The following is a 95,960-nucleotide window of genomic DNA, read 5'->3' on the forward strand; positions in this document are numbered from 1 at the left end:
AGAACCCTGCGGACCACGGGCGCCCGGCACCTGCTGGCCCGGCCCACCGGAGCCCTGCTGTCCGGAGCCTTGCTGCCCCGGTCCACCGGAGCCTTGTTGCCCGGATCCGCCGGGCCCTTGCTGTCCGGGACCGCCGGGACCGTGCTGCCCGGGACCGCCGGGCCCTTGCTGACCTGGCCCGCCGAGACCTTGTTGCCCGGGACCGCCGGGGCCTTGCTGCCCGGGACCGCCGGGCCCTTGCTGACCTGGTCCGCCAGGACCTTGCTGGCCCGGTCCACCGGGGCCGCGCTGTCCGGGACCACCGGCGCCCGGCCGACCCGGCCCACCGACACCTTGCTCACCGGGGCCCTGCTGGCCTGGACCCACAGGCCGCTGCCCGGGCTGACCCGGACCACCCGGCCCCTGCGCCCCGGGTCCACCCGGCCCTTGCTGTCCGGGCCCGCCAGCCCCTTGCTGTCCCGCCTGACGCGGCCCACCCGGCCCACGCGGGGTCGACGGCGGCGGCGTCATGGCAGGCCGTCCACCCGCGGGGGGCACCACCCGATCCGTCCCCTTGGCGCGCTGCACCGGCATCGCAGTGGTCGGCGCCTCCGCCGGATTCACCACCCGCATAGCCACGGTCTGATCCTCGGCCGCGCCCTCCCCACCGGCCGCCGAGGCCGTCGTGAACTTCTGCGTGGCGTCATTCGCGCCCTCGGGAGCGTGCGAATCGCCTTCGCCCGCAGTCTGATCGGACCGAGCGGCGGCTGCTTCCGCTGAATGACCCTCCGCCGCAACGGCTTCCGCGTCCTGCGCGCGCTGGGCGGCCTGTTCGGCCCCCGTATCGCCGGTAGGCGTCGCACCACGGCCGCCTGCGGTGGCGTCCGGACCTGAGCTCGCCGCGTTGCTCCCCGCCGGGGCGGCCTGGTCCGCGGCCGCCACACCGGAAGCGTCGACAGCACGGTTCGCAGGTGCGTCATCCGCCGCCTCGGACGCGGAGTCGGCGGCATCAGCACCGCTGACTGCCGAGTCCACGCCCGGATCCGTGCTCGCCGCGCTGGAAGTGGCCGCAGCCTTCGCGTCGGCAGCCATCGCGCCGCCGTCGCCAGCGGCATCGGCCCGCCCGGCTGACGCCGGGTCCTTGTCAGCCTCCGCATCCACGCGTCCCGCGTTCGCTCCGGCGGCCTGGTCGTCCGACTCGACGGCGGCCTCGTCCGCGCCTGCCGTCTCGCGCCGCCGATCACCATCGCTGCGCTGGCCCTCGCCGGACGCCGCCCCTCGCGGCTCGACCGCATCGGCGGCCGAACCGGCCGGTGCGCCCGCGGCGCCACTGACGACCGCGCCCCGGATGGTCTCGGAGTCCGAGGCGTCGTCGGTCGACGGGCGATCCGCCTGGTCCATCGCACCGGTCGGAATGTCCTCTGGCGCCGGAACAACCTGTCCGCGAACTGTTTTCACAGTCTGGTCGTCGGTGGAGGCCCGGTCGACGGACGGGATCTTGCCGGGGATCGACATGGCGGTGGTCGGGGCGTCCGGCCCGGCGGGGTCGGCCGGGGGAGCAGTGGGTTCGGGGGTGGCGCCGGGGAGGCCGCGGGACAGGCCCGCCAGGGGGGAATCGCCTGGTTCCTGGGCAGCGTCCGCCGGTGTGCCGGGGCGCGCGGGGGTGCCGGTCGGACCGCCGGGGCGGGAAGCGCCGGGCAGCGAATCCCGCCGGATGACAACCGTCTCCGCCGTCGGCGGTGGGGTGGTCGGGCGGCCGGGTTCGGTGACCGCTCCGGGGGTCGACTTCGGTGCGCCGGGGGCGCTCGACGAATCGTCGCCCTCGGCGGGGCGCTGCCCGGGCGTGCCGGGACTGGCAGGCTCGGCTGCCGGATTGTTCTCGTCGGTCGGGTCGGACACCTCTGTACCCCTCGCTCAGGCTCGAACGTCGCTCTCGCCGATCAGCCTAATGCGCCACGCGCGCGAGACGTCGCCGATCGCCGTGCGGCGGGCCGGGCGACGTCGTGCGGGGGCGCGGTGCACAATGAGTCCATGTCCTCCTTCGGTGACCTGCTCGGACCCCAGCCAGTACTCCTCCCGGAACTGATCGACGCCGAAGACGCCATCGCGGCCGGTGCCGATCCGGTGAAGGTCGCCGCCGATCATCCGGCCGCCTCGATCGCCTGGGCCCAGCTCGCGGAGGCGGCGCTGGATCGCTCCAGCGGCGAGGCCGACTACGAGACGGTCGCCGCCTACGCCTTCGCCCGCACCGGCTACCACCGGGGCCTCGACCTGTTGCGCCGCAACGGCTGGAAGGGCTTCGGCCCGGTGCCGTGGAGCCACGAGCCCAACCAGGGCTTCCTGCGCAGCGTCGGCGCGCTGGCCAGGGCCGCCAAGACGATCGGTGAGTCCGAGGAGTACGCGCGCTGCCTCGACCTGCTCGAGGACTGCGACCCGCACGCCGCGGCCGAGCTCGGCCTGGACTAGCCGACTCCCGCGGATGCGTCCTCGGGTGCACGATCCCAAGGCCGTCGTCGCCGCGGCGACGCCGATGGTCACCGCGGCCAGGGCGAGCACGGTCGACCGGCTGCGGGCCTCGTCCCAGCGCTTGCGGCTGTCGGCGATCCCGATCATCCAGTGCGCGCTGGGCGCGGCACTGGCCTGGTTCATCGCGCACAATCTCGTCGGCCACTATCAGCCGTTCTTCGCGCCGACCGCGGCCGTGGTCTCGATCGGCGTCTCCTTCGGCGCGCGGATCCGCCGCTCGGCCGAGCTGGTGGTGGGTGTCGCGGTCGGGATCGGCATCGGTGACCTGTTCATCGCCCAGGTCGGCACCGGGGTGTGGCAGGTCGCGCTGGTGGTCGGCGGGGCCATGGCGGTGGCCGTATTCCTCGACAGCGGCGCGATTCTCACCATCCAGGCGGCCGGTTCGGCGGTGCTGATCGCCACCCTCGACCAGTCCGAGGCCACCGGCCCCGACCGGATGATCGACGCCCTGATCGGCGGTCTGGTCGGCGTGCTCATGGTGGCCGCCATCCCGCTGCACCCGGTGCGCCGCGCCCGCGAGCACGCCGCCGATGTGCTCGCGGTGATGAGCAAATCCATGATCACCTGCGCCGACGGCCTGCTCGAGCAGGACTCCGACAAGGTGCACGAGTCGCTCACCGCGGTGCGCGCCACCCAGAAGCAGATCGACGCGCTGCGTTCGGCGCTGGAGGGCGGCCGCGAGATCAGCCGCATCTCCCCGCTGTACTGGAACTCGCGCAAACGTCTCGAACGCATCCATTCCGCCGCCGACCCGCTCGACAACGCCATCCGCAACACCCGCGTGCTGCTGCGCCGTTCGCTCACCCTGGTTCGCGACGACGAGGTGCTCGACCCACGCTTGATCGACCTGGTCGACCAGCTCGGCAACGCCGCCGACGTGGTGCGCCGGATGATGCTGGCCGACCCCGGCGAGCAGCCCGATCAGGCCGAGGCCACTCGCGGCCTGCGCAGCGTCGCCAAGAACGCGCGTCCCGAACTCGTCGCGGGCGCGGGCCTTTCGGCGCATGTGGTGTTCGCGCAGATCCGTTCGATCGTGGTGGATCTGATGGTGGTGTGCGGTATGCAGCGGATCTCGGCGATCGCGCTGCTGCCGCCGACCGTGCCGAATCCGTATGTAACGCCGGAGGAGTGAGCGCTCAGTCGCCGACGGGGGAGACCCGCGGCCGGTTGGGCGTCAGCGAGAAACGCTTGCGGTCGAAGTCCCAGACGCGGTAGATCGGCCACTGCGAGGTGTGCATGAGCCAGGCGCCGGTGATCACCGCCCGGTGGAACGGCACCACCGGGTAACCCTGGTTGGCGATGGTCTGCAGGCCGCGCAGCTGGTACTTCCACCACACATGCGGCGGGGTCTGCCTGCGGCGGGCCGAGATCTGCGCGCGCAGCCGGGGCAGCTGGTCGATGCGCAGCTTCGCCTTGGTCAGGCACAGCGCCAGATCGAGGTCTTCGTGCAGGTCGCGCCGGGTGGTGGTGCCCTGCTGCACCTGCTCCCACGCGCTGCGCCGGATCGCCATATTGGCGCCGTGCACATTGCCCACCGGCTGGTCGCGGATCATCCCGAGCCGGTGCTGGGCGTCGATGGCCCCGGCCAGGAAGAACCCGATCGGCGAATCGTGATAGGTGCTGATCCCGGTCACGGCCATGGTGTTGGGATGGGCGTCCAGGTGCGCGCGGACGGTGGCGCCCCAGTCCGGCGAGACGAGGGTGTCGGCGTCGATGCGGCCCAGATAGTCGCCGCGGGCCCGCTCGAACCCGGCATTGCGCGCGTGCGCGACGCCGGGATTGTGCTCGTCGACCAGCTCGATCCGCGGATGCCGCGCGGCCAGCGCGCTCACGATCTCGCGCGTGCCGTCGGTGCTGCCGTTGTCGACGACGACGATCTGATCGATGGTCTCCTGGCCGACCAGCCGTTCCAGGCAGGCCGTGATGCAGGATGCTTCGTCGAGCGTGGGAATGACGACCGACAGGACAGCGGTGGAGCTCATGGTGTTTCCGTTCAACTCCAGAATCGGGTGAGGTAGCTCCCGTTGGAAGCCCACCAGTCAGGTACCCCGGAAAATTCGAACAATGCGTACACCGCGTCGAAGAACACCCGGCTCAGCGGGGTGAAGAAGATGAACGCGAAGAGGATCAGCATGCCGTAGGGCTTGATCTGCTCGAGCGCCCGGCGGGTCTGGTAGCTCAGCGACGGTTCGATGATCCCGTACCCGTCCAGTCCCGGCACCGGCAGGATGTTCAGCAGGAACGCCGTGATCTGCAGGAACGCCAGGAAGCTGAGCCCGTACCAGAAGGCCTCGTGCTGCACCGGCGAGCCGAACACCCGGATCACCAGCAGCAGGATGATCGCGCACAGCAGGTTGGAGAACGGGCCGACCGCGCTCACCAGCCGCTGCACGGCGGTCTTGAAGCCGGTGGTGTCGACATACACCGCGCCGCCGGGCAGACCGATGCCGCCGAGCGCGATGAACAGCAGCGGCAGGCCGATCGAGAGCACCGGATGGCTGTACTTGAGCGGGTTGAGGGTGAGGTAGCCGCGCACCTCCACCTGGTGGTCGCCCGCACGCCAGGCCACATACGCGTGCGCGAACTCGTGCAGGCACAGACTGATGATCCAGCCGAACACCACCAGCACGAACACGCCCACCTTGGCGCGCACCGACTCCACGTCGGCGTCCCAGGCCAGTGCGCCGCCGACCACGGTGATCAGCACGATGAGCAGGAAGACCGGGCTCGGCCGCACGGCGTTGTGGCCGGTGCGCCGGGGCGCGAAGGAATACGTCATCTCACCAGTAACCAGGGTTGTTCGAAGCGATAGAAGGTGGAGCGGGGGACCTTGCGGTCGGTGGTCACACCGTCCCGGGTGACGATCGCGCCCGGGGTTCCCAGCTGCGCGGCACGGCCCGAGACCCAGGTGCGCTTGCGCATGCCCTTGCGGACCCGCGCGCGCACGCCGGGCATGGTCATCGTCGGCGAGATGAGCATGGTGGTGACGATGCCGGAGAACAGCAGCGTGTCGTCGACATAGGCCTCGCCCTCTAGCTTGGCGCCGTCGAGACCGGTGATGCTCGCGCGCCCGACAAGCACGGTGCCGGTGTCGTCGCGGATCAGCGGGGTCTCGATCGCGCGGCCCTCGATGGCGATCTTGGCGGCGGCGTTGCCGGTGGCGGTCTGATAGACCCGCGACGCGTAGGTGGTCTCGACCGGCACGTACCCGACCTCGACGTGCAGCCGTTCGGTGCGCATCAGGTGGGTCAGCACGGCGGCCAGCGCGGCGTCGGCGCCCAGCACGATCAGCCGGGGCAGGCTGTCGGCGGCGAGCACCGGCAGCAGTTCGTCGATCACGGCGGTATCGGGGATGCGATCGGTCTGGGTGGTCGGGAGCGAGGCGAGTGCGATGGGGACCGGGATGTCTCCGCATCGGAGAACGTGGGTACTCAAACCGCGGTACACCCTCCTCGATCCGGACGACTCCGTGTCGCCCATCAACACGTGGCAAAACCCCCTGCCGACAGGTAACCGTAACCGATGGCTAGACTGTGTCTCCGGCCACCGCCTCAGAACGGCAGGTAGCTGCAGTGCTGATGTGCGCTGCCGTCGATCCGTAGGAGACTCCTGATGCCGGCAATCGTCCTCATCGGCGCCCAGTGGGGCGACGAGGGCAAGGGCAAAGCTACCGACCTGCTCGGTGAGCGGTTGCAGTGGGTGGTCCGATACCAGGGTGGCAACAACGCTGGCCATACCGTGGTGCTCCCCAACGGCGACAAGTTCGCTCTGCACCTGATTCCGTCCGGCATCCTCACCCCGGGTGTGAAGAACATCATCGGCAACGGTGTGGTGGTCGATCCGGGTGTGCTGCTCGACGAGCTGGCCGGTCTGGAAGAGCGCGGCGTGGACACCTCGGGCCTGCTGCTCTCCGCCGACGCGCACCTGATCATGCCGTACCACGTGGCCATCGATAAGGTCGCCGAGCGCTTCCTCGGCAGCCGCAAGATCGGCACCACCGGCCGTGGCATCGGCCCCTGCTACCAGGACAAAGTCGCCCGCGTCGGCGTCCGCGTCGCCGACGTGCTGGACGAGAAGATCCTCACCCAGAAGGTCGAGGCCGCCCTGGAGTTCAAGAACCAGGTGCTGGTGAAGATCTACAACCGTCGCGCGCTGGACCCGCAACAGGTGGTCGACGAGGTGCTGGGCCAGGCCGAGTCGTTCAAGCACCGCATCGCCGACACCCGCCTCGAGCTCAACCTGGCGCTCGAGCGCGGCGAGACCATCCTGCTGGAGGGCTCGCAGGGCACCCTGCTCGACGTCGACCACGGCACCTACCCGTTCGTGACGTCCTCGAACCCGACCTCCGGCGGCGCCGCGGTGGGCTCGGGCATCGGCCCGAACAAGATCGACACGGTGCTCGGCATCCTCAAGTGCTACACCACCCGCGTCGGCTCCGGCCCGTTCCCGACCGAGCTGTTCGACAACTTCGGTGAGTTCCTGGCCAAGCAGGGCGGCGAGGTGGGCGTCACCACCGGCCGCGCCCGCCGCTGCGGCTGGTTCGACGCGGTGATCAGCCGCTACGCCACCCGCGTCAACGGCATCACCGACTACTTCCTCACCAAGCTGGACGTGCTGTCCGGCCTGGACACCGTGCCGATCTGCGTGGCCTACGAGATCGACGGCAAGCGCGTCGAGCAGATGCCAACCACCCAGACCGAGTTCCACCACGCCAAGCCGATCTTCGAGGAAATGCCCGGCTGGTGGGAAGACATCTCCCACGCCCGCACCTTCGAGGAACTCCCCGCCAACGCCCAGGCGTATGTCCTTCGCCTGGAAGAACTCTCGGGCGCCCGGATCTCCTGCATCGGCGTCGGCCCCGGCCGCGACCAGACCATCGTCCGCCACGACGTCATGGCCTGACCCACCTGTCGCACAGCCCCTCCCCGCTACCGGGTGAGGGGCTGTGTCGTTTCCACATCATCGCAGTTCACGAGCGACACGCGCGGGTGATGTCGACTCGCTATCGATTTGAAGCATTCGCTCGGCAACCGCTATCGTCGCTGCGCGGTGCGCGGGGACGTGCCGTATTTCCTTGAGTGTGTGAGTGGGTGTTCGGCGTGATCCGTCGGTCCGATGATGTGAACTACTCGACGGCGCGGCGTATCGCCCGCCCGATGGCCGGGGTGCTGCCGTTGGCGCTGGCGGTGGCCTGCGCGGGGATCGCGGTCGCGGTGCCGCAGCAGCCGGGTGTGAACGACACGCCGGTGCAGCCTGGTGTCTCCGAACCAGCTGACGAGGGTCGTTCCGAGCTGGGCGCCTTCGGCGGTCCCGACAGCCTCGACCGGCTGCGCCCCGAATCGCGCCCGGTGCCCGAGTACACCGCGCCCGCCCCGCCGGTCGTCATCGAGGACCTGCACCTGCCCGAAGCGGTCGAGCCGGTGGCGCCCATCGCCCCGCCCCCGCGCACCCTGCGCATCGGTGACTTCACCCGCCCCGTCCCGGACGAGGTCCCCGAGGACCTGCTCGGCGGCGTGAACACCACCGCCGCCGACATCGAAGCCGCCCTCGCCACCCAGGGCCGCTCGATCGGCATCAACCCGAGCCGCTCCGACAAGATCGCCGCCGCGACGGTCGGCGGTGCGCTGATCGGCGCGACCGTGGTTGGCGTGCCCGGCGCCGCAGCCGGTGCGCTCGGTGGCGGCCTGATCGGCGCGGGCATCGGTGCCGGTGTCGGCTTCGGTATGGGCGGCGGCACGCCGGTGCTGGTCGGCCCCGGCGCGGCCATCGGTGCCGCCGCGGGTGCGGCCGTCGGCGCCGCGGTGGTCGGTATCCCCGCCGCGGCCGTGGGTGCGGTCGGTGGCGGTGTCATCGGCAGTGTCGTCGGCGCCACCGCCTTCCAGGGCGACCCGGGCGCTCCCGCCAGCCCCGCCGACCCGCTCGAGGCACTGGTCGACGATCAGCTGGCCAACATGCCCTGCCCCGCGCTCCCGGAGCTGCCGCCGCTGCCGGACGTCCCGCTGCCCCAGGTCGAGCTCCCGCAGGTCGCCCTGCCCCAGCTGCCCGACTGCCCCTGCAAGGACTGACAGTCTCACCGACAGTGCCCCCGATCGGATTCCGGCCGGGGGCACTGCGCTTGCCGGGCAGAACCGGTCCGGTCGTTGTCGGTGGCGCCGGTACTCGTTGCGCGGGCGTGCCAGGAGGCCGGTCCAGCCACCTCGGGCTGAGTAGGGCCGTTGGGCGTAGCTCGGGGTATGCCCCGGGCGGTGGCTGGGGCTGCCCGGCTCGAACGTGTCCGGCTGGCGCTGTCCGGCGCGGCGCGAGCGCGCGCTGCCCGGTTGGCGTTGACGTGCGGTGACGCTCTGACCAGGCATTTCCCTAGTCGGGGTGCTTCGCGAAGGTTGTCCGGATCGGCGCCACCGCAGCGGCATGGGGGCGGTGGCGGGGGAGTACCGTCGGAGCTGGTTTCGGACGGAGGTGGCTGATGGGGATGCGTGGACTCGCCCTGGCGTTGCTCGCGGCAGGTGTCGTGGCCGGGTGTGCCCCGGCGGCGGACGCGCCGCCCGCCCCGCCGAGTCCGTCGTCGGTGAGCACCGTCTTGCCGCCCGCGCAGACCCTCGCCCCGTCGCAGCAGCGCAACGAGCGGATTCGCGGCATGCTCTACACCGTCGGCTGCACCAGCAACTCGTGTGTGCAGACCTACTTCGCGTGCATGGACGGCTACCTCGACGGCGAACCCTGCCAGTTCTACCGCGACCACCCGCCGCCACCCTGACCGGTTGCCCGCCGACTGCCACATCCGGCTACCTGCCGCGCTCTACCGCACCAGACGGCAGTCGCCGCGCCACGGCTCCACCACCCCTGGGCACGCGGGAATCGCCCGCGTGCCCGCAGGGAATTATCTTGCGCGGGTGAGGAATTCGCCGACGGCGGGCGCGAGGGCCTCGGTCTTGGGCGTGTGGCTCACCCCGGCCAGCTCGGTGAACTCCGCGTTCGGCAGTACACCGGACACCGCCTTGGCGCCCTTGGTGAGCAACGGCACGGTGAGTTCCCCGGCGAGCACCAGCACCGGCACCCGCACCCCGGCCCAGTCCGCCGCGTTCAACCGCTGACCGCGCATGTACGGCCGCACCACCGCCCAGTCGTGCGCCGTGGAGTTCGCGGTCGCCGCGAGCTTCTTCCAGAACGGCGTGATCCGCATGGTCCCGATCATCACCAGCGGGGTGCCCATCACCTTGGTCATGTAGTAGCGCGCCGCTTTGTTCCGCTTGCCCGCGGCGATCATCGGATGCAGCTTGTCGGCCAGATCCTTCGGCGGCACATGGTCTTTCGGGTCGACGACGAACGGCGGCTCATAGGCGACCACCGCCTCGACACCGGGCACCGACTGCGCGGCCAGCAGGGCCAGCACCGCCCCGGACGACCATCCGAACAGCGCGGCCTCGCCCCCGGCCGCCTCGACCAGCGCCGCGATATCGGCGATCTCGTTGGCCACGTCGTACACCCCGGGCGAGTCGGCGCTGTCGCCGCGCCCGCGTCGGTCGTAGTTGAGCACCGTGAGGTCGTAGCCGCTCGCCAGCGCCTGCGCCAGCCCGCTCATCGCCGGGGACTCCCGGAAACTGAACGCCCCGCCGATCAGGATGACCGTCCCCGCGGTGCCCTCGCCGACCCGGTCGTAGGCGATCGTGGTGCCGTCGGCCGACGTCACTGTCTGCATGCTGGTGTCCTCTCGATTCCTGGGCGCCCCACGACCGTACGCGATCCGGTACGGCCCTGGTCGGGGCGGGTTTCCCGGAATCGGCCGACGCGCCTGCCCTCAGAACAGCATCGGTTCGCCGAACCCCGGTGTCCCCTCGATCTCGAGCAGCCGCGCCTTGGTCCCGATCCCGCCCGGCGCCGAGAACCCGTGCAGCGCGTGGTCGGCCGCGAGCACGCGATGGCAGGGAATGATCAGCGGCACCGGATTGCGCCCGAGCGCCTGCCCGACGGCCTGGGCCGAGCCGGGGGCACCGAGGCGGGTGGCGATATCGCCGTAGCTGAGGGTGTGGCCGGGGTCGATGTCGCGGGTCACCGCGTAGACCGCGCGGTGGAACTCCGGTACCCCGCCCAGGTCGACATCGATCCAGCGCAACGGGTCGATCGTGCCGTCGAGATGGGCCCTGATCCCCGCGATGGCCGCGGTGACGGCGGGCCCCGGTTCCCCTTCCTCCACCGGCTCGCCGCCGAACGGCCGGGTGATCCGGGCCAGAGTATGTTCCTCGCTGGCCTCGGGCAGCTGGAACCGGACGACGGTCTCGCCGCGCCAGGCGATCGCGCACAGCCCGATCGCGGTGTCGAACAGGGCGGCGACCACCGTGTCGGTCCGGGTCGATTCGGTGCCGGAACTCATGAGCACAGTGTGCGCCGCCCCGCCGACAAGTTCCGTCCGGCCCCCGCGCTCAGGCGGCCAGCGGCTTGTTGAAAGGGCCAGTTTCGCGCAACTGGTCTGGTTCGGGTTCGTGGGCCCGCACCGCCTCCAGATCGCGCAGCGCCCGCTGCTCGTCGTAGGTGCTGAACGCCCGGTCATGGGGCTGATACTGGAACGGCCAGAAGGGCAGATCGCCGCGCTTGGGGAAGGCGCGGTAGGCGGCGAATCCGACGAGGACGGCGACGGCGAGGGCGAGGAACGTGGTCATGTTCCCCACGATCCCCCGACTGGCCTTGCCTATAAATATCCACTTACGGAATACTGGACTTTATGGCGACAAGAGTGATCGGCGCGTCGGGCCTGGCCCGCGACCTCGGCCGTTGGCGTGACCCCGAGACCGAGGGCGATAGCCCCGAACGCCGCCCGCACCGGCCCGCCTATCTGGCCCTGGCCGAGGCCATCCGCCTGCTCATCCACGACGGCCGCGCGCCCCTCGGCGTCGCCCTGCCGAGTGAGCGCGATCTGGCCACCACCCTCGGCGTCAGCCGCACCACCATCACCTCCACCTACTCGCTGCTGCGCGAGCACGGCTACCTGATCAGCCGCCAGGGCTCCCGCAGCACTGTGGCGCTGCCTCCGGCCATCCAGCACGACGGCGCCAAGGCGGCCCGGGGGATCATGGCCCTGATGGCGCAGCCCGAGCTGCCGACCATCGACATGACCTACGCCGCCATGTCCGCCCCGCCGGAAATGCACGAGGCCTATGCCACTGCCCTGCAAGGCATTCCGGCCTACCTCGGCACCCACGGTATGGACCCGGTCGGCGTGTTGGCCCTGCGCGAGGCGCTGGCCCGCCGCTACACCGCGCGCGGCCTGCCCACCGAACCGGACCAGATCCTGGTGACCCTCGGCGCCCAGCACGGCCTGCGGCTGCTGCTCAATGTGCTCACCTCGCCCGCCGCGCGCGTACTCATCGAGCACCCCTCCTACCCGAACGCGATCGAGGCCATCCGCGATGTCGGCGCCCGCCCGATCCCGGTGCCGCTGCGACCCGAATTCCCGCACGCCGGTTGGGATCTCGACGGCATCCGCAGTACCGCCCGGCAGACCGCCGCGACGCTGGCCTACCTGGTGCCCGACTTCAACAACCCCACCGGCCTGCTGCTCGACGAGGCGGGCCGCGCCGAACTGGCCGCCATCGCCCGCGACACCAGGATGACCATCGTCGTCGACGAGTCGATGAGCGAACTGAATCTCTCGGGCGCCCCGATGCCCCCGCCGGTGGCCGCCTTCGCCAAGGGCTCGGAGATCATCACCATCGGCTCGGCCTCGAAGTCGTTCTGGGGTGGCCTGCGGGTCGGCTGGATTCGCACCAACCAGGCGCTGATCACCAAGCTCCTCGGCATCCGCGCCACTGTCGACCTCGGCACCCCGGTGATGGATCAGCTCGCCACCGTCGACCTGCTGGAGAACGCCGACCCGATCCTGGAACGCCGCCGCGAACAGCTGCGCGCCCAGCGCGGCGCCCTGCTCGACGCCGTCGCCGAAGACCTCCCCGGCTGGCACATCATGCCCGGCGCGGGCGGCATGTCGCTGTGGGCCCAGCTGCCCAGCCCGGTCTCCACCGCGCTGGCCGCCACCGCCCCCAACCATGGCGTATTGCTCGCCGCCGGACCACGTTTCGGCGTGCAGGGCGCCTTCGAACGCTTCCTGCGGTTGCCCTTCACCCACCCCGAACCGGAGCTGCGCCTTGCGGTGAAGTCCATCGCCTCCGCCTACGCGGCGCTCACCCCGCGCGCGGCCGACCCGCTCCGGCCGCTCACCTGCTACTAGCCGAACCCGCACGGCCGGTAGCTGCTCGACGCGGGCAGCATCGGATCGGGATTGACGGTCTCGTAGCCCACGCCGAGCAGGAACAGCGCCGTCACCACGAAGGCCAGCGTGGTGAACGGCACCGCGATGGCGCTGCGCGTGGACGGATACCGGAACAGCAGCACCAGCAGCCAGATCAGCGAGGCCCCGGTGACCACCAGCAATCCGGTGGCCAGGCCGTTGAACGCGGTGGCGGCGATGGGGACGGGAATGTCTCGGCGGCAACCGGTTTCGAGCAGTCGCGCGCGCCGGTTGTCCAGGAATCCCTCGGCGAAGGCGAACGCGAGCAGTGCCGAACCGAAGGTGGCGGCCGCGATGAATGCGGCGAGCACCTTCGGTGGCCGATGGCCGGTGCGGACCCGAATCCTGTCGTCGATAGCCGTCAGACTACCGACGACAGGCCGGTAAATCAGTCAGCCCAGACCGTTTCGATCGGTGTCGCGGCGGTGGGCGGCGGGGTCGGGATGCCGCCGGGGGTGCGCGAGAAGCGCGGCGCGGGCGCGTGCTGCACCACACCGTCGATCTCGATCAGGCCGGTGCGGGCCGCGATGTGCGGGTTCTCGGTGGCCTCGGTGAAGGTGAGCACCGGGGTGGTGCAGGCGTCGGTGCCGTCGAAGATCGCGGCCCACTCGTCGCGGGTCTTGGTCTTGAACTTGTCGGCGAACAGCTTGCGCAGCTGCTCCTGACCGTTCGGGTCGATCTGCATGGGCAGACCCTCCGGATCGATCTCGAGGCCCGCCAGCAGCTCGGCGTAGAACTGCGGCTCGATCGCGCCCACGGCCATGTACTTGCCGTCGGAGGTCTCGTAGGTGTCGTAGAAGGCCATGCCGGTGTCGAGCAGGTTGGTGCCGCGCTCGTCGGACCACAGGCCCACCCCGCGCATGCCCCAGATCATGTGCGACAGGGCCAGTGCGCCGTCGATCATCGCGGCGTCGATCACCTGGCCCTTGCCCGAGCTCTGCCGCTCCACCAGCGCGGCGAGCACGCCGAACACCAGGAACATCGAGCCGCCACCGAAGTCGCCCACCATGTTCAGCGGCGGCACCGGGCGCTCGCCCTTGCGGCCGATGGCATTGAGCACACCGGTCAGCGAGATGTAGTTGATGTCGTGGCCCGCGCGGTCGGCGAGCGGACCGTGCTGGCCCCAGCCGGTCATCCGGCCGTAGACCAGGCGCGGGTTGCGCGCCAGCGCCTCGTCGGGGCCGAGGCCCATGCGCTCGGTGACGCCGGGGCGGAAGCCCTCCAGCAGCACGTCGGCCTTCTCCACCAGGTCCAGGATCTTGGCGACGTCGGCGGGGTCCTTGAGGTTCGCCTCGACGATGGTGCGCCCGCGCCACTGCGGCCGTTCCATGAAGCCGGGCAGCTGGTTGGGGCGCTGCACGCGCACCACGTCGGCGCCCAGGTCGGCCAGCAGTAGCGCGGCGTGCGGGCCGGGCCCGATGCCCGCCAGCTCGATGACCTTGATGCCCGCGAGGGGCCCCTGCTTGGCGGTGGACTCGCTGCTCACGCCTGACCTCAGTTCGTCGTCGAACGGTATTGACACATCGACAATAGCGGTGGGATGGCGGCTCGGGTAGGCCATGGGCGAGAATTCGGTGGCGCTACTCGGCGCGGAAACGGGAGGACCCGGTAGTGAGCGTGTGGGGTGAGGTCGTCGTCGGCCTCGTCATTCTCGTCGGCATCGCTGGCGTGATCGTACCGATTCTGCCGGGGGTGATCCTCATTTTCGCGGCAATCGCGGCGTGGGCCTTCCTCACCGGCGGCACCACGGCCTGGACGGTGCTCGCGATCGCCTCGGTCGCGCTGATCATCTCCGGGGTCGTGAAATACACCTGGCCGGGGCGCAAGATGCGCGAGGCGGGGGTGTCCAACAAGGCGCTGCTGGCCGGGGCGATCCTGGGCGTCATCGGGTTCTTCGTGATCCCGATCGTCGGCCTGTTCATCGGCTTCGTGCTCGGCGTCTACCTGGCCGAGCTGTACCGCCTGAAGACCAACCGCCTGGCCTGGCCCGCCACCCTGCACGCGCTCAAGGGCGTCGGCCTGTCGATGCTCGTTGAGCTGTTCGGCGCGCTGATCGCCGCCGGTGTCTGGCTGACCGGCGCTGTGTTTGTTTGAGCGCTGGCGCGCTCGAGTCGCGGCCCCTAGGGGCCGCCGGTCAGGCACCGTTTCTTGCTCCTTCGTCGCCTACGAAACGGCGCCTGACCGGCGACCCGGCCGCGACCGGCGCTGCGCGCCGCCGCTCCTCGGGGTCGCGGGTGCGGGGTTGGGCGGGTTCGAATCTCGCTACTCGATGACCGGCAGCGGGCGGGTGTGCGCGTCCGCGCCGGGGAGCTGGTCGCGGGGGATCGGCACCGTCGGGTTGTCGGTGCGGGGCATCGGCATGGTCGGCAGCGGATCGGTCGCGGGCCGGTCGACGGCGGGCAGCCGGTAGAACTCGCGGGCATTGTCCTCGAGCACGGCATGCACATCGGCCCCCACGACCCGGCTGATCAGCTCGACATCGCGGTCCTCGAACGGCCTGCCCGCCCGGGTGCCGGGCAGATCGGTGCCGAACATCAGCGCCCCCGGGTTCACCGCGTGGATGCGCCGCAGCGTCTCGGCCACATCCATGTCGACCCGGCCGAAGCCGGTGGCCTTCACCCGGGCCCCGCGATCCACCAGATCCAGCAGATAGGGCAGACCCTCCTCGGACATGCCGAGGTGGTCGATGGACAGCGCGGGCAGCTTGGAGATCACCGGTTGCAGCGAGGCCAGCATCTGCCCGTCAATGTAGAGCTCCACATGCCAGCCTGCCAGCTCGTGCGCGCGCAGCGCCTGCAAGGTCATCTCGGTGATGTCGGCGGCGGCGCGCTTGAGGTTGAAGCGCAGCGCGCGGACCCCCGCGCGGTCGAGTTCGCTGATCTCGTCGTCGGTGGCGTCCAGGTCGAGCCGGGTGACGCCCACCCAGTCCGGGCCGAGGGCGGCCAGCGCGGCCTTCAGATACGACTGGTCGGTCCCCTGGAACGAGGCACTCACCACCGCCCCACCACGAACCTCGAAGCGCTGCATCCGCTTTAGGTAGTCGTCGATGATGTAGGGGTCGGGAAGGTAGCCCTCGTTCTCGATCAGCGGATACCGCGGATCGATGATGTGGACGTGCGCATCGAACACCTGTACAGAATGCCTCGAGATCGGCGAAAGGGAACAGTTCGTCCGTGTGAGCTATCACATCGAACGAAAAAAAGCCGGTGGGTCCTGGACGTGATGTCCCGGTTCCCACCGGCTCTTCGTGGCGTGTGCCTAGACCTTGTTCGGCTCCGAGGCGCGCAGCATGTCCTCGCGCTCGACGACCTTCACGCGCTCGCGGCCCTCGGGCTCGCCCAGGGCGCGCTCGTGTGCGTCGAGGCGGTACCAGCCCGCCCAGGTGGTGAACGGGATGCCCTTGCTCTCCAGGAACTCGGTCACCGCGTCGAGCTCGGGCTTCGGCGCCGGGGTGAAGTCCTTGGCGTCGTCGAGCAGGCAGGCGATGGTCTCGTTGGCGTCACCCTTGGTGTGGCCGATCAGGCCGACCGGGCCGCGCTTGATCCAGCCGGTCACGTAGGTGGCGGGCATGAAGCGGGCCGAGCCCTCGGCGGCCTCGTCGGCGAGCACTCGACCGGCCTCGTTGGGCACGGTGCCCGCCTGGTCGTCGAAGGGCAGCTGGGTGACGTTCTGCGACAGGTAACCCACCGCGCGGTAGATCGCCTGCACGTCCCACTGCTTGAACTCGCCGGTGCCCTTGACGTTGCCGGTGCCGTCGAGCTGGGTGCGCTCGGTCTTGAGACCGACGACCTTGCCGTCCTCGCCGATGACCTCGGCGGGCGACTCGAAGAAGTGCAGGAACAGCTTGTGCGGGCGGTCGCCCTGGTCGCGGATCGCCCACTGCTCGAGGGTGTTGGCGACCATGTCGACCTGCTTGGAGTTGCGGCGCGCCGCCTCCGAGCCCTCGTCGTAGTCGATGTCCTCGGGATCGACGATGACCTCGATCGTCGGCGAGTGGTCGAGTTCGCGCAGCTCGAGCGGGGTGAACTTGGCCTGCGCGGGGCCGCGGCGGCCGAACACGTGCACCTCGACGGCCTTGTTGGCCTTGAGGCCCTTGTAGACGTTCGGCGGGATCTCGGTGGGCAGCAGCTCGTCACCGGTCTTGGCCAGCACGCGGGCCACGTCCAGGGCCACGTTGCCGACACCGAGCACGGCGACCTTCTCGGCCTCCAGCGGCCAGCTGCGCGGCACGTCGGGGTGGCCGTCGTACCAGGACACGAAGTCGGCGGCACCGTAGGAGCCGTCCAGGTCGATGCCCGGGATGGGCAGCGCGCGGTCGGCGTTGGCGCCGGTGGAGAAGATCACCGCGTCGTAGAACTGACGCAGGTCGTCGAGGGTGATGTCGGTGCCGTAGTCGATATTGCCGAGCAGGCGCACCTGCTCCTTGTCGAGCACCTTGTGCAGGGCGGTGATGATGCCCTTGATGCGCGGGTGGTCGGGGGCGACGCCGTAGCGGATCAGGCCGAACGGCGCGGGCATGCGCTCGTAGAGGTCGATCGACACCTCGGCATCGGACTTCATCAACGCGTCGGCGGCGTAGATACCGGCCGGGCCGGCACCCACGATCGCGATGCGAAGTGGGCGAGTCGCTGCACTCTGTTCGGTCATTTCTACGCGCACCCTTTGGTCGAGAACTGTTGACGGCGTCAATTTAGCTTAGGCTAAGTTGGCGATCCGGCTGCTGGCAGCTGCCTGTGGACCTCGGCAGCGGGCCGCATTCTCCGCGATTCTATCTGCGGCGTTGTGGCCACCCGGCGCGCGGTGTGGTTGCCCGCACCGGGTCTGTCAGGATTAGCACATGAACGAGGAGCGAACAGGCTCGGACGAGCAGCCCGTGGTGGTGGATCAGACCGACAAGCGATCCATCGTCCCGTTCGTCGCGGCCGCGGTCATCGCGGTTCTGGTGCTCATCGGCATCGTGCTGGGCGGCTTGCTCTCGCCCGCTGAGAAAAATGTCACAGAGGCCGACCGGCTCGCGGCCGCCGTCACCAACTATATCGACGCGCGCTCACGCAGCGAGCTGCGTCCGCCGCAGGGTGTCGCCTGTCCCGGCTTCGACGAGCAGAAATCCGGCCTCACCGAGCGCCTCGGCGGCCCGAAATCGGCGGTGACGATCGACAAGAAGGGTTTCCAGAACCCGACCGTCAACGGCGACCGCGCCAAGATCGACGCCACCGTCCAGGTCGGTGACACGTCCTCGACCAGCACCTGGAACTTGACCAGGGTCGACGGCACCTGGCTGGTCTGCACGCCCTGATCGTTTGACACGGTGACCTGTGCCGGGGCAATCTCGGATCGCAAGGTCATGAGTGCCAGCGCCAAGCCCCGGCTCGCTGGCCGGCAACCCTCCTCCGCGGTGGGGTGCTCCGGGTGACGACCTGGCCGTGTGTTCCGGAGTTCCGGCACGGCAAGAGCGGATTCACGCAGGAGGTTCGACATGACTTACGCCGGCGACATCACCCCTGAGAAGGCGTGGGAGATCCTGACCGAGCATCCCGGCGCGGTGCTGGTCGACGTGCGCACCGAAGGTGAGTGGGCGCAGATCGGCATCCCCGACACCAGCTCCATCGAGCGCCCGGCCCACTTCATCGAGTGGGTCGACGGCACCGGCACGCGCAACCCGAACTTCGGCGCCGAGCTCGAGCAGGCGCTGGCCGGGCGGCCGGACGACGCTCCCGTGGTGTTCCTGTGTCGTTCCGGTCAGCGCTCCATCGGCGCGGCGACCGTGGCGACCGCGGCGGGCATCGCCCCGTCCTACAACGTGCTGGACGGTTTCGAGGGCGGACCCGACGCGTTCGGTCAGCGCGGCAGCGTGGGCTGGCGCGCGGTCGGCCTGCCGTGGCGCCAGGCATAAGGGAGACAGCAGATGATCACCGGTGGTTCGTTCGACAAGCCACTGCCCGAGGGCGTCGGCCCCGCCACCCTCGGCGTCCGCGGCGGTCTGCGCCGCTCCGGTTTCGAGGAGACCTCCGAGGCGCTGTACCTGACCTCGGGTTTCGTCTACGAGAGCGCCGAGGCCGCCGAGGCCGCGTTCACCGGCGAGGTCGAGCACTTCGTCTACTCCCGCTACGGCAACCCGACCGTGGCCATGTTCGAGGAGCGCATCCGCCTGCTCGACGGCGCCGAGGCCGCCTTCGCGACCGCCTCGGGCATGTCGGCGGTCTTCACCGCGCTGGGCGCGCTGCTGAAGGCGGGCGACCGGCTCGTGGCCGCGCGCAGCCTGTTCGGTTCCTGTTTCGTGGTGTGCAACGAGATCCTGCCGCGCTGGGGTGTGGAGACCGTCTTCGTCGACGGTGACGACCTCGAACAGTGGGAACAGGCCCTCTCGGTGCCCACCCAGGCGGTGTTCTTCGAGACCCCCGCCAACCCGATGCAGACTCTCGTCGACGTCCGCAAGGTCACCGAGCTCGCCCACGCCGCGGGCGCGAAGGTGGTGCTGGACAACGTCTTCGCCACCCCGCTGCTGCAGCGCGGCTTCGAACTCGGCGCCGATGTGGTCGTCTACTCCGGCACCAAGCACATCGACGGCCAGGGCCGCGTGCTCGGTGGCGCCATCCTCGGCGCCCAGGACTACATCGACGGCCCCGTCAAGAACCTGATGCGCCACACCGGCCCCGCCCTGAGCCCGTTCAACGCCTGGACCCTGCTCAAGGGCCTGGAGACCATGCCCCTGCGCGTGCGCCAGTCCACCGATTCCGCCTTGAAGGTCGCCCAGTTCCTGGAGACGAACAAGTCCGTGAACTGGGTCAAGTACCCCTTCCTGGAATCGCACCCCCAGCACGCCCTGGCCCAGTCCCAGATGTCCGGCGGCGGCACCGTCGTCACCTTCGAACTCGCGGGCGAAAGCGGCAAGAAGCGCGCCTTCGAGGTGTTGAACCGCCTGCGCGTCATCGACATCTCCAACAACCTCGGCGACGCCAAAACCCTCATCACCCACCCCGCCACCACCACCCACCGAGCCATGGGCCCCGAAGGCCGAGCCTCCATCGGCCTCAGCGACGGCGTCGTCCGCATCTCGGTCGGCCTCGAGGACATCGAAGACCTCCTCACCGACCTCGACCACGCTTTGAGTTAGCTTGGGCGAGTAAGGAATTACACTTCCCTCATGTATGTCGGGGGGAAGCCCGCGACGGTTTTCCAACCGGCGCCGTTGTATCTGTGGGCGATAATCGTGGTGGCGGTGCTCATGGGGTGCGCAGGTGCTTGGGCCGTCTGGGCAGAGTTCACCGGAACCCACGACGTCCCTCTAATACCGCTGATCGCGAGCGCGGTGACGGTCCCGTTCTCGATCCTCGGCGGCGGCTATGCGGCGACCCGGCTGGTTCGGCCCCGGCCGGAACTCGTCCTGACCGCGGAAGGGCTGATGGACCGGCACGGTGTGTGGGTCGGATGGAACGAGGTCGCCCGTGTGGAGTTCGCTGTCCAGAGGCTCTCCGGCGGATCCAAGGCGGAGTGGATCCACGTCTGGTTACACGACCCAGCGTCCTACTACGCCCAGGTTTCGCCGCGGGCCCGGCTGCTGTCCAAGGTGAGGATGGGCGTCAAATCCGGGCATCTCAACTTGAGCCCACCGGTCCTGGATGCCTCCGCCCATCAGATCCTGGCCGCCTTCCGCCACTACCGCCCGAACCTCATCATCGACTGACGCGCCCAGCCATCGAGGGACATCACGCGAACCTCCCGATCTCGATCCTGGCGGTCACGTCCTCGATCCCACCGACCACGAACACTTAGGGTCCTTCAGGTTCAGCCGGAGCACGAGCGGTGCCGGACCGAACTCGCTGTCATCGTCCATGCTCAATCGAGCGACGAGGTCCTCGCTGTCCACGCGAAGCCGCTGGCCCTCCTCATAACGCATCCCCACCCCCAATCGGTGATCACCATAGTTGCGCCCCTCAGGCGATGGTGAAAGCCTCGTCGCCGAATCGCGCCACCACTTCGACTTCGCCGCCGAGCCCCTCGACGTACTTGCGGATCGTCTCGAGGCGTGACCGTTCGATCTCGCCGTGTTCGATCTTCGACACCGTCCGCTGACCGACTCCGATCCGGTCGCCGAGCTCGGTCTGATTGAGTTGCTTGGCCTCCCGGAGCTCGGCGAGCCGATACGCCCGCTCTACAGAACGCATCTTCTTCCGCACGGCCGCGACTCGTGCCGGGTCGTGGCCGCCGTCCGGATGCCGAGACCGGTTGCTTTCGAATAGTTCCATCAGCCCAGTCCTCCAAGGTGCTCATCGAAAATGCGGTCGGCGATGGGGATATTCTCCCGGTACCACTGCTGCCATCGGTGTGTCTTGTCGCCGGCGATCAGCAGGATTGCCGATCGCTTCGGATCGAACGCGAAGATGATTCGCGCATTCGACCCTGGTATCCGTAGTTCCTTCATGTTGGAATGCCGCGATGCGACGAGTGTGTCGACCCACGGGCGCCCGAGTCCCGGGCCCCTTTCCTCCAATTCCTGACGCGCTGCCTCGTAGTGGTCGAACATGACGTCGTCCAAGCTGTCCACCCAGTTCAGGACCTGCTTGGTGAGGTAGACGTTCCATCCCACCCCACAAAGATACGCCCTGTGGCATCTAGATGCCACAGGGCGTGTATTCATCGAGCAGTTCGAAACCTGCTTAAACGGAGCAGCCGACCGTCGGTGGCGATCGGCGCGCCGATCAGGCCTTGTCGACCTCTCCGTTGGACAGGGCCTTCTGCAGCGAGTTGAAGACCGTCAACCCCTGGCCGACCATGCCGTTGACCAGTTCGCCGACCCCGTCGGGGCCGTTGAGGACGGTGAGGTTGGCGTTGGCGAGGCCGGTGGAGGCCTGTTTGACGATCTCGGGGAGCTGTTCGATGAGCAGCTGGTCGAGGGCGATGCGGTTGTTGGAGGCGGCGGCTTCGGCCTGGATGCGGGTGCGGTCGGCTTCGGCCTCGGCGAGGATGCGGACGCGTTCGGCCTCGGCCATGGCGGGTTTGACGACCTCGGCCTGGAGTTCCTGCTCGCGCAGTTCGGCGTTCTTGCGGGCCTGCTCGGCCTGGGCGGTGAGGACTTCCTGGCGGGCGATGGCGTCGGCGAGCGGGCCCGCCTGGGCGGCTTCGGCGCGGGCCTTGTCGATATCGCGCTGGTATTCGGCCTTGAGGATCGAGGTCTCGCGCTCGTATTCGGCCTGGCGGCGCAGGGATTCCTGCTCGGCCTCGGCGGAGCGCTGGGCGGCCTGGGCCTGGGCGATCTGGGCGTCGCGCTGCACGGCCGCGTTGTGCGGGGCGGCCAGGGCGTTGATGTAGCCGAGGTCGCCGTCGTCGATGGACTGGATCTGGAACGAGTCGACCCACAGGCCGATATTGCTCATCTCCACCTTGGAGGCCAGCAGCACCTCGTCGGCCAGTTTCTGGCGCTCGCGGATGATCTCCTCGACGGTCATCGAACCGACGATCGAGCGCAGGTGGCCGGAGAAGATCCGCCCGGTCAGCACCGACATCTCCTGCTCCTGCTCGGACAGGAAGCGCTGGGCGGCGTTCACGATGGACGGGGTGTCGTTGGCGACCTTGAACGCGATCACCGCGCGCACGTCGAGCTGGATGGCCTGCTTGGTGACACACCGCTCGCGGATCTCGGATTCGAACATCGCCAGCGACAGGTAGCGGACCTTGCGGAACAGCGGAATCACCCAGGTGCCGCGCCCGATGACCACGCGAAACGGCGCGTTGTCCTTGCTCTTGGCACCGCTGACCAGCATGGCCTCGTCGGGATCGGGAACGTGATAGCCCAGCATGCGAGCCCCTTCTCTCAGTTGTCTTGCGCCGGTTGCGGTGCGAGCGGGATCCAGCGGACCACGTCGAGGACGCGCCCCGGATGAACCGCGACGACCAGGACCGTGGCGCCCGCCTCGATCGGCTCGTCGGCCCGCGCCAGATACAGCTCGGTCCCGCCACGGATCGCGACCAGGACTTCGCCGAGCCCGCCCGCCGCGCGGATCGATGACGTGATGGTGCCCGTCATGCCCTGCACGGGGTCGGTCATCTCGGCTGAACCTCCTTGTCTCGCACCGAATGCGGTGAGCTTACGAAAGGAGGGTTGCAAAATTCTTATTGACAGCATCCTGTCAATCATGACAGCATGCTGTCATGACCAAGAGAACAGTTCACGCCGCCGTATACGACACCCTCGCGGACTGGGAGGCGGGCGCGGCCCTGGCCAATATCGCCGACACCTCCTGGCATCGGGAACCGGGCGTGTTCGAGGTGCGCACGGTCGGGCTCACCGCCGAGCCGGTGACCACCATGGGCCGCTTCCGGGTCACTCCCGATCTGGCCCTGGCCGACCTCGACCCCGCCGACAGCGCCATGCTGATCCTGCCCGGCGCCGACCTGTGGTCCGGTGACGCGCTGAACCCGTTCGCGGAGACCGCGAAACGCTTCGTCGCGGCGGGCGTACCGGTCGCCGCCATCTGCGGCGCGACCATGGGCCTGGCCCGGGTCGGCCTGCTCGATGACCGCGCGCACACCAGCAACGACCCGGAAACCCTTGCCGAGACGGGCTATTCGGGGGCGAGCCACTACCTGGCAGAGCCCGCTGTCACCGATCGCGACGTGATCACCGCGAACGCCATGTCCCCCTTCGAATTCGCGCGCGAGATCTTCGCCCGTCTCGACCTCTACGACCCGCCGGTCCTGGACGCGTGGTTCCAGCTGTTCGCGCACAAGGACCCCACCGCCTATGCCGCGCTGGCCGCGCAATGACTCCCGAACAGGATCTGCTCGACGGTGCCGCGCTCACCGTCTACCGCCTCAACGGCCAATTCCTCACCATCGGTGACGGATTGGCTTCCCCGGCGGGGATCTCGGTGGCCTGGTGGCAGGTGATGGCGGCGGTGCGGGAGCGGCCGCTGCCGGTGGCCGGGATCGCGCGCGCCATGGGCATCACCCGGCAGAGCGTGCAGCGGGTGGCGGATCTGCTTGTCGCCGAGGGGATCTGCGAGTACCGGGCTAATCCGGCGCACAAGCGGGCCAAGCTGGTCACCATCACCGAGCAGGGGCTGGCGGCCATCGAACGGATCGGCCCGCAGCACGCGGCCATGGCCGACCGCCTCGCCGCGCTGCTCGGCCCGGCGGAGTTTGCCGCCACCGTCGCCACCCTCACCCGGCTCAGCGCGGCCCTGGACACGATCATCGACGGCGCGGACCGGAGGTGAGCCACACCGGAGAGGTTGTCTGACATCGCCTGATGTGTCCTTGCTATGGTCGCCAGGCGTGTGATCGAACAGTCGTATTCGCCCGGGAAACCGCAGCCTACGGATCGGATCGAACATGTCGAAAACTCTCGCAGCAGCAGGCGCGATGCTGGCCGTCGCCGGTGCCCTCACCGCCGGGCCGATCGGCACGGCGCACGCCGCGGCCCCGGCGGTCCTTGGCGGCGGTTCCGGCATCCTCGTCGACGGGGCGACCTGCACGCTCACCACGATCGGGCACGATGCGAGCGGCAGGCTGGTCGGGCTCACCGCCGCGCACTGCGGGCCGGAGGGGGCGAGCATCGTCGCCGAGACCAATGCCGAGGCGGGCACCGTCGGCACGGTCGGCTACCGCAGCGAGGCCATGGACTATTCGGTGATCACCTTCGACCCGGCCGTGGTCGTGCCGGTGAACCGGGTGGGTAACACCACCATCACCGGCGTCGGCGGCCCGGCGCAGTTCCCGGACATCGCCTGCAAGGAAGGCCGCAGCACCGCGCAGACCTGCGGACTCGCCTACGGTGACCCGCTGGAATCCGGGATCGCCACGCTCACCCAGATCTGTGTGGTCTCCGGTGATTCCGGTGGCCCGGTGGTGGTCGGTTCCACGCTGGTCGGCATGGTCAACGGCTATGTCTACGTGCCCTGCCTCGGCCCGGAGGTCGGCATGAACATCACCGCCATCCTCGACGACATCGACGCGCGCGGCGACCTCGGCGCCGGTTTCCGGCCGATCTGACCCGGACACGACGAAAGCCCTCGCCGTCGCAGGCGAGGGCTTTCGTGCTGGGCGGATCAGCCCTGCAGGACTACCTCGATCTCGAGGGTCAGGGTGATCTTGTCGCCGATCACCGTGCCGCCGTCGGGCAGCGGCATGTCGATGTCGAGGCCGAACTCGCGCCGCGAGACAACGGTCTTGGCCTCGAACCCGGCCACCTTGCCCTGGCCCATGCCCGGGTTGACGCCGAGGAACTCCACCTCGAGCGAGACCGGCTTGGTGTTGCCGCGCACGGTGAACTCACCGTCGACGACGAAATCGTTGCCCTTGCCGTGGAATCCGGTGGACTTGAAGGTCATCACCGGGAACTGCTCGGCGTGGAAGAAGTCGGCGGTGCGCAGGTGACCGTCGCGCTGGGCGTTGTCGGTGGTCAGCGAGTCGACGCGGATCTCGGCGTGCGCGGAGGCGGAGCCGTCCTCGCCGATGACGAGCGCGCCGTCGAAGTCGGTGAAGCGGCCGCGGACCTTGCTCACCATCAGGTGGCGTACGGCGAAGCCGACGGTGGAGTGGCTGGCGTCGATGGTCCAGGTACCGGCGGCGAGTCCGTTGGCGAGTGCGGTGGTCATAGGGAACTCCTTGTGGGGGTGAGGTTTCCGGTTAGCAGATCTTCGAAGGGGGTGGTTTCGGCGTAGGGGTCGACGGTGCGGGTGCGGGATCGGCCGGTCAGGAGTTCGGTGAATTCCTCGGCGGCGCGGTCGATCCGGCGGTCCAGTCCGTCGCCCGCGCCGTCGCCCCAGTCCGTGGATGCCGCGTAGACGGCGGTGGGAACGACGACCGAGCGCAGATACGCGAACAGCGGTCGCAGCGCGTGTTCCAGTGCGAGCGAATGCCGTTCGGTGCCACCGGTGGCGCCGATCAACACCGGCATCCCGACCAGCGATTCCGGTTCGAGTACGTCGAAGAACGACTTGAACAGGCCGCTGTAGGAGGCGTTGAAGATCGGCGTCACCGCGATCAGGCCGTCGGCGCTGACGACCCGGTCGATGGTGGCGCGCAGTGTGGGGGATCCGAACCCGGTGACGAGGTTGTCGGCCAGGTCCCTGGCGTGGTCGCGCAGGTCGACGAAGTCGAGTTCGACCTCGCCGCCGCGGGCCGTGGCGGCGCCGAGCCGCTCGGCGAGCAGCCGGGTCGACGAGGGCTGGGACAGCCCTGCCGAGACGACCGCGATCCGCTGGGTCATGCGGCGACCTCCGTGTCCTTGGCGGCCAGCAGCGACGCGTGCGTCGGCGCGTCCGGCACGTGCGCGGGACGACCGGCGGCGAATTCCTTGCGCAGCACCGGGATCACTTGCTCGCCGAGCAGATCGAGCTGTTCGAGCACGGTCTTCAGTGGCAGGCCCGCGTGGTCGACGAGGAACAGCTGGCGCTGGTAGTCGCCGAAGTGCTCGCGGAAGGTGAGCGTCTTCTCGATGACCTGTTCGGGGCTGCCGACGGTCAGCGGGGTCTGCTCGCTGAATTCCTCGAGCGAGGGGCCGTGGCCGTAGACCGGCGCGTTGTCGAAGTACGGGCGGAACTCGCGGATCGCGTCCTGGGAGTTCTTGCGCAGGAACACCTGTCCGCCGAGGCCGACGATGGCCTGGTCGGCGCTGCCGTGTCCGTAGTGTTCGTAGCGGCGGCGGTAGAGCTCGATGAGCCGCTGGAAGTGGTCCTTGGGCCAGAAGATGTGGTTGGCGAAGAAGCCGTCACCGTAGTAGGCGGCCTGTTCGGCGATCTCCGGGCTGCGGATCGAGCCGTGCCAGACGAACGGCGGGACATCGTCGAGCGGGCGCGGGGTCGCGGTGAACGACTGCAGCGGGGTGCGGAAGCGGCCCTGCCAGGTCACCACGTCCTCGCGCCACAGCTTGTGCAGCAGGGCGTAGTTCTCGATGGCGAGCGGGATGCCGTCGCGGATGTCCTTGCCGAACCACGGGTAGACCGGGCCGGTGTTGCCGCGGCCGAGCATCAGGTCGACGCGGCCGTCGGCGAGGTGCTGCAGGGTCGCGAAGTCCTCGGCGATCTTGACCGGGTCGTTGGTGGTGATCAGCGTGGTCGAGGTCGACAGCTGGATGCGGTCGGTGCGGCCCGCGATGTAGCCGAGCATGGTGGTGGGCGAGGACGGGACGAAGGGCGGGTTGTGGTGCTCGCCCATGGCGAATACGTCAAGGCCCACCTCCTCGGCCTTCTGCGCGATGGTGGTCATCGCCTTGATCCGCTCGCCCTCGGTGGGGGTACGGCCGGTCGTCGGATCGGTGGTCACGTCACCCACGGTGAAGATTCCGAACTGCACTGGCCCTCCTCGGCTCGCTTTGGTTGCCATGGCAACTATAACTAGTGGACAAGGAAACTTATTCCGATGAGAGCTAGATCACATCTCCGCGAACGGCCTGCCGGTGCGGCCGACCAGGTCGGCGACCGAATCGACCACCATGGTCGGGCGGAAGGGGTAGGCCTCGACCGAGGACTTGGTGGAGATACCCGAGGTCACCAGGATGGTGCGCAGGCCCGCTTCGAGCCCGGCGATCACGTCGGTGTCCATCCGGTCGCCGATCATCACGGTGCTCTGCGAATGCGCGCCGATGCGGCGCAGGGCCGAGCGCATCATCAGCGGGTTGGGTTTGCCCACGTAGTAGGGGTCCTTGCCGGTGGCGCGGGTGATCAGGGCGGCGACCGAGCCGGTGGCGGGGAGCACGCCGTCGCGGGACGGGCCGGTGGCGTCGGGGTTGGTGGCGATGAACTTGGCGCCGCGGTCGACCAGGCGGATGGCGGTGGTGATGGCCTCGAAGGAGTAGGTGCGCGTCTCGCCGAGGACGACGTAGTCGGGGTCGACGTCGGTGAGGACGTAGCCGATCTCGTGCAGGGCGGTGGTGAGGCCGGATTCGCCCACGACGTAGGCGGTGCCGTTGGGGCGCTGCTCGTCGAGGAAGGTGGCGGTGGCCAGGGCCGAGGTCCAGATGGCCTGCTCGGGGATGTCCAGGCCGGTCTGGCGCAGCCGGGCCTGCAGGTCGCGCGGGGTGCGGATGGAGTTGTTGGTGAGGACGAGGAAGGGGATCTCGTTGGCGCGCAGCTCGGCGAGGAATTCGTCGGCGCCGGGGATCAACTGGTCCTCGTGGACCAGCACACCGTCCATGTCGGTCAGGTACGACAAGATCTGCTCATCCTTGGCGGTCACCAGCTAATCATCCGCTAAACGCGGTCGCCGTGCTACCGGGCAGCCGGTTCGCGGGTTGGTTAGTGTCGAAGCGGCAGGGGCGCGACGAAGCGAAGACAGGAGTGGCTGAGATGGTTGATCTCAAGCTCGGGTACAAGGCATCGGCCGAGCAGTTCGGTCCGCGAGAGCTGGTCGAGCTGGCGGTGGCCGCCGAGGAACACGGTCTCGACAGCGCGACCGTGAGCGATCACTTCCAGCCGTGGCGGCACAACGGCGGCCACGCGCCGTTCTCCCTGGCCTGGCTAGCCGCCACCGGCGAGCGCACCGAACGCATCATGCTCGGCACCTCGGTGCTCACCCCCACCTTCCGCTACAACCCGGCGGTGATCGCCCAGGCCTTCGCGACCTTCGGCTGCCTGTACCCGGGACGGGTGATGCTCGGGGTCGGCACCGGCGAGGCGCTCAACGAGATCGCCACCGGCTACAAGGGTGAATGGCCCGATTTCAAGGAGCGTTTCGCCCGGCTGCGCGAGTCGGTGCAGCTGATGCGCGCGCTGTGGACCGGGGACCGCGTCGATTTCGACGGCGAGTACTACCACACCGTCGGCGCCTCCATCTACGACGTGCCCAAGGGCGGCATCCCCGTCTACATCGCCGCGGGCGGCCCGGTCGTCGCGCGCTACGCGGGCCGCGCGGGTGACGGTTTCATCTGCACCTCGGGCAAGGGCATGGACCTCTACACCGAGAAGTTGCTGCCCGCCGTCGCCGAGGGCGCGGCCAAGGCCGAGCGCGATGTCGCCGGGATCGACAAGATGATCGAGATCAAGATCTCCTACGACACCGATCCCGAACTGGCCCTGCAGAACACGCGCTTCTGGGCCCCGCTGTCGCTGACCGCCGAGCAGAAGCACGACATCACCGACCCGATCGAGATGGAAGCCGCCGCCGACGCGCTGCCGATCGAGCAGGTCGCCAAGCGCTGGATCGTGGCCAGCGACCCGGACGAGGCCGTCGCCCAGATCAAGCCCTACCTGGACGCGGGCCTCAACCACCTGGTCTTCCATGCCCCCGGCCACGACCAGCTCCGCTTCCTCGACCTGTTCGAGCGCGACCTGGCCCCCCGCCTGCGCGCGCTGGGCTGAGCTGGGCCGGAGTCAGTTCGTAGACATTGGTAGACATTTCCGGCTACGCTGGTGGAATGAAGTCGATCAGTGTTGGTGAACTGCGCCAGAACCCCTCGGCGATGGTCGCCGATGTGGAGTCCGGTGAGGTCTACGAACTGACCCGGCACAACCACCGGGTGGGTTACATCGTGCCCGCGGTGACGTCGACCCAGATCATCCGGCGAGCGGTGGCGGGCGGTGCGCGCACGAGTGCTATCGCGCGCCACGAATTGCGCACCGCCACCTCCATCGAGGAACTTCTCGAGTCCGAGAAGGGTGAGTGGTGAGGGCGTTCTACCTCGACACCTCGGTAGCCGTCCGGATCATCTTGGGGCACTCGCGGCCCGCGGCCGAATGGTTCGACGCCACCACCGCCGACGATGCCAGCCGGATCATTTCCTCCCGGCTGCTGCGCACCGAGATCACCCGGGTGCTGCGCCGGGAGGGTTTGCCGGTCCTGGATCGTGGCCAGATCATCGACTACATCGACATCGTCCCGGTCGATCACGCGGTACTCAACGAGGCCGAAGCGATCATCTCGCACATCAAGACGCTCGACGCCATCCACCTGGCGTCCGCCCTGCGCAGTGGCTTGGAGGATCTGACGGTGGTCACCCACGACACGGCGATGGCCACTGTCGCGGGCCAGCTCGGGTTCGCGGTGTTCGACCCGGTGCGCTGAACTGGCGCAACCCGGTCGAACACCACACCGCCCGGCCGGATCGCCATCGATTAACTAAGCTCGCCAGCATGGTCGAACAAGCGCCGTCCACCGTGTACATCGCCTCCCCGGAGGGTGACACCGGTAAATCCACCGTGGCGCTGGGTGTGCTGCAGATGTTGTGCGCCACCACCGCGCGGGTCGGCGTGTTCCGCCCGATCACCCGCTCCTCGGCCGAGACCGACTACATCCTCGAACTCCTGCTCGAGCACAGCACCGCCGATATCGGCTACGAGCAGGCCGTCGGCGTCAGCTACGAGGACGTACACCGCGACCCCGACGCCGCGATCAGCGAGATCGTGATGCGCTTCCACGATGTCGCCAAGGCGTGCGACGCGGTGGTGATCGTCGGCAGTGACTACACCGATGTGGCCAGCCCCAGCGAACTGCGCTTCAACGCCCGCATCGCGGTGAACCTCGGCGCCCCGGTGCTGCTGGTGGTGCGTGGCGCCGAGCGCACGCCCGCCGAGGTCAAGCATCTGGTCGAGTTGTGTTCCGGCGAGCTGGCCGGGGAGCACGCCCAGCTGGTGGCGGTGGTCGCCAACCGCTGCGCGCCCGGCGAGATCGACGAGATCGGTGCCGCGCTGGCCGATTCCGAGGTGCCGTCCTGGACGCTGCCGGAGGTGCCGCTGCTGATGGCGCCGACCATGGGCGAGCTGTGCGGGGCCATCGACGGCGAGATCTACAGCGGCGACCCGGAACTGCTGCAACGTGAGGCTCTGCGGATCATGGTGGGCGGCATGACCGCCGAACACATACTCGAGCGCCTGTCCGACGGCGTGGTGGTGATCGCCCCTGGCGACCGGTCCGATGTGCTGCTCAGCGTGGTGAATGCCCATGAGGCGGCGGGCTTTCCGTCGCTGGCCGGGGTGATCATGAACGGCGGCATCCGCCCGCACCCGGCCATCGCCCGGCTGATGGAGGGCCTGCACCCCAAGCTGCCCATCCTCACCACCGAACTGGGCACCTATGACACCGCCAGCGCCGTGCACCGCACCCGCGGCCGGATGTGGGCGGGCAGCCCGCTCAAGGTCGACACCGCGCTGGCCCTGATGGAACAGCGCGTCGACGCGCCCGCCCTGCTCGAACGCATCCAGGTGCCCGCCTCGAATGTGGTGACCCCGCAGATGTTCGAGTACCGGCTGATCGAACGCGCGCGCGGCGACCGCAAGCGCATCGTGCTGCCCGAGGGCGACGACGACCGCATCCTGCGCGCCGCGGGCCGAGTGCTCCAGCGCAAGATCGCCGACCTCACCATCCTCGGTGACGAGACCGCCGTGCGCGCCCGCGCCGCCGAGCTCGGCGTCGACATCGACGCCGCCCAGGTGCTCGACCCACGCACCTCCGGCTACCTCGACGAATTCGCCGCCGAGTACACCGAACTGCGCAAGCACAAGGGGATGACGCTCGAGCGGGCCCGCGAAACCATGGCCGATATCTCGTATTTCGGCACCATGATGGTCTACCAGGGGATCGCCGACGGCATGGTCTCCGGCGCCGCGCACACCACCGCGCACACCATCCGGCCGTCCTTCGAGATCATCAAGACGGTGCCGGGCGTCTCCACGGTGTCGAGTGTGTTCCTGATGTGCCTGGCCGACCGGGTGCTCGCCTACGGCGACTGCGCGGTGGTGCCCGACCCGACCTCCGAGCAGCTCGCCGATATCGCGGTGTCCTCGGCCGAGACCGCCGCCCGCTTCGGGATCGAGCCGCGGGTGGCCATGTTGTCGTACTCGACCGGCGCCTCGGGCACCGGCGCCGATGTCGACAAGGTGCGCACCGCCACCGAATTCGTGCGTGAGCGCGCGCCCGAGCTGCCGGTGGAGGGGCCGATCCAGTACGACGCCGCGATCGAACCGGCCGTGGCGAGCACCAAGCTGCCGAACTCCACGGTGGCGGGCAAGGCCACGGTGTTCGTGTTCCCGGATCTCAATACCGGCAACAACACCTACAAGGCGGTGCAGCGCAGCGCGGGCGCCGTCGCGATCGGGCCGGTGCTGCAGGGTCTGCGCAAGCCGGTCAACGATCTCTCGCGCGGGGCACTGGTCGCCGACATCGTGAACACCGTGGCGATCACCGCCATCCAGGCGCAGGGGGACCTGGCATGAGAGGTCAGCGCCCGAGCATGCCGAATGGAGACAGCGTGAGTGACTTGATGCTGGTGCTGAACTGCGGTTCCTCTTCGATCAAATATCAGCTGCTGCACGCGGATTCGGCCCAGGTCCGGGCCTCGGGGCTGGTCGAGAAGATCGGGGAGGCGCACGGCGGGCGGGTCGTCCACGAATGTGGTGGCCAGAAGCTCGTGCACGAGGGTCCGATCGCGGATCACCGTGCCGGGCTGCGTCAGGCCTTCGAGATGTTCCGCGATACCGGGATCGACCTGACCACCGCCGGGATCGGCGCGGTCGGGCACCGGGTGGTGCACGGCGGCGAGGTGTTCTGGCAGCCGACCTTGATCACCGACGAGGTGCTCGCCACCATTCGTGACCTGTCGCGGTTGGCGCCGCTGCACAATCCGGCCAATGCCATCGGCATCGAGTCGACCACCGAACTGCTGCCAGGGATTCCGGAGGTTGCGGTCTTCGACACCGCCTTCTTCCACACCCTGTCCGAGGCCGCCCGGACCTACGCGCTGGACGCGAAACTGGCTGCCGCGCACGGGGTTCGCCGCTACGGGTTCCACGGCACCTCGCACCAGTACGTCTCGGAGAAGGCCGCGGAGTTCCTCGGCCGTCCCGCCGGGGAACTGAACCAGATCATCTTCCACCTCGGCAACGGCGCGTCCGCCTCGGCCGTGCGCGGTGGTGTCGCGGTCGACACCACCATGGGCATGACCCCGCTCGAGGGCCTGGTCATGGGCACCCGCCCCGGTGACCTGGACCCCGGCATCATGCCGCACCTCATGCACGCCGCCGGGCTGGACCTACCCGCCGTCGAGCAGCTGCTCAATCGCGACTCCGGGATCAAGGGGCTGTCCGGCGTCAACGATTTCCGGGAACTCCAGCAGCTCATCGACAATGGTGACGCCCAGGCCAAGCTGGCCTTCGATGTCTACATCCACCGGTTGCGCCGCTACCTGGGCGCCTACCTGGTGGAACTCGGCAAGGTGGACGCCATCGTCTTCACCGCCGGTGTCGGCGAGAACAGCGCGGCCGTGCGTGCCGCCGCCGTGGCGGACCTGGCCGGGCTTGGCATCGAGATCGACCCCGAGCGCAACCAGACGCGTGCGCCCGGTGCCCGGCGGATCTCCCCGGACTCCTCGCCGGTCGCGGTGCTCGTGGTACCGACGAACGAGGAGCTCGCCATCGCGCGGGCCGCGCACGAAGTCGCCGTCAGCGTTTAGGGTCGCGCCCGCCGCGGCGATCAGCTCGACGTGACGGTCCCGTGCGGCGTGGCCTGCCGATCGGCGGTACGGGGTGGACCCTACCGGGCGCAGCGCGGCCCGCGTGGCCGCTAGCGCACGGTGGTCGTGGTCGTGGTCGTGCGGAGAAGGTCGTTCAGAACCAGGACTTGGGGCGGAGGGAGTTCGCCAGGTCCACCAGCGCGTAGCGGTGGGCGCGGCCGGGAGCGTTGCGGGCCAGGGCGCGCAGGCCGGACTCGGTGCCGTGGCGCAGGTCGCGTTCGTCGAAGGGGCGGCCGAAGAGCTTGGCGTCCTTGCGTTTCGGGGTGTTGCCCGCCCGCAGCCAGGCCAGGGCCGTGCCCTGGACGAGGGTGCGCATGAGGGTGGCGCGGTGTTCGCCCGCGGGGATGGATTGGGCGCGGGAGGCGGCCAGGCGCAGGACCTGTTCGTCGAGGTCGGCGACCGGGGCGCTGGTGAGCAGCAGCAGGATGGCGGTGGTCTGGGCAGTGGTGAAATGCCGGGAGGCGGCGGGGACCTCGTCGAGCGCGTGCACCGCCTCGCCGACCTGTCCGGCCACGGCCAGCTGCCTGGCCAGGCCGAAGGCGGCGCTCACCACGGCGCGGTCGGTGCGCCACACGGTGGCGTAATAGCGTTCGGCGAAGGCGCGCCACTGTTCGGGCGCGTCCGATTCCCAGTGCTGGAGAATCAGTTCCGCGGTGGCGGCCAGGGCCAGCTTGGGCGCGATCTCGCCGGGCAGTACCCGCAGCACCGCTTCGAAGGAGCCGAAGGCGGCCTCGTAGTCGAGTTCGAGCAGACCGGCCAGGCCGGTGAACCAGTCGGTGCGCCAATCGGATTCGTTGGGTGCGCGGTCGAGCAGGTGCAGCACTGCGGCGGATTCGCCGAGTTCGAGGAGTGCGCGGGCCTCGGCGTAGAGCAGCTCTCCCGCCAGTGTCTCGGGGGCGTTGTCGGGGTCGGCCTCGGCGCGTTCGCGGGCGTCGTGCAGGGCCTCGAGGACGCGTTCGGGTTCCGGGTTGGCGGTGGCGGCCAGTAGGGGCGCGGACGGGTCGGCCGGGTCGATGAGTGGAACCGGTAGCGCGGCGACGACCGTGCTGGAATCGAGCTGGGGCGAGCGGCCGACCCCGTCGAGGTAGGCATCGGTCTGGCTGATCAGTTCCTCGGTGCCGAAGCTGGCGCGCTGGGGACTGAACACTGTGGACAGCTGGGGATGTTCGCTGCCCGTGTCGTAGGCGAGGATCTCGCGCAGCACACCCGCGAGCTGCGCCGACATGGCCCGCGCGGTCGGAAAGCGCTGGGCCGGATCGAGTTCGGTGGCGGTGAGCAGGAAGCGGTGGAAGAACTCGTACTGTCCCAGCAGTGGTTCGTCGGCGGGGTCGGGGATGCCGTCGAGAAAGCGGCCGTGCTCGCTGGGCAGGTCCAGGGTGAGCGCGGCCAGGGTGCGGCCGACGGTGTAGACGTCGGAGGCGGGGGTGGGGCCGGTACGGGCGATCTCCGGGGCTTGGAAACCTTTGGTGCCGTACAGGTTTCCGTAGGCTTCGATGGTGGCGACCGCGCCCAGGTCGATGAGCTTCACCTGGTCCTCGGTGACCATCACATTGTCGGGCTTGAGGTCGTTGTAGGTCAGGCCGATCGAATGCAGGTGGTCGAGCGCGGGCAGGATCTCCAGCACATAGGCGATGGCCTCGGCCAGCGGCATCCGCTTCCCGTGCGGCCGGGCGTCGAGGATATCGCGCAGCGAATGGCCGCCGACGTACTCCATCACGATGTAGCCGATGCTCGACCCGTCCGGGGCCGTGTGCTCGACGAAGTTGTGGATCTTGACGATGCTCGGGTGCGCCACCTCGGCCAGGAACTGCCGCTCGGCCACCGCGACGGCTTGCGCCTCGGCGTCACCGGCGTGCAGCAGGCCCTTGAGTACCACCCAGCGGTCGCTGACATTGCGGTCGATGGCCAGATAGATCCAGCCCAGCCCGCCGTGCGCGATACAGCCCTGGATCTCGTACTGCCCGGCGACCATATCGCCCTCGTGCAGCGAGGGCCGGAAATCGTAAGCGGCGCCGCAGGTCTCGCACTCCCCGCTGGAACTGGCGGCGCGCACCGGGGTGGACCGGCCCACCGGATTCGCGCAGCGCCAGCAGAACCGCCTGCCCTCGGAGACCACCGGATCGGCGAGCACCGCGTCGCGCGGGTCGGCGGGGGTGACGGTCGGGATGGGCACCAGCCCCGCGCCCAGCCGCCGGGTCGGGCGGGAACGGGCGGTGCGGACGCTGCGCCCGGAGCGCGAGGTGGCCACCGGTTCGGAGACCCAGGAACCCTGGGTGGCGGCGGGGGTGGCCTGGGTGGCGGGCCGGGCGGCGATCTCGGTGACCGCGTGCGAGGGCAGCTTGGGCAGCGGCTGGGTCTCGTCGTCGGCGGGCGGGTCGTCGGCGGGTTCGGGCGGCAGCGTCCAGCCGCCGGGCAGGGTGCCGGGGCGGGGGCGTTCGGTGAGCTGGGTTGGCTCGCGCCGGGACAGCTCGGTGGGGGTGTGTTCGGCGGGGTCGTCCTGCGTACTCATCGGCGATCAGTCCTGGTACGTGGGGGCGGGTGGGGTCGGCGGGTCGCCGAGGGAGGCGAGCCAGCGCCGATGGATGCGGGTCCAGGTGCCGTCGTTGCGGATGCGCTCGAGCGTGGCGTTGACGAAGCGCACCAGATCGTCGTCGCCCTTGGGGATGCCGATGCCGTACGGTTCGGCGCTGATGCTGCCGCCGACCACCTCGGTGTAGGGGTCCTGGGCGGCCAGGCCAGCGAGGATGGAGTCGTCGGTGCTCACCGCGTCGACCTGGCGCTGTTGCAGCACCACCAGGCAGTCGGCCCAGGTGGGCACGGTGAGGATAGTTGCGGCGGGCTGGTCGCGGCGGATGTGGTCGAGCGAGGTGGTGCCGCGCGCCACGCAGACCCGCTTGCCCGCCAGATCGGCCAGGCCGTTGATGCCGGAGTTCTTCACCGCCAGCACCCGCTGATCGGCGCGCAGGTACACCGTGGAGAAGGCCACCCGCTGACGGCGTTCGCAGGTGATCGTCATGGTCTTTGCGATCAGGTCGACGGTGTGGTCCTGGAGGGCGCGCTCGCGCTCTTCCGAAGCGAGACTGCGGTATTCGATGAGGTCGGGGTCGCCGAGCAGGTCGCGGGCGATCTCGCGGGCGATATCGGCGTCGAAGCCGACGATGCGGCCGGTCAGCGGGTCGCGGAAGCTGAACAGGTTGCTGCCCGCGTCCAGCCCGACCACGAGCCTGCCGCGCGCGCGGATGGCCTCGACCGTGGGACCGCCCGCGGTGCTGGGCCGCAGGCTGGCGGTGGGGTCGCCGCATTTCTCGCCGTTGCGCGGCGGGACGGGGGTGTCGGTGCCGACCGGAATCGCCTTGGCGGGCAGCGGCGGTTCGGAGTACACGCCGCGCTCGTCGGGGGCCGGGGTGCTGTCGGAACAGCCGCCGAGCAGGGCCGTCGCGGCCAGGGCCAGCGCCGCGAGGGCGCGCGCGGGCCTCACCGGTACTCCCGCAGCCGGGGCCACAGGCCGAGCCCGACGCAGACAGCACCGGCGATGCCGAGGATCATGGCGCCGGGCGCGAGGAACGAGAGCACGTCGATGGCCTGGGAGACCTTGGAGCGCAAGGTATTCCGCGTCGCCGCCGAGGCTTCGTTGAGGGCGCGGTCGAGTGCGTCGACCTGGGCGGTGGAGTCCGCGGCGCTGGGGCCGGTGGCGACCGCGGCCGCGCCGGTGAAATCGCCGCGCTCGAGGGTGTCGTTCATCCGCTCGTGCGCGGACTGCCAGCGGGTGAGCGCGGCCCGGGCGGCGGCGACCTCGGTGCGGGCGGGGGCGTCGGCGGGGTAGCCGTCGAGCAGTTCGATCAGGCGGGCCGCGTTCACGTCGAAGGTGCGGTCGTAGTCGCCGGTGGCGTCGCGGCGCACCAGCTTCACCATCTCCGCGGACCTGGCCTGCTGCACCAGGATCCGGCTCTCGGCCAGCCGGGCCGCGGGGACCGCGCCCTCGTCGCGGCAGCGGATCATCGCCACCGCCGACAGCGATCCGGCCACCACCGTCCAGAGCAGTGTCAGCGCGAGCGCGGCCGTGCTCAGCAGCAGACCCATATTGAAGAAGCGGCGCGAGCGGCGGGCCAGCTCCACCTGCACCCAGACCAGGGCGCCCAGGGTCAGCATGAGCAGCACGATCGCGGGCCACGGCGGCTGCACGTGCCGGTGCTGGGCGGCGGTCACCGCGTCGATGCGGTGGTTCTCGAGTTCCTCGGCCATCGGCAGCAGCGAGGTCTGCATCTGGTGCGAGGCCTCGCTGAGGTAGGCGGCGCCGACGGGATAGCCGTTGCGGTTGTTGGCGCGGGCGGTCTCGATCAGGCCGGTGTAGACGGGCAGGCCGGTGGCGATGCCGGTGCGCAGGCGCCGGTCGGTGCCGCTGGGGTCGGCGGCCTCCTCGGCGGAGATGTGCCCGGCCTGGGTGACCAGCTCGGCCGCGGCCTCGCCGACGGCCTGGGTGTAGCGGTCGCGCACCGCCTGCGGTTCGAGCCCACCGGCGATGAAGGCGGTGCCCGCGGCGGCGTCGGCGATGGACAGCGAGGTGTAGAGATGGTTGGCCGAATGCGCGTCGGGTTCGGTGTCGTCGAGCAGGACGCCGAGAGCTTGCTGGCGGTCGCGCACGATGGTGGAAGTCACCGCCCCCGCGGTGACGCACAGAGCCATCAGCACCAGTCCGGCGGCCACCAGACGCCCCGGCGAGGACTGCACGAAGCTGCGCATCCGGGCCGGGCGGAACTGCGCGCGCAGGGCCGCGACGTCGGGCGCGGGCGGTCGCTCGGTGCCGATGCCCGGGCGGCGCAGCGCCGCGCGCCGACCGGCCGACCCGGTCGCGACACCCTTCTTCGCGGCCGTCGTACCCGCTCCGGCCTGCGGCGACGGGCCCGAACGCACGGCCGCCACCTCGGTCGAGGCAGTGCGGTTCCCCGGTTCGACCACCGTTCACCTCCCCGACTTGTCCGCGCACCGTTGCTATAGCGGAGTTTATTGTTGTCCTACCGGCGGCGCAGCCTCTCAGACACCCCCGAAGCGGTTGCTGATCGGCTGCTACGGACACAGAGAGTAGTGACTTATGCGCGGTGACGGGGACGGCTGGTCGAACAGCCCCGGTGGGGTTCGGCATTGGGGCAGGTTCGGCGCGGCCGGGTTGCTGCTGCGCGCGCCGCTGCCCGGTGGCGGCTCGGCGGTGCTGTTGCAGCACCGGGCACCGTGGAGTCATCAGGGCGGGACCTGGGCGATCCCCGGCGGGGCCAGGGATTCGCACGAGTCGGCCGAGCACGCCGCGGTCCGCGAGGCCGAGGAGGAGGCTGGCATCACCGCCGACCTGCTGCGGGTGCGCGCGCAACGCCTCACCATGACCGCCCCGAGCGGCTGGACCTACGTCACCGTCGTCGCCGATGCCGCGGCACCGCTGGCCACCACCGCCAACAAGGAGAGCGACGAACTCGCCTGGGTCCCGGAGAACGAGGTCACCGACCGCCCGCTGCACCCCGGCTTCGCCGAAGCCTGGCGCACCCTGCGCGCGGTCCCGCTGCGCGTGGAATCCCCCGACGACGAACTCGCCGCCGCCCTGCCCCGCACCGTCGACCTCGCCGACCAGGGCTTCTACTGGCTGCACGCGAGCACCGGCGGCCCCGGCGACGAGGTCGTCCTCGACGCCGACCCGGCCACCGGTCCACTCCTGACCCGCGCGGACATCCTGTCCTGAGGTCCTGACCAACCCTCGCGGCCGGGCGGTCCAGCCGGGAGATGACCGCCACGCGGCGCGATCTCCGGCCTCGAGTTCGATGCCCCGGTCCGCGAGTCACGACGCGGCGTCGCGGCCGCTCGGCGAACGCGGTCAGTTCGCGGCGAGCAGCGCGGTCTTGAGTTCGCGAGCGGCCGATTCGGGATCGGCGGCTTCGGTGATCGCCCGCACCACGACGACGCGGCGGGCGCCCGCTTCCAGGACCTCCGGGAGCCGGGCGAGGTCGACGCCGCCGATGGCGAACCAGGGGAGCGTGGGGTGCGCGTCGGCGGTCGACCGCAGGAAGTCGATGCCAGCGGCCTGACGGCCCGGCTTGGTGGGGGTGGTCCAGATGGGACCGGTGCAGAAGTAGTCGAGGTGGCCGTCGATGGCCGCGATGCCCGCCTGGTTGCGGTTGTGGGTCGAGCGGCCGATCACCACATCGGGGCCGAGGATGCGCCGCGCGTAGGCGGGCGGCAGGTCGCCCTGGCCCAGGTGCAGCACGTCCGCGCCGGACGCCAGGGCGATATCGGCGCGGTCGTTCACCGCGAGCAGCGCGCCGTGGCGCCGGGTCGCGGCCTTGATCTCGGCCAGCGCGCCCAGCTCGGCCTTGGCCTCGAGCGGGCCGAACTCGGCCTCACCGGGCGAGCCCTTGTCGCGCAACTGGACGATGTCGACGCCACCGGCGAGCGCGGCGTCGACGAACCTGGCCAGATCGCCCTTTTCCCGGCGCGCGTCGGTGCACAGATACAGCAGTGCGCTCGACAGGCGCTCCCTGGGCGGTACGGAACGATTCGGATGGGAGGGCTGCACGGTGTCGACGGTAGTCGCGCTACCGTTGGGAAGCGAACGCCGTGGCGGGCGACAGGCGGAAAAAGACAGGTGGAACGTGATGCGGACTCTGGCGGTCGTTGGCGGCGGCGCCGTCGGACTCGCCGTCGCCTGGCAGTCCGCGCGGGCGGGCTGGACGGTCACCGTCTTCGATCCGGCGCCCGGTTCCGGCGCGTCCTATGTCGCCGGGGGCATGCTCGCGCCGCTGTCGGAGGGCTGGCCGGGGGAGGACCGGGTGCTCGCCTTCGGCGCGGCCGCCCTGGATGCCTGGCCGGGCTTCGCCGAGCAGCTGCGTGCGGTCACCGGGGAATCGGTCTTCGCCGCCGACGAGACCCTGACCGTCGCCCTGGACGCCGCCGACGCCGCCGACCTGCGCACGGTCGCCGACTGGCTGGCCGGTTTCGGCCACGACCTGCGGGTGCTCGACCGCGCCGGGGTCCGCGCCATCGAACCCGCCCTGGCCCGCACGGTGCGCGCTGGTCTGCTCGCGAGCACCGAGCCCGCCATCGACAACCGTCGCGTCCTGCGCGCGCTGCTGGCGGCGTGCACCTCGGCCGGGGTCGAAATCCGCCCCGAATCCGTTGCGGCCCTGGATGATCTGCCGCACGACCGGGTGGTGCTCGCCGCGGGCGCGCACTCGGCCGACCTGTGGCCCGGCCTGCCGGTGCGGCCGGTGAAGGGTGAGATCCTGCGGCTGCGGCATCGTCCCGGGGTGAGTCCGCCACCGAGCCGGGTCATCCGGGCCAGGGTGCACGGCAGGCAGGTCTACTTGGTGCCGCGCGAGGACGGAATCGTCCTCGGCGCGACACAATACGAGGCCGGGCACGACACCACCGTCACCATCGGCGGTGTCCGCGACCTGATCGCCGACGCCGAGGCCATCTTGCCCGGTATCGCCGAATACGAACTGGCGGAGGCGAACGCGGGGTCGCGCCCGTCCACCCCGGACAATCTGCCCCTGCTCGGCCCGCTCGACGACCGCGTCGTGGCCGCCACCGGACACGGCCGCAACGGCATGCTCACCCTGGCCATCACCGCGGCCCTGGTGCCCGCCCTGCTCGCCGGGGAGACCCCCGCCGTCGCCGAAGCCGTGTCCCCCCAACGTTTTCCGGCATCTCCGATGCCTTCGCTGTCCCCAGGAGGAGTTCGATGACCTCGACCATCCCGATCGGCGTCACCGTCAACGGTGTCGATCACGAGTTCGCCGAGCCGCTCAGCATTCGCGACCTGCTGACCCGGCTCGAGCTGCCCTGTCAGGGCGTGGCCCTGGCCGTCGACGGCGCGGTGTTCCCCAAATCGCGCTGGGACGAGCCGGTCGGCCGCGGCTGGACCATCGAGGTGCTGACGGCGGTCCAGGGTGGCTGAGCAGGGTTTGCGCATCGCCGACAAGGAGTTCGGCTCGCGCCTGATCATGGGCACCGGCGGCGCCGAGAACCTGGCCGTGCTGGAGGAGGCGCTGGTCGCCTCGGGCACCGAGCTCACCACCGTCGCCATGCGGCGCGTCGACGCGGCGGGCGGCACCGGGGTGCTCGATCTGCTGAAGCGCCTCGACATCATGCCGCTGCCCAACACCGCGGGCTGTCGCACCGCCGCCGAGGCCGTGCTCACCGCCCAGCTGGCCCGCGAGGCGCTGGCGACCAACTGGGTCAAGCTCGAGGTCGTCGCCGACGACCGCACCCTGCTGCCCGACCCGATCGAGCTGCTCGACGCCGCCGAACAGCTGGTCGACGACGGTTTCATTGTGCTGCCCTACACCACCGACGACCCCATCCTGGCCCGCAGGCTCGAGGAGGCGGGCTGCGCGGCGGTGATGCCGCTCGGCTCGCCGATCGGCACCGGCCTGGGCATCGGCAACCCGCACAACATCGAGATGATCGTCGGCGCCGCGAACGTGCCGGTCATCCTGGACGCGGGCATCGGCACCGCCAGCGATGCCGCGCTGGCCATGGAACTGGGCTGCTCGGCGGTCCTGCTGGCCACCGCGGTGACCAGGGCGCGCGAGCCCCGGCTGATGGCCGCGGCCATGGCCGCCGGGGTGCAGGCCGGGTATCTGGCCAGGCAGGCCGGTCGCATCCCCAAGCGATTCTGGGCTCAGGCTTCTTCCCCAGCCAGGTAGTCCCGGTCTCGGGGTCGGGTCATCCTCGAGGATGACCCGACTCGCGACCTCACGGCGACGCGCTCGCCACCTTTGTCCGGCAAGCTGGGGCGCATGATCGAGCTGAAGGGCCTGACGAAGCAATTCGGCCAGACCGTCGCGGTGCAGGACCTCTCGTTCACCGTCCAGCCTGGACTGGTGACCGGGTTCCTCGGACCCAACGGTGCCGGAAAATCGACGACCATGCGGATGATCCTGGGGCTGGACAAGCCCACCTCGGGCACCGCGCTGATCGACGGCAAGCACTACCACGACCTCGAGCGCCCGCTGACCCAGGTCGGCGCGCTCCTGGACGCCAAGTGGGTGCATCCGAACCGGTCGGCGCGCGCGCACCTGGAATGGCTGGCCGCCGCCAACGACCTGCCCAAGTCCCGGGTGGAAGAGGTCCTGCGGCTGGTCGGCCTCTCCGAGGTCGCCAACAAGAACGCGGGCGGGTTCTCGCTGGGTATGTCCCAGCGGCTCGGCCTGGCGGGCGCGCTGCTGGGCGACCCGAAGGTGCTGCTGTTCGACGAGCCGGTCAACGGCCTCGACCCGGAGGGCATCCTGTGGATCCGCCGGTTCATGCAGCGCCTGGCCGGTGAGGGCCGCACCGTGCTGGTGTCGAGTCATCTGCTCTCGGAGATGGCCCAGACCGCCGAGCACCTGATCGTCATCGGGCGGGGTCAGCTCATCGCCGACACCACCACCAAGGAATTCATCGAACGCGCCTCCGAGCAGTCGGTGCGCGTGCGGTCCCCGCAGCTCGACCAGCTGCGCAGCCTGCTCACCTCGCACGGCATGACCGTGCGCGAGGAGGGCGACAACGCGCTGCTCGTCGCGGGGGTGTCCAGCGACGAGGTCGGCAAGGTGGCCGGAACCAACAACGTCACGCTCTACGAGCTCGCGCCGCAGCAGGCCTCGCTCGAGGAAGCGTTCATGCGGATGACCGGCGGCGCGGTGCAGTACCACGCCGAGGCCCCCGACCAGGTGATGGGAGGTGCGCTCTGATGGGCGTGCTCGCTGCGGAACGAATCAAGCTCACCTCGACCCGCTCGCCCTGGTGGTGCTCGGCGGTGGTGGTGCTGCTCGGCATCGGCTTCGCCGTGCTGATGTCGCTGATCACCAATATCGACGCCGAGCCGGGTCAGGGCCCGCCGCCGCTCACCCCGGCCCTGGCCGCGTCCGGCGTGACCGGCTTCGGCGTGATGGTCCTGATGATCATGGCCGCGCTGACGGTCACCAGCGAATATCGCTTCGGCGTCATCCGATCCAGCTTCCTCGCGGTACCGAACCGGTCGAAGGTGATCTCGTCCAAGGCCGGTCTGGTCGGCGTGTACGCCGCCGTGCTGACCGGTGTGCTGGCGTTGGTCGCCTTCGTGGTGGCCAAGCTGATCGTCGGTGACGACGCCCCCGGCCTGGTGCTCGAAGGCAACTGGCGCGAGATCTACGGCATTCCGATCTACGCCCTGCTCGGGGCGATCTTGGCGATCGGTGTCGGTGTGCTGGTCCGGCAGTCGGCCGCGGCCATCTCGCTGATCGTGCTCTGGCCGCTGCTCATCGAGAGCCTGCTAGGAGCCTTCGGCAGCTTCGGCCGCAACGTCACCCCGTTCTTGCCCTTCGCCAACATCAACCGCTTCCTGACCGCCGAGGAAGTGTCCGGCAACTGGCACTGGGGCGTGTGGGGCAGCCTGATCTACTTCACCGTCTTCGTGGCGATCGTGTTCGGTGCGGCCCTGGTGGTCGTCAACCAGCGCGACGCCTGACCAGACGAGCCCGGGCGGCCCTCGCAACGGCCCGGGCTTCCCTCCGACGGCCGCTGCCCGGCCGTCGGAGGCACGACCGCCGGTCCGCTGGACACAAGCAGCGGACCGGCGGTTGTCGTTGGGTGAGATACCCTCGTGGCGTGAGTGAAACGCCTTCTGGCGGGGCGGATCCGCGACCGCGCGACAAGGTCACGGAGGTGGTCATCCCGTTGGAGCCGATCGAGACCGACGAGTCCCTTCCCGCGGCGGGAACCGCCGCCGACCGGGCCGGTGCGCGGGCCGCGCGCAAGCGCGCCCAGATCTCCTCGAAACTGCAGGCCGCCAATCGCCGCGCCGATGTCATCGGGGCCGTGCGCAAGGCCCGGCAGCAGCTGCCCGGTGACCCGTCCTTCGGCGATCCGCTCTCGGTCTCCGGGCCCGGCGGGGCCAGGGCGGTGGCCCGGGTGGCGGACAAGATCATCGGCGGCACCCCGACCGCGGCCAGGGAGGTCGGTTTCGGCGCGCTCCAGGTCTGGCAGGCGGCGCTGGAACGGCTGGGCCGCGGGCGCGGCACCGAGGAGGTGACCATCGTGTTCACCGACCTGGTCTCGTTCTCCAGCTGGTCGCTCGCCGCGGGCGACGAGCGCACGCTCGAGCTGCTGCGCAAGGTCGCCAAGGCGATCGAGCCGCCGATCGCCGAGCGGGGCGGTCAGGTGGTCAAGCGCATGGGTGACGGCCTGATGGCGGTCTTCGCCTCGCCCGATCGCGCGGTGCGCGCCGCCGTGGCGGCCCGGCGCAATCTGGCCCAGGTCGAGGTCGAGGGCTACCAGCCGCGCATGCGCGTCGGCCTGCACACCGGCTCGCCGCGCGAGATCGGCGGCGACTGGCTGGGGGTGGACGTCAATATCGCCGCCCGGATGATGGAGGCGGGCGGCAACGGCAACACGATGCTGTCCAGCACCACCCTCGAGGCCCTGCGCCCGGAGACGCTGGCCGAGCTGGGCGCCGGTGTCAAGCCCTACAAACGCAATTTCTGGGCCGCGCCGCTCAACGGCGTCCCCGAGGACGTGCGCATCTTCAAGCTCACCGCGCCCTGACTCACAGCCACAGCACCGCGCCGACCGCCGCCATGGCGGCGGCGACGAGCAGGGCGATCGAGAGCTGACGGTTGGTCTTCCAGGTGGTGTAGGCGCCACCGAGCAGGAAGCCGGTGAGGGCGAACAGCAGGATCACCGCGGTCGAATTGGACATGCCCCCATCTTGCCTGGTGGATTGCCCGCAATTAACAAGCACGCTTGCTTGCTTTTTTTCTGAACCGATGTGATCCTGGTTCGCATGAGTCCTCTCTCGGCCGACCCCGACCTGATCCGGATCGGCAACTGCTCCGGGTTCTACGGTGACCGGCTCAGCGCCATGCGCGAGATGCTCGAAGGCGGGCAGCTCGACGTGCTGACCGGCGACTATCTCGCCGAACTCACCATGCTCATCCTCGGCCGCGACCGGATGAAGGACCCGAGCCTCGGCTACGCCAAGACCTTCGTCAAGCAGATCGAGGACTGCCTTGGCCTCGCGCTCGAGCGCAATGTCCAGATCGTCACCAACGCGGGTGGCCTCAACCCGGCCGGACTGGCCGAGCGGCTGCGCAAGGTCGCCGCCGACCTCGGCCTGGACGCCAAGATCGCCCACGTCGAAGGTGACGACCTGGTCGGCCGCGCCGCCGAGCTCGACCTGGGCCAGCCGCTGACGGCCAACGCCTACCTCGGCGCGTGGGGCATCGTCGAATGCCTGAACTCCGGCGCCGACATCGTCGTCACCGGCCGGGTCACCGACGCCTCGGTCATCGTCGGCCCGGCCGCCGCCCACTTCGGTTGGGGCCGTACCGATTACGACGCCTTGGCGGGCGCGGTCGCGGCGGGCCACGTGATCGAGTGCTCGACCCAGGCCACCGGCGGCAACTTCGCCTTCTTCACCGAACTCGGTGACCTCGGCCGCCCCGGCTTCCCGATCGCCGAGATCCGCCGCGACGGCTCGAGCGTGATCACCAAGCACGAGGGCACCGGCGGCGCGGTCACCGTCGACACGGTCGAAGCCCAGCTCATGTACGAGATCCAGGGCGCCCGCTACGCCGGACCCGACGTCACCACCCGCCTCGACAGCATCACCCTCAGCCAGGAGGGCCCGGACAGGGTGCTGATCAGCGGTGTCACCGGTGAAGCCCCGCCGCCGCGGCTCAAGGTCTCGCTCAATACTCTCGGTGGCTTCCGCAACGAGATGTCGTTCATCCTTACCGGCCTCGACATCGAAGCCAAGGCCGCGTTGGCGCAGCGTCAGCTGGAGGACTGGCTGCCGGACAAGCCCGCCGAACTCACCTGGACCCTGGCCCGGCTGGATCGCCCCGACGCCGAGACCGAGGAGCAGGCCAGCGCGATTCTGCGCTGCGTGGTGCGCGATCCCGACCCGAACAAAGTGGGTCGCGGATTCTCCAGTGTCGCCGTGGAATTGGCGCTGGCCAGCTACCCGGGCGCCAGCTTCACCGCGCTGCCCGGCGCTGGCTCGCCCTACGGCGTGTTCACCCCCGGCTTCGTCGACGCGCACGAGGTGCCGCACATCGCCGTGCTGGGCGACGGCACCCGCGTCGATATCGCCCCCGCCACCGAAACCGCTGTGCTGGAACCGGTTCCGGAGCCGGAACTGCCCGCCGCGCCCGCGCCCTCGGCGACCAGCCGGGTGCCCCTCGGCACCATCGCGCTGGCCCGCAGCGGCGACAAGGGCGGCGACGCCAATATCGGCGTCTGGGTGCGCACCGACGCGCAATGGCAGTGGCTGGTGCACACCCTGACGGTGGAGAAACTCCAGGAACTGCTGCCCGAGACGGCCCCCCTGACCGTCACCCGCACCGTGCTGCCCAACCTGCGCGCGGTCAACTTCATCATTTCCGGCCTGCTCGGCAAGGGCGTCGCCTACCAGGCGCGTTTCGACCCGCAGGCCAAGGGGCTCGGCGAATGGCTGCGCTCCCGCCACGTAGATCTGCCGACGGAGCTGCTCGCATGACATCTGTTTGGGACACCCCGGAACGTAAAGAACTGCGCGCCACCGTGCGCGGGTTCGTCGAGCGGGAGATCCTGCCCGACCTCGACACCTGGGAGCGCGAGGGCCTGATCCCGCGCGAATTGCACAAGAAAGCCGGTGAACTGGGCCTGCTCGGCATCGAGTACCCCGAATTCGCCGGTGGTGAAGGCGGTTCCGCGATCGATGGCGTGGTGCTCAGCGAGGAACTCCACCTCGCCGGTGCCTCCGGCGGCCTGTGGGCGTCGCTGTTCACCTGCGGAATCTCCCTGCCGCACATCATCGCTTCGGGCAATCAGGAGCAGATCGAGAAGTGGGTCAAGCCGACCCTGGCCGGTGACCTGATCGGCTCCCTGGCCATCACCGAACCCGGTGGCGGCTCCGATGTCGGCCACCTCACCACCTCGGCGGTGCGCGACGGCGACGACTTCGTCATCAACGGCGCCAAGACCTTCATCACCTCCGCCTGCCGCGCCGACTTCATCGTCACCGCCGTGCGCACCGGCGGCCCCGGCGCGGCCGGTGTCTCGCTGATCATCGTGCCCACCGACACCCCGGGTTTCGAGGTCACCCGCAAACTGGAGAAGATGGGCTGGCTGGCCTCCGACACCGGTGAGCTGTCCTTCACCGATGTGCGCGTGCCCGCCTCGAACCTGGTGGGCGCGGAGAACTCCGGTTTCGCCCAGATCGCCAACGCGTTCGTCAGCGAGCGGGTCGGCCTCGCGGTGCAGGCGTACTCGATGGCCCAGCGCGCCCTCGACCTCACCCTCGAATGGTGCCGCAACCGCGAGACTTTCGGCCGCCCGCTGATCAGCCGCCAGTCGGTGCAGATGACCCTCACCGAGATGGCCCGGCGCATCGACCTGGCCCGCGTCTACACCCGCTCGCTGGTCGAGCGCGTGGAGAACGGCGAGCAGGGCCTGATCGCCGAAGTCTGCTTCGCCAAGAACACCGCCGTCGAGACCGTCGAATGGGTCGCCAACCAGGCCGTCCAGCTGCACGGCGGCATGGGCTACATGCGCGAATCCGAAGTCGAGCGCATCTACCGCGACATCCGCATCATCGGCATCGGCGGCGGCACCAACGAGATCCTGACCATGCTGGCGTCGAAAGTATTGGGGTACCAAGCATGACGACCTTCCGTTCCACCCTCGACCCCGCGTCCGAGGAGTACACCGCGGCCGCCGAGGCCATGACCACCAAGCTCGCCGAGATCGAGGGCGAGTTCGCCAAGGCCATCGCCGGTGGCGGCCCGGAGAAGGTGGCCCGCCATCACAAGCGGGGCAAGCTGACCGCGCGCGAGCGCATCGAACTGCTGCTCGACGAGGACTCGCCGTTCCTCGAGCTGTGCCCGCTCGCGGCCTGGGGCAGTGACTTCCACGTCGGCGCGTCCACCATCGCGGGCATCGGCATCGTCGAGGGCATCGAGTGCATGATCGTCGCGCCCGACCCGACCGTGCGCGGTGGCACCTCGAACCCGTGGACGCTGCGGAAGACCTTGCGCATCAACGACATCGTGCGCGAGAACCGGCTGCCGGTGATCTCGCTGGTGGAGTCCGGTGGCGCCGATCTGCCGACGCAGAAGGAAGTCTTCATCCCGGGTGGCGCCATGTTCCGCGACCTGACCCAGGCGTCGGCGGCCGGAATCCCCACCATCTCCCTGGTTTTCGGCAACTCGACCGCCGGTGGCGCCTACATCCCCGGCATGTCCGACTATGTCGTGATGGTCAAGGAGGGCGCGAAGGTCTTCCTGGCTGGCCCGCCGCTGGTGAAGATGGCCACCGGTGAGGACTCCGACGACGAGACCCTGGGCGGCGCCGAGATGCACGCCCGCACTTCGGGTCTGGCCGACTATATGGCCGCCGACGAGCAGGACGCCATCCGCATCGGCCGCAATATCGTGCGCAGGCTGAACTGGAAGAAGCAGGGCCCCGAGCCCCGCGCCGACGTGATCTCCCCGCTCTACGATCCCGAGGAACTGCTCGGCATCGTGCCCTCGGATCTGAAGATCCCGTTCGACCCGCGCGAGGTGATCGCCCGCGTCGTGGACGGTTCGGACTTCGACGAGTTCAAGCCGCTCTACGGTTCCAGCCTGGTCACCGGCTGGGCCGAGATCAACGGTTACCCGATCGGCATCCTGGCCAACGCGCGCGGTGTGCTGTTCTCCGAGGAATCGCAGAAGGCCACCCAGTTCATCCAGCTGGCCAACAAGAAGAACACGCCACTGCTGTTCCTGCACAACACCACCGGCTACATGGTCGGCAAGGAGTACGAGCACGGCGGCATCATCAAGCACGGCGCGATGATGATCAACGCCGTCGCCAACTCCAAGGTGCCGCACATCTCGCTGCTCATGGGCGCCTCCTACGGCGCGGGCCACTACGGCATGTGCGGGCGCGCGTTCAACCCGCGCTTCCTGTTCGCCTGGCCCAGCGCCAAATCCGCCGTGATGGGTGGCGCACAGCTGGGTGGCGTGCTCACCATCGTGCAGCGTGGCGCCGCCGAGGCCAAGGGCCTGCCCTTCGACGAGGAGGCCGCCGCCGGGCTGGCCGCCATGGTCGAGGCGCAGATCGAGGCCGAGGCCATGCCGATGTTCCTGTCGGGCAGGCTCTTCGACGACGGCATCATCGACCCCCGTGACACCCGCACCGTGCTGGGAATGGCCCTGTCGGCCATTCACAACGCACCGATCCAGGGCGCCGAGGGCTTCGGCGTCTTCCGAATGTGAGGCGCGACCACATGGCAATTACCAATGTTCTTGTCGCCAACCGTGGTGAGATCGCGCGCCGCGTGTTCGCCACCTGCCGCCGGATGGGCATCGGCACCACCGCCGTCTACTCCGACGCGGATGCCGCGGCCCCGCACGTGTCCGAGGCCGACGCCGCCATCCGGCTGCCCGGCAACACTCCCGCCGAGACCTATCTGCGCGGTGAGCTGATCATCGAGGCGGCGCTGTCGGCCGGTGCCGACGCCATCCATCCCGGCTACGGATTCCTCTCGGAGAACGCCGAATTCGCGCGGGCCGTGCTCGACGCGGGGCTGGTGTGGATCGGTCCGCCGGTCGCGGCCATCGAGCAGATGGGCTCCAAGGTCGAGTCCAAGAAGATGATGGACGCCGCGGGTGTGCCGGTGCTGGCCGAGCTGGACCCGGCCGAGGTCACCGAGGCGCACCTGCCCGTGCTGATCAAGGCCTCCGCCGGTGGTGGTGGTCGCGGGATGCGCGTGGTGCGTGCGCTGGGCGATCTCCAGGATCAGATCGCCGCCGCCCGCCGCGAGGCCGAGTCCGCTTTCGGTGACCCCACCGTGTTCTGCGAGCGCTACCTGGAGACCGGCCGTCACATCGAAGTCCAGGTCATGTCGGACACTTTCGGCACGACCTGGGCGGTGGGTGAGCGCGAGTGCTCGATCCAGCGTCGTCATCAGAAGGTCGTCGAGGAGGCGCCGTCGCCGCTGGTCGAGAAGATCGACGCGCTGCGAGCTCAGGGGCCGGAGGCGGGAGCGGAGCGTGGCCACGGAGGCCCCGTGAGCAGCGCGGATGGGCCGAGCATGCGTGACCGGCTGTTCGAGGCGGCGCGCCTGGCATCCGAGGCGATCGGGTACGAGGGCGCGGGCACCGTCGAGTTCCTCGCCGACGAGAAGGGCGACTTCTTCTTCCTGGAGATGAACACCCGTCTCCAGGTGGAACATCCGGTCACCGAGCAGACCACCGGGCTCGACCTGGTCCGCCTCCAGTTGCAGGTGGCGTCGGGACTGCCGCTGCCCGCCACCCAGCCCGCCCAGCGCGGCCACTCCATCGAGGTCCGCCTCTACGCCGAGGACCCGGCGCAGGACTGGCAGCCGCAGAGCGGCCCGGTGCACAAGATCGAGATTCCGTTCACCGCCGGGGAATTCACCGTGCTGGAACAGCCGGGCGTGCGCCTGGACACCGGCGTGGTGGACGACTCGGTGGTCGGCGTGCACTACGACCCGATGCTGGCCAAGGTCATTTCCTACGCCGAAACCCGCGCGGAGGCAGCGCATCTGCTCGCCACCGCGTTGCAGCGCGCCAAGATCCACGGCCTGGTCACCAACCGCGACCTGCTGGTGCGCGTGCTGCGGCACCCGGCCTTCCTGGCGGGCGATACCGACACCGCCTTCTTCGTCACCCACGACCTGGCCGCGCTGTCGGCGCCGCTGGCCTCGGAGGCCGACGAGGCGCTGTCCATAGTCGCTGCGGCCCTGGCGGATTCGGCCGCCAACCACGCCGCCAGCCGCTTCACCCGGCTCGCGCCCAGCGGCTGGCGCAACCTGGCCTCGCTGCCGCAGACCAAGTCCTACGAGAGCCGCACCTCCGGCACACACGAGGTGCGCTACCGCTACACCCGCACCGGCGTGCAGGTCGAGGGCCACGACGGCCTCGAGCTGATCTCGGCGGCGCCCGGGCGCGTGGTGCTGGCGGTGCCCGGCGAGCGCGGTCCGGTGCGCAGGCAGTTCGAGATCGCCCGCTACGGCGACCTCGTCGCGGTGGACTCCCCGCTCGGCCCGGTGGCCGTGCGCAGGCTGCCGCGCTTCACCGACCCGTCCGAGCAGGTGGCGGCCGGTTCGCTGCTGGCGCCCATGCCGGGCAGCGTCATCCGGCTCGGGGCCGCCGAGGGCGACCAGGTGACCCAGGGCCAGCCCATCCTGTGGCTCGAGGCCATGAAGATGGAACACACCATCGCCGCGCCCGCCACCGGCGTCCTCAGCGCACTCAATGTGACCGTCGGCCAGCAGGTCGAGGTCGGAACCGTCCTCGCCGTCGTAGAGGAAGAAGAGCAGGAGCAGGCATGACCTTCATCGAAACCGAAGAGCAGACCGCGCTGCGGGCGGCGGTCGCGTCGCTGGCGGCCAAATACAACTACCGCGACTATGTGCTGCCGCTCTCGCGCAAGAACGAGCCGCTCACCGAACTCTGGGACGAGGCGGGCAAGCTCGGCTTCCTCGGCGTGAACCTGCCCGAGGAGTTCGGCGGCGGTGGCGCTGGCATGTACGAGCTGGCGCTGGTGCAGGAGGAGCTCTCCGCCCAGGGCGCGGGCCTGCTGCTCATGGTGGTCTCCCCGGCCATTTGCGGCACCATCATCACCAAGTACGGCACCGACGCGCAGAAGCGGAACTGGCTGCCCAAGCTCTCTGACGGCTCGGCCAAGATGGTCTTCGCCATCACCGAGCCCGACGCGGGCTCCAACTCGCACCAGATCACCACCACCGCCCGCCGCGACGGTGACGACTGGATCCTCAACGGCCGCAAGATCTTCATCTCCGGTGTCGATCAGGCCGAGGCCATCCTGGTGGTCTCCCGCACCGAGGACCACAAGACCGGCAAGCTCAAGCCCGCGCTGTTCATCGTCCCGGTGGACGCGCCCGGCCTGGTGAAGAACGTCCAGGAGATGGATGTTATCGAGCCGGACAACCAGTTCACGCTGTTCTTCGACGATGTGCGTCTGCCCGCCGACGCTCTCGTCGGCTCCGAAGACGCCGCGCTGGCCCAGCTGTTCGCGGGGCTGAACCCCGAGCGCATCATGGGTTCGGCCATGGCCATCGGGCTGGGGCGTTACGCGATCGACCGGGCGGTGGAATACGCCAAGGAGCGCACTGTCTGGAAGACGCCGATCGGTGCGCACCAGGGGATTTCGCATCCGCTGGCGCAGATCAAGATCGAGCTGGAGCTGGCCAAGCTGATGATGCAGAAGGCCGCTACGTTGTATGACTCGGGGGATGAGTTCGGGGCTGCCGAGGCGGCGAACATGGCCAAGTACGCGGCGGCCGAGGCCAGTATCAAGGCGCTGGATCAGGCTATTCAGACGCACGGTGGCTCGGGGTTGACCAAGGAGGTGGGGTTGTCGGCGATGTTGCAGGCGGCGCGGATTATGCGGATCGCGCCGGTTAGCCGGGAGATGATTCTCAACTTCGTCTCGCAGCATTCGCTGGGCCTGCCGCGCTCGTACTAGTTTCCGACGGTGGCCGCCCCGGTGGTGGGGCGGCCACCATTCCTCCCGGATGAACAGGAGTCCCGATGAGTGACGTGACGGAAGCACCGTTCGTCCGCTACGAGGTCGTCGACGGGTTCGCCACCCTGACCTTCGATTCGCCGCACAACCGTAATGCGCTCTCGTCCAAGCTCGTTCGTGAGCTGCTGGCGGGGCTGGACGCGGCGAACGGTGATCCGGCCGTGCGTGGCATCGTGCTCGCGCATACTGGTGACACCTTCTGCGCGGGTGCCGACCTCAAGGAGGCGAGTACTGCCGATCCGGCGACCGCGGCGGATCAGCGCACGCGGGTGATGATCGATGTGCTGCGTGGCATTCTGGCCTCGCCCAAGCCGGTTGTCGCCCAGATCGACGGCAATGTGCGCGCGGGCGGGATGGGCATCATCGGTGCTTGCGATCTTGTGGTGGCGGGGCCGGGGAGCAGTTTCGCGCTCACCGAGGTGCGCATCGGGATGGCGCCGTTCATGATCTCGCTCACGCTGGTGCCGCGGCTCGACCAGCGTTCGGCGAGCCGGTACTTCCTCACGGGGGAGAAGTTCGACGCGGCCACGGCGCAGGAGATCGGGTTGGTCACGGTGGCGGCCGCGGATGCCGCGGCCGAGGTGAAACGCCTGTGTGGGGAGCTGCGGAAGGGGTCGCCGCAGGGGCTGGCGGAGTCCAAGCGGCTGGTCAACTCGGTGCTGCTGGCGCGCTTCGACGCCGAGGCGGAGGAGCTCGCGCGGCGTTCGGCGGGGTTCTTCGGTACCGCCGAGGTGATCGAGGGCATGACGGCCTTCTTCCAGAAGCGCCCGCCCAGCTGGGCACAATAGTCCGATGGCGACACCCCACGAACCCAAGCAGGACCGCAGCCGGGCCACCCGGCAGCGGCTGCTCGAGGCCACCATCGACTGCCTGGCCGAGACCGGCTGGGCGGCCGCGACCGTGTCGGTGGTCGCCGAACGGGCCGGGGTGTCGCGCGGGGCGGCCCAGCATCACTTCCCCACCAGGGAAGACCTGATCACCGGCGCGCTCGAGTACATGTTCGACACCAGGATGGAGCAGTCCAGCGCCGAGGCGACCGCGATCAACGAGGTCGCCGAGGGCGCGGGCCGCACCCGCGCGGTGGTCTCCGGCCTGGTCGAGTCCTACACCTCGCCACTGTTCAAGGCGGCCCTGCAGGTGTGGACCCACGCCGCCGCCGACCCGGCCCTGCGCGAACGCATCGTCCCCATGGAAGCCCGCTTCGGCCGCATCGCCCACCGCCGCGCCGTCGAGGCGCTCGGCGTCGACGACTCCGACCCGGTCAACCACCACCTGGTCCAGGCCACCCTCGACCTGGCCCGCGGGCTGGGCCTGGCCGATGTCCTCACCGACGACTCGGCCCGCCGCAAACTGATCGTCGACCAGTGGGCGGCAACGCTGCACTCGGCCCTCAACCAAGGCTGAACAACCCTTGTGACCTGCGCCTTCCCGGGTATATAGTCGCCGCATGGGGGAATATATATCGAGGGACTGCGACATGACCAAGCGACTGATCGAGATCGACGACGAGCTGCTCGCGTCCGCCCAAGACGCGCTCGGGACGTCGGGTGTCTCCGATACGGTGCGCGCCGCGTTGAGTTCCGCGGTGGTCGCGCGGGCGCGTGCCGCGGAAGTCGAGTGGCTCGTCAATGGGGGCTTGGCCGAGATGGCCGACAAGGATCGGCGCGATGACGTATGGCGATAACCGCGCGCTACCTCATCGACACCAGCGCCGGTGCCCGGATGCGGCATCCCGAAGTCGCCGCCGAACTCGGTCCCTTGCTCAAGGCGGGCCTGGTCGCGACCTGCGCGGCGCTGGATTCCGAGGCGCTCTACAGCGCCCGCGGCCCGGCGGAATACGAACAGATCCGGTTCCGCCGCCGCGCCGCCTACGAATACCTGCCCACCAATGACGAGCACTGGCAGAGCGCGTTCGCCATCCAGCGGGAACTGGCCCGCTCCGGCCGCCACCGCGCGGTCGGCATCCACGATCTGCTCGCCGCGGTGCTGGCGGTCGAGCATCGCCTCGTCCTGTTCCACTACGACGCCGATTTCGAAACCGTCGCTTCGGTATTGGACCTGAACCACCGGTGGGTGGCTCCGCGAGGAACCATCGAGACGTCCTGACCGGTCGCGGCCGACCCGCATGGTCGGCGCAGCGAGGCCGCCAGGCCCTCGGTGGCCGACTATTCCTTCGGTTGGGTCAGGTCGTACATGGTGACGCCGTCGACGGTGATCGCGGTGTAGTTCTCGGCAACCCAGGTCGTGATCGCCGAACTCGTCGAGGCACTGCCGCCACCAGGGCCGCCGTGTCCACCGGAGATGAAGTAGTGGATCCGGCCGTCGGCGACGTAGCGCTGGAACTGTTCGAGCGTGGGGGAGGGATCGCTGCCGTTGAACCCACCGATCGGCATGACCGGAAGCTCGGTGGCGAGCTGATACCCGGCGGCGCTGTTGGACCCGACGGTGGCGGCCACCCAGGTGTAGTCGGTGCCGTCCTGCTCGAGCATGGTGACGATGCGGTCACTGGGCCGCGACCCGTTCAGCAACCCACCGGCCCCGCCACGTCCCGGACCGCCCCGCATCCGGCCATCCTGGCCATCCGTCACGGCGCCATCCGCTGCGGCGGAACCGTCGGCGGGCGCTGCGCCGCCGGTCGGCGGGGCTCCGGGTGCGCCGCTGGTTGCCGAGCTGTCCGGCATCGAGCCGTCTGGCGTAGCGCCATCGGAACCCGTCCCACCCAGCTGGGTGCCGCCCGGTCTGCCGTTGCCCCAGTCGGGGCGCATGCCGCCCATGCCGTGCATGCCACCGGCATTCGGGCCCGCGCTCGGGATCGCGCCGGAGTGGGACGTGGCGAGGGTGTCGATGGAGTAGGCCGCGGGGCCTGCGAGGGCGACGAAGGTGGCGGTGAGGGCGGCGGCCAGGGAGAGCTTGCGCGGTAAGGGGAAGGCGAGGGCGATGGTCGTCGCGAGGCCGGTGAGGAGGATCGTCCAGCGGAGCCACGGTTGGAAGGATGCGCTGCGCGACAGCAGAATCCACGCCGTGGCGGTGGTGAGTCCGATGACGAGGGCGCAGGTGAGGCGGACCCATAGGCGGTCGCGCGCACCCCACAGCTGGACGGCGGCGATACCGGCCAGTGCGGCGACGGCGGGGGCGAGGGCCACCGTGTAGTACTGGTGGAAGATGCCCGCCATGTAACTGAAGACCAGGCCGGTGACGAGAAGCCAACCACCCCAGAGGATCAGCGCGGCGCGGCGCCGGTCGGTGCGGGGTGCGCGGCCGCGCAGGATCAGTCCAGCGACCAGGCCGAGCAGGGCGGCGGGGATGAGCCAGGCGATCTGCCCGCCTTGAGCCGGGTCGAACATGCGGGTGATGCCGGTGCTGCCCCACATACCGCCGCCGCCGGGCATGTCGCCCCCGCCGGGAACAACACTGCCGCGTTCGTTGCCGTTGAGACGGCCGAGCCCGTTGTAACCGAGGGTGAGCTCGATGATCGAATTCTCGTGCGACCCACCGATCCACGGGCGGCTGTCGGCGGGCCAGAGCTCCACTGTCAGCAGCCACCAGCCCGCCGCGAGCACCATGGCGGCCCCGGCGGCGAACAGCTGCGCGATGCGTTTGCCCAGCTTCGGCGGGCCCGCGATCAGGTAGGTCAGGGCCAGCGCGGGCACCACCAGCAGCACCTGGAGCTGTTTGGCGAGGAAGCCGAAGCCGATCAGGCCGCCGGTGAGCAGCAGCCACCGCCACCGTCCGTCGGCGACGGCACGGGTCATCGCCCAGGCGGCCGCGGTCATCAGCAGCACCAGCAGCGCGTCGGGATTGTTGAACCGGAACATCAGCACCGCGACCGGAGTCACCGCGAGCACCGTGCCCGCGATCAACCCGGCGGCGGGCCCGAAGGACCGGCGCACCGTCGCCCACAGCACCGCCACGGTCGCCACCCCGAGCAGCACCTGCGGCACCAGCATGCTCCAGCTGTTGAGCCCGAACACCCGCACCGACAGCTCCATCACCCACAGTGAGGCAGGCGGTTTGTCGACGGTGATCGAGTTCGCCGCGTCGGACGACCCGAAGAAGAACGCCTCCCACGACTGCGAACCCGCTTGCACCGCAGCGGCATAGAAGTCATTGGCCCAGCCGTTGGCGCTCAGATTGAGCAGGTAGGCGATGGTGGTACCGAGCAGCAACGCCGCCAATGCCGGGTATTCCCAGCGCTTTCGGCGTTCGGCGGCGACATCGGCGATATCCGGCCGTTCCATGACGGTGGCGGTCATCGGCGCACCCCCAGTTCGTCCACGCGCCGGACACCTTCGGGCTCATGGCCGGTCCGCGCGTCAGTGTCGGCCGATGTGCCGAGAACACGCCCGGCGGCGTGCTGGTGGGTGCCCGCGTGCCGGAAGACCCACCGCAGGCCGACGAAACGGCACAGTGTCGCAACGAGATTCGCGGTGATCAGCACCCCGAGCTCGACCCCGACGGCCGCGTCGGGGGCCCAGCGGTGCAGGGCGAAGAGGGAACCGCTGGTGATGGCGAGGCCGAAGGCGAAAATGGCCAAGCCCTGGAACTGGTGCGACATCGCGTCGCGGCGCCCGCGCACGCCGAAGGTGAAGGCGCGATTGGCGGCGGTATTGCCCACCGCGGTCACCAGCAATGCCAGGAGATTCGCGCCCTGACCGCCGAGCAGCGGTTGCAGCAGCAGGTACAGCACGATGTAGGCCAGCGTCGAGCTCACACCGACGACGGCGAAGCGCACCAGCTGCCCGACCATCCCCAGCGGCACACCCGGTACCAGCGGTTCGCGCCCGACGGCCGCGCGGAGTTCGGCCAGCGGCAGCGTGCCGGTGGTGAGCGCCTTGGTGAGCCGCCAGATGCCGCGCAGGTCCTTGCGGGCGGTGTCGACGATGTCGACCCGGCTGTCGGGGTCGTCGATCCAGTCGACCGGCACCTCGTGGATGCGCAGCCCGGCCCGCTCGGCCAGCACCAGCAGTTCGGTGTCGAAGAACCACTCACCGTCGCGCACGAGCGGCAGCAGTTCGCGCGCTACCTCGGTGCGCATGGCCTTGAACCCGCACTGGGCATCCGAAAAGCCCGCGCGCAGTGTCGTTTTCAGCAGCAGGTTGTAGCAGCGGGAGATGATCTCGCGCCGGGGCCCGCGCACCACCCGGGACGAGGCGTCGAGGCGGGTGCCGATGGCCAGCTCGGAATGTCCCGACACCAGCGGCGCGACCAGCGGCAGCAGCGCGTTCAGATCGGTCGACAGGTCGACGTCCATATACGCCACCACCGCCGCGTCCGACGCGCTCCACGCCGCGCGCAGTGCCCGCCCCCGTCCCTTCGCGTCCAGGTGCAGTACCCGCACGCCGTCGAGTTCGGTCGCCAGCAGTTCGGCCACCGCGAGGGTGGCGTCGGTGCTGGCATTGTCGGCGACGGTGATGCGGGCGGTGAACGGGAAGCCGTCGCGCAGGTACGCGTGCAGCCTGCGCACGCACAACCCCAGATCGGTCTCCTCGTTGTAGACGGGTATCACCACGTCGAGCACCGGTGCCCGGCGGCTCGGCATGGCCTTCTGCTCGGCCTCGGTCTGAGTCATGGCACCCACCCTCGACGGCCGCGCTGCCACCGAGCTGGGACCGGGCTGGGAGGTTGCTCGAGATCCCGATCGGCGACGCGACACCCAAGGCTCCCGCCTAGCCGCGCCGCACCCGCAACACGCTGTCGGCGCGCTCACCGGCCACGCCGTCGGGGCTGGTCGACGGACTGTAGACGAGCTCGGCGGTCTCCACCTGCCACTCCGGTCCCAGCTCGAGCTGGCTGAGCACCTGCTCGATGGTGGGGAAATCGACATGCTTGGGCGGCTCGGTGACCCAGCTCGGCCAGCCGTGGTGCCCGCCGATCACCAGCACCCCGCCGGGCGCGACGGCGGTCGCGGCGCGGCGCAGGATCACCGCGCGCTCGTCGGGGCGTTCCACCGGCGAGTGCAGGAACTGCGCGGAGACCAGGTCGAAAGCGCCCTCGGGGAAGCTGTGTCGCAGGTCGTGGCGCTCCCAGTGGATCGTCAGCCCGAGCTCGCGGGCCGCGCGTTCGCCGCGCTCCATGGCGGTGGCCGAGATGTCGACGGCGGTGACCCGCCAGCCGCGCTCGGCCAGCCAGATCGCGTCGCCGCCTTCGCCGCAGCCCAGGTCGAGCGCGGTGCCGGGGGTGAGTTCGCCGGTCTCGCGGACCAGCAGCGGGTTGACCTTGCCGGTCCAGATCTGTTCGCGGTCGCGGTAGAAGTCTTCCCAGAATTCTTCGGCGGTGGGGGTGGTATCGGTCATCTGACCATCGTGCGGGGACCCCGCGAAATCGCGCAACAATCCTTGCCGTTCCGGCAAAAGGCAACCCCGCCGGTCGAGCGGGCCCCGCGCCGACAATAAGCTGCTGTTTGTGACGCGCGGTTACCCGAAATCAGGCGAGGCACCGGGCCGTCGTGTCGATGCGCGGACCGAGCGTTGGCGCGAGCATCGCGTTCAAGTCCGCATCCAGTTCGTCGACGCCGCCTTCCGCGCGCTGGACCGGGTCGGACCCGATGTGAGCATGGGCGATATCGCCCGCGAGGCAGGCGCCGCCAAACCCAAGCTCTACCGGCACTTCGAAGACAAGACCGACCTCTACAACGCCATCGTCGACCGGGTCCGCGACATGCTCTGGGAGCGGGTGCTCACCGGCGTCGACCTCACCGACGACTCGGTGGCCCAACTGGTCCGCACCGGCGCCGCGGCCTACGTCTCGGTGGTGTCGGAGCATCCGAATGTCTTCCGGTTCATGCTGCACAGCCACTTCAGTCAGCAGGCCAAGGAGACGGAACGGGCGCTGGAGACGGCACGGCAGTCGGCGCGCCGGGCGGCCGAGTTCTTCGCGGGCCTGCTGCCCGCGGAATCGGTCGACGTGGCCGGGATCGAACTGGTGAACTATTCGATTTTCGGTGCGGTGGCCTCGGCCACGGACTGGTGGCTCGGCGCGAATCAGCGCGAGGTCTCGGCGATGCCGGTGGAGCGCTTCGTCGACTATCTGGCCGAGAGCATCTCGGCGCTGGCCCAGGCGCATGCCAGCTTCAATCAGGTCCGGGTGGACCTCTCGCAGCCCCTGCGCGCCGCATTCATCGCGAGCTGAACGCTTCTGCCGCGCCCGGCGCGAACTCCGTTGTTCTCGCCAGCTACGTCATTGGAGCCGGTGGGGGTGCGGCGAATCCAGTATGAACCCGCCCACCGACAACTTCGTGACGCCACGCACAGGGGTGGGTCAGTGTAGGCGCCAGAGGGGGGAGACCGGGCCGTGGCCCGCGCCGAGGTCGTAGGCGGCGGCCAGGCAGCGGTAGGTCCATTCCTTGGCGAACTCGACCGCGTCGGGGACGGAGTAGTTGTTGGCCAGGGCGCTGGCGATGGCGGCGGCCAGGGTGTCGCCGCCGCCGTGGTCGTTGCCGGTGGCGATGCGGGGGGCGGTGTATTCGCGGAAGGTGTCGCCGTCGTAGAGCAGGTCGGTGCTCACCTCCGAGGAGCGCAGGTGTCCGCCCTTGACGATCGCCCATTGCGCGCCCAGGGCGTGCAGGGCCTCGGCGGCCTTGCGGGCGGTGGCGTCGTCGACGACCTCGATGCCGGTGATCAGCCGGACCTCGTCGAGGTTCGGGGTGACCACGGTGGCCAGCGGGATCAGGGTGTTGCGCACCGCGTCGAGCGCCTCGGCGTGCAGTAGCGGGTCGCCGTGCATGGAGGCCGCGACCGGGTCGACCACCAGCGGAATCGTGCCATCGCGGCCGATCCCCAGCTCCCGGCACACCCCGGCCACCGATTCGATGATGGCGGTGGAGGCGAGCATGCCGGTCTTGGCCGCGCCGATGCCGATATCGCGCACCACCGTGCGGACCTGATCGGCGACGATGTGCGCCGGAATCTCGTGAAACCCGCTGACGCCCACCGTGTTCTGCACGGTCACCGCCGCCACCGCGACGCAGGCGTGCACCCCGCACAGTGCCATCGTCCGCGAATCGGCCTGGATTCCGGCGCCACCGCCGGAGTCGGTGCCCGCGATGGTGAGCGCGCGGACGGGGGTCTGGCCATCGGGGGTCAGCGGCAGCATCTTCACGGTGTCACCCTACGGCCGCCGGGCCTGCTCCGGGACCCCGCCCGCACGATGTAAATGAAAACCATTATCATTAACTCGTGACCACAACTTCCCTCCCCGTCACCGTCCTGTCCGGGTTCCTTGGCGCGGGTAAGACCACCCTGCTCAACCACATCCTCGCCAACCGCGAGGGCCGCCGGGTCGCGGTGATCGTCAACGACATGAGCGAGGTGAACATCGACGCCGCCCTGGTGGCAGGCCAGGGACACCTGGACCGCACCGAGGAGAAACTCGTCGAGCTCACCAACGGCTGCATCTGCTGCACCCTGCGCGAGGACCTGATCGAGGCGGTCGCCCGGCTGGCCCGCGAGGGCCGCTTCGACCAGCTGGTGATCGAGTCCACCGGCATCTCCGAGCCCATGCCGGTGGCCGCCACCTTCGACTGGGAGTTCGAGGACGGCTTCCGTCTCGGCGAGATCGCCCGCCTCGACACCATGGTCACCGTCGTGGACGCCTCCACCTTCCTGGCCGAGCTGGTGCGCGGGCAGGGCCTGGCGGAACGGGAGCTGGAAGCGGGCGAAGGGGATTCGCGCACCATCGCGGACCTGCTGGTCGACCAGGTGGAGTTCGCCGACGTGCTGCTGATCAACAAGACCGACCTGGTGAGCGCCAATGCCGCCGCCACGGTCGAGGCCACCGTGCGCAGACTCAACCCCCGCGCGCGGGTGCTGCGCGTCGAGAAGGGCAAGGTCGATCTCGCCGAGGTGCTCGACACCGGCCGCTACAACCCGCTCGTCGCCGCCGAGGCCGAGGGTTGGGCCGAGGAGCTCGCGGGCGGGCATACCCCCGAGACCGAGGAATACGGCATCAGCAGCCTCACCTACGTCGCCGACCGGCCCTTCCATCCCGGCCGTCTCGCCGAGGCGCTGTCCGGTCTGCGAGGCATGTTGCGCAGCAAGGGATTCTGCTGGATCGCCAGCCGCCCCGAACTGGCCGCGATCTGGTCACAGGCGGGCCCGAACCTGACCTTCGAACCCGGCGCCTGGTGGTCCTCGCTGGAGGTGCCCGCCGGACAGGAGATCGTGTTCATCGGCGTGCGGCTCGACGCCCCCGCGGTGCGCCGCGCCCTCGACGACGCCCTGCTCACCGATGCCGAATACGCCGCGGGCGCGGGCGCCTGGACCGCCTACGCCGACCCCTTCCCGGCCTGGGGTGACCTCCACGAACACCACTGATCGCCCGCATTGCTGCGCGGAACACCCTGCGCTGGTGCATGATTCGAAAGGGCCGCGACCCACGCGCCGATGAGGGGAGTGTGGGCCGCGGCACCGAGAAATTCTCGAGCTGATTCCAACCCTGTCGGCGGGGGCGGCCCGGCGGGCACCATGCTCGCATGCTGTTGGTCAAGCCCACCGAGACCGGCGCGGGTCGGGTTCCGCTGTACCGCCGCGCCGGGTTTCTGCGAGCGCTCTCGCCGGTCGTGCTGCTGCTGATCTGGCAGATCGGCAGCAGCAGCGGCTGGATTCCGGCCAAGAAGCTGCCCGCGCCGTCGAAGGTCGTCGACGCCGGGCTCGAGATCTACCGCTCCGGGCAGCTCGGTGAGGCCCTGCTCGTCTCGGGTGGGCGCGCGCTCTACGGGTTCGCGCTCGGCGCGGTGCTCGCGCTGGCGCTGGGTGTGTTCGCGGGGCTGAGCCGGATCGGTGAATACGCCGTCGACCCGCCGTTGCAGATGATCCGCACCATTCCGCTGTTCGGGCTCATTCCGCTGTTCATCATCTGGTTCGGCATCGGCGAGGAGCCGAAGGTCTACCTGATCGCGCTCGGCGTGTTCTTCCCGCTGTATCTCAATACCTTCTCCGGCATCCGCCAGCTCGATCCCAAGCTGCTCGAGCTCGGCAGTGCCCTGCGACTCGGGCTCGCCGAGCGGCTGCGGCTGCTCATCCTGCCCGGCGCGCTGCCCCAGATCCTGGTGGGCGTGCGGCAGAGCCTCGGGATCGCCTGGCTCTCGCTCATCGTCGCCGAGCAGATCAACGCCAGCGCGGGCCTTGGCTTCGTGGTCAACAACGCGCGCGAATTCCTGCGCACCGACATCGTGGTGTTCGGCCTGGTGATCTACAGCCTGCTCGGCCTGCTCACCGACTCGATCGTGCGGCTGCTCGAACGCCGTGCCCTGCGCTGGCGCCCGGCGGTGCACCGCTGATGCCCGCCACCTTCTCCCGCCGGTGGGTCCACCCGATCCGCCCGGTGGATCGGCCCACCCGCCGCCGCTCGATCGCGAGGTTCCCGTCATGACCGCTGCCGCCGTCACCCCCATCCCCAGTCGATCGGCCCGCACCCCGGCCGCGCGAATCACCGGTCTGGGCAAGAGCTTCGGTGAGCGGAGTGTGCTCGACGGGATCGACCTCGAACTCGGCGCGGGCGAGATCGTCGCGCTGGTCGGGCGCAGCGGCTCGGGCAAATCGACCCTGCTGCGCATCCTCGGCGGCCTCGACACCGCGACCCGCGGCGAGGTATCCGTCGAGGGCAGGCCGACGATCGTCTTCCAGGAGGCGCGGCTGATCCCGTGGCAGCCGGTGGTGCGCAATGTCGCCCTGGGCAGGCCCAAGCCGCGCAACCGCCGCGCCGACGAACAGGCCGCCCGTGATCTGCTCGCCGAGGTCGGCTTGGCCGGGCGCGCCGACGCCTGGCCGCTGACGCTGTCCGGCGGCGAAGCGCAGCGCGCCGCGCTGGCCAGAGCCCTGGTCGCAGAGCCCACGCTACTGCTGCTCGACGAACCTTTCGGCGCCCTCGACGCGCTCACCCGCCTGACCATGCACGAGCTGCTGCTCGGCCTGCACGCCCAGCGCGCCTTCGGCGTGCTGCTGGTGACCCACGATGTGCTCGAGGCCATCACCCTGGCCGACCGCGTGCTCGTCCTGGACGAGGGCCGCATCGCCGCCGACGTGTCCATCGACCTGCCGCGCCCGCGCACCGCGGGCTCGCCCGAGGTCGCCGACTACGCCACCCAGCTGCTCACGCTGCTCGGCGTCACCCACTGACCTGCCCTTCCGGCGCACCGCGCCGACCGCTGTACCCGACGCACGAAAGTTGTTCCTGTGAAACGCACTCCGAAGTCTCGCCTGGCCGGGCTCGCCCTCGCCGTCGTCGCCGCGCTCTCGCTGAGCGCCTGCGGTGACGACGCGGCCACCGAGGCGGCGCCCTCTGGTCCGGTGGACCTCAGCACCGTCACGCTGAAAGTCGGTGACCAGAAGGCGATTTCGATCGAGGTGCTGTTGAAGGCGTCGGGCCAGCTGGAGAATCTGCCGTACAAGATCGAGTTCTCCACCTTCACCGCCGGTCTGCCGCTGGTCGAGGCGGCCAGCGCGGGCGGCATCGATATCGCCCAGACCGGCAACACCCCGGTCATCTTCGGCGCGGCCGCCGACGCCGATGTGAAGATCGTCGGCGCGCTCTCGGCCACCGGCAAGGGCGACGCGATCCTGGTCGGCAAGGACTCGACGGTGAGCTCGGTGGCCGGGCTCGAGGGCAAGAAAGTCGCTGTCTACAAGGGCAGTTCGGCCAATGCCAATCTGCTGCTCCAGCTGAAGAAGGCGGGCCTGTCGCTCAGCGATGTCGAGCCGGTCTACCTCTCGCCCGCCGACGGCTACACCGCGCTGACCCGCGGCGATGTCGAAGCCTGGGCCACCTGGGACCCCTACACCGCCATCGCGGAGAAGGAGATCGGCGCCAAGTCCATCGCCACCGCCGACCAGGCCGCCAACGGGTACAACTTCTGGGTCGCGGGCAACAAGACCATCGCCGACGCGGGCAAGTCCGCCGCCATCGCCGACTTCTTCCAGCGCTACGCCGCCGCCACCAAGTGGTCCTCGGACAACCTCGACACCTGGTCCACCAAGTACGCCGAGCTCACCCAGATCAGCGTGGACGCCTCGCGCACCACCTGGACCCGCTCCATCAAGGAACCCATCGCGCTCACCGATGACGTGGTGGCCTCCGAACAGGAGATCGCCGACGCCTTCACCGACGCCAAGGCCCTGCCGGGCAAGGTCGACTTCCAGTCTTTCGTCGACACCCGCTTCGACAAGCCCTGACGAAAGCTCCTCGCGGCGCCCCTGATTCGCGGATCGGGGGCGCTGTCATGGCGCGCCGAAGGCGAGGGCGACATTGTGTCCGCCGAAGCCGAACGAATTGCTCACGGCGTAGCCGAAACGCTGTGTCCGCGCGGAACCCGCCACGATGTCGAGATCGATCGCCGGGTCCGGAGTGTCGAAATTCAGTGTGGGCGGGACGATCTGCTCACGCAGGCTCAGCATGGTGATCAGGGATTCCAGCGCGCCCACCGCGCCGATGGAATGGCCCAGCGCGGATTTCGGCGCGTAGACCGAGGCGTGCGGGGTGACGGCGGTGATGGCGGCGGCCTCGGACGCGTCGCCCACCGAGGTCGAGGTGGCGTGCGCGTTCACATGGCCGATGTCCGAAGGCCGCAGTCCCGCAGTCCGTATCGCCTTGCGCATGGCCTGCGCGGCCCCGGTGCCCGCCGGATCGGAGGCGACGATGTGGAACGCGTCGGAGGTGATGCCCGCGCCGAGCACCCGGCCGTGCACCTCGGCGCCACGGGCTCGCGCGTGCTGTTCGGATTCCAGCACCAGCAGCGCGCCCGCCTCGCCGAAGACGAACCCGTCCCGATCCCGCTCGAACGGCCGTGACGCGCGCTCGGGTTCCGCGTTGCGGGTGCTCATGGCCCGCATCATCGCGAACCCGGCGATCGGCACCGGGTCGATATGCCCCTCCACCCCACCGGTGACCACCACCTCCGCCTCGCCGGTGCGGATCAGCCGCCAGGCGTGCGCGATGGCCTCCGATCCCGACGAGCAGGCCGAGACCGGCGCGAAAACCCCACCTCGCGCTCCGATTTCGAGGCCGACCGTGGCGGCCGGACCGTTCGGCATCACCATCGGCACGGCCAGCGGGGACACCTTGCGATAGCCGCCCGCGCGCATGGCGTCGACCGCGTCGATCAGCGCGTCACCGCCGCCGAGCCCGGTGCCGATGGCCACGGCCAGGCGCTCCGGATCGACCGCCGGAGCGCCCGCCGCCTGCCAGACCCGGCGGCCGAGCACCAGCGCCATGCGCTCGACATAGGAGTGGCGGCGCTGTTCGACGCGGGACAGTTCCGCGTCCGGCGGGCTCACCAGCGGGCCGCCGATGCGCACCGGGAGATCGTGCTCGGCGAGGAATTCCGGTGCCAGGGCGCGGATTCCGCTCTCGCCGCGCAGCAGCCGGGTCCAGGTCTCGTCCATCGTCGCGGCCAGGGCGGTGGTCGCCGCGTATCCCGTCACCACGACATCGTCGCCGGTTTCTGTAGCGATCGGTACAGTCATGGCGTCATGAATACCTGTAGCACTCGCTACAGTCAACCCATGGCCCGTCCACTCGACCACCGCAAACGCGCCGACCTGCTGGCCGGTGTCGTCGCCTATATCGCCGCACACGGCCTGGCCGAACTGTCGCTGCGTCCGCTGGCCGCCGCGCTGGGAACCAGCTCGCGCATGCTCATCCACTACTTCGGGACCAAGGAGGAACTGCTGGTCCAGGCCCTGGCGACACAGCGACCCGACGTGGGTGCGGTGTTCGCCGACGTCACCGAGGCGGCCCAGCTGCGCGACCGGCTCCTCGGCTTCTTCGACCTCAACACCGACGGCTCCGAGGCCGACAGCGTGCGCGTGCTACTGCAAGTGCTCGGCGCCGCCTGCGCCCCCGATTCGCCCTATCGGGACTACGCGGACGCCGCCATCACCACCTTCGTCACCGCCTTCGCGTCCGCCCTGCGCCGCACCGCCCTCGCCCCCGATGACCCCGAAGTGGTGGCGACGCTGCTCATCTCGGGAATGCGCGGGATCATCCAGGACCGACTGATCACCGGTGACCGTGAACGCACCACCCGCGCCGCCCGCGCGCTCGTCGACGCGGTACTCCCCGAAGGCTGACGCTGGCTCGGGCGCCGGGTTCGCCCCGCGTCGCCCGCACGCTGGTCGACGCGGTGGTCCTCGAACGCTGAGGCTGGGTCGGGGGCGCCGGGTCGCATCTTGGGAATGCTGGGATCGGCCGGAGAGCGTGGGCGGTCGGCGGTGGGGCGGGACGTGCCGCGAGGTTGCTGGTTACCGCGGGTGGGTGGGTGTGGTCGGTAGTTTGGCCGTGACGGGTAGGTGGCGACGGCGCGAGGTGGAGTGGTGGTCGAGGCGCGGGAGTACGGGGCGATGCGGTGGGTGATGCTCGGTGTGCTGTGCGCCAGCCTGTTGCTGGTGGCCATGGACGCCACGATTCTCAATGTCGCGCTGCCGTCCCTGATCGACGACCTCCAGGTCGGTGCGCTCGAACAGCTGTGGATCATCGATATCTACGGCCTCGTCCTCGGTGGCCTGCTCATCACCACCGGCGCGGTCGGCGACCGGATCGGCCGGAAGCTGTTGTTTCTCAGCGGTTTCGTGCTCTTCGGCATCGCCTCGGTGATCGCCGCGACCGCGGGCAGCGCGGCCCAGCTCATCGGCGGCCGGGTGCTGCTGGGGATCGGTGGCGCCATGGTGATGCCCTCGACGCTGTCGCTGATCCGCAATATCTTCACCGACGTCCGCGAGCGCACCATGGCCATCGGCATCTGGGCCGCGGTCGCTGGGGTCGGGGCCACGGTCGGGCCGATCATCGGCGGGTTCCTGGTCGAGCACTTCGGGTGGGCCTCGGCGTTCTGGCTGAATGTGCCGGTCGTACTGGTGACGGTGCTGGTCGGGCTGTGGGTGCTGCCGGAGTACCGGGCGCCACAGGCGGGTGGGCTGGACTGGTTCGCCGCGGTGCTCTCGATCGCGGGCGTGATCTGCCTGGCCTGGGGCGTCAAGCATCTGGCCAAAGGCGAAGCGAGCGAGGTGGATTGGACGATCCTGCTGGTCGGGATCGTGGCGATGGCGTGGTTCGTCCGGCGCCAGCTCACCGCCACCGATCCGCTGCTGGATGTGCGGCTGTTCCGCAACGGCGCCTTCACCGCGGCCGCCGTCGCGACCCTGCTGGCCATGATGGCCATCGGCGCGTCCATGTTCCTGATCTCGCTGTGGCTGCAATACGTCCACGGGTACAGCCCGTCGCAGGCCGGTATCCGAATGCTGCCCGCCGCCCTCACCCTGCTCACCGCCTCGCTGCTCACCCCGTTCCTCATGGAGAAACTCGGCGTGCGAACCGTGCTCGGGGTGGGGCTCGGCGCGGTGGCGCTCGGGTTCGCGCTGCTCGCGGTGAGCCCGGAGCCGACGGCGTATCCGGTGATCGCGCTGGTTCTGGTGTCGTTCGGGCTCGGTGACGGGATGGCGGTGACCGCGGCGGCGGCCGTGCTGGTCGGTGCCGTGCCCGCTGATCGCGCGGGGCAGGCCGGGGCCGTGGAGGAGACGAACTACGAGGTCGGGGTGGGTTTCGGTGTCGCCCTGCTCGGTAGCCTGCATGCCCGCATGTTCAGTCAGCACATGACGAACCTGCCCGTCCCGCCCGAGCGGCTCGACCAGGCCGCGGGGTCGGTCGGCGGCGCCGCCGAAGTCGCCGACGACCTCCCCGAACCGGCCCGCACCGAGCTCCTGCACGCCGCCGAACACGCCTTCGACGCCGCCCTCACGACCACCGCTGCGCTCTCCGCCGTCGTCATCGCGGTGGTCGCGGTCGGCACCGTGCTGCTGGTTCCGCGCGGGTTCCGCGTCACCGGCGGACACTGACCCCCTTGTGGCAACCTGCGGGTTGCTATACATTGGATGGCAACCCATTGGTTGCGATAAAGGAGAGTGTCATGGGATTCCCTGATCAGATCGTGCGCACCGTCGAACTCGCCCACCCGCCCGGGAAGGTCTGGACGGCGATCACCACCGCCGAAGGGCTCGGGAGCTGGTTCGGCAATACCGCCGAGATCGACCTGCGCCCGGGTGGCGCGGCGCGGATGACGTGGACCGAAGGACGCGTGGCGAACATGCGGGTGGAACGGGTCGAGGAACCCTCGGTCTTCGGCTTCACCTGGCACATCTACGGCCTGCCCGACGAGGACCCGCGCCGCACCTATGTCGAGTTCACGCTCGAGCCGGACGGCGCGGGGACGCGGTTGACGGTGGTCGAGAGCGGATTCGCGCAATTGCCCGACGAGGCGTTCCAGGCGGCCTTCGGCGGGAACACCGACGGCTGGAAGAGTGAGCTCGGTGAGTTGGTCGAATACCTCGATGCGGCCTGAATCGGAGGCCACCGCCGAGCGGGTCTTCGTCGCGCTGGCCGATCCGAGCAGACGCGCGGTGCTGGCCGCGCTCGCCGCCGACGGACCGGCCACCGCGACCGACCTGGCCGATCGCCTGCCCATCACCCGGCAGGCGATCGCCAAACACCTCGCGCTGCTGGCCGACGCGGGACTGGTGATCGCGGAACCGGGGGAACGCCGCCGGGTGCGCTACCGCCTCGACTCGGCGCCGATGCGGGTGGCCCAGCAGTTTCTCGCCGCACTGGCGCGAGACTGGGACGGACCGCTCGACGCGCTGCGCAGGCATCTGGATGGCTGAGTCGGATGGACGAATCGAAGAGTGATGCGGGTCCGACCTGGTAGCGGGCGCGCTGACTACCCGCGCGGGGCGATGAGCAGTGTCTGGGTGCTACGCCCGATTGGCCCCGTTTCGTCGAACAGTGCCGATTCGGCCAGGCCGATGCCGTGCGGCTGCGGATGGGTCACCGCGTCCAGGCACACCCATTCGCCGACCGGATGCCGGTGCAGGCTCACGGTCAGATCGGTATTGATGAACAGATATTTCGACCAATCCAGCACCGAACTCACGCCATTGCCGGAATCGGCGGCCGCGAGGGTGCGTTCCAGCGGGCTCGGGGTGGTGCCCGCGACGATCGGATACTTCAACCTGATCCAGCAGACAGCCGGACCGGGCTCGGCGAAAGTGCCTGTGGTGAAACGATATTCGATGCCGGTGTGGAAGCCGATCGGCTGATCCGACGGGAACATCTCCGGCTCGGTCTGCGCGGGGAGGGTTCGGGAACCGCTGGGCAGGAATTCCATCGGCAGATCGAGTGGCGCGTCGGCGAGCTTGAGCCGCCACGCGGTGGCCCGCATGACCGGCCCCCGCTCGGTGGACAGCGTGGCCTCGATCAGCTCCACACTGCGCCCCGACCGCACGACTTCCGCCCGCGCGGTCAGCGGCGCCAGCGGCACCGGCCCGAGAATCTCCACCGCCACCCGGCCCACCTGGAACCCCTCGCGCGGCGCGCACCGCTCGATCACATGCCCGAGCAGCGCCGACGGCGGCCCGGCATGCTGCGCGTCGGGCGACCACGGCCCCCGCGTGAGCTCGGTCGACTCGAACCGGCCCGGCTCGGCCGGATCGGGAAGATAGAAGGCATCGGCCATACCGCCGACGCTACCCGAGCCCCGCGGGCCGCCGCGTCCTACTGCCCGCCGCCGGAGGAACCACTCAGCAGCGCGGTCCACAGATCCAGCAGCGGCCGGATCGGGCAGGGGTTGATATCGGTGGAGGTGCACCCCAACGACGACGAGCCACTGTCGGCCACCGGCAGCGGCGCGGCGGCCTGGGCGGTGCCGAGCGGGGCGGCGATGGACACAGCGGCAGCCGCGACGGCACCGGCTACGATTCGTTTCATACGAGCGGACATGCCCGCACTCTACTGATCTGCTGGGGAAGCGAAAGCCCCGGAAATCAGGGGAGCTGATGCCGAAGTTCAGAGAGGACGCGCGATGTCGTGGCGCGACACCACCCCGCGGCCGGTGCAGGATGACGTGGACAATCTGCTCGATTCCGCCCTGACGCTGGCGGAAGGCCATCTCCGGGACAACGGCACATTCTTCCCCTTCGGACTGGCCGTCGATCGGTCGGGTTCGGTGCAGGTCGTCGATGTCGACGCCCCGGACGCACCGCGAGCCAAGACGATGCTCTTCGCCGCACTGTCCCAGCTGCGAAGCGATCTGCGGGCTGCTGCGGTGATTACCGACGTGGCGCTGCCCGAGACCGCATCCAGTGGTATCGAAATCCACCTCGAGCATGCCCACGGCATCGCTATCGGCGTGCTGGAGCCCTATAACCTCGCCGCGGGACAACTCGAGACCGAGCCGTTGGAAGGGCATACCGCGGTCCGCGCGGTGTGGTGAGGCGTCAGCTCTGGTCGTGATCGAGGATGTCTGGCGTGCGCCGCTTTCCGGAGTCGCCGAGAATTGATTCCTTCTTCTTCATCGGATCGACGCCAGCACGCACCTCCGCCTTTTCTCCCTCGAGCTTGTTGCGTCGAGTCGTGCCCGAACTCGCCGGAGGTGGTGGCGTCTTCAGTTGCTTGTCGAGGACGGGCTGGAATTTCGACGTCATCACGAACCTGACGGTCCCGGAGGCAGCGGTGAAGGTACTCGAACTGAGTGTTTCAGCTTGGGTCAAGGCTTGCATCGCCGTCGTAATACGGTCGCGAACAATATCGATTTCTGCATCGGCGATCTTCTTCGCCGCCGATGTCACTCTTCCGCCGCTGATCAGCGCAGCCAGTACGTCGGCACCGATGGCGCCGGAAAGGAGGTTGAGCTGGGTCTCGGAGTACTGTTGAACGTCTTTCAGCGTCGCCGCGTATCCGCTGGCCGCACCGGAGATGTTGCGCATGGCATCGCTCAGTGTGTCGAAAGCATCGACGACGGAATGGTGGGCATCCCGGATGTCGGGTAGCTCTTTCGCTTTCCGCGCACTGGGTTCGAGCGCGGATGTTGCGCCGATGGAGTCGTGGCGACAGGCCCGACCTCGGTCGGAGCCCCGGCTTCGCCGCGGAAGCCGGGGCGGTGGGGATCAGACGACCGGGAGGTAGACCTTGTTGCCCTGGTCGGCGAATTCGGCGGACTTCTCGGCCATGCCCGCTTCGATGGCGGCGACGTCGGTGAGGCCCTGCTTCTCGGCGTATTCGCGGACGTCGGCGGAGATGCGCATGGAGCAGAACTTGGGGCCGCACATGGAGCAGAAGTGGGCGGTTTTCGCGGGTTCGGCGGGGAGGGTCTCGTCGTGGTATTCGCGGGCGGTGTCCGGGTCGAGGGAGAGGGCGAACTGGTCGTGCCAGCGGAATTCGAAACGGGCCTTGGACAATTCGTTGTCGCGGTCCTGGGCGTGCGGGTGGCCCTTGGCGAGGTCGGCGGCGTGGGCGGCGATCTTGTAGGTGATCACGCCGACCTTGACGTCGTCGCGGTTGGGCAGGCCCAGGTGCTCCTTGGGGGTGACGTAGCAGAGCATGGCGGTCCCGGCCTGGGCGATGATCGCGGCGCCGATGGCCGAGGTGATGTGGTCGTAGGCGGGGGCGATATCGGTGGCCAGCGGGCCGAGGGTGTAGAAGGGGGCCTCTTCGCAGAGTTCCTCTTCGAGCCGCACGTTCTCGACGATCTTGTGCATCGGCACGTGGCCGGGGCCCTCGATCATCACCTGCACGCCATAGGATTTCGCGATCTTGGTGAGCTCGCCCAGGGTGCGCAGCTCGGCGAACTGGGCCTCGTCGTTGGCGTCGGCGATGGAGCCGGGACGCAGGCCGTCGCCGAGGGAGAACGTCACGTCGTACTTCGCGAGAATCTCGCAGAGTTCGCGGAAGTGCGTGTACAGGAACGATTCCTGGTGGTGGGCCAGACACCACGCGGCCATGATGGAACCGCCGCGCGAGACGATACCGGTGACGCGCTTGGCGGTGAGCGGGATGTAGCGCAGCAGCACGCCCGCGTGCACGGTCATGTAGTCCACGCCCTGCTCGCACTGCTCGATCACGGTGTCGCGGTACATCTCCCAGGTGAGTTTGGTGGGATCACCGTTCACCTTCTCCAGTGCCTGGTAGATCGGCACGGTGCCGATCGGCACGGGGGAGTTGCGCAGGATCCACTCGCGGGTCTCGTGGATGTTCTTGCCGGTGGACAGGTCCATGATGGTGTCGGCGCCCCAGCGCGAGGCCCACACCATCTTCTCCACCTCCTCGGCGATCGAGGACGACACCGCCGAGTTGCCGATATTGGCGTTGATCTTGACCAGGAACTTCTTGCCGATGATGGTCGGCTCCAGCTCCGGGTGCTTGTGGTTGGCCGGGATCACCGCGCGACCGGCGGCGACCTCCTCGCGCACCAGCTCCGGCGAGACGCCCTCGCGCGCGGCGATGAAGCGCATCTCCGGGGTGACGATGCCCTGGCGCGCCCAGGCCAGCTGGGTGGGCGGGCCGTCGACGGTGGGCTTGTCCCATTCGTCGCGCAGTTTCGGCAGTCCGGCCTCGAGATCGATCACCGCGTTCTCGTCGGTGTATGGGCCGGAGGTGTCGAAGACGTCGAAGGTGCTTCCGTTGGTCAGATTGATCCGGCGCACCGGAATGCGCAGGCCGTCGACCTCTTTGTAGTGCTTGACGCTGCCCTCGATCGGGCCGGTGGTGACAGATGTGGCTGTGCCCATGGTGGTTCCTCCCTACGCCGGCATTACCCGGTCAGGTTCATACGGTCGACAGCCCTGAACGCCCGAAAATGGGCTAGCCGTCCTCTCAGCCCGCTGGTGCGAGCCCCCGTTGGCGTGTGTGAAATTTTCCCCGCCGACCATACCCGGACGCGCTCGCGGCCCGCCCGGCGATGGACCGGACGGGCCGCGAGACGGATCTGCTAGACCGAGGCCTTGTCGAGCTGCGGGGCCGCGGGCCGGGACGGCGGCGCGGGCTCCTCGCTCTCGTCCAAGCCGAACCGGTTGTGCAGCTTGACCAGCGGTTTCGGTGCCCACCAGTTCCAGCGGCCCATCATCCGCATGAGCGCCGGTGCCAGCAGCCCACGGATGACGGTCGCGTCGCTGATCACCGCCAGCGCGCAGCCCAGACCGAACAGCTTCATCATCGACACCCCGGAGCTGGCCACCCCCAGGAACACGATGCTCATCAGCAGCGCGGCGGCGGTGAAGATGCGGCCGGTACGGGCCACGCCCATGGCGACGGCCTCGGTATTGCCCGCGGTGGTCTTGGGTCCGGCCAGCCACTCCTCGCGAATGCGGGAGAGCAGGAATACCTCGTAGTCCATCGAGGCGCCGAACGCGAGGCTGAACATCAGGATCGGCATGGCCAGGTTGAGGGTGCCGGTGGCGGTGAAACCGAGCAGCCCGGCCAGGTTGCCCTCCTGGAAGATCCACACCATCGCGCCGAAGGTGGCCGCCAGCGAGAGCATGTTCAGCGCCAGCGCCTTCACCGGCAGCACCACACTGCCGGTGAACAGGAACAGCAGGATCAGTGTGGTGATCGCGATCAGCGCGCCCGCCAGCGGCAGCTTGCCGGTGATCGCGGTGACGGAGTCCTGGTTGAGCGCGGCCGGGCCGGTGATCAGGACCTCCGACGGCGCCTCGACGGCGCGCAGCGCGTCGATCTGGGCGGCGCCCGCGTCGGAGTACGGGTCGAGCCGGGTGCCCACCGACAGGTAGGCACCCGCCTGTGGGTCCGACATCTCGGGTATGCCCGCGGCGATGCGCAGGCCGTTGCGGTAGACGGCCGCGCTGCTGAGCACGGCGGGCACATCGGGCACCTTGGACAGTTCGCGGGCGTAGGCGTCCAGGTCGGCCGGGGCGCCGCGGAACTCCGGCAGCACCACGGTGGCGCTCGAGGCCAGGTCGGCGTCGAACTCGGTGCGCAGGATGTCGCCGACCTGACGGCTGGCCACCTCGGCGGGAAGCGCGCGGTCGTCGGGGTAGCCGAACTGCACGCCCAGGAACGGCGAGCCGAGCAGCAGCAGGAAGGCGGTCGTGGCCAGCGCGATCGGCAGCGGCCGCTTCATCACCGCCACCACCAGGCGGTACCAGAAGGTCTGCTGCGGCGCCTTCTCCACGCGCGGCGGGCGCCGGAACACCTTGCGCAGCGGGCCGCGCAGGTCACCGGCATTGATCCGGTCGCCGACCAGGATGAGCAGGGCGGGCAGCACGATCACGGCCGCCGCGGTGGCCGCGGCGACCACGGCGATGCCCGCGTAGGCGAAGGACTTGAAGAAGTACTGCGGGAACACCAGCAGCGCCGACAGCGACAGCGCCACCACCAGCGCCGAGTACACCACCGTGCGGCCCGCGGTCTGGATGGACCGGATGACCGCCGCGGTCGGGGTGGCCCCGGCCGTGAGCTCCTCGCGATACCGGCTGACGATGAACAGGCTGTAGTCGATGGCCAGCGCCAGGCCCAGCGCGGTGGTCATGTTCAGCGCGAAGATCGACACATCGGTGAGCGAGGTGAGCACCCGCAGAATGCCCAGCGCCGCCGCGATGGCGAACAGGCCGATCGCCACCGGCAGCGCGGCCGCGACCACACTGCCGAACACCAGCGCCAGCAGCAGGCCGGTCACCGGGATGGCGATCGCCTCGGCGATGATCAGGTCCTTGCTGATCTGGGTGTTGATATCGGCGAAGGTGGCGCCCAGGCCACCGGCGCGAATGGTGACCGGGCCGTCGATCTGGATTTCCTCGCTGAGCTTGCTCGCGCGTTCAGGCAGCTCGGCGTCATCGCCCTCGATGCTGGCCAGGATCAGCGCGCGCTGCCCATCGGTGCTGCGCAGCGCCTGACGCAGGTCGGGACGCGCATCCCAGTAGGACTGCACGCCGCTGACCTCGTCGGGATGGGCCTTCAGCTTCGCGATCGCGGTCTCGGCGGCGGCCTTCGCCGCGGGCGAGTCCGGGCCGTCCTCGGCGGTGACCGTGAGGACGAAGTTCGGCTCGCTGCCGGGGAAGTGCTCGCTCAGGTACAGGCTCGCCTGCACCGATTCGAGATCGTCGGTGACGAATCCGCCCGATTTCATATGCGAATGCACCGTGGCGCCGATCGCGCCACACAACACCATCAGCAGCAACGCCACCGCGACCACCAACCGTGGTCGGCCAACGGCGGCGCGGGCGATTCTCGTCAACATCGTCGGGCTCTCTCTCGGTGAACGTCGACCGTCACCGTAGCCCGCACCGAAATACTTCCGATACCACCTCGGGGCGGAGGTGAACGGAGTACTATCTCCGCCCCTGGGTGGATGCCGGGCTGTTCTCCTACCCCGCCGATCCGGTGAAGACCTGCTCGAGGAACGCCAGGAAGGTCCCGGCGCCTTCGGACGAGCTGGGCGAACACGGCACCGGGTGCGGACCGCACGCGGCCGAGGCGGGCGCGGCCAGCGGGAGCTGGACGAGGGCGACGGCGAGACCGCCGAGCAGGGCGACACGGAGTTTCATGTCGTCAATATAGGAGGCCACCCGAGGCCCGGGCAGACGTGATTTCTCGGGGGCTAGGGTTCGTGGGCAGCGAGAACAGTGCCCCGGACCTCGCCGAGGCCGATCGGCCTGCTCGCCGTGCCGGGGGCGGTGGCGGTGATGGTGACCTCGTCGCCGTCGGCGAGGAAGGTGCGCTCGGCACCGCCGACGATGACGGGTTCGGTACCACCCCAAGACAATTCGATGAACGAGCCGCGCTGGCCGGGTTCCGGTCCGGAGATAGTGCCTGAGGCGTAGAGGTCGCCGGGGCGGATCGAGGCGCCGTTGGCGGTGAGGTGGGCCAGCATCTGCGCCGGGGACCAGTACATGCGCGAATACGGTGGGCGCGAGACGGTGTCGCCGTTCCAGGTGACGGTCAGCGCGATATCCAATCCGGTGTCATCGGTGCCGCGCAGGTAGGGGAGCGGCTTCGGGACCTGGGGAGGTAGTGGCACGCGCGCCCGGGTGAGTGCGGCCAGCGGGGTGATCCACGCCGAGAGCGAGGTCGCGAAGGACTTGCCGAGGAACGGTCCGAGTGGCTGGTACTCCCAGGCCTGGATATCGCGGGCGGACCAGTCGTTGACCAGGGCGACGCCGAACACGTGGTCGGCGAATTCGTCGACGGGGACCGGCTCGCCACGCCGCGAGGCCGTCCCGACGACGAAACCCAGCTCGGCTTCGATATCGAGCCGCCGCGACGGCCCGAATTCCGGTGTGCCGGAATCGGTGCGGTGTTGCCCGCACGGCCGGACCACCGGCGTTCCCGAGACGACGACGGTGCCTGCCCGGCCGTGATAGCCCACGGGCAGATGACGCCAATTCGGCAGCAGCGGTTCGGCATCCGGCCGGAACAATCGGCCGAGATTGGTGGCATGGTCGATGCTGGCGTAGAAATCGACATAGTCGCCGATCCGCACCGGAAGGGTCATGCGGATCGCCTCGACGGCGTGGACAGCGTCGGCGGGCAGGGGCGATTCCGCGAGCTCGCGCAGTTTCTCGCGGACCACCCGCCGGGCCGCCGGGCCTTGGGCGAGAAAGGAATTCAGGTCCGGACGGGCGAAAACGGGGTCATCGAGCAGCGCGGGCAGATCGAGGACCGAGTCACCCAGCCGGACTCCGGCCCGGAATTCGCCACCGGGTGGCGCGAAGACGCCGTAGGGCATGTTCTCCGGGCCGAACAGGGAGTCGTCGGGAACATCGACCCGCACCGTCGCCCCACTCACCGGCGGGCCTCGGGACCACGCCCCGACCAGGTCCAGGCATAGTCCGGATCTTCGCAGGCCAGAGCGCCTTCGCCGAGCTGGAGCGGCCGGAAGGTATCCACCATCACCGCCAGTTCATCGAAGAACTCCGCGCCGATACTGCGCTCGTAGGCACCCGGTTGCGGCCCGTGCGCGTAGCCGCCCGGATGCACCGACACCGAACCCCGGGTGATCCCGGAACCCTTGCGCGCCGCGTAATCACCGCCGCAATAGAACATGATCTCGTCGGAATCCACATTGGAGTGGTAGTACGGCACCGGAATCGACAGCGGGTGATAGTCGACCTTGCGCGGAACGAAATTGCACACCACGAAATTGCTGCCCTCGAAGGCCTGATGCGCGGGTGGCGGTTGGTGCACCCGGCCGGTGATCGGCTCGAAATCGGCGATATCGAAGCGGAAGGGATACAGGCAGCCGTCCCAGCCGACCACATCGAACGGATGCGTCGCGTAGACCATCCGGGTACCCACGATCTCGGCGCCCGGCCGATGCTTCACCAGCACCTCGACTTCGGTGCCCTCGGCGAGCAACGGCTCGGTGGGCCCGTGCAGATCGCGTTCGCAGTACGGCGAATTCTCCAGCAGCTGACCGAATTTCGAGAGATAGCGCTTGGGTGGGGTGAGGTGGCTGGACGCCTCGATCACGTAGGCGCGCAACGGTTCCTCGCCGACGGGCAGCCAGCGATGCGTCGTCGCCCTCGGCATGATCACCTGATCGCCCTGGCTGACCGACAGCGCGCCGAACACGCTTTCCACCACCGCCGCACCGGATTCCACGTACACCAGCTCGTCGCCGATCGCATCGCGGTACAGCGGAGACGCGCCCTTGGCGACCACATAGGAGATCCGCACATCGGCATTGCCCAGCAGCAGCCTGCGCCCGGTCACCGGGTCGGTGGTGGCGGGGGTGTCGCCGGGAAACAGCTCCGGCAGCCGCAGATGGCGGTGGTGCAGGGGGTGATTCGGGGTGAGGGTCTGGTCGGGCAGCTCCCAGACCGTCGCGTCGACGATCGCGGGCGGCAGGCCACGGTGATAGAGCAGGGAGGAGTCGCCGGAGAAGCCCTCCTCGCCCATCAGCTCCTCGTAGTAGAGGTGGCCGCGATCATCGCGATGCTGCGTGTGCCGTTTCGGTGGCACCGCTCCCACGCGCCGATAGAACATAGAGCACACCTCCCGCTATGCCGCAGGCCGGATGGTCCTGCCACCACGGTACCGCCGCGCGGGGGTCGTCAGCCGAGAACCCGCGGCGCCAGCCGCCATTACACAGAGAACTCCGCGATGACCGGGGCGTGGTCGCTGGCGCCCTTGCCCTTGCGTTCCTCCCGGTCGACGTGGGCGTCGGTGACGGTGTCGGCCAGGGCGGGGGAGGCCAGCACGAAGTCGATGCGCATGCCCTCCTTGCGGGGGAAACGCAGCTGGGTGTAGTCCCAGTAGGTGTAGACGCCGGGGCCGGGGGCGAACGGGCGCATGACATCGCGGTAGCCGGTGTCGAGCATGGCCTGGAAGGCGGCGCGCTCCGGGGCGGAGGTGTGGGTCTTGCCCTCGAACAGGGCGGGAGACCACACGTCGTCGTCGGTGGGGGCGATATTCCAGTCGCCGACCAGGGCGATCTTGGCGGCCGGGTCCTGGGTCAGCCAGCCGTTCGCCTGGTCGCGCAGGGTCGAGAGCCAGTCCAGTTTGTAGGCGTAGTGCGGGTCGTCGAGGGCGCGGCCGTTGGGCACGTACAGGCTCCACACCCGCACCCCGCCGCAGGTCGCGCCGATCGCCCTGGACTCGACCACCGGCGAGTCGATCAGCGAGTCACCGGCGTTCTTGTCGAAACCGGGCTGGTGCGGAAAGGCCGTCTCGACATCGGTGAGCCCGACCCGCGAGACGATCGCGACCCCGTTCCACTGATTGATTCCGACATGCGCGACCTCGTAGCCCGCGGCGTCGAACTGCTCGAAGGGGAACTGGTCGTCGCGGCACTTGGTCTCCTGGATCGCCAGCACGTCGATGTCGTGCCGATCGAGGAAGGCCGTCACCCGGTCGACGCGGGAGCGGATCGAGTTGACGTTCCAGGTGGCCAGACGCATGGTCAGGTCCTTTCGGGGTGCTGAGAACCGCGGCGCCAGCCGCTATCGAACACTGGGCGCGGCGTAGCGGTAGGTGTGGTGGTCCAGGAAGCCGAGGTCGCGGTAGAGCGCGAGACCGGCGGCATTGCCGACCTCCACCTGCACGTAGGCGTGGGTGGCGCCGTGTTCGGCGCCCCAGCGGATGAGCTCGGCGCACAGCAGCGCGCCCAGGCCGTTGCGCCGGTGCGCGGCGGCCACCGCGACGCAGGTGAGGCCGACCCAGCGGCGGCCGTCGGGGGCGACGGTCACCGCGCCGCGGCCGATGGCGAGGGGTTCGGGCAGGCCGAGGGCGGCGAAGCCGAGCACGCCGTCCTGCACGGCGGTGAGCACGTCGACATCCGGCACCCGGACGGTGGGGTCGACCGGGATCTCGCCGTGGTAGCGGTGGGTGGCGAGCCAGCCCTCGTCGGGGGTGGGCGCGACGCGGACCATCGACGGGCCTTGCGGCAGCACGAAATTCGCGATGTCGAGACCGAGGACGACGGTCTCGCTCCAGGTGTTCCAGCCCGGCGGGACCGGCGCGAGCCGATCCGGCAGCTGGAGCAGCAGTGGCAGGCCCTGCTCGGTGTACCAGTCGGCGATCTTGTGCATGGTGTCGATCGAGAGCACCGCGGGTATCCCCGAATCGCCCAGCGGCACCGCCGAATTCGCCCTGCCGCTGTAGCCGTTGCCCGCGCGCGCCAGCCAGCCGTCGATCCACCGGTGCGTGGCACCCGGCCAGGCCAGGGCGGCCGCCGACTCCAGGTAGCGGATCTCCTTGGTGCGAATCGGCCTGGGGCCCAGCGCTTTCAGCGCCACCACCCGATCCGCCGCGACCGACACCAGTTCACCCTCGGCGGTGCGCACCGAGGGCGGCTCCAGCGAGACCAGCTCGCCGATCACATCGGTGAGCGGCTGGGGATAGCCCTCGGGGAGCTGGTACCGCATGACGACGCGGCGGCCCAAAGGGATCACAGTTCTCGGCCGCCTCGATCTGGACTGACCAGAGGGTGCGACGAAGGAGTGCCCGGCGGGAGGGAAGATCGAGGGAACAGGCCGAGAACCCGCGGCGCCAGCCGCCATGACTCAGTCGTCATGGCCGAAAGGGTCGGGGACCGTACCGGGGATCCAGCTCAGACCCGGTGTGCCCCAGCCATTGCGCTTGATCGCCTTCTTGGCGGCGCGGGCGTTGCGGCCGATCAGCACGTCGACGTAGAGGAAGCCGTCGAGGTGGCCCACCTCGTGCTGGAGCATGCGGGCGAAGAAGCCGGTGCCCTCCAGCTCGACCGGGTCGCCGTTCTCGTCGGTGCCGGTGACCTTGGCCCAGTCCGCGCGACCGGTCGGGAACTGCTCGCCGGGGACCGACAGACAGCCTTCCTCGTCGTCGTCGGGGTCGGGCATGGTCTCCGGGATCGCGGAGGTCTCCAGGATCGGGTTCACCACCACGCCCTTGCGGCGGAACTGCTTGCCCGCGGCGTCGACATCGGGGCAGTCGTAGACGAACAGCCGCTTGCCGACACCGACCTGGTTGGCCGCGAGGCCGACACCCTTGGACTCGGCGAGCGTGTCGTACATGTCCGCGATCAGCGGGGCCAGCTCCGCGGGCGTCTCCGTCACCTTCGCCGTGGGGTTGTGGAGGACGGGGTCACCGACGATCACGATCGGGAGAATTGCCATGTCGGCCATTATCGCCGCTTCCGCGCGCGTGCGAGCGGCGACCCCTGTGGCAGCCGACACCCTGCTGGCCGCTGGTCAACACGCCGGGGCATCGGGCGGACGATCCGGTGGGGGCGTGGTTGAATGATCCGCGACGTGCAAGCGTCATTTTCATCTCGTGATACTCGGCGAGGGAGCAAGATGGACGGCGCAGCGGCTCGCGATATCGAGGAATCGGCGGTCGACGACGAGACCGGCCTGAGTCGCCGTGAGCTCGACATACTCGACTTCGAGCGCAAATGGTGGAAGTACGCGGGGGCCAAGGAAGACGCGATCCGCGAACTGTTCGCCATGTCGGCCACCCGGTACTACCAGGTGCTCAACGCGGTCGTCGACAAGGACGAAGCGCTGGCGGCCGACCCGATGCTGGTCAAGCGCCTGCGCAGGCTGCGGGCGAGCAGGCAGAAAGCGCGCGCCGCGCGCCGACTCGGCTTCCAGGTCTGACATGACAGCCACACACACCACGATGCGACTAGGGTTGCGCGGGTGAGCAACCCGAATCCCACCCCCGGCGGCCCACCGCTGCGCGCGCTGGCGATGGTGTTGATCGCGCTGGCCATCGTCTTCGCCGGCCTGGGTGCGATGTCGCTGTCGAACTCCGATGCCGACGCCACCGACGCGGCCGAGCAGACCGAGACCACCACCACGACCAGCGTGGTCACGCAGGCGCCGGTGACCACCGCCCCCGCCGTGACCACCAGCGCCGAGGCGGAGCCGACGACGACCACCGTCGCGCCGACCACCACCACGACCACCACGACCGCCCCGGCGAGCGGGGTGGACCAGAGCGTTCCCGTGCGGGTGCTGAACAACAGCCTGGTCGCGGGCCTGGCCGCGCGCACCGCGAGTGACCTGACCTCGGCGGGCTGGAGCAATGTCAGCACCGGCAACTACAGCGGCGCGAATCTGACCACCACCACCGTGTTCTACGGCGGCGGCGCGGGCGACAAGGCCGCGGCCACCGAGATCGCGCAGGAGATCGGCGGCACGGTGGCACCCAAGGAAGGCGACACCACCCCGGGTGTCGTGGTCGTGCTGACCGGAAGCTGAACGCGGCCCGGCACGCGGTGCCGGGTGCCGTCCCGGCGCTGTGGCATCATCTTGAGCGGTACAGCCCTGTCCACGAAGGAGAGTTTCCCGATGGCCACGTCGACCACTCGTCGCCCGTCCTGGCGCACTGTGACCCCGGTTCTCGCGGTCGCCGTGTTCGGGCTCGCTGCCTGCTCCAACAGCCAGGAGTCGACCGACGTCAAGGGGACCACCCCGCCCGTGTGGACCAGCTCGCCCGCCCCCGCGGGCAGCGAGGGCGGTCACGGCGGCGAGCACGCCGCGCCGACCGCCGACGGTGGGCGGCCCGGCGACAACCACGCCGCCGGTACGCTGCAGACCGAGCTGAAGGACGGCGCGGGCGCCTCGGTGGGCACCGCGACCATCGTCTCCGAGGGCGGCCACCTGGTCGTTACCGTCGAGGCGCACGGGCTGCAGCCCGGCTTCCACGGCCTGCACTTCCACCAGACCGGCAAGTGCGAGGGCGATTTCGCTTCCGCCGGTGGTCATCTGCAGGTCGGCGCCCCCAACGCGCACCCGTCCAGCGGCGACCTCGCCTCGCTGCAGGTGCTCGGCGACGGCACCGCCAAGCTGGTCACCCAGACCGACGCGGTCACCCTGGACCAGGTCAAGGGCAAGGCGCTGATCGTGCACTCGGGTGCCGACAACTTCGGCAACATCCCGCCGCGCTACACCCGCGAGGGTGGCACCGGGCCGGACGAGACCACGCTGTCGACCGGTGACGCGGGCTCCCGCGTCGCCTGCGGCGTCGTCGGTTAGCGAGACGCGCATGGCCGGGGCGGTCCCAGCGGTGGCGTTTCACGGTTCGCCCCGGCCCACGATCGGGATCGAATGGGAGATCGCGCTCGTCGACAAGGTGACGCGCGATCTGTCCAACACCGCCTCGGCGGTCTTCGATGCCGTGGGTGATCGGCGGGCCCACGACGGGACCCCGCAGGTCACCAAGGAATTGCTGCGCAACACCGTCGAACTGGTGACCGGCGTGCACGACACGGTCGGCGGCGCGGTCGAGGACCTGCGCGGCACCATGGACGCGGTGCGCCGCGCGGCCGACCCGCTCGGCGTCGATCTGTTCTGCGCGGGCACCCACCCCTTCGCCCCCTGGTCCACCCAGCAGCTGACCCGCTCGCCGCACTACGACGAGCTGATCGAGCGCACCCAGTGGTGGGGCCGTCAGATGCTGATCTGGGGCGTGCACGTGCACGTGGGAGTCTCGCACCGGGACAAGGTCTTCCCGATCCTGAACTCGCTGCTGCTGTCGTATCCGCATCTGCTCGCGCTCTCGGCCTCCTCGCCGATGTGGTCCGGGGACGACACCGGCTATGCCAGCAATCGCGCGCTGATGTTCCAGCAGCTGCCCACCGCCGGGCTGCCCTTCCAGTTCGAGAACTGGGGGCAGTTCGAGGGTTTCGTGCACGACCAGCTCAAGACCGGGGTGTTCGAGCAGCTCGGCGGGATGCACTGGGACATCCGGCCCGCGCCCAAGTGGGGCACCATCGAGGTGCGGGTGTGCGACGGGCTGTCCAGCAGGGCCGAACTGGCCTCGGTGGCGGCGCTGATCCACTGTCTCATCGTCGATCTGGAGCGCAGGCTCGACGACGGTGCGGACCTGCCGACGCTGCCGCCCTGGCACGTGCAGGAGAACAAATGGCGCGCGGCGCGCTACGGGCTCGACGCCATCGTGATCGTCGACGACGCCAGCAATGAGCGCTTGGTCACAGACGATCTGATGGATCTGCTGACCCGGCTCGAGCCGACGGCCAAGCGGCTCGGCTGCGCCGACGAATTGGCCGCGGTGGCCGAGATTCCCCGGCACGGGGCCTCCTACCAGCGGCAACGTCAGGTGGCGGCGCGTTCGCAGGGCGATCTCGTCGCGGTCGTCGACGCGCTGGTTCGGGAGCTCGATCAGTAGCGTTCAGCTACGCATCCGGGTGGCGTTCACCGGTTGTTTACGATGTCTGGATGCTTGTCGAACATCCACGCGTCGTGGCGGGGGGTGGGGCCCTTGGCGCTCGCCTGCGCGAACCACGCACACTCGCGCTCGCCGCGGTGGGCGCGGTGCTCGCGCTGCTGATCGGACTCCAGGTCGCCGCGTGGGTCAACGGTTTCGACGGTCCGCTGGCCAGCCTGGCCCGCGACTACGTCGGCACGCCGAAATCGATGTCGGTGCCGTGGGCCGGTCTGGTGCTGGCGCTGGTCGGGGTGAACGCGCGCAGACGGGTACTGGCGGCGGCGGCCGCGATCGGGATCGACGCGGTGTGGGTGTCGTTGCGGCTGCTGGACGGTCAGCCCTTCGCCGTCGGCAACGGCCCGACCATCGTGCTGACCGCGCTCGCGGTGATCGCCGCGGTGCGCTGGCGGGGGCGGGAGCGAGCCGACGCGCTGAAGGCCGCGGCGCTGGGCGCGCTGCTGGTGCTGGCGACCAAGGTCGGCGATGTGTGGTTGCACGTGACCTCGGCGGTGCATCCGACGGTGCTCGACGAATACCTCGTGCTGGCCGATCACGCGCTCGGTGACCCGTCCTGGGTGCTCGGGCGGGTGCTCGACGTGCTCGGGCCCGAGGTGTACGCGGTGCTGCACTGGGTCTATATCGAGCTGCCGGTGGCGGCGATCGTGGTAGCGGTGTGGCAGCTGCGCCGGGTGGTGCCGACCGGGCACTGGCCGAGTCACTATCTGGTACGGACCTTCCTGGTACTCGGGCTGGTGGGGCCGCTGTTCTATGTGCTGTTCCCGGTGGTCGGGCCGATGTTCGCCTACGGGGCCGACGGCGGCGGATTCCAGGTGGGCAACTTCTGGCCCTCGATGGTGCCGCCGATCGATCACAGCCCGGCCGCGCTGCCCTTCGACGCGTTCACCCCGCGCAACTGCATGCCCTCGATGCACACCGCCTGGGCGCTGTCGCTGTTCATCCACACCCGTCGTGACGTCGACGGGACGCGCGCGCCCGCCTGGCTGCGCTGGGGTGGGGCGTTCTGGCTGGCCGCCACGGTGGCCGCGACGCTGGGCTTCGGCTACCACTACGGCGTGGACCTGGTGGCCGGTGCGGTGCTGTGCCTGACCGTGGAGTCGGCGCTGCGCGCGCCCGAGCGCGGCTGGGGACTGTTCCGGGTGCGGCTGGTGGCCTTCGGGGCGGCGGTGTTCGCGGGGCTGCTGCTGGCCTACCGGTACCTGGCGGTGCCGATGGCGGAGTATCCGGTGGCGGCGGGCGCGATCGTCATCGGGCTGCTGGCCGCGGTGGCGGTGGCCTTCCACGCGACCTGGTTCGCATCGGCGCCGGTGCGCGAGCCCGCGCCGGTGCCCGCCTAGTTCAGGCCGGGCCGGTCGGCCTCGTCACCTAGTTCGTTGATCCGTAAGAGGCCGTCGCGGTGCCGTTGTTCGCGGTAGGCGGTGCGGCCGATGAGGTGCGCGATGACGGGTGCGGTGATGATGGTGAACAGGCCGGTGAGGACCAGCATCCAGACGTTGAGGTCGTCGCGGATGTCGATGCCGGTGCCGATGAGGACCAGGATCAGGCCCACCACCTGGGGTTTGGTCGCGGCGTGCATGCGGGTGAGGGTGTCGGGAAAGCGCACGATGCCGATGGCCGCGGTGAAGGCGAACGCGCAGCCGGTGAGGATCAGGATCGCCGAGACCCACTCCCAGGCGCTCATCGGTCGTCCCGGACGCGGAAGCGCGAGACCGCGGCGGAGCCGAGGAAGCCGACCAGCGCGAGTGCCACGATGGCGGGGATGACGGTGGTGTCGTCGCTGTAGGCGGCCCAGACCGCCAGCCCGCAGGCGGCGATGGCCATCAGCGAGTCGATGCCCACCACCCGGTCCAGGGTGCTCGGCCCGGCCAGCACCCGGTAGCTGGTGATCACCGCGGCGGCGAGCAGCAGACTGCCTGCGAGAACGGCGACGACGGTCACGGTCACACCTCCGGGGCGGGGTCGAGGCGGCGGCGCCTGCGGGGGCGCTCGAAGGTGTCGATCATCAGGCCCTCCAGCCGCCGGGTGATGCGATAGAACTTCTCCACCGCGGCCTCGCTGCCCACATCCAGGACGTGCACGTAGACGACACAGCGCGGCCGGTCCAGCTCCAGCACCATGGTGCCGGGGATGAGATTGAGCAGGTCGGTGCACATGACCAGCACCAGATCGGACCGGAAGGCCAGGTGCACCCGCAACACCCCGGAGACCGGCGGGCCCGCGGGCCGGATACCGAACCAGGCCACCTGCAGGCTCGATTCCAGCGCGTAATAGACGCTGACGACCACCAGTTTCAGGAACGGCACCGGATGGAACCACCCGGCCACCGGGATCAGCGGCAGCGGTAGCGCGAACACCACGACCACCGCGACCACCAGCCCGGCGACCACATTGGCGATGCTCAGATCGCCCCACAGCGCCACCCACACGATGGTCAGCCAGACGAGGATGCCGACGCGGACGGCGTTGTCGCGGGTGATCAGTCGGCTCATCGCGGCTCCGGTCCCAGTACCGAGTCGATGTAGACCGACGGGTCGTGCAGGTCGTCGGCCGCGCGTTCGGCGATGCCGAGCACCGGCCCGGCCAGCACGGTCAGGGCGAGCCCGGCGGCGATCAGGCTGATCGTGGCGACGGTCATCAGCACCGGCATGCGGCCGGGATCGGTGCGGTCCTCGTAGTGCACATCGGTCGAGTCCTCCACCAGGGTGGGCAGATTCGCGGCGGTGAGATGTCCCTCGGGTGCCTCGGCGCGGGGGCGCCAGAACGCCTTGCTCCACACCCGGGCCACCGCGTACAGGGTGAGCAGGCTGGTCACCACCGAGCCGCCGACGAGTGTCCAGGCCAGCACCCCGCCGTTGGCGGCACCCGCCTCCAGCAGCGCCACCTTGCCGATGAAGCCCGAGAACGGTGGGATACCACCGAGATTCAGCGCCGGGACCAGGAACATCACCGCCAGCAGCGGACTCGCGGTGGCCAGCCCGCCGATCCGGCGCAGCGACACCGACCCGGCCTGGCGTTCGATCAGGCCGACGGTCAGGAACAGCGCGGTCTGCACCAGGATGTGGTGGGCCACGTAGAACACCGCGCCGGTGAGCCCGGCGACGGTGGCCAGGCCGACGCCGAACATCATGTAGCCGATATGGCTGACCAGGGTGAACGAGAGCAGGCGGCGGATGTCGTTCTGCGCGATGGCGCCGAGGATGCCGATCAGCATGGTCGCCAGCCCGCAGACCAGCAGGATGTTGTCGAAGGCGCCGTCGGGGAACCACAGGCTGTGCGTGCGGATGATCGCGTACACACCGACCTTGGTGAGCAAACCCGCGAACACGGCGGTCACCGGGGCGGGCGCGGTGGGGTAGGAGTCGGGCAGCCAGCTCGACAGCGGGAACACCGCCGCCTTGATCCCGAACGCCACCAGCAGCACCGCGTAGCAGGCGGTCCGCACGCCGTCGGGGATGGCCGCTAGCCGCATCGCCAGTTGCGCGAGATTCAGGGTGCCGGTGGCGCCATAGGTGAGCGCGATGCCGATCAGGAAGATCAGCGACGACACCATCGAGACCATCACGTACGCGATGCCGGTGCGGATGCGCTCCTCGGTCGCGCCGACGGTGAGCAGCACGAACGAGGCGACCAGCAGCACCTCGAAACCGACGAACAGGTTGAACAGGTCACCGGCCAGGAACGCCTGCGCGACACCGGCGGTCAGCACCAGGTAGGTGGGCCGGTAGATGGAGGTGGGCTGGTGCTCGTCGCCGTCGGAGATGTTCTGCCCGGCACCGTAGATCGACACCACCAGCAGCACGAACGCCGAGACCAGCAGCATGGCGGCGCTGAGCCGGTCGACCACCAGGGTGATCCCGATCGGCGTCGGCCAGCCGCCCACCTGCACCGCGGTGGTGCCGTCGCGGTCGGCCAGATAGAGCAGCAGCGCGCTGATCACCAGCACGCTGGACAGGGCGGTCAGCGAGATCAGCGATTGCAGGCGTGGGCGGCGGCCGAAGATCAGCGTGGCCGCGGCGCCGAGCAGCGGGACGAGCACCGGCAGGGCGGCGAGGGCGGGCAGCAGTTCCGGGGACAGGGTCACTGTTCGGGGTCCTCCGGTTCGCGGCGGCGGGCGACCTGGGTGTCCTCGGGGTCGTTGGTGACGTCTTCGGTGGTGGTCAGCATGTAGGAGCGATAGGCCAGCGCGAGCACGAACGCGGCCAGGCCCATGGTGATCACGATGGCGGTCAGGATCATGGCCTGGGCCAGCGGGTCGGCCATGCCCTCGGTGGAGGTGCCGGAGCCGTCCAGGATCGGTGGTTTGCCGTCCGGGCCGCCCATGGTGAGGATCAGCAGGTTCACCGCGTTGCCGAGCAGGATCATCCCGAGCAGCATCTTCGATACCACCCGCTCGAGCAGCAGGTAGACACCGCAGGCGGTGAGCGCGCCGATGGTGATCAGCAGAACCAGGTCGGCGGTCATCCCAATTCCTTGTCCAGGCGGGCGCCGAGGCTGCGCAGCACGTCGAGCACCAGCCCGACGACGACCAGGTAGACGCCGAGGTCGAAGAACGTGGCGGTGACCAGCTTGATGTGGCCCAGCAGCGGCAGCGTCACCTCGATGATCGACGAGGACAGCGGCGGCGCGCCGAGCAGCAGCGAGGCGGTCGCGGTGCCCGCGGCCAGGGTCAGGCCCGCGCCGAGCAGGTGTCCGGCGTCGACCGGCAGGGCCTCGCCGAGTTCGTAGCGGCCGCCCGCGAGATAGCGCAGGGTGAGCGCGAGCCCGGCGATCAGGCCACCGGCGAAGCCGCCGCCGGGGGCGTTGTGCCCGGCGAAGAAGAAGTACACCGACAGCACCATGATGGTCGGGAAGATCAGTCGGGTGGTGATCTGCAGGACCATCGAGCGTTCGCGCCGGTCGACCAGGCGGGCGGCGGGCAGCCAGGAGACCAGGTCGGGGTCGTAGTGGGGTGAGTCGGCCGCGCGGGGGGCGCTGCCGAAGCGGCGGCTGCGGAACACCAGCGAGGCCACACCGGTGGCCGCGACCACCAGCACCGAGATCTCGCCGAGGGTGTCCCAGGCGCGGATGTCGACCAGCAGCACATTGACCGCGTTCTTGCCGCCGCCGAGGGTGTAGGCGGCCTCCGGGATGCCGCGCCAGATGGGTTCGGCGCGGCGCGCGGCGGTGGCGAAGGCGGCCAGCACGGCGACGGTCACGCCGACGCCGATGGCCAGCAGCGCGCGGCGCACCTTGAACGCGGTGGCGTCGTCGTCGGCGATCTCGGCGGGGAAGGCCCGCAAGACCAGCACGAAGACCACCAGCGTCAGTGTCTCGACCAGGAATTGGGTCAGGGCCAGGTCGGGGGCGCCGTGCAGGGCGAAGATGACACCGCAGCCGTACCCGGTGACCCCGACGCAGAGCACGCTGGCCAGACGGTTGCGCAGCACGGTCGCCGCCAGCGCCATCGCGATCATGATCGCCCCGACCCCGGCCTGCAACGGCGAATCCCACAGCCGCAGTTCCACTCCGGTGCGGGTGCCGACGGCGAGTAGCACGGTGGGCAGCGCGATCAGGGTGCCGAGGATGGCGGCCTGGCTGGCGGGCAGCGAGCCGGACTGCACGGTGCCGGTGATGCGCATCGAGAGGCGGTCCATCGCGCGCAGCGCGCCGTCGTAGGCGCGGTCGGCATTGCCCAGGCGCGGGTGCGCCGGTTCGCCGATCCGGTTGCGGATCAGGAACAGCGCGATACCCACGGCGACGATGAGCACCGTCAGCATGAGCGGCCAGGTGAGGTCGTGCCAGAGCGCGAGATGCAGGTCGAGCGTGCCGGGCAGGGTGGCCGCGTACGGGCTCAGCCAGCGATCGATGGTCTGGGTGCTCAGGCCGCCCGCCAGCCCGGCCACCGCGAGCACCGCGGGCGGGCCGAGCAGCAGCGCGCCGGGCGCGTGCCAGGGGCGCTCCGGCGCGGGTTCGGTGTTCGTGTCGAAGGCGCCCCAGACGAACCGGATGCTGTAGGCCACGGTGAACGCCGAACCCAGGGCGATGCCGGTGAGCAGCGCGAGCCGGGCCGGGGGACTCAGGTTCTCGGCCGACCACACCGCGGTCAGGGCCGTCTCCTTGCCGACGAACCCGAGCAGCGGCGGCAGTCCGGCCATGCTCAGCGCGGCCGTCACCGCGATCGCGCACAGCACCGGCGCGCGTCGGCCCAGCCCGGACAGTTCGCGCAGATCACGCGTCCCCGCACCGTGATCGATGATGCCGACCACCATGAACAGGCAGGCCTTGAACAGCGCGTGCGCCACCAGCAGGGTGATGCCCGCCAGGGCCGCGTCGGGGGTGCCGACGGCCATCATGGTGATCAGCAGACCCAGCTGGCTGACGGTACCGAACGCCAGCACCAGCTTCAGATCGTGCACCTGCGTGGCCCGCCAGCCCGCCAGCAGGATCGAGGCCACGCCCAGCGGAAGGATCAGCGCGTGCCACGGCGGGATCTGCGCGAAGGCCGGTGCCAGCCGGGCGATCAGGTAGATACCGGCCTTCACCATCGCGGCCGCGTGCAGATAGGCGCTGACCGGGGTGGGCGCGGCCATCGCGCCGGGCAGCCAGAAGTGCAGCGGCACGATGGCCGACTTGCTCAGCGCGCCGATCACGATCAGCACCACGCCCACCGACACCGCGCTGCCGGTCGGCGGCGACTGCGCGGCCAGCACGTCCGAGAACAGGAAACTGCCGTACCGCATCCCGATGATGACGATCCCGACCAGCATGGCCAGCCCGCCCGCCCCGGTCACCAGCAGTGCCTGGATGGCCGCGCGCCTGCTCACCGCGCGTTCGGCGTAATGGCCGACCAGCAGGAACGACAGCACCGTCGTGATCTCCCAGAACACGAACAGCAGCAACATGTTATCGCTGGTGACCAGCCCGAACATGGCTCCGGCGAAGCCCATGAGCTCGGCGGCGAACACGCCGAGGCGGGCTTCGTCCCGCGCGAAATAGCGTCCGCAGTAGGCCATGATCAGCGCGCCGATGCCGAGCACCAGCGTGCACATCACCGCCGCGAGGGAGTCGAAGCGCAGATCGATGTCCATCGAGATCTGCGGCGCCCACTCGATCCGGGTGGACACGGTGGTGCCCCAGTGCGCGAGCACCCAGCCGAGACTGCCCAGCGGAACCAGCGCCAGGAGATAGAAGGCGTTGCGGCCCAGGACCCGTACGCACAGCGGGGCCACCAGCGCGGCCAGCGCGTGGACGAGCAGTACGGCGAGCAATCCCCCTCCGGCGGGTCGTTAGCGGTCGGATAGCGCGTGCTCGATCCTACGGGCGATCACGGCCGGTGGCAGGGTAGGAGGGTTGTCGCGTCGGCCATGTCGCGGAGGGTTCGGCTATGGCCCGGTTACGATTCGGCGGTGCGCGCCGGGGCGATCGGGCGGATCCGCAGCAGCAGCCACACCGCCGCCGCGGCACCCGCGGTGATGGCCAGCGCGGCCCGGCCGGGGATGCTCGCGTCGACCGGGGTGCCGCCGATCGGCCAGTTGCGCTCCCTGGTCGGGATCACCCACAGGACCGTCGGCAGATACAGCGCGCCGAGCCCGAGCACCGCGCTGGGCAGGTAGCCGACCCGGACCGCGCCGAAGGCGTACCCGGTGACGAAGGCCAGCAGCGTGATCCCGAACGCCCAGGCCAACGTCCACGGCAGATGTTCCTCGATCGCGGCGTACCCGCACAGCGCCGCCGCCCCGACCAGCACCAGCCACGGCGAGGACCACCGCAGCCCGATCAGCACCCCGGCGACGCCCAGCGCCAGCACCAGACCGAAGTACCAGCCCATGTGCTGGGAGTCGGCCAGCGTGTCGGCCGCGGCGGACAGGCTCACCGCCACCAGTACCCAGGTGCCGTCGCGCGCGGGCAGCAGCAGCGCGGCGACGAACGCGGCGATCACCGTCACCGCGACGGCGATGCCGATCTGCCAGGAATTGCCGGTGCGCCCGTCGAATTCGTGCGCGAGCCATTCCGAGGCCAGCAGCACCGCCAGCGCCAGCACGGTGGCGGCGATGATCGGGGTGATCGGCAGATCGGCGGCGATGCGCGGCAGCGCGGGCAGCATCACCCCGTGCCGGTGCCGCAGGGTGGCCACCACCAGCAGCGTCACCGCGGCCAGCACCAGCCAGGCCGGGGTGGACACCGACTTGGTGGCGGTGAGGGTGTTGGTGCTGAACGCCGAGATGGTCTCGCCGTAGACGAACACCATCACCGTGCCGACCGAGAATCCGACCGCGGGCCAGCGCCGCCGCAGTGAGCACACCGCCAGCGCGCCGAACAGCGCGCCGCCGCTGAGCGCGTCGATGTAGTTCTGGGTGGTGAGCACGTCGGCGTTGGAGATGGCGCGGCCGACGAAATAGTTGATCGCCAGCACCGCCGACGCGCAGGCGGCGGTCAGCCAGACCAGGCCGGGCCGGTTGAGCGGGCGCACCAGCACCGCCACCACCACGGCCACGATCAGTCCCAGCGCGGCCGCGCGCGGCACGCTGTTGACCAGGCTGGTGACGCGATAGGGCGAGCCCACCGCGGTGGCGGTGGCGAAGGTGAAGGGCAGGAACAGCGCCATACCCGCGGCCGCGGCGCCGGAGAAGGCCGTGACCGCGTCCAGACCATCCCCAACTCTGGGCACCCTGCGACGATACCGGTGCGACCCCCGCGAATCCGGGATCTAGGCCCTGGCCTCGGCGTAGCGGCGCAGCGACTCGACCTGGGCCGGGTCCAGCGACGGGCGCACGGTGCCGCGCGCGGTGGCCACATCGGCGGCGGTGACGTCGGCCGCGGTCATGTCGCGGCGCAGCGCGGACAGCGCGGCCTCGCGCAGCAGGGCCGCGCAGTCGGCGGCGGAGTAGCCGTCCAGGTCGGTGGCCAGCGCGGCCAGGTCGACGTCCTCGGCCAGCGGCACCGAGCGGCCCGCCGTGCGCAGGATGTCCAGGCGCGCGTCGGCGTCCGGCGGCGGCACGAAGACCAGCCGTTCGAGCCTGCCCGGCCGCAGCAGCGCGGGGTCGATGAGCTCGGGCCGGTTGGTCGCGCCGAGCACCACCACATCGCGCAGCGGTTCCACGCCGTCGAGTTCGGTGAGCAGCGCGGCGACCACCCGGTCCGAGACGCCGGAATCGCTGCTCTGGCCGCGGCGCGGGGCCAGCGCGTCGACCTCGTCGAGGAAGATCAGCGAGGGTGCCGAATCGCGGGCGCGCTGGAACAGCTCGCGCACCGCCCGCTCCGAGGAGCCGACCCACTTGTCCATCAGCTCCGCGCCTTTCACCGCGTGCACGCTGAGCTGGCCGGTGCCCGCGAGCGCGCGCACCAGGAAGGTCTTGCCGCAACCAGGCGGGCCGTAGAGCAGCACCCCGCGCGGCGGGTCGATGCCGAGGCGGGCGAAGGAATCGGGATGCCGCAGCGGCCAGAGCACCGCCTCGGTGAGCGCCTGTTTGGTCTCCACCATGTCGCCGACGTCATCGAGATCCAGCGAGCCGATCGCCAATTCCTCGGTGCCCGAACGCGAGAGCGGGCGGATCACCTCGAGCGCGCCGACCAGGTCGTCCTGGGTGAGTTCGGGATCGGTCTGGTCGCGGCTGGCCCGGCCCGCGGCGCGCACCGCGGCCTCGCGGCACAGCGCGGCCAGGTCGGCGACCACGAAACCCGGGGTGCGCGCGGCGATCGCGTCGAGATCCAGGTCGGCGGCGGGGACCTTGCGCAGCAGGTGTTCGAGCAGGGCGCGCCGCACGGTGCCGGTCGGCAGCGGCAGCGCCAGTTCGCGATCGCACAGATCGGGGGCGCGCAGGCGCGCGTCGACCTGGGCGGGATGGGCGGTGGTGACCAGCAGCGCCACGCACGGCGCGCGCATGGCGGCGCGCAACTGGTCGAGGATGAGGGTGGCGACCGGCTCGGGTTCGGCGGGCAGCAGCGCGTCGACATCGGTGATCAGCAGGATCCCGCCCTGTCCGGCGCCCACATCGGCGACGGCCTCGGCCACCGCGCGCAGCCGGGTGCCGCTCTCGGTCGCGCCCACCCCGGGCCCGTCGAGTTCCACCAGCCGTCGCGGCGCGGCCACCGCCCTGGCCAGCGTGGCCTTGCCGACCCCCGCGGGCCCGGTGACCAGCACGCCGAGATGCGCGGGCGCGCCGAGCGTCTTGAGCAGCTCGGGTTCGTCCAGGGCCAGGCTCAGCCATTCGGCCAGCTTGCCCGCCTGCCCCTGCACCCCGGCCAGCTCCTCGACCGCGATCGGCGCGTTGCCCGAGGTCACCGAGACCGCCGTCGGCCCCGGCTGATCCGGTTCGCTGTCGCGTTCCACCGCGTGCAGGGCCGCGGCCGGACCGCTGCCCCAGCCCACCGCCGAATTGGGCTGCACGCTCACCGGACCCGGCATCGGCTCGATCCCGGTGACGGTGAGCAGCTCGGTGGTCCAGGCGATGCCGAAGGTGCGCGAGAGCGCCTGGGTGGCCGCCGCCGAACTGATGTCGGGGCCGAGATCGCGCGGCAGCAGCGAGACCGTGTCACCCACGGTGACCACCTTGCCCAGCAGCGCCTGCCGCAGCGTGGCCGCGGGCACGCTGGCCATGGCGTGCGCCGAGCCGCTGAGGGTGAGCTGCTTGGCACCGTAGACCGTCACCGGCGCGACGGTCACCGCCGCGTTCTCCCGCAGCCCCACATTCGACAACGTCACGTCGTCGAGCAGGGCCACCCCGGGCGGACTGCCCGCGGGCGCCTTGGCCACCACCGCCGCGGTCCGCCGGGCGCCGATCAGCGCGATACCGTCCCATTCGCGCAGGCCGAGCGCGGTCAGCGTCTCGGGGTGCAGGCGCACCACCCCGCGCCGGGCGTCGGCCGCCGAGGGATTGAGCCGGGCGGTCAGCGAGAGTTCAGCCACCGTGCCATTCTGCCGCCGCCGGGCCCGATGCGCCCGGATCATCAGGAATCGATTGGCTCATGCCAAGGCCGAAGTCGGTACAGTGCACCGGACGCGCCGGAGGTGCCGGCGCCGCGATCTACCCGGGGAAGTCATGCCGATGAACCGAATCTCCCTCGCCGTCCTCGCCGCCGGGGCGCTCACCCTGACCTTGGCCGGGTGCGGTTCCGGTGACGACTCCACCGACGCCAGCGGCCTGCGCAAGGGCAACCCGTCGGCGAGCGTCTCGGCGACCACCACCACCGCGGCCCCCACCACCCAGGCCGCCGCGGGCGGCATCACCTGCGCCGAGTTCAAGACCCTCGACTCCGAGGGCGAGAAGGCGGCCATCGCGAAGATCCTCGCCGACAACCCCGGCGGCCCGTTCGAGGGCAGCCCGAACGTCGCGCTCGGCACCGCCAAGCTGGTCTGCCTCGCGCCCGGCAACGCCGACAAGACCGTCGCCGAGGCCGCCGGTCTCGCGCCCTAGTGGATCAGTGACTGCCAGTTCGCGGGCACCCGATCGGCCGGTCCTGGCACGGACTGCCCGATCGGGTGACTGGTCGGCGCCGCGAGCTCGGGCCCACCGCTGTACATCTCGCTGGTGGTGAAATTCCAGAACCATTCCTCGCCGGGCTCGTAGCTCTGCACGAACGGATGCCCGGTCGAGGCGAAGTGCTTGCTCGCGTGCTGACTCGGCGAACTGTCACAACACCCGACATGCCCGCACTCGGCGCACCGCCGCAGATGCACCCACCACCCGCCCGCCGCGGTGCACTCCGCGCACCCCGGCCCACTCGGCGCCGCACTCACATCGATCCCGTCCTCCGACATTTCGACCTCCGTTA

Annotated in this window: 98 protein-coding genes, 2 pseudogenes and 1 riboswitch; of the genes and pseudogenes, 51 read left to right on the forward strand and 49 right to left on the reverse strand. The window is 69.8% G+C overall.

What is annotated here, in order from left to right; translation table 11 throughout:
* Positions 1-476 (reverse strand): annotated as a pseudogene (locus WA675_RS25325) (hypothetical protein); the annotation flags it as partial.
* Between the two features lie 1,534 nt (positions 477-2,010).
* On the opposite strand from WA675_RS25325, the gene WA675_RS25330 reads away from it, so the two are divergent.
* Together WA675_RS25330 and WA675_RS25335 are read left to right on the forward strand one after the other, a co-directional pair.
* Positions 2,011-2,445 carry a DUF3151 domain-containing protein gene (locus WA675_RS25330; RefSeq protein ID WP_336087723.1) on the forward strand — a complete coding sequence of 145 codons (435 nt, stop codon included), beginning with the start codon at positions 2,011-2,013 and terminating at the stop codon, positions 2,443-2,445.
* A 64-nt stretch (positions 2,446-2,509) separates the two neighbouring features.
* Entirely contained in the window at positions 2,510-3,637 is a 1,128-nt protein-coding gene (locus WA675_RS25335; protein ID WP_336087841.1) for an FUSC family protein, read from the forward strand.
* 4 nt (positions 3,638-3,641) lie between these two features.
* Here the strand turns inward: WA675_RS25335 and WA675_RS25340 are convergent, their stop codons facing one another.
* The 3 genes from WA675_RS25340 to WA675_RS25350 are packed head-to-tail and all read right to left on the reverse strand — an operon-like array spanning position 3,642 to position 5,940.
* Positions 3,642-4,487: a glycosyltransferase family 2 protein gene (locus WA675_RS25340; RefSeq protein ID WP_336087724.1), complete on the reverse strand. Its 846-nt coding sequence runs from the start codon at positions 4,485-4,487 to the stop codon at positions 3,642-3,644.
* An 11-nt stretch (positions 4,488-4,498) separates the two neighbouring features.
* Entirely contained in the window at positions 4,499-5,284 is a 786-nt protein-coding gene (locus WA675_RS25345; protein ID WP_336087725.1) for a site-2 protease family protein, read from the reverse strand.
* Positions 5,281-5,940 carry a hypothetical protein gene (locus tag WA675_RS25350; protein WP_336087726.1) on the reverse strand — a complete coding sequence of 220 codons (660 nt, stop codon included), beginning with the start codon at positions 5,938-5,940 and terminating at the stop codon, positions 5,281-5,283. Before WA675_RS25350 ends, WA675_RS25345 begins: the two co-directional genes overlap by 4 nt.
* Before the next feature lie 177 nt (positions 5,941-6,117).
* Between WA675_RS25350 and WA675_RS25355 the strand changes: the two genes are divergently transcribed.
* The 3 genes from WA675_RS25355 to WA675_RS25365 all read left to right on the forward strand — a co-directional run bounded on the left by WA675_RS25355 (position 6,118) and on the right by WA675_RS25365 (position 9,259).
* Complete coding sequence (locus WA675_RS25355; protein ID WP_336087727.1) at positions 6,118-7,407, forward strand: adenylosuccinate synthase; 1,290 nt, start codon at positions 6,118-6,120, stop codon at positions 7,405-7,407.
* A 197-nt stretch (positions 7,408-7,604) separates the two neighbouring features.
* The gene (locus WA675_RS25360) at positions 7,605-8,570 is read left to right on the forward strand and encodes a hypothetical protein (protein WP_336087728.1); all 966 of its coding nucleotides are present in this window, start codon (positions 7,605-7,607) and stop codon (positions 8,568-8,570) included.
* Positions 8,571-8,968: 398 nt separating this feature from the next.
* Positions 8,969-9,259, forward strand: coding sequence for a hypothetical protein (locus WA675_RS25365; protein ID WP_336087729.1), 291 nt, complete (start codon positions 8,969-8,971; stop codon positions 9,257-9,259).
* A 123-nt stretch (positions 9,260-9,382) separates the two neighbouring features.
* On the opposite strand, the gene WA675_RS25370 is transcribed toward WA675_RS25365, so the two are convergent.
* From WA675_RS25370 to WA675_RS25380, 3 genes are all read right to left on the reverse strand, one after another.
* Complete coding sequence (locus tag WA675_RS25370; RefSeq protein ID WP_336087730.1) at positions 9,383-10,201, reverse strand: alpha/beta fold hydrolase; 819 nt, start codon at positions 10,199-10,201, stop codon at positions 9,383-9,385.
* 99 nt (positions 10,202-10,300) lie between these two features.
* Positions 10,301-10,873: a methylated-DNA--[protein]-cysteine S-methyltransferase gene (locus WA675_RS25375; RefSeq protein WP_336087731.1), complete on the reverse strand. Its 573-nt coding sequence runs from the start codon at positions 10,871-10,873 to the stop codon at positions 10,301-10,303.
* A gap of 49 nt (positions 10,874-10,922) precedes the next feature.
* Positions 10,923-11,159: a hypothetical protein gene (locus tag WA675_RS25380; protein ID WP_336087732.1), complete on the reverse strand. Its 237-nt coding sequence runs from the start codon at positions 11,157-11,159 to the stop codon at positions 10,923-10,925.
* Between the two features lie 62 nt (positions 11,160-11,221).
* Between WA675_RS25380 and yczR the strand changes: the two genes are divergently transcribed.
* Positions 11,222-12,724 (forward strand): MocR-like transcription factor YczR, encoded by a 1,503-nt coding sequence (yczR, locus tag WA675_RS25385; RefSeq protein ID WP_336087733.1) that lies wholly within the window; start codon positions 11,222-11,224, stop codon positions 12,722-12,724.
* Here yczR and WA675_RS25390 read toward each other — a convergent pair.
* A complete protein-coding gene (locus WA675_RS25390; RefSeq protein ID WP_336087734.1) occupies positions 12,721-13,095 on the reverse strand; it encodes a hypothetical protein in 375 nt (124 codons plus the stop codon). The two genes, yczR and WA675_RS25390, sit on opposite strands and share 4 nt — an antisense overlap.
* Before the next feature lie 77 nt (positions 13,096-13,172).
* Positions 13,173-14,270 carry a CaiB/BaiF CoA transferase family protein gene (locus tag WA675_RS25395; RefSeq protein WP_336087735.1) on the reverse strand — a complete coding sequence of 366 codons (1,098 nt, stop codon included), beginning with the start codon at positions 14,268-14,270 and terminating at the stop codon, positions 13,173-13,175.
* Between the two features lie 125 nt (positions 14,271-14,395).
* On the opposite strand from WA675_RS25395, the gene WA675_RS25400 reads away from it, so the two are divergent.
* Positions 14,396-14,878, forward strand: coding sequence for a DUF456 domain-containing protein (locus tag WA675_RS25400; protein ID WP_336087737.1), 483 nt, complete (start codon positions 14,396-14,398; stop codon positions 14,876-14,878).
* A 168-nt stretch (positions 14,879-15,046) separates the two neighbouring features.
* Here WA675_RS25400 and WA675_RS25405 read toward each other — a convergent pair whose 3' ends face one another.
* Both WA675_RS25405 and WA675_RS25410 read right to left on the reverse strand, forming a co-directional pair.
* Positions 15,047-15,913 carry an amidohydrolase family protein gene (locus tag WA675_RS25405; RefSeq protein ID WP_336087739.1) on the reverse strand — a complete coding sequence of 289 codons (867 nt, stop codon included), beginning with the start codon at positions 15,911-15,913 and terminating at the stop codon, positions 15,047-15,049.
* Between the two features lie 129 nt (positions 15,914-16,042).
* The gene (locus WA675_RS25410) at positions 16,043-17,431 is read right to left on the reverse strand and encodes an FAD-dependent oxidoreductase (RefSeq protein ID WP_336087740.1); all 1,389 of its coding nucleotides are present in this window, start codon (positions 17,429-17,431) and stop codon (positions 16,043-16,045) included.
* A gap of 190 nt (positions 17,432-17,621) precedes the next feature.
* Here WA675_RS25410 and WA675_RS25415 point away from each other — a divergent pair, with 190 nt between their 5' ends.
* From WA675_RS25415 to WA675_RS25430, 4 genes are all read left to right on the forward strand, one after another.
* Positions 17,622-18,080, forward strand: a complete 459-nt coding sequence (locus WA675_RS25415; protein WP_336087741.1) for an Rv0361 family membrane protein — start codon at positions 17,622-17,624, stop codon at positions 18,078-18,080.
* A 44-nt stretch (positions 18,081-18,124) separates the two neighbouring features.
* Positions 18,125-18,243, forward strand: a riboswitch (SAM riboswitch).
* A gap of 17 nt (positions 18,244-18,260) precedes the next feature.
* Positions 18,261-18,677, forward strand: coding sequence for a rhodanese-like domain-containing protein (locus WA675_RS25420; protein WP_336087742.1), 417 nt, complete (start codon positions 18,261-18,263; stop codon positions 18,675-18,677).
* A 12-nt stretch (positions 18,678-18,689) separates the two neighbouring features.
* A complete protein-coding gene (locus tag WA675_RS25425) occupies positions 18,690-19,898 on the forward strand; it encodes an O-succinylhomoserine sulfhydrylase (protein ID WP_336087743.1) in 1,209 nt (402 codons plus the stop codon).
* A gap of 96 nt (positions 19,899-19,994) precedes the next feature.
* Positions 19,995-20,468: a hypothetical protein gene (locus WA675_RS25430; RefSeq protein WP_336087744.1), complete on the forward strand. Its 474-nt coding sequence runs from the start codon at positions 19,995-19,997 to the stop codon at positions 20,466-20,468.
* Between the two features lie 250 nt (positions 20,469-20,718).
* Here the strand turns inward: WA675_RS25430 and WA675_RS25435 are convergent, their stop codons facing one another.
* From WA675_RS25435 to WA675_RS25450, 4 genes are all read right to left on the reverse strand, one after another.
* Positions 20,719-21,030, reverse strand: coding sequence for a helix-turn-helix domain-containing protein (locus tag WA675_RS25435; RefSeq protein WP_336087746.1), 312 nt, complete (start codon positions 21,028-21,030; stop codon positions 20,719-20,721).
* Complete coding sequence (locus WA675_RS25440) at positions 21,030-21,371, reverse strand: type II toxin-antitoxin system RelE/ParE family toxin (protein ID WP_336087747.1); 342 nt, start codon at positions 21,369-21,371, stop codon at positions 21,030-21,032. Before WA675_RS25440 ends, WA675_RS25435 begins: the two co-directional genes overlap by 1 nt.
* A 112-nt stretch (positions 21,372-21,483) precedes the next feature.
* Positions 21,484-22,581, reverse strand: a complete 1,098-nt coding sequence (locus WA675_RS25445) for an SPFH domain-containing protein (protein WP_336087748.1) — start codon at positions 22,579-22,581, stop codon at positions 21,484-21,486.
* Between the two features lie 14 nt (positions 22,582-22,595).
* Positions 22,596-22,829 (reverse strand): hypothetical protein, encoded by a 234-nt coding sequence (locus WA675_RS25450; RefSeq protein WP_336087749.1) that lies wholly within the window; start codon positions 22,827-22,829, stop codon positions 22,596-22,598.
* Between the two features lie 104 nt (positions 22,830-22,933).
* On the opposite strand from WA675_RS25450, the gene WA675_RS25455 reads away from it, so the two are divergent.
* The 3 genes from WA675_RS25455 (at position 22,934) to WA675_RS25465 (ending at position 24,775) form a co-directional block, all read left to right on the forward strand.
* Positions 22,934-23,548 (forward strand): DJ-1/PfpI family protein, encoded by a 615-nt coding sequence (locus tag WA675_RS25455; protein WP_336087750.1) that lies wholly within the window; start codon positions 22,934-22,936, stop codon positions 23,546-23,548.
* Complete coding sequence (locus tag WA675_RS25460) at positions 23,545-24,000, forward strand: MarR family winged helix-turn-helix transcriptional regulator (protein WP_336087751.1); 456 nt, start codon at positions 23,545-23,547, stop codon at positions 23,998-24,000. The genes WA675_RS25455 and WA675_RS25460 overlap by 4 nt, the downstream gene beginning before the upstream one ends.
* 115 nt (positions 24,001-24,115) lie before the next feature.
* Positions 24,116-24,775 carry a serine protease gene (locus WA675_RS25465; protein ID WP_336087753.1) on the forward strand — a complete coding sequence of 220 codons (660 nt, stop codon included), beginning with the start codon at positions 24,116-24,118 and terminating at the stop codon, positions 24,773-24,775.
* Positions 24,776-24,831: 56 nt separating this feature from the next.
* Here WA675_RS25465 and WA675_RS25470 read toward each other — a convergent pair whose 3' ends face one another.
* The 4 genes from WA675_RS25470 to WA675_RS25485 form a co-directional block, all read right to left on the reverse strand.
* On the reverse strand, positions 24,832-25,380 hold the full coding sequence (locus tag WA675_RS25470) for a YceI family protein (RefSeq protein ID WP_336087755.1): 549 nt from the start codon (positions 25,378-25,380) through the stop codon (positions 24,832-24,834).
* Positions 25,377-25,994, reverse strand: a complete 618-nt coding sequence (locus tag WA675_RS25475) for an FMN reductase (protein ID WP_336087756.1) — start codon at positions 25,992-25,994, stop codon at positions 25,377-25,379. The genes WA675_RS25470 and WA675_RS25475 overlap by 4 nt, the downstream gene beginning before the upstream one ends.
* Positions 25,991-27,079 carry an LLM class flavin-dependent oxidoreductase gene (locus tag WA675_RS25480; RefSeq protein ID WP_336087757.1) on the reverse strand — a complete coding sequence of 363 codons (1,089 nt, stop codon included), beginning with the start codon at positions 27,077-27,079 and terminating at the stop codon, positions 25,991-25,993. Before WA675_RS25480 ends, WA675_RS25475 begins: the two co-directional genes overlap by 4 nt.
* 78 nt (positions 27,080-27,157) lie before the next feature.
* A complete protein-coding gene (locus tag WA675_RS25485; protein WP_442945720.1) occupies positions 27,158-27,919 on the reverse strand; it encodes an HAD-IIA family hydrolase in 762 nt (253 codons plus the stop codon).
* A 152-nt stretch (positions 27,920-28,071) separates the two neighbouring features.
* Between WA675_RS25485 and fgd the strand changes: the two genes are divergently transcribed.
* The 5 genes and pseudogenes from fgd to WA675_RS25510 all read left to right on the forward strand — a co-directional run bounded on the left by fgd (position 28,072) and on the right by WA675_RS25510 (position 33,167).
* Entirely contained in the window at positions 28,072-29,082 is a 1,011-nt protein-coding gene (gene fgd, locus WA675_RS25490; RefSeq protein WP_336087759.1) for a glucose-6-phosphate dehydrogenase (coenzyme-F420), read from the forward strand.
* Between the two features lie 56 nt (positions 29,083-29,138).
* Positions 29,139-29,288: pseudogene (locus tag WA675_RS25495) on the forward strand (type II toxin-antitoxin system Phd/YefM family antitoxin); the annotation flags it as partial.
* A 98-nt stretch (positions 29,289-29,386) separates the two neighbouring features.
* Entirely contained in the window at positions 29,387-29,785 is a 399-nt protein-coding gene (locus WA675_RS25500) for a type II toxin-antitoxin system VapC family toxin (protein WP_336087760.1), read from the forward strand.
* 68 nt (positions 29,786-29,853) lie between these two features.
* On the forward strand, positions 29,854-31,932 hold the full coding sequence (gene pta / locus WA675_RS25505; protein WP_336087762.1) for a phosphate acetyltransferase: 2,079 nt from the start codon (positions 29,854-29,856) through the stop codon (positions 31,930-31,932).
* A gap of 17 nt (positions 31,933-31,949) precedes the next feature.
* Positions 31,950-33,167, forward strand: a complete 1,218-nt coding sequence (locus WA675_RS25510) for an acetate kinase (protein WP_336087764.1) — start codon at positions 31,950-31,952, stop codon at positions 33,165-33,167.
* Between the two features lie 154 nt (positions 33,168-33,321).
* On the opposite strand, the gene WA675_RS25515 is transcribed toward WA675_RS25510, so the two are convergent.
* From WA675_RS25515 to WA675_RS25525, 3 genes are read right to left on the reverse strand one after another with little or no spacing between them, the layout of a single operon-like run.
* Positions 33,322-35,736 carry a serine/threonine-protein kinase gene (locus WA675_RS25515; RefSeq protein WP_336087765.1) on the reverse strand — a complete coding sequence of 805 codons (2,415 nt, stop codon included), beginning with the start codon at positions 35,734-35,736 and terminating at the stop codon, positions 33,322-33,324.
* 6 nt (positions 35,737-35,742) lie between these two features.
* On the reverse strand, positions 35,743-36,705 hold the full coding sequence (locus WA675_RS25520; RefSeq protein WP_336087766.1) for a glutamate ABC transporter substrate-binding protein: 963 nt from the start codon (positions 36,703-36,705) through the stop codon (positions 35,743-35,745).
* Entirely contained in the window at positions 36,702-38,183 is a 1,482-nt protein-coding gene (locus tag WA675_RS25525; RefSeq protein WP_336087767.1) for a hypothetical protein, read from the reverse strand. The genes WA675_RS25520 and WA675_RS25525 overlap by 4 nt, the downstream gene beginning before the upstream one ends.
* 133 nt (positions 38,184-38,316) lie before the next feature.
* On the opposite strand from WA675_RS25525, the gene WA675_RS25530 reads away from it, so the two are divergent.
* Entirely contained in the window at positions 38,317-38,952 is a 636-nt protein-coding gene (locus tag WA675_RS25530) for an NUDIX hydrolase (RefSeq protein ID WP_336087768.1), read from the forward strand.
* A gap of 132 nt (positions 38,953-39,084) precedes the next feature.
* Here WA675_RS25530 and thiE read toward each other — a convergent pair whose 3' ends face one another.
* Positions 39,085-39,783, reverse strand: a complete 699-nt coding sequence (gene thiE, locus WA675_RS25535; RefSeq protein ID WP_336087770.1) for a thiamine phosphate synthase — start codon at positions 39,781-39,783, stop codon at positions 39,085-39,087.
* Positions 39,784-39,862: 79 nt separating this feature from the next.
* On the opposite strand from thiE, the gene thiO reads away from it, so the two are divergent.
* The 6 genes from thiO (at position 39,863) to WA675_RS25565 (ending at position 44,774) form a co-directional block, all read left to right on the forward strand.
* Positions 39,863-40,954 carry a glycine oxidase ThiO gene (thiO, locus tag WA675_RS25540; RefSeq protein ID WP_336087771.1) on the forward strand — a complete coding sequence of 364 codons (1,092 nt, stop codon included), beginning with the start codon at positions 39,863-39,865 and terminating at the stop codon, positions 40,952-40,954.
* Positions 40,951-41,166 carry a sulfur carrier protein ThiS gene (gene thiS / locus WA675_RS25545; RefSeq protein WP_336087772.1) on the forward strand — a complete coding sequence of 72 codons (216 nt, stop codon included), beginning with the start codon at positions 40,951-40,953 and terminating at the stop codon, positions 41,164-41,166. Before thiO ends, thiS begins: the two co-directional genes overlap by 4 nt.
* Positions 41,159-41,917: a thiazole synthase gene (locus WA675_RS25550; protein ID WP_336087773.1), complete on the forward strand. Its 759-nt coding sequence runs from the start codon at positions 41,159-41,161 to the stop codon at positions 41,915-41,917. The genes thiS and WA675_RS25550 overlap by 8 nt, the downstream gene beginning before the upstream one ends.
* A gap of 93 nt (positions 41,918-42,010) precedes the next feature.
* A complete protein-coding gene (locus WA675_RS25555) occupies positions 42,011-42,943 on the forward strand; it encodes an ABC transporter ATP-binding protein (RefSeq protein WP_336087774.1) in 933 nt (310 codons plus the stop codon).
* On the forward strand, positions 42,943-43,698 hold the full coding sequence (locus tag WA675_RS25560; RefSeq protein ID WP_336087775.1) for an ABC transporter permease: 756 nt from the start codon (positions 42,943-42,945) through the stop codon (positions 43,696-43,698). Before WA675_RS25555 ends, WA675_RS25560 begins: the two co-directional genes overlap by 1 nt.
* Positions 43,699-43,997: 299 nt before the next feature.
* Positions 43,998-44,774 carry an adenylate/guanylate cyclase domain-containing protein gene (locus WA675_RS25565; RefSeq protein WP_336087842.1) on the forward strand — a complete coding sequence of 259 codons (777 nt, stop codon included), beginning with the start codon at positions 43,998-44,000 and terminating at the stop codon, positions 44,772-44,774.
* A 1-nt stretch (position 44,775) separates the two neighbouring features.
* Here WA675_RS25565 and WA675_RS25570 read toward each other — a convergent pair whose 3' ends face one another.
* A complete protein-coding gene (locus WA675_RS25570; protein ID WP_336087776.1) occupies positions 44,776-44,928 on the reverse strand; it encodes a hypothetical protein in 153 nt (50 codons plus the stop codon).
* Between the two features lie 84 nt (positions 44,929-45,012).
* Between WA675_RS25570 and WA675_RS25575 the strand changes: the two genes are divergently transcribed.
* From WA675_RS25575 to WA675_RS25615, 9 genes are all read left to right on the forward strand, one after another.
* On the forward strand, positions 45,013-46,728 hold the full coding sequence (locus WA675_RS25575; protein WP_336087777.1) for an acyclic terpene utilization AtuA family protein: 1,716 nt from the start codon (positions 45,013-45,015) through the stop codon (positions 46,726-46,728).
* The gene (locus WA675_RS25580; protein WP_336087778.1) at positions 46,725-47,876 is read left to right on the forward strand and encodes an acyl-CoA dehydrogenase family protein; all 1,152 of its coding nucleotides are present in this window, start codon (positions 46,725-46,727) and stop codon (positions 47,874-47,876) included. Before WA675_RS25575 ends, WA675_RS25580 begins: the two co-directional genes overlap by 4 nt.
* Positions 47,873-49,471, forward strand: a complete 1,599-nt coding sequence (locus WA675_RS25585) for an acyl-CoA carboxylase subunit beta (RefSeq protein ID WP_336087779.1) — start codon at positions 47,873-47,875, stop codon at positions 49,469-49,471. Before WA675_RS25580 ends, WA675_RS25585 begins: the two co-directional genes overlap by 4 nt.
* 11 nt (positions 49,472-49,482) lie before the next feature.
* Complete coding sequence (locus WA675_RS25590) at positions 49,483-51,552, forward strand: acetyl/propionyl/methylcrotonyl-CoA carboxylase subunit alpha (protein ID WP_336087781.1); 2,070 nt, start codon at positions 49,483-49,485, stop codon at positions 51,550-51,552.
* Complete coding sequence (locus tag WA675_RS25595; protein WP_336087783.1) at positions 51,549-52,709, forward strand: acyl-CoA dehydrogenase family protein; 1,161 nt, start codon at positions 51,549-51,551, stop codon at positions 52,707-52,709. Before WA675_RS25590 ends, WA675_RS25595 begins: the two co-directional genes overlap by 4 nt.
* A 65-nt stretch (positions 52,710-52,774) precedes the next feature.
* Positions 52,775-53,557 carry an enoyl-CoA hydratase family protein gene (locus WA675_RS25600; RefSeq protein WP_336087784.1) on the forward strand — a complete coding sequence of 261 codons (783 nt, stop codon included), beginning with the start codon at positions 52,775-52,777 and terminating at the stop codon, positions 53,555-53,557.
* 4 nt (positions 53,558-53,561) lie between these two features.
* On the forward strand, positions 53,562-54,173 hold the full coding sequence (locus WA675_RS25605) for a TetR/AcrR family transcriptional regulator (protein ID WP_336087785.1): 612 nt from the start codon (positions 53,562-53,564) through the stop codon (positions 54,171-54,173).
* A gap of 73 nt (positions 54,174-54,246) precedes the next feature.
* Positions 54,247-54,453, forward strand: a complete 207-nt coding sequence (locus WA675_RS25610; RefSeq protein WP_336087786.1) for a DUF2191 domain-containing protein — start codon at positions 54,247-54,249, stop codon at positions 54,451-54,453.
* On the forward strand, positions 54,444-54,875 hold the full coding sequence (locus WA675_RS25615) for a PIN domain-containing protein (protein ID WP_336087787.1): 432 nt from the start codon (positions 54,444-54,446) through the stop codon (positions 54,873-54,875). Before WA675_RS25610 ends, WA675_RS25615 begins: the two co-directional genes overlap by 10 nt.
* 59 nt (positions 54,876-54,934) lie before the next feature.
* Here the strand turns inward: WA675_RS25615 and WA675_RS25620 are convergent, their stop codons facing one another.
* The 3 genes from WA675_RS25620 to WA675_RS25630 form a co-directional block, all read right to left on the reverse strand.
* Complete coding sequence (locus tag WA675_RS25620; protein WP_336087788.1) at positions 54,935-57,022, reverse strand: glycosyltransferase family 39 protein; 2,088 nt, start codon at positions 57,020-57,022, stop codon at positions 54,935-54,937.
* On the reverse strand, positions 57,019-58,338 hold the full coding sequence (locus WA675_RS25625) for a bifunctional glycosyltransferase family 2/GtrA family protein (protein ID WP_336087789.1): 1,320 nt from the start codon (positions 58,336-58,338) through the stop codon (positions 57,019-57,021). The genes WA675_RS25620 and WA675_RS25625 overlap by 4 nt, the downstream gene beginning before the upstream one ends.
* 97 nt (positions 58,339-58,435) lie before the next feature.
* The gene (locus WA675_RS25630; RefSeq protein ID WP_336087792.1) at positions 58,436-59,062 is read right to left on the reverse strand and encodes a class I SAM-dependent methyltransferase; all 627 of its coding nucleotides are present in this window, start codon (positions 59,060-59,062) and stop codon (positions 58,436-58,438) included.
* A gap of 109 nt (positions 59,063-59,171) precedes the next feature.
* Between WA675_RS25630 and WA675_RS25635 the strand changes: the two genes are divergently transcribed.
* Positions 59,172-59,897 (forward strand): TetR/AcrR family transcriptional regulator, encoded by a 726-nt coding sequence (locus WA675_RS25635; RefSeq protein WP_336087794.1) that lies wholly within the window; start codon positions 59,172-59,174, stop codon positions 59,895-59,897.
* Positions 59,898-60,026: 129 nt separating this feature from the next.
* Here the strand turns inward: WA675_RS25635 and thiD are convergent, their stop codons facing one another.
* Positions 60,027-60,866 (reverse strand): bifunctional hydroxymethylpyrimidine kinase/phosphomethylpyrimidine kinase, encoded by an 840-nt coding sequence (gene thiD, locus WA675_RS25640; protein ID WP_336087795.1) that lies wholly within the window; start codon positions 60,864-60,866, stop codon positions 60,027-60,029.
* A gap of 77 nt (positions 60,867-60,943) precedes the next feature.
* Between thiD and WA675_RS25645 the strand changes: the two genes are divergently transcribed.
* The 4 genes from WA675_RS25645 (at position 60,944) to WA675_RS25660 (ending at position 64,936) form a co-directional block, all read left to right on the forward strand.
* A complete protein-coding gene (locus WA675_RS25645; RefSeq protein WP_336087796.1) occupies positions 60,944-62,080 on the forward strand; it encodes a GTP-binding protein in 1,137 nt (378 codons plus the stop codon).
* 158 nt (positions 62,081-62,238) lie between these two features.
* On the forward strand, positions 62,239-63,045 hold the full coding sequence (locus WA675_RS25650; RefSeq protein ID WP_336087797.1) for an ABC transporter permease: 807 nt from the start codon (positions 62,239-62,241) through the stop codon (positions 63,043-63,045).
* Positions 63,046-63,133: 88 nt separating this feature from the next.
* Complete coding sequence (locus WA675_RS25655; protein WP_336087799.1) at positions 63,134-63,883, forward strand: ABC transporter ATP-binding protein; 750 nt, start codon at positions 63,134-63,136, stop codon at positions 63,881-63,883.
* Between the two features lie 57 nt (positions 63,884-63,940).
* Positions 63,941-64,936 carry an ABC transporter substrate-binding protein gene (locus WA675_RS25660; RefSeq protein ID WP_336087800.1) on the forward strand — a complete coding sequence of 332 codons (996 nt, stop codon included), beginning with the start codon at positions 63,941-63,943 and terminating at the stop codon, positions 64,934-64,936.
* Positions 64,937-64,981: 45 nt separating this feature from the next.
* Here the strand turns inward: WA675_RS25660 and WA675_RS25665 are convergent, their stop codons facing one another.
* On the reverse strand, positions 64,982-66,226 hold the full coding sequence (locus WA675_RS25665) for a KasA/KasB family beta-ketoacyl-ACP synthase (protein ID WP_336087802.1): 1,245 nt from the start codon (positions 66,224-66,226) through the stop codon (positions 64,982-64,984).
* Positions 66,227-66,265: 39 nt separating this feature from the next.
* Between WA675_RS25665 and WA675_RS25670 the strand changes: the two genes are divergently transcribed.
* The 4 genes from WA675_RS25670 (at position 66,266) to WA675_RS25685 (ending at position 69,412) form a co-directional block, all read left to right on the forward strand.
* Entirely contained in the window at positions 66,266-66,832 is a 567-nt protein-coding gene (locus WA675_RS25670; RefSeq protein ID WP_336087804.1) for a TetR/AcrR family transcriptional regulator, read from the forward strand.
* 243 nt (positions 66,833-67,075) lie between these two features.
* The gene (locus WA675_RS25675) at positions 67,076-68,590 is read left to right on the forward strand and encodes an MFS transporter (RefSeq protein WP_336087805.1); all 1,515 of its coding nucleotides are present in this window, start codon (positions 67,076-67,078) and stop codon (positions 68,588-68,590) included.
* Between the two features lie 71 nt (positions 68,591-68,661).
* A complete protein-coding gene (locus tag WA675_RS25680; protein WP_336087806.1) occupies positions 68,662-69,093 on the forward strand; it encodes an SRPBCC domain-containing protein in 432 nt (143 codons plus the stop codon).
* Positions 69,083-69,412 (forward strand): ArsR/SmtB family transcription factor, encoded by a 330-nt coding sequence (locus WA675_RS25685; protein ID WP_336087807.1) that lies wholly within the window; start codon positions 69,083-69,085, stop codon positions 69,410-69,412. The genes WA675_RS25680 and WA675_RS25685 overlap by 11 nt, the downstream gene beginning before the upstream one ends.
* A gap of 56 nt (positions 69,413-69,468) precedes the next feature.
* On the opposite strand, the gene WA675_RS25690 is transcribed toward WA675_RS25685, so the two are convergent.
* Both WA675_RS25690 and WA675_RS25695 read right to left on the reverse strand, forming a co-directional pair.
* Positions 69,469-70,263, reverse strand: coding sequence for a thioesterase family protein (locus WA675_RS25690; protein WP_336087808.1), 795 nt, complete (start codon positions 70,261-70,263; stop codon positions 69,469-69,471).
* Positions 70,264-70,301: 38 nt separating this feature from the next.
* Positions 70,302-70,514, reverse strand: coding sequence for a hypothetical protein (locus tag WA675_RS25695; RefSeq protein WP_336087809.1), 213 nt, complete (start codon positions 70,512-70,514; stop codon positions 70,302-70,304).
* Between the two features lie 94 nt (positions 70,515-70,608).
* Here WA675_RS25695 and WA675_RS25700 point away from each other — a divergent pair, with 94 nt between their 5' ends.
* Positions 70,609-71,019, forward strand: coding sequence for a hypothetical protein (locus WA675_RS25700; RefSeq protein ID WP_336087811.1), 411 nt, complete (start codon positions 70,609-70,611; stop codon positions 71,017-71,019).
* Between the two features lie 4 nt (positions 71,020-71,023).
* On the opposite strand, the gene WA675_RS25705 is transcribed toward WA675_RS25700, so the two are convergent.
* The 9 genes from WA675_RS25705 to WA675_RS25745 form a co-directional block, all read right to left on the reverse strand.
* Positions 71,024-71,512: a hypothetical protein gene (locus WA675_RS25705; RefSeq protein ID WP_336087812.1), complete on the reverse strand. Its 489-nt coding sequence runs from the start codon at positions 71,510-71,512 to the stop codon at positions 71,024-71,026.
* Positions 71,513-71,692: 180 nt separating this feature from the next.
* Positions 71,693-73,312 carry a phosphomethylpyrimidine synthase ThiC gene (thiC, locus tag WA675_RS25710; protein WP_336087814.1) on the reverse strand — a complete coding sequence of 540 codons (1,620 nt, stop codon included), beginning with the start codon at positions 73,310-73,312 and terminating at the stop codon, positions 71,693-71,695.
* A gap of 200 nt (positions 73,313-73,512) precedes the next feature.
* Positions 73,513-75,777, reverse strand: coding sequence for an MMPL family transporter (locus tag WA675_RS25715; protein WP_336087815.1), 2,265 nt, complete (start codon positions 75,775-75,777; stop codon positions 73,513-73,515).
* A 127-nt stretch (positions 75,778-75,904) separates the two neighbouring features.
* Positions 75,905-76,084: a hypothetical protein gene (locus tag WA675_RS25720; protein ID WP_336087817.1), complete on the reverse strand. Its 180-nt coding sequence runs from the start codon at positions 76,082-76,084 to the stop codon at positions 75,905-75,907.
* 53 nt (positions 76,085-76,137) lie between these two features.
* On the reverse strand, positions 76,138-77,325 hold the full coding sequence (gene fahA / locus WA675_RS25725; protein WP_336087818.1) for a fumarylacetoacetase: 1,188 nt from the start codon (positions 77,323-77,325) through the stop codon (positions 76,138-76,140).
* Positions 77,322-78,524, reverse strand: coding sequence for a homogentisate 1,2-dioxygenase (locus WA675_RS25730; protein WP_336087819.1), 1,203 nt, complete (start codon positions 78,522-78,524; stop codon positions 77,322-77,324). Before WA675_RS25730 ends, fahA begins: the two co-directional genes overlap by 4 nt.
* 98 nt (positions 78,525-78,622) lie before the next feature.
* Complete coding sequence (locus WA675_RS25735; protein WP_336087820.1) at positions 78,623-79,438, reverse strand: exodeoxyribonuclease III; 816 nt, start codon at positions 79,436-79,438, stop codon at positions 78,623-78,625.
* A gap of 42 nt (positions 79,439-79,480) precedes the next feature.
* Positions 79,481-80,404 carry an N-acetylglutamate synthase, CG3035 family gene (locus WA675_RS25740; RefSeq protein WP_336087843.1) on the reverse strand — a complete coding sequence of 308 codons (924 nt, stop codon included), beginning with the start codon at positions 80,402-80,404 and terminating at the stop codon, positions 79,481-79,483.
* Positions 80,405-80,542: 138 nt separating this feature from the next.
* Positions 80,543-81,133 (reverse strand): peptide deformylase, encoded by a 591-nt coding sequence (locus WA675_RS25745; RefSeq protein ID WP_336087821.1) that lies wholly within the window; start codon positions 81,131-81,133, stop codon positions 80,543-80,545.
* A gap of 180 nt (positions 81,134-81,313) precedes the next feature.
* Between WA675_RS25745 and WA675_RS25750 the strand changes: the two genes are divergently transcribed.
* The 5 genes from WA675_RS25750 (at position 81,314) to WA675_RS25770 (ending at position 85,546) form a co-directional block, all read left to right on the forward strand.
* The gene (locus WA675_RS25750) at positions 81,314-81,616 is read left to right on the forward strand and encodes a DUF3263 domain-containing protein (protein ID WP_336087822.1); all 303 of its coding nucleotides are present in this window, start codon (positions 81,314-81,316) and stop codon (positions 81,614-81,616) included.
* Between the two features lie 42 nt (positions 81,617-81,658).
* A complete protein-coding gene (locus tag WA675_RS25755; RefSeq protein WP_336087823.1) occupies positions 81,659-82,222 on the forward strand; it encodes a LytR C-terminal domain-containing protein in 564 nt (187 codons plus the stop codon).
* 90 nt (positions 82,223-82,312) lie between these two features.
* Positions 82,313-82,999 carry a superoxide dismutase[Cu-Zn] gene (sodC, locus tag WA675_RS25760; RefSeq protein WP_336087825.1) on the forward strand — a complete coding sequence of 229 codons (687 nt, stop codon included), beginning with the start codon at positions 82,313-82,315 and terminating at the stop codon, positions 82,997-82,999.
* 10 nt (positions 83,000-83,009) lie between these two features.
* Entirely contained in the window at positions 83,010-84,152 is a 1,143-nt protein-coding gene (locus WA675_RS25765) for a glutamate--cysteine ligase (RefSeq protein WP_336087827.1), read from the forward strand.
* A gap of 50 nt (positions 84,153-84,202) precedes the next feature.
* Positions 84,203-85,546, forward strand: coding sequence for a phosphatase PAP2 family protein (locus tag WA675_RS25770; RefSeq protein WP_336087828.1), 1,344 nt, complete (start codon positions 84,203-84,205; stop codon positions 85,544-85,546).
* Here WA675_RS25770 and mnhG read toward each other — a convergent pair.
* From mnhG to WA675_RS25810, 8 genes are all read right to left on the reverse strand, one after another.
* Complete coding sequence (gene mnhG / locus WA675_RS25775) at positions 85,543-85,890, reverse strand: monovalent cation/H(+) antiporter subunit G (protein ID WP_336087829.1); 348 nt, start codon at positions 85,888-85,890, stop codon at positions 85,543-85,545. The genes WA675_RS25770 and mnhG overlap by 4 nt on opposite strands.
* Entirely contained in the window at positions 85,887-86,147 is a 261-nt protein-coding gene (locus WA675_RS25780) for a monovalent cation/H+ antiporter complex subunit F (RefSeq protein ID WP_336087830.1), read from the reverse strand. The genes mnhG and WA675_RS25780 overlap by 4 nt, the downstream gene beginning before the upstream one ends.
* A gap of 2 nt (positions 86,148-86,149) precedes the next feature.
* A complete protein-coding gene (locus tag WA675_RS25785; RefSeq protein ID WP_336087831.1) occupies positions 86,150-86,698 on the reverse strand; it encodes a Na+/H+ antiporter subunit E in 549 nt (182 codons plus the stop codon).
* Positions 86,695-88,290 carry a Na+/H+ antiporter subunit D gene (locus WA675_RS25790; protein WP_336087833.1) on the reverse strand — a complete coding sequence of 532 codons (1,596 nt, stop codon included), beginning with the start codon at positions 88,288-88,290 and terminating at the stop codon, positions 86,695-86,697. Before WA675_RS25790 ends, WA675_RS25785 begins: the two co-directional genes overlap by 4 nt.
* Positions 88,287-88,670 carry a Na(+)/H(+) antiporter subunit C gene (locus WA675_RS25795; protein ID WP_336087834.1) on the reverse strand — a complete coding sequence of 128 codons (384 nt, stop codon included), beginning with the start codon at positions 88,668-88,670 and terminating at the stop codon, positions 88,287-88,289. Before WA675_RS25795 ends, WA675_RS25790 begins: the two co-directional genes overlap by 4 nt.
* A complete protein-coding gene (locus tag WA675_RS25800) occupies positions 88,667-91,456 on the reverse strand; it encodes a Na+/H+ antiporter subunit A (protein WP_336087835.1) in 2,790 nt (929 codons plus the stop codon). Before WA675_RS25800 ends, WA675_RS25795 begins: the two co-directional genes overlap by 4 nt.
* 125 nt (positions 91,457-91,581) lie before the next feature.
* Positions 91,582-92,856 (reverse strand): hypothetical protein, encoded by a 1,275-nt coding sequence (locus tag WA675_RS25805; RefSeq protein WP_336087836.1) that lies wholly within the window; start codon positions 92,854-92,856, stop codon positions 91,582-91,584.
* A 39-nt stretch (positions 92,857-92,895) separates the two neighbouring features.
* On the reverse strand, positions 92,896-95,136 hold the full coding sequence (locus tag WA675_RS25810) for an AAA family ATPase (RefSeq protein WP_442945719.1): 2,241 nt from the start codon (positions 95,134-95,136) through the stop codon (positions 92,896-92,898).
* Positions 95,137-95,233: 97 nt separating this feature from the next.
* Here WA675_RS25810 and WA675_RS25815 point away from each other — a divergent pair, with 97 nt between their 5' ends.
* Complete coding sequence (locus WA675_RS25815; RefSeq protein ID WP_336087839.1) at positions 95,234-95,602, forward strand: hypothetical protein; 369 nt, start codon at positions 95,234-95,236, stop codon at positions 95,600-95,602.
* Here the strand turns inward: WA675_RS25815 and WA675_RS25820 are convergent.
* Positions 95,599-95,946, reverse strand: a complete 348-nt coding sequence (locus WA675_RS25820) for a UBP-type zinc finger domain-containing protein (protein WP_336087844.1) — start codon at positions 95,944-95,946, stop codon at positions 95,599-95,601. The two genes, WA675_RS25815 and WA675_RS25820, sit on opposite strands and share 4 nt — an antisense overlap.
* Positions 95,947-95,960 lie beyond the last annotated feature (14 nt).

Origin of the sequence: Nocardia sp. SSK8 (assembly GCF_037034205.1) — a bacterium.
Taxonomy (GTDB): domain Bacteria; phylum Actinomycetota; class Actinomycetes; order Mycobacteriales; family Mycobacteriaceae; genus Nocardia.

Bases quoted from the DNA above. Each gene is read 5' to 3' on its own strand.
- WA675_RS25620 (WP_336087788.1), bottom strand. From the start codon at position 57,022: ATGACCGCCACCGTCATGGAACGGCCGGATATCGCCGATGTCGCCGCC.
- WA675_RS25610 (WP_336087786.1), top strand. From the start codon at position 54,247: ATGACCAAGCGACTGATCGAGATCGACGACGAGCTGCTCGCGTCCGCC.
- WA675_RS25470 (WP_336087755.1), bottom strand. From the start codon at position 25,380: ATGACCACCGCACTCGCCAACGGACTCGCCGCCGGTACCTGGACCATC.
- yczR (WP_336087733.1), top strand. From the start codon at position 11,222: ATGGCGACAAGAGTGATCGGCGCGTCGGGCCTGGCCCGCGACCTCGGC.
- WA675_RS25770 (WP_336087828.1), top strand. From the start codon at position 84,203: ATGCTTGTCGAACATCCACGCGTCGTGGCGGGGGGTGGGGCCCTTGGC.
- WA675_RS25555 (WP_336087774.1), top strand. From the start codon at position 42,011: ATGATCGAGCTGAAGGGCCTGACGAAGCAATTCGGCCAGACCGTCGCG.
- WA675_RS25420 (WP_336087742.1), top strand. From the start codon at position 18,261: ATGACTTACGCCGGCGACATCACCCCTGAGAAGGCGTGGGAGATCCTG.
- WA675_RS25715 (WP_336087815.1), bottom strand. From the start codon at position 75,777: ATGTTGACGAGAATCGCCCGCGCCGCCGTTGGCCGACCACGGTTGGTG.
- WA675_RS25510 (WP_336087764.1), top strand. From the start codon at position 31,950: ATGCCGAATGGAGACAGCGTGAGTGACTTGATGCTGGTGCTGAACTGC.
- thiO (WP_336087771.1), top strand. From the start codon at position 39,863: ATGCGGACTCTGGCGGTCGTTGGCGGCGGCGCCGTCGGACTCGCCGTC.
- WA675_RS25730 (WP_336087819.1), bottom strand. From the start codon at position 78,524: ATGTTCTATCGGCGCGTGGGAGCGGTGCCACCGAAACGGCACACGCAG.
- WA675_RS25605 (WP_336087785.1), top strand. From the start codon at position 53,562: ATGGCGACACCCCACGAACCCAAGCAGGACCGCAGCCGGGCCACCCGG.
- sodC (WP_336087825.1), top strand. From the start codon at position 82,313: ATGGCCACGTCGACCACTCGTCGCCCGTCCTGGCGCACTGTGACCCCG.
- WA675_RS25630 (WP_336087792.1), bottom strand. From the start codon at position 59,062: ATGACCGATACCACCCCCACCGCCGAAGAATTCTGGGAAGACTTCTAC.
- WA675_RS25720 (WP_336087817.1), bottom strand. From the start codon at position 76,084: ATGAAACTCCGTGTCGCCCTGCTCGGCGGTCTCGCCGTCGCCCTCGTC.
- WA675_RS25765 (WP_336087827.1), top strand. From the start codon at position 83,010: ATGGCCGGGGCGGTCCCAGCGGTGGCGTTTCACGGTTCGCCCCGGCCC.
- WA675_RS25355 (WP_336087727.1), top strand. From the start codon at position 6,118: ATGCCGGCAATCGTCCTCATCGGCGCCCAGTGGGGCGACGAGGGCAAG.
- WA675_RS25370 (WP_336087730.1), bottom strand. From the start codon at position 10,201: ATGCAGACAGTGACGTCGGCCGACGGCACCACGATCGCCTACGACCGG.
- thiS (WP_336087772.1), top strand. From the start codon at position 40,951: ATGACCTCGACCATCCCGATCGGCGTCACCGTCAACGGTGTCGATCAC.
- WA675_RS25625 (WP_336087789.1), bottom strand. From the start codon at position 58,338: ATGACTCAGACCGAGGCCGAGCAGAAGGCCATGCCGAGCCGCCGGGCA.
- WA675_RS25365 (WP_336087729.1), top strand. From the start codon at position 8,969: ATGGGGATGCGTGGACTCGCCCTGGCGTTGCTCGCGGCAGGTGTCGTG.
- WA675_RS25650 (WP_336087797.1), top strand. From the start codon at position 62,239: ATGCTGTTGGTCAAGCCCACCGAGACCGGCGCGGGTCGGGTTCCGCTG.
- WA675_RS25460 (WP_336087751.1), top strand. From the start codon at position 23,545: ATGACTCCCGAACAGGATCTGCTCGACGGTGCCGCGCTCACCGTCTAC.
- WA675_RS25685 (WP_336087807.1), top strand. From the start codon at position 69,083: ATGCGGCCTGAATCGGAGGCCACCGCCGAGCGGGTCTTCGTCGCGCTG.
- WA675_RS25465 (WP_336087753.1), top strand. From the start codon at position 24,116: ATGTCGAAAACTCTCGCAGCAGCAGGCGCGATGCTGGCCGTCGCCGGT.
- WA675_RS25590 (WP_336087781.1), top strand. From the start codon at position 49,483: ATGGCAATTACCAATGTTCTTGTCGCCAACCGTGGTGAGATCGCGCGC.
- WA675_RS25705 (WP_336087812.1), bottom strand. From the start codon at position 71,512: ATGCGCAACATCTCCGGTGCGGCCAGCGGATACGCGGCGACGCTGAAA.
- WA675_RS25680 (WP_336087806.1), top strand. From the start codon at position 68,662: ATGGGATTCCCTGATCAGATCGTGCGCACCGTCGAACTCGCCCACCCG.
- WA675_RS25515 (WP_336087765.1), bottom strand. From the start codon at position 35,736: ATGAGTACGCAGGACGACCCCGCCGAACACACCCCCACCGAGCTGTCC.
- WA675_RS25445 (WP_336087748.1), bottom strand. From the start codon at position 22,581: ATGCTGGGCTATCACGTTCCCGATCCCGACGAGGCCATGCTGGTCAGC.
- WA675_RS25785 (WP_336087831.1), bottom strand. From the start codon at position 86,698: ATGAGCCGACTGATCACCCGCGACAACGCCGTCCGCGTCGGCATCCTC.
- WA675_RS25615 (WP_336087787.1), top strand. From the start codon at position 54,444: ATGGCGATAACCGCGCGCTACCTCATCGACACCAGCGCCGGTGCCCGG.
- WA675_RS25655 (WP_336087799.1), top strand. From the start codon at position 63,134: ATGACCGCTGCCGCCGTCACCCCCATCCCCAGTCGATCGGCCCGCACC.
- pta (WP_336087762.1), top strand. From the start codon at position 29,854: ATGGTCGAACAAGCGCCGTCCACCGTGTACATCGCCTCCCCGGAGGGT.
- WA675_RS25670 (WP_336087804.1), top strand. From the start codon at position 66,266: ATGGCCCGTCCACTCGACCACCGCAAACGCGCCGACCTGCTGGCCGGT.
- WA675_RS25455 (WP_336087750.1), top strand. From the start codon at position 22,934: ATGACCAAGAGAACAGTTCACGCCGCCGTATACGACACCCTCGCGGAC.
- WA675_RS25585 (WP_336087779.1), top strand. From the start codon at position 47,873: ATGACGACCTTCCGTTCCACCCTCGACCCCGCGTCCGAGGAGTACACC.
- WA675_RS25810 (WP_442945719.1), bottom strand. From the start codon at position 95,136: ATGATCCGGGCGCATCGGGCCCGGCGGCGGCAGAATGGCACGGTGGCT.
- WA675_RS25375 (WP_336087731.1), bottom strand. From the start codon at position 10,873: ATGAGTTCCGGCACCGAATCGACCCGGACCGACACGGTGGTCGCCGCC.
- WA675_RS25560 (WP_336087775.1), top strand. From the start codon at position 42,943: ATGGGCGTGCTCGCTGCGGAACGAATCAAGCTCACCTCGACCCGCTCG.
- WA675_RS25450 (WP_336087749.1), bottom strand. From the start codon at position 22,829: ATGACCGACCCCGTGCAGGGCATGACGGGCACCATCACGTCATCGATC.
- WA675_RS25815 (WP_336087839.1), top strand. From the start codon at position 95,234: ATGAACCGAATCTCCCTCGCCGTCCTCGCCGCCGGGGCGCTCACCCTG.
- WA675_RS25335 (WP_336087841.1), top strand. From the start codon at position 2,510: ATGGTCACCGCGGCCAGGGCGAGCACGGTCGACCGGCTGCGGGCCTCG.
- WA675_RS25570 (WP_336087776.1), bottom strand. From the start codon at position 44,928: ATGTCCAATTCGACCGCGGTGATCCTGCTGTTCGCCCTCACCGGCTTC.
- WA675_RS25665 (WP_336087802.1), bottom strand. From the start codon at position 66,226: ATGACTGTACCGATCGCTACAGAAACCGGCGACGATGTCGTGGTGACG.
- WA675_RS25345 (WP_336087725.1), bottom strand. From the start codon at position 5,284: ATGACGTATTCCTTCGCGCCCCGGCGCACCGGCCACAACGCCGTGCGG.
- WA675_RS25735 (WP_336087820.1), bottom strand. From the start codon at position 79,438: ATGCGTCTGGCCACCTGGAACGTCAACTCGATCCGCTCCCGCGTCGAC.
- mnhG (WP_336087829.1), bottom strand. From the start codon at position 85,890: ATGAGCGCCTGGGAGTGGGTCTCGGCGATCCTGATCCTCACCGGCTGC.
- WA675_RS25820 (WP_336087844.1), bottom strand. From the start codon at position 95,946: ATGTCGGAGGACGGGATCGATGTGAGTGCGGCGCCGAGTGGGCCGGGG.
- WA675_RS25695 (WP_336087809.1), bottom strand. From the start codon at position 70,514: ATGAAACGAATCGTAGCCGGTGCCGTCGCGGCTGCCGCTGTGTCCATC.
- WA675_RS25750 (WP_336087822.1), top strand. From the start codon at position 81,314: ATGGACGGCGCAGCGGCTCGCGATATCGAGGAATCGGCGGTCGACGAC.
- WA675_RS25485 (WP_442945720.1), bottom strand. From the start codon at position 27,919: ATGGACGGTGTGCTGGTCCACGAGGACCAGTTGATCCCCGGCGCCGAC.
- WA675_RS25380 (WP_336087732.1), bottom strand. From the start codon at position 11,159: ATGACCACGTTCCTCGCCCTCGCCGTCGCCGTCCTCGTCGGATTCGCC.
- WA675_RS25745 (WP_336087821.1), bottom strand. From the start codon at position 81,133: ATGGCAATTCTCCCGATCGTGATCGTCGGTGACCCCGTCCTCCACAAC.
- WA675_RS25410 (WP_336087740.1), bottom strand. From the start codon at position 17,431: ATGACCGAACAGAGTGCAGCGACTCGCCCACTTCGCATCGCGATCGTG.
- WA675_RS25575 (WP_336087777.1), top strand. From the start codon at position 45,013: ATGAGTCCTCTCTCGGCCGACCCCGACCTGATCCGGATCGGCAACTGC.
- WA675_RS25600 (WP_336087784.1), top strand. From the start codon at position 52,775: ATGAGTGACGTGACGGAAGCACCGTTCGTCCGCTACGAGGTCGTCGAC.
- WA675_RS25795 (WP_336087834.1), bottom strand. From the start codon at position 88,670: ATGACCGCCGACCTGGTTCTGCTGATCACCATCGGCGCGCTCACCGCC.
- WA675_RS25740 (WP_336087843.1), bottom strand. From the start codon at position 80,404: ATGCGGTACCAGCTCCCCGAGGGCTATCCCCAGCCGCTCACCGATGTG.
- WA675_RS25595 (WP_336087783.1), top strand. From the start codon at position 51,549: ATGACCTTCATCGAAACCGAAGAGCAGACCGCGCTGCGGGCGGCGGTC.
- fgd (WP_336087759.1), top strand. From the start codon at position 28,072: ATGGTTGATCTCAAGCTCGGGTACAAGGCATCGGCCGAGCAGTTCGGT.
- WA675_RS25330 (WP_336087723.1), top strand. From the start codon at position 2,011: ATGTCCTCCTTCGGTGACCTGCTCGGACCCCAGCCAGTACTCCTCCCG.
- WA675_RS25435 (WP_336087746.1), bottom strand. From the start codon at position 21,030: ATGGAACTATTCGAAAGCAACCGGTCTCGGCATCCGGACGGCGGCCAC.
- WA675_RS25580 (WP_336087778.1), top strand. From the start codon at position 46,725: ATGACATCTGTTTGGGACACCCCGGAACGTAAAGAACTGCGCGCCACC.
- WA675_RS25425 (WP_336087743.1), top strand. From the start codon at position 18,690: ATGATCACCGGTGGTTCGTTCGACAAGCCACTGCCCGAGGGCGTCGGC.
- WA675_RS25340 (WP_336087724.1), bottom strand. From the start codon at position 4,487: ATGAGCTCCACCGCTGTCCTGTCGGTCGTCATTCCCACGCTCGACGAA.
- WA675_RS25700 (WP_336087811.1), top strand. From the start codon at position 70,609: ATGTCGTGGCGCGACACCACCCCGCGGCCGGTGCAGGATGACGTGGAC.
- WA675_RS25475 (WP_336087756.1), bottom strand. From the start codon at position 25,994: ATGACCCAGCGGATCGCGGTCGTCTCGGCAGGGCTGTCCCAGCCCTCG.
- WA675_RS25690 (WP_336087808.1), bottom strand. From the start codon at position 70,263: ATGGCCGATGCCTTCTATCTTCCCGATCCGGCCGAGCCGGGCCGGTTC.
- WA675_RS25415 (WP_336087741.1), top strand. From the start codon at position 17,622: ATGAACGAGGAGCGAACAGGCTCGGACGAGCAGCCCGTGGTGGTGGAT.
- WA675_RS25530 (WP_336087768.1), top strand. From the start codon at position 38,317: ATGCGCGGTGACGGGGACGGCTGGTCGAACAGCCCCGGTGGGGTTCGG.
- thiC (WP_336087814.1), bottom strand. From the start codon at position 73,312: ATGGGCACAGCCACATCTGTCACCACCGGCCCGATCGAGGGCAGCGTC.